We start from the raw sequence: 97,069 nt of genomic DNA, 5'->3' as shown, positions 1-97,069 counted from the left end.
ACCTGCATGGTGGAGCCTTCGCTGTGCGCGCTCCATTAGCTGATAGACGCTACTGCGCAAAATTGTCTCGCGGCACTAGCATGCCTGTAGTCTTGGCAGTCTATCGCCTCGCGCCAGAGCATCCTTATCCTGCAGGACTAAACGATTGCTGCCGAGTTTATGAATCCCTGTTGGAACTAGGAATTCCTTCGAGCCGGATCGTACTTGTCGGTCATTCGGCGGGAGCAAACCTCGCATTGGTACTTCTGATGCGAACAAAGAAAAGTGGACTATTGCAACCCGCAGGTGCAGTCCTGCTTTCAGCACCGACGGACATGACCGCCGCCAGTGCCTCTGCAATTACAAATGCAGAAAATGATCCGATGCAGGGGCCTAATATTTGGCCCTGGGTCAAAGACATATATTTCGGTGTCACGTCTCCTGATAATCCAGAGTTATCGCCACTTTTTGGGACGTGGTCTGGTCTCGCGCCGATGCATTTTCACGTATCTGATACTGAAATTATATTAGACGACAGCCTTAGAGCTGTGGAGCGTGCAAAGGCAGCTGGCTGTGATGTTGCCCTGACGGTATGGCATGACGTGCCACATAATTTCCCGTTCGTTGATTACCTTGCTGAAGCAAAGGATTGTCAAACGGAGGCTGTTACATTTATCAATCGTGTGGTAGGTGCGGAAAGGGATCGTAATCACGCCAGGACAAGTCTGGCTAACTAAACCTTGAGTGTCCGCTGTCTCGAAGTGTGAACGGCAGTTCAGACGATTATCCACAATTAGTTTGTATAGTTTCGACAGTTTGGCCTTCCCCCAGCAGCACGGCCAGCTAGGCTTTCACAATCATATTAAACTGAGTGTCCCTGCAGTTCCCTTTACGGCTCATGCTGCAGATAAAACCATGGCTGGCCAACAGTGCTTGGCCGCCGCTGTTGAACCGCCATGTGCAAGGCATCGCAGACCAGCTTAGCCGGCATGCTCGGCGCCATAGCCCAGCCAACCACCTTGCGCGAGAACAGGTCGATTACCACTGTCAGGTACAGCCAGCCGTCGCCGGTGCGCACGTAGGTGATGTCGGAGACGTAGGCCCTGTTTGGCGCAGCCGGATTGAACTGGCGGGCCAGCACGTTGGCTGCGATCGGCAGATCATGCTTGCTGTCAGTAGTGTGAATGAATTTGCGTTTCCAAACTGGTTTTAAACCCGCCTGGCGCATCAACCGGCGAGCCTTGAAGCGCCCGACCGTGATGCCGCGGTTTGACAGCTCCGTCACCATACGGCGGCGGCCATAGCTCTGGTGGGATAGGGGCAAATCGGCGTGACTGTGCTCGACAGACATCGGATCGTCTTGCGGCCATACCTTGGCTGCGACGAGCAGCGCCAATCCCGCAAATATTCCCAATCCGGCGAAAGTAACGGATAAGGAGGTTTTTGCGCCCAACCAACCGGTTACCGGATAGCTTAGCAGGAAGCACTATCGAACCAGGGATGATTTACGTGCAGACGTGTTCGACTACATAGAAGGTTTTACAATCCACGACGCCGGCATTCAACTATCAGCTATATCAGCCCGGTACAATTTGAAAATCAAAAATGCGCCTAGCGGAACTGTCCATGCTGCTGGGGGAAAGCCAGTAGTAATCCAACTTACTACAAGGCTTCCCAACTTACTACAAGGCTTCAATAGTGTTTTTGTCAAATTGTGCGGAATATTTGACGCACGCTGATCGTGCCGCAGTGGCTGCAGCATGAACCATTAATTCAGCGTTGTAGTGACGGCACATGGAAATCACAATCGAAGGAAGGATTGATTCCATCGGTAATTCCACAAATTGGCCACTCTCCAGATAATCAGAAACAAACAAGCTTGGTATAGCGGCGATACCGTAGCCATCTTTCACAAGTTTGATAATGGCCGCGACAGAAGGTGAACACGTAATACGTGTTTGCGTTGCCGGAATCCCTGCCTGATTGGCGAGGTTGGCTACAATCTCCTCCAACACCCGTTGTGGCGCCGTGCCACGTGCAAATGTCAATATCGGCCGTTCAAGAACGCGCTGGATCAACCCGGTTTTACGGCCCGACAGCAGCCCCTTTTTTGCGATCCATCGAACCGGATAAATGGCTAATGCATCCGATACGATTTCGCTGCTATTGATTCCCTCTACGCGGATGACGATGTCTAGCTCCTTTGCAATCAGGCGCTTCTCCAGAACGCTGCTCATGTCCACTGTCAGGTCAATTTCAAGTTCCGGGTAGTCCGTATTGAGCTGGTTTATGTAGTAGGAAAGCCAGCTATGTACCACGGACTCGATCACTCCTAGCCGCAAGCGCCCCCGAATTACACTTTCTTTGTTAGCTGCGATTTGCATCCTTTTTGTCGCATCAACTACCGACTTGGCGTAGCTCAATAAATACTCTCCTGTTGCAGTCAGCTTGAATTCCTTAGATGTGCGGTCAATCAGATCCGTTTTTAATTCTTCTTCCAGAGCTTTGACCCGTAATGATATTGCCGCAGGGGTGGCGTGAAGCTCACGCGCTGTCGCACGGAAACTTCGCAATTGGGCAAGTATCACAAAGGTCTCGATAAAGCGTGTATTCATGACAATCTCGAAGGGTTTTGAGTTAAGTAAAACTATACGCTAACGATGAAAATAACTAGTTTGTATCAATTTCTGATCGTGTTTATCTTACTGTATAAGTTTTATTTTCATGTTCTGTGAGAGCGATCCATGACACCTTTTGAGTTTCGGAGCAAAGTTCGTAACGGCCAATTTCGGGAGCCAACGGCTGGCCATTGCGGTGATTTCGCCCAGGCGAATCTGGCTATTCTTCCCAAAGCCTACGCAGATGACTTCTTAAACTTCTGTTCCCTCAATCCTAAGTCCTGCCCCTTGCTAGGAGTGGGGGGGCTGGGGAAATGGGATTTGGCGCGTATTGGTTCAAATATCGATATTCGAAGCGATGTGCCTGCTTATTACATTTACCGCGATGGGAAGTTGGCAGAAGAGCGCGCCTCATTACATGACGTATGGCAATCGGATTTTGTTGTTTTTGCCATAGGTTGCTCCTTTTCGTTCGAGCAAATGTTAATCAAGGACGGCATCCCATTGCGGCATATCGAGCAGCAAAAGAATGTTGCCATGTATAGGACTAACATCAAGAACAAAGCTGTGGGGCCGTTTGGCGGCAATATGGTGGTTTCAATGCGCCCGATGACAGCGGAAAATGCGATTAAAGCGATTCAGTTGACAGCTAGATTTCCGGCAATACACGGCGCTCCGATTCACATTGGCAATCCAATGGAGATAGGGATCGAAGATATTGGTCAGCCCGATTTCGGCGATGCCATAACGATTCTTCCAAATGAACTCCCGGTATTCTGGGCGTGCGGCGTGACGCCGCAAGAGGCAATACGCGCTGCCGGTTTATCGATTGCGATCACGCACAAACCAGGCTACATGCTGATTACCGATATCCCCAATTCAACGTTGGAATGTCCTGTAGGTACATACAACTAGATTTTGTTGCGCTGTTTTATTGAGAACCAATTGCAACAAGGAAGGGCCACGGTTAGTAGATGGCCGCTTACATAAGAAGTATTTGAACGTAGGAGACACAGATGAACAGTCGAGAGCAAACCATTCAAGTTGATCAGGAAGCTGATAGCCGTTCCTTTTCCTGGTTTCGTGCATTATCACCCAAAGAGCGTCGCACATTTTGGAGCTGCAAGATTGGTTATGCGCTCGATGCAATGGATACGCAATTTCTTAGTTTTGTCATCCCGACGCTGATTGCCACATGGGGCATCTCGAAAGGTGACGCTGGTTTGATTGGTACCGTCACTTTACTCACCTCGGCATTGGGTGGCTGGATTGCCGGCATTCTTTCTGACCGGATTGGCCGGGTAAAAACACTCCAGTTCACCATATTGTGGTTTGCATTTTTCACCGTCCTTTGCGGCTTCGCCCAGAATTACCATGAATTGCTCATTGCGCGTGGATTGATGGGTTTTGGCATGGGGGGAGAATGGACCGCCGGTGCAATCTTGATCGGAGAGGTGATTCGAGCTAAAGATCGCGGAAAAGCTGTTGGTATGGTGCAGGCAGGATGGGCTATCGGGTGGGGGGCATCCGCCATTTTATATGCCTTGATGTTTTCTTTGCTTCCCCCAGAGCTAGCGTGGCGCTCCCTGTTTTTAATCGGTGTATTGCCAGCTATTTTTGTTATCTTCATCCGCCGGTTTGTGGAAGAACCCGCAGTTTTTGTCGAGCAGAAACGCAAGGAGGAGAAAGGGGCTGAACGCGCTTCTTTTACTGAAATATTTTCCTCTCGCATGATCAGCACTACGCTACGGGCAGTGCTGCTGACAAGCGGCGCCCAAGGCGGTTACTACGCCATTACCACGTGGCTGCCTACGTTCCTGAAGACTGAGCGCAACTTAACTGTACTCGGTACCGGCGGTTATTTAGCGATGGTGATTGTCGGCTCTTATCTAGGTTACCTGGTGAGCGCTTATCTCACTGACAAACTCGGGCGTAAAAAGAATTTCATCTTATTTGCGGTGGGATCGATGGCAATCGCATGGGCATATACCCATATTCCGGTGACAGACCCGGTCATGCTGCTGCTCGGGTTTCCGCTAGGTTTCTTCACCGCTGGAATTTTCAGTGGCATGGGAGCTTTCCTCACCGAGCAATTTCCAACTCGGATACGTGGTTCCGGGCAAGGATTCTGTTACAGCACGGGACGCGCCATCGGTTCAGTATTTCCATTCCTGATCGGCTGGGCAAGCCATGATATGGCGCTCGGCCACGCCATCGGCGTATTTGCGGCAGTGGCGTATGGCCTCATGATTATTGCCGCCCTGACTTTCCCGGAAACTGGCGGCAAACAACTTGAATCATGATGAATAGTAAAGATACAGATATGAATAAAGAAAATAGCATCTCAGATCCGCGGTGGCAATTTTGGGTTGATCGCGGCGGTACGTTTACCGACATCGTCGCGCGGCACCCTAGCGGAAAACTGTTGACTCACAAACTGTTGTCGGAGAACCCTGAACAATACAAAGACGCGGCAGTCGCCGGTATTAAACGCCTGTTGGGACTCAAACCGGAGGATCACATTACGCCGGATCTGGTTGAGGCTGTGAAGATGGGCACCACGGTCGCGACAAATGCCTTGCTGGAGCGCAAGGGCGACTCTACTGTATTGTTGATTACCAAAGGTTTTCGTGACGCATTGCGCATCGCTTATCAAAATCGGCCACGTCTCTTTGATCGCCATATCGTACTGCCTGAGCTGTTGTACGAAAAAGTTGTAGAGGTGGCAGAGCGAATTGGCGCGCAAGGCGACATCATTCAAGTGATCAACGAGGAGCAGGTCAGAAACGATCTGCAGGCGCTTCATGCCGAAGGGTATCGGGCAATCGCTATAGTCCTGATGCACGGATACCGCTTCACACAGCATGAGGAAATCATCAGCCGAATCGCCGCCGAAACAGGATTCACGCAAATATCCGTGTCGCACAAGGTTAGTCCGATGATGAAGCTGGTATCGCGTGGCGATACTACCGTCGTTGACGCTTATTTGTCGCCGATTCTGCGCCGCTATGTCGACCAGGTCTCCAGTCAGATGGAAGGCGTGCATTTATTGTTCATGCAAAGTAACGGCGGCCTTACCGATGCGCATCGTTTCCAGGGAAAGGACTCAATTCTGTCTGGGCCGGCAGGCGGCATTGTCGGCATGGCACGCACTGCAAAAACCGCGGGTTTCAATAAAATAATTGGTTTTGACATGGGCGGCACATCGACCGACGTATCACACTACGCAGGCGAGTTCGAGCGAGAATTCGAAACGCAAGTTGCTGGCGTGCGCATGCGGGCGCCAATGATGAGCATCCACACAGTGGCCGCTGGCGGCGGGTCGATCCTGCATTTTGACGGCACGCGTTATCGCGTCGGCCCCGATAGTGCCGGCGCCAATCCCGGGCCGGCCAGCTATCGTCGCGGCGGGCAATTGGCCGTTACCGACTGCAATGTAATGCTCGGGAAAATCCAGCCCGATTATTTTCCAAATGTCTTCGGCCCGCATGCAGACCAATCCTTGGATCGCGAAGCCGTTGTTCAAAAATTCACCGCTATGGCAGAGAGCGTCTACCAAGCGACCGGCAACCGGCGCACACCAGAAGAAGTGGCAGAAGGTTTCATTGAGATCGCGGTCGGCAATATGGCGAATGCGATCAAATTCATTTCTGTGCAACGCGGCCACGACGTCACCGACTATACGCTCACAACCTTCGGAGGAGCGGGCGGCCAGCATGCATGTCTGGTAGCGGATGCTTTAGGGATGACGCGAGTTTTTGCTCACCCGTTTGCCGGCGTGTTGTCGGCGTATGGGATGGGGCTGGCCGATCAGACCGCAATGCGCGAGCAGTCCCTCGAAGTCAAATTGACCCAAGATGCAATGCCGACATTGGAAACCAGATTGCGCGCGCTTGCCGAAGACGCACGTCAGGAATTGCTGGCACAAAGAGTGAGTCCGAGCCGGGTTCAGATAGTTGAGCGCGCACATCTGCGATATGACGGCAGCGATTCGGTGATTGTCGTACCGTTTGATTCCGTGGCTAATATGTCGATGCAATTTGAAGCATCGTATAAAAAACGCTATTCATTTCTGATGCAGAACAAATCGCTGATCGTCGAAGCGATCTCAGTGGAGGCGATCGGTCTGTCAAATGACGCTGCTGAGGCGGTTGAGACGCTACCTGAACGCATCGGGCCGCTTCAACCCGCCGACAGCGTACGTTTATTCTCGGGTGGCGAATGGCATGAAACCGCGCTTTATCTGCGTGAGGCTACACGCCCAGGCGACGTCATTCGCGGCCCCGCAATCATTGCAGAAAAGAACGCGACGAACGTGATTGAGCCTGGTTGGGAAGCAGAAGTGACCAAGCTCAATCATCTTGTTCTGACTCGCGTTGAATCACGCAAGCAACGCAAGGCGATCGGCACAACGGCTGATCCAGTGGTGCTTGAAGTATTCAATAATTTGTTCATGAGCATCGCTGAGCAAATGGGACTACGGCTACAAAATACGGCCGTATCAGTCAATATCAAAGAACGCCTCGACTTTTCGTGCGCATTGTTCGACGGCGACGGTAATTTGATCGCCAATGCGCCACATATTCCAGTGCATCTCGGATCCATGGGCGATAGCATCAAGACCATCATCCATGAAAATGCTGGCAAAATGCAATGCGGTGACGTCTTCATGTTGAACGATCCGTATCATGGCGGTACCCATTTGCCTGACATCACCGTCATCACGCCAGTGTTCGACAAGATGGGCAAGAGCATTCTGTTTTATGTCGGATCGCGCGGCCATCACGCCGATATCGGCGGTATCACTCCCGGAGCCATGCCAGCCAATAGCACTGTTGTTGAAGAGGAAGGCATTCTAATCAATAACTTCCAGTTGGTGCGCGGTGGCTACTTCCTTGAACAGGAAACGGCTGCGTTGCTGTCTTCCGGCGAGTATCCGGCCCGGAATATTCCTCAGAACATGGCCGATTTGCAGGCACAAATTGCTGCGAATCAGAAGGGCGTCGAAGAGCTGCTGAAGATGGTGGATCATTTCAGCATCGAGGTGGTTCAAGCGTACATGAAACATGTGCAAGACAATGCGGAAGAAGCTGTACGTCGCGTGATCACGGCCTTAAAAGACAGCAGCTACGAATACCGGATTGATAATGGCGCTGTGATCAAGGTCGCAATTCGCGTCGATCATAAGACGCGTACTGCCGACATTGATTTCACAGGCACGTCGGCACAGTTGAACAATAATTTCAATGCACCAAGTTCTATATGCATGGCCGCTGTGCTGTATGTATTCCGTACCTTGATTGATGATGAAATTCCGCTCAATGCGGGGTGCTTGAAACCATTAAACGTCATCATTCCAGAAGGTTCAATGCTGAATCCACGTTATCCGGCAGCAGTAGTTTCGGGAAATGTCGAGACATCCAGTTGCATTACGAATGCTTTGTATGGAGCGTTAGGAATTCTTGGTTCTGCACCAGGAACGATGAACAACTTCACGTTTGGCAACGAAGAGCATCAATATTACGAAACCATTTCCGGCGGCTCAGGTGCTGGTCATGGTTTCAATGGCACAGACGTTGTGCAGACGCACATGACCAATTCCCGTCTGACCGATCCGGAAATACTTGAATGGCGATATCCAGTACGGCTCGATAGCTACGAAATCAATCCCGGCTCTGGCGGTAAAGGCCAATGGCGCGGCGGTAACGGCGCCACCCGCAAGGTCAGGTTTCTGCAGCCGATGACTGCCTCTATCTTGTCGAATAACCGTATCGTTCCGCCGTTTGGCGCGGATGGCGGCGGATCTGGGAAATGCGGAAGAAATTATGTTGTCCGCGTGGATGGTCAGCAGGAAGAGTTGAATTTTGTGGCCACTACGGCCATGCAGTCTGGGGATATCTTCGTAATTGAAACGCCGGGCGGCGGCGGCTATGGAGCACCGAAGAACATCTAATCACAGTTGGCAGTGCAATTGAAGCTGGATCTGGCGATTCAGCAATCAATTTGGGTATTCGTCATACATTTTGATGATTATCAAACCTAAGGATAGTCTGTAGTTATCTACTGGCATTCTGCTTTTTTGAAGGTGCCAGGTTTTCACGCTGGTGACTCTGATGAAGATCCTCAATATTTGCGCGTAAAGCTGTTAATTATGTAGATGCTGCAATGAATGCAATCAGGCCTAAGGGAGGAGCGCGCAAATGTTGAGAGAGCTAAGTTGGGGACGTTACTGGATCTGGTTATTGTTAGTGATGTTGAACCAGTCGTCATGGGCTGCGAGCCTCAATATCCAGATAGCATCCGCTTATGACTCAGACAATTTTCAGGCGGAGAATCTGCAGCATTTCGCTAGTGATGTAGCCAAGGCGACAGACGATCAGGTGAATTTTCAGATTCACACGGGAGGTAGGCTCCTGAAACCAGATGATATTTTCTCTGGCGTATTGGCAGGCAAGGCTGATGGGGGAGAGGTTTTGATGTCCTCTTTGACAAAGGTAGCCCCTTTGTTCGAGATTGACTCGTTGCCATTTATCGTCTCTGGATATGACGATGCTCATCATTTGTGGGAAGTGTCACGGCCAGGTATAGAAAAGGCGTTGTCGGACCATGGCCTCCAATTATTGTATGCGGTGCCGTGGCCACCACAAAATCTCTATTCCAAATTTCCGGTAAATGCGATACGAGATTTCAAGGGGCTTCGTATGCGCAATTACAATGCAACTACAGATCGTATTGCTACTTTGGTCGGCGCCACGCCGGTAATGATTCAAGTTGTCGATCTGGGGAAGGCAATTGCCGATCAAAAACTGGATTTGATGATTACTTCAAGCTGGACTGGAGTGGAAGAGAAAGCATGGACAAATTTGCGCTATTACTACAAAGTCAATGCTTGGATCCCCAAGAATATCGTATTCGTCAGCAAGAAAATCCTGGCTGGACTAGAGCCCAGCAGTAGGAAAAAAATCATTGACGCGGCGTATCAGGCAGAACAGCGCGGTTGGAAATCAAGTCGTGAAAACGATATCGGCTTTGAGAGCCAACTTGTGGCAAATAAAGTCAGTGTGGCAATCCTAGATCCACTCATCCAACGTCATCTGGATCGGATTGGTGAGGGTCTTGCACGTGAATGGTTCAAAAAAGCGAGCGGTGACGATATAGCAGTTTTGCTGAAATACATATCAGATCGCGCAATGAGGTAGTGCAGTCCTACGGACTTGAATTGTAGTAACTCAGACCTGATTCGACATACGGCGTTCGATTTCATCGAACCTGAAACATTTTCCTCGCTAATCTAGAAAAACACAAATGACAACCTTGACCATTGCTGCGGCACAATCAGTCTCAATTGCTGGTGACGTTAAAGCCAACATTTCTCGGCACCTTCGATTTATGGAACAGGCAGCCGATCATGGTGTGCAGCTTCTTGTATTTCCCGAATTGTCGTTAACGGGATATGAGAGGAGCTTGGGGCGTGAACTGGCAATGCGGCCAGATGCTGAAATATTGATGCCGTTGCGTGATTTGGCGCGACGTACGGGCATGACCACCGTTGTTGGGGCACCGATATTTGCCAATGAAAGCAATGACGTTTTCATTGCTGCCCTTGTACTTGGAAATGCCAATGGAGTGGGACTCTATACGAAGCAGCATTTGCATCCTGGAGAGGACGTTGTTTTTACAGCTGGTACTCCTGATGTAACTGTACCAGTCGCAGACATGACGGTTGCCTTGGCGATTTGCGCCGATATCGTGCATCCGTCGCATGCGGCTCAGGCTAAACAATTAAAAGCTAATGTTTACGCAGCGGGCGTGCTTATTACAGAGAAAGCTTATCCAACGGAGACAGAATTGCTTAGAACCTACGCTACCGAGCACAATATGGCCGTTTTAATGGCGAATCACGGTGGGGCGACAGGCGGCTGGAGTCCGATTGGGCGTAGCGCATTTTGGGCAGAAGGTGGGCGTTTGATCGTCGCTGCGCCGGGTGACGGGGATCTTCTGGTTATTGCAACACGGGATGCCAGTCGGTGGTCTGGCAAAATTGTCAGCGTGACGGCCTAGGCCATTACGTCGGCGATGAGGCAAATTAGATTCGTACATTTCCTGTCGGATCAAGTCGCAATTTATACACTTGAATATTCAATGTAATCAGCACATTTCCAGTTCAAGTCATGGATGACTTCATTGGGCGACTAATGGCAGTGTTCTTGATACGAATGGATATGTTGTTTGCTGCTGTATCGCGTATCACCTGCTCAGCTTGAGAATACATTGCAACTGCAATGGAAAGACGACATACATAACGCAAGACCAAACGATACGGAATTGTTGATGGTTGAAATGCGGATCGAACCATATTTCCTCGTAAATACGCTGACCTGCATTGCTCAACAATATCGTATTGATGTAACCGCTACTGATCGTGAGAGAGGTGTTCATCGATTCCTATTTTTAATGCGTGTGGAGAATAAAGATGTCAACGGTACGTTTCGAATTTCTAGGGTTTGAAAAGCAAAAACTTGCCGCTCGCCTCGATCTTCCAACGGGAGAGACACGCGCCTATGCTTTGTTCGCTCATTGCTTCACAGGCGGCAAAGACATTCTCGCAGCCAGTCGAATTGGACAGGCGTTCGCCACGTGCGGCATAGCGGTGTTGCGCTTCGACTTTACCGGCTTGGGTGCAAGTGAGGGAGAGTTTGCCAATACCAATTTTTCCTCGAACCTGGCTGACCTGACCGCCGCGGCAAATTATTTGCGGCAGACATATCGTGCGCCGTCCATGCTGATCGGGCATAGCCTGGGCGGCGCGGCGGTGCTAGCCGCCGCTTCAAAGATACCGGAGGTGCGCGGTGTCGTTACCATCGGCGCGCCAAGTGATCCAGCGCATGTCAAGAAGCAGTTCCGTGGATATCTGGACGAGATTCAAACTAATGGTGAAGCCGTAGTCAAGCTCAGTGGGCGACCATTCAGAATCAAGAAACAGTTTCTCATCGATGCGGAGAAACAGCGATTGCTGCACAATATTTCGGAGTTTGATGGGGCGTTGCTGGTCATGCATTCGCCGCAAGATGAGACAGTCGCGGTGCAGAATGCGAGCCATATTTTCAGCGTTGCAAAACACCCGAAAAGCTTCGTATCTTTAGATGACGCCGATCATCTTCTTACCCGAAAAAGCGATGCATTGTATGCGGCAAACGTCATTGCCGCATGGAGTGAGCGTTATATCATTGACGATAAACAAATGGTCTGACGAAATTAAGTCTTTTATTTTTCTTGCGACCCGGGGTGGCATTCACGTGTGAAGGCTACGATGATTGCTAGCAATCCGCTTTCACACCAATACTTGTCCGTGATCGTCGGCAAGTGATCTATAGCAGGAGAACGTTGTCTGCAACTAAGAGCAACATATCACTGAGAGCACGATCAAAATGGGGGAAAGCCCAATCGGTAGTGCCAGGTAGATCTGATAGAGCGAATAAAGTACCAGATACTGCATTCCCCCTCACAAATTTGGGCAAATTTTTTAGAGATGCATAAAGCAAAAATGGCAATGTCGCGTCTTTGTCAAGATTACGATCAAGACGCTAGCGCGATATGAAAACATGAAAAAGCGTATTGGTTATGCCCTAATTTGCATTGACGATCAAAATCTTAGTCTACAAAAGGACGCGCTTGCGAAAGCTGGATGTCTAGATGTTTACCAAGAAAAGGAAAGCGGCAAAGCCAGCCGCCCCATCTTTGACTATTGTCGTTGCACCTTAAGTGCTGGTGATACATTGGTTGTTTGGCGCTTGAATTGTCTCGGGAAGTCGCTTTCAGACCTAGTTCAAATTCTCGGAGAATTGGGGCGTAAAGGAATTTACTTTGAAAGCATTGCGGAGAAAGTAAAAATAGGAAGTGCGGCCGGAAAACTGGTTACTCACGTATTCACTGCCTTAACAGAATTCGAGCGCGATAGTGTCTGTGAGGGCGACAAAATGGAAGCAGAAGTATTGCGTGCTAGTGGTCGAAAAAAAGGGCGGCGGCCGTCGCTCAATGCTAGGCAGATATTAGAGATCAAAGTGCTTTTACGTGACCCCGATATTCGTGTTGTGGACATCGCGAAACGTTATGGAGTGACTCGAGCTACGATATACAAATATGCGGGTCCCTCCTCGGCAGAGTGAGGGTACACACATTGGTTCAATGATTCATATTTTTTTATATGTGGCTCAAGGGTGGACTAACGCCAGTTTCCTCCGACTGGCCGTTTTGCATTGCGCGACTTCATCTCGATCAGCGGCAGGAACCGGATCGCCCACCGGTTGATCGTTGAATGGTCAACCGACACACCGCGCTTAGCCATCATTTCCTCGATATGTCGGTAGCTCAACGGATACGCCGCGTACCAGCGTATGCAAACCAGGACGACGTCAATTGGAAAGCGCAGTCCCTTGCTGTTGAGCATCGTGATTCATCCACTGAAAAAGAAGCAGTCTATCCCAATGTCCGCCGACCAAGATTAATGCGACAGAACCATTTATAGACTCAAAAGTGTCATAACCGCCCAAGCACACGGTCAAGGTTTTACTGTAGCAACGGTCAAAGGAAACAACGAGGGTGTCCTGGCCGTATCTGCACGAAACGCAGATGCATTTTGTACCGATGACGTACTTCTGGCAGCCGCCATCACGGATAACCAGCTAAACGACAAGCTGCACCGTGTGAGTCAGCCCCTGTCAGTCGAACCATATTCACTCATGGTCCGCAAGGATGACCGTGATTTTCTGAAGGTCGTCGATGACTATGGATGCATTCGCCTATCCGACCAAAACGAAAGCCTATTAAATTTGCTTCATTTGACATATTTGATTTGACAATAACGCCTTAAACAATCTTAATTTTGGAGCTTAAATGAATCTAAAAAAAACATGGTGTATCGGCATGGCTGCTACGCTGGCAGCGGCATTTTCTGTGTCTGCGTTCGCCGAAGTAGGGGTGACGCCTACTGAAATTAATCTTGGTCAATCAACCTACCTCACTGGACCAATGGCTGAGTTGGGGAATGATTTCAAAAGCGGGGCCGAGTTGTATTTCAACGATGTAAATGCGAGCGGCGGCGTGTTCGGCAGAAAAATCATTTTGAAAACCCTGGATGATGGCTACAATCCAAAACTCGCTTTGGAAAATGCGAAGAGCTTCGAGAAAGATGGGACGTTCGCTCTCTTCCAATTTGCGGGTACCGGCTCAGTGCTGGCAGTGGCACCATTCGCAGCTGAGCATAAGATCCCGCTCGTTGCAGCGATCGCCACCGGCCCAAAGCTGCGTGCTGAATTGAATCCGTACACGTTTTACGTCCGTCCCGGCAATACGGAAGAATACGAAGCGATCATCAAGAACCTGGCTTCAATTGGGCTCAAGCAGGTGGCCATCGTCTACATCGATGAGGCCTATGGAGAAGAGGGGGTTGATGCCATCAGGAGCATTATGAAAAAATATCATATTGACCCCTCGGTTGCTGTGTCGTTAAAGAAAAACGGTGATGGCGCCGAAAACGCGGTCAAGACGATTATCAGCAAAAGTCCGCAAGCCGTGATCCTCGTCACCTTGCCGCAGTCGACCAAGGCCTTCATGCAGGCCTATGCAAAGTCACGTCCGGTATCTCAGATCTACACCCCATCTGCTGGTCTTCCATCCGGGTTAATTAAAGAGCTGGGGGTAGGCGCTGCCGGAATAGGAATTTCCAGGGGCATGCCGCCAGAGGGAAATGACACTTTTGGAATCGTTAAGGAATACCAGAGCGCAATGCGACGTATCGGGAAAAATAATTTCACGGCGAATCAGCTGGAAGGTTATCTGGACGCGAAAATCATGGTAGAAGCATTGCATAGAGCGGGAAAAGACCTTACTCGCGAAGGTCTGATAGCCGCTTTGGAAAGTATGTCGAAATATGACGCTGGTGGTTTCATCGTGAAATTTTCAAAGACAAATCACGCAGCGTCATCGGCCATAGATTTGGTTGTAATAAGCAAAACTGGTCGTCTCATTTATTAATCACTTCAAAGGATCCTATTTTGAAAAAACTTGTCATCTCCCTGTCTTTCTTGGCCGGCATTGGGCAAGCTCTGGCGCACACCGCAGCCGAGCCGAAGCTTTACCAGTACTCGACGATTGATGCGCTGTTGGCGGGCGCCTATGACGGCGATTTGACGGTGAAGCAGCTAAAACATGAAGGCAACTTCGGTATCGGCACATTCAACCGCATCGACGGCGAAATGGTAATGGTAGATGGCGAGGTATTTCAGGCAAAATCCGATGGATCAGTTGTCGTCGCCAGTCCGACGCAGAAAACGCCGTTCGCTGCTGTCACGTCGTTTTCTCCATCGATTCAGGGGTCGACAACCGGCCCCACAACATTAAAAGAGTTGGAGGAACAGCTCGACAAGATAATCGTCAACAAGAACCTTTTCTATGCCATTCGCGTTGAAGGACATTTCCAACAAGTCACTACGCGCGCCATCTCCCCGCAAGACAAACCATATAGGCCACTCGCCGAAGTGTCGAAGACGCAATCTGTATTTAACTATTCGGATACCGATGGCGTGCTTGTCGCATTCCGCAGCCCTCCATTTAGCAAAGGGGTAAACGTCCCGGGCTATCACTACCACTACCTATCCAACGATAAAAAGATTGGTGGCCATGTGTTGGGACTGACGCTCGGTAACAGCGTCATCAAGATCATGCCTATATTGAACATTGACATCAAAATTCCATCCAATGAGATGTTCGCCAACACAGACCAGGCCGTCGACAGAACGACCGAGTTGGAAAGCGTTGAAAGAGCTCGTAAAAAGTAACCCCAAAAGGCGCGTCAGTACCGAATGCCGACGCGCCAATCCACAAACCACTTGCGGCTTAGCGTACTAATTTCCTATTGCGACTCAAGGAAGCGTTATGGTAATCGTGCGCACCTCGGGCGGATAGGCAAAGAACGGAATGACCTGCTGCCACTGGCGCCGCCACATGGCTGCCACGGTCGGGAATTTTCTGCAACACACTGCTCCCTTGCATGACAGTCCCCGATTCACACTCCACATCGCGCGGCACAAAGGCGTGCCGCAGGCATCAGATTCGGTGCTGGATCAGGGCCGGTCAAAGACCGTTATCGGGACAGCGAAGACAGATAAAACAAAATTTATTGCGGGGGCGCAGACCAAGAAAACGACGCAAGCGATGGCGCATTACCGCGTGTTGAACGGATATCGGGAAAATGTGTTGCGACTCGCCGACAATTAGAATTTGGGCGACTCTTTGGGTGGCGTAAAGGGCACACCGTTACCTATGAAGCGCCGCCGCGTGGCTTCGGACACGGCATTGCACAGCGTGTCTGTGCGAGTAAGGCAGTCAGCCGTGACGGCGCAATGCAATCGGAGAGTGCAATACGCAGTTGGCCATCGTAGCCGGCTGCGGCCGACTTCACGCTGCGACGCGCTTGCTCCAGTACGGCAAAAACACGGGGTACATGCTCCCGAAACATTCGACCGGCTCGGGTCAAGCGCGTACTTCGTGTCGTTCGTTCGAACAACAGCACGCCCAGATCGGCCTCCAGTTCCTTGATGGCACGGGACAACGGCGACTGCTCGATATGCAGCCTTTCTGCTGCGCGGGCGAAGTGGAGTTCCTCGGCGACAGCGGAAAAGCAACGCAAGTGACGTAGTTCCATGGCGAAGCCCTGGAGGAATTTCGAACCGATTTAGAGTCACCCACGTCTACACATGCAGCCTGAACTTCAACTCTTGCACTCGCCATCGGCCCTATCTGATTTAAAGGGAAGAATCATCAAGGCTGACCATTGATGGTCTTGCGGATACTTCGAGCGGTCATGAACCCCTAGCATCTCTGGATTCTCTTTCGGGTGATAGTCAAAGGTACCAAATAGCTGATCCCAAAGAGTGATCACCGCCGCATAATTCCTCCCTTCTGAAGGTGCCGCACTATGGTGATATCGATGAAGCTCGGTTCCCATGAATAGGCGGTTAAACCAGCCAGCCCGAATATCTACGTTAAAATGCGAAATCAAGCCCTGAAATCCAGTCAGTACGGTGGCTGCAAAGGCCGCCTCTTTGGGCAATCCCAACGCAATAGCGGGCAGCATAAGGATGATCCGGACACAGGCACTGTTTATGGGGTGTCCGGCGGCATGCATGAAGACATACACTTGGTCAGGTAAATGGTGTAATGCATGCGTCTTCCATAGCCATCTCCCCATTCGCCCCGTACCTTCATGGCTGTGACGATGGACCCAATACCAAATGAAGTCGGATAGCAGAATCGCGCAGCCAGCCTGTACCCACCAAGGCAAGAGCTGCACATAGGCAACACTTGGAGGATTCATCCAAAACGCCAATGCAGTCACCGCAGAGGACGTTGCGTAAATAGCGACTCCGTTGATCGCCAGCATCGGGAGATCACGCTGCAACAACTTGCGCCATGTCATGCTCCACCTCTTTTGTGAAGGCACCAACCATTCCAAGGTCAGCATCGTGCCGATGAGCAGGGCAAGATAGGTTGGATATGCCTTGCCAAGAATACCCAGTTGCCCGGCTATTTCCGAGTGAATGAACGACAAAGTCAGCAGTAACGATGCCGGGTAGAAACAATAGCGGACTACCTGCGTCAGAACGGTGCGCCAGTAGATGACTGGACGCTTCTTTTCGTGCTCCAAGTGATGGCTTTCCATGTGGGTTACCTTACGGTCACAGAAATCGTTTGCTCGGTTTCGCCATGCGTAAATCTAAGCTTCTCGAAGGTGGGCAAACCAGAAAACAGGGGAATACTGAAGCCATTGGAAAATCCCAGCGGCTCTTTCGGCAGCTTGAACCAGTAGTGATCGATTACGCCGTTGTCATTGACATCGTGGAAGACCACCACCGCGTAGTCGCCCTTTGCTAGCGCAGCGAAAGAAAATAAGGCTCGGCCGTTCCGAATCGTCGCTTTGACTTCCTTTTTCCCCCTATCGAGAACATTGTCGCCTGGAAGAAACAGCTTAGCCACGGCATGCCCGGTGATGCTCGAGAATCCTGATGCCTCCACGATCAAATCACCATCAGGGGCGGCCGCGAATGCTGGCAATGAGGCCGCGATCGCCAAAACAAAACCGGTGATCAAAATCCTCGCCAGCGTCACGCTTCTTATCCAATAGTCCGCGACGTGATATTCCAACAATAGGCCCGCCAAGGGAACGCGGGAAGAAATCGGCTGAAAAGAGGACTGGATTTTCATGGACTATTGTCTTAAATTGAACAGGTGTCTATGATTGCATGGTGGTAGCCCCTATTGACAGGGCAATGCGCGCCCCACTGTTCGATACCAGACACTTTTTGTGAGTGTGTCCAGCACACCGCTGCCAATGATTTCAAGGCTTTCATGACTGACCGACGAATCGCTAAAACACGGCGCGCTTTGCGCGACGCCCTATTGACACTTATGGCCGAGCACGGTTGGGACGAGCTGAACGTACAGGACTTGTGCGACATGGCAAATGTCGGTCGGTCCACGTTTTATCTTCACTATCAAAGCAAAGAGGATCTCTTATCTGAGTCATTGAACGACCTGCGCTTGGTCCTTGGTTCAGGGGACGCTGGTGCACGCGGGGTACATCAATCGATGGCGTTCTTGGGAGGGTTGCTTGCGCACATGGTTGAAAACCGCCGCCTATTCAAGTCTGTGGTCGGGCGACGGAGTGGTCATGCGGTGGAGCGGCGATTCAGGGATATGGTGACCCAACTGGTCGATGACGATCTCTGCGGTTTGACTATGGAACAAATTCGAAAAAAAATGGTGGCGAGATCTTTGTCAGGCGCAATTGTGGATCTCATGTCATGGTGGGTAGATACCTCGGATGAGGTCCCGGTTATGGTCTTGGAAAATTTTTTGCGTGACTTGGCACAAAGCCAATTGAAGTGAGCAACAGCGTCCTCGGGTTTATCCCATACACCGGGGCGTTCTTCGCTCGCCAGCCCCATGCGCTGCAAACGTTGCAGGCGGCCGACCAGCAACACGCACTGATGCCGCTTCGTCGGATCGCGGGCGGGCTGATCGACATGATTCAAGCCGTCTCGCGCTTCGCGTTGCAGTGTCCGGTCCAGACTGGTCCAACGTTCCTGATCGACTTCCCGCAATAAGGTCCGCTGGATCTCCAACTCCGTGCGCGGCCCCACACGATTATTTTGGTGTGCTCTTGGCCAGTTCAACGACGCGCTTGACCGCTTTGTCAACGTTTTCAACGAAGTTGAGCACGTCGTCCAGTGTCGACACAACGAGGGGGGCAGATCAATTACGTTACCTGACTTGTCTTTACCGTTACGGTGGACAATGTCGCGGCGCGTGAGGACTGCCGGCACTTTGAAGTCTGCCATCAGCTCATTCTATATCGGTACGCCATCACCTAATCCTTTGGGTTACTCTTCGAGACCGAAACGCTTTAGCAGCAGATCGATAACGCTGCGTAACTTTGCCGTTGGCCGGCTATCCTGTGCGTAAATCAGATACATTGGCGTCGACTTATATGACCAGGTCGGCAATACCGGCACCAAACGGCCTGCTGCAATGTCGTCAGCCAGGAGCACTTCAGGTTGGAGCACGATACCGGCGCCATGCAAGGCAGCATTGCGCAAAGCACTACCTTGGTTTGAACTGAATCGGCCTTTTACCGACACTCCACACAATTCACCATCAGGTCCAACCAAATGCCAGCGATCATGGTGACGCCAGTACGACAAGCCGAGGCAACTGTGCGCATTCAATTGTTCTGGGTGTTCCGGCTGCCCATGCTGAGCAAGATAGCTTGGCGCTGCTGCCAGTATCCTGCGATAGGGCCGTAGCGGCCGCGCGACCAGCCCGACTGTGTCAATTTCGCCGATATGGAGACCTAATTCGTAACCTTCGTTGATAAGGTCAGGTACGCGATTGTCCAGTGTCAGCTCTACGTTGACTTCGGGATGGCGAGCCAGGTAGTCGGCCAATACAGGAACAAGGCTCTGGCTGCCAAAGCTCACTGGAGCAACTAACCTAACCACTCCGCGTGGGCTGGCCTGCAGCTCTGAAGCGCTAGCTTCAGCCAGCTCCACTTCGGACAGCGCGCGCTTGCAACGTTCGTAATAGAGCGTACCCACTTCAGTTAGCTGTTGTCGGCGAGTGGTACGGTGGAGCAAACGTGCGCCGAGCCGTTGTTCGATAGTCCTAATGTGTTTGGCAACCATGGTGGGAGAAACTCCGCTGGCTGTAGCCGCGGCAGTGAAGTTGCCGCTTTCCACCACTCGCACAAACATTGTCATGCCAGCTAGCCTGTCCATGATTAAGAACCTGTGGGTTTTGAATAATTGAAATTATCGCATATTTATCTGCACCCAGAACTGAATAACACTAAGGGCACTGGCACCTCATTCGGGGTGTCGCTTACCGAGGAACTGTTATGCCTATTTTACGTTTGGAAATGCATCCTGGCCGCACGCCGGAACAAAAGCGCGCTTTCGTTCGCGAAGTGACCCGAGTGGCTGTCGAAACCTTGGCCTGTCCGCTGGAAAGCGTGGATATTGTGATTAGTGAAGTGTCACGTGAGAATTGGGCAAAGGCTGGCAAGCTGCTCGCCGATAAGTAAATCAATAACCGGGCCTCAGCAAAAATCGTCCGCATGTGACGACTGAGGCCACCTCGGAGACATACTTCTTATCAATACTTGGACAATGGGAGCGAGCCGATTTTAATTGAAATCATGTCGTTCAAAGCTAGGTTGAGATCCTTGAATAGCATACTGAAAGACCGCTTTCGGAAAACCTATGGGGCTGCTTGGGGTCGGATCCGGTCTCTCAAAGTCTAGAAACCGGCCGTTCAAAAATGCGACACCACAGTATTTGCTATTTGAATCGGCGAATGGCAGCTATATGAATTGAAGCCGTCGTTCAGAATTACATCTAGGCAGGCCAATACCGTCGACATCAATAACCGCGTCATAGCCAATGACCGCAGCCGCTGGCAGACGTTCAAAGAACCTGCTTGACCATCTAATGTGGGGCGCTTGCTACTCGTCGCAACACGCATTAGGCGGTCATTCATGAACCGTGAGGTCAACGCCATCAGGATAGGTTAACGCGGACCAGCACGGTACACCCTGCAGCGGAAGGGGTTCCAGCCTAGCTCCCGGTCTGTATCTAAAACTAATGGCCTAGTCGTATCCCCAACTAATGGGCGTTTCCAGTAGTTAGCACCTTGTTCTGAAGGGCCACCAATGTTTTCGACTTTAATTGTAAGGAATGCAACACAAGGCAGTGGAGGTTCCCCTACTCGACAGTAACCGACTTGGCCAGATTCCTCGGCTTGTCCACATCCGTCCCCCGCGCCAGCGCTGTGTGATACGCCAGCAATTGCAGCGGCACCACGTGCAGAATCGGCGACAGCAAACCATAGTTTTCCGGTAGCCGGATCACATGCACGCCGTCGCTTGATTTGATGTGTGAATCCGCATCGGCGAAAACATAAAGCTGGCCGCCGCGGGCACGCACTTCCTGCATATTCGATTTCAGTTTCTCGATAAGCGCATCGTTAGGCGCAACAGTAACCACCGGCATTTCTTCGGTGACCAGCGCCAGCGGGCCGTGCTTGAGTTCGCCGGCGGCGTAGGCTTCGGCGTGGATGTAGGTGATTTCCTTGAGCTTCAATGCGCCTTCCAGCGCGATCGGGTAGTGGATGCCGCGGCCCAGGAACAGGGCGTTTTCCTTGCGCGCGAAGGCTTCGGCCCAGGCCACGATATGCGGTTCCAGCGCCAGCACGCTTTGCAGTGCGGCGGGCAGGTGGCGCATGGCTTTCAGATGAGCCGCTTCCTCTTCATCGCTGAGGCGTCCCTTGCTTTGCGCCAGCGCCAGCGCCAGCAGAAATAGTGCGACCAACTGAGTGGTGAAGGCTTTGGTCGAGGCGACGCCGACTTCGACGCCGGCGCGGGTGATGTAAGCCAGCGCGCATTCGCGCACCATGGCGCTGGTGGCGACGTTGCAGACGGTCAGCGTGTGTTGCATGCCTAGCGCTCTGGCGTGTTTGAGCGCGGCCAGCGTGTCGGCGGTTTCACCGCTTTGCGAGATGGTGACTACCAGCGAGTTTGAATTCGGCACGCTGTCGCGGTAGCGGTATTCGCTGGCGATCTCGACGTTGACCGGGATCCTGGCGACCGATTCGATCCAGTATTTTGCGGTGAGGCCGGCGTAGTAGCTGGTGCCGCAGGCCAGGATCAGGACTGAATCAATTTTTTTGAACACATTGAAGGCGCCGTCGCCGAATAGTTCCGGCATGATGCCGGTGACGCCTTCCAAGGTGTTGGCAATCGCCCGCGGCTGTTCGAAAATTTCCTTTTGCATGTAATGCTGATACGGCCCCAGTTCGACTGCGCTGCTGTAGGCATGCACGGTTTTGACTTCGCGCTCGACTGCTTTGCCGGCGGCGTCGACGATCCAGACGCGTTGCAGTTGCAGGTCGACCACGTCGCCTTCTTCCAGGTAAATGATCTGGTCCGTGGTGCCGGCCAGCGCCATGGCGTCCGAGGCGACGAAATTCTGGCCCTGGCCGACGCCGACGATCAATGGCGAACCCTGGCGGGCGGCGACTACGCGGTGCGGTTCGTCGACGCAGAATACGGCAATCGCATAAGCGCCGGTCAGGCGTCGCACCGCTTGCTGCACGGTGGCGAACAGGTCGCCGTTGTACATATGATCGACCAGATGGGCGATCACCTCGGTGTCGGTCTGGCTTTCGAAGTGATAACCGGCGGCTTGCAGTTCAGCGCGCAATTCGTCGTGGTTTTCGATAATGCCGTTGTGGACCAGGGCGATCCGGTCACGCGAAAAATGCGGGTGGGCATTGTGGGTTGCCGGTGCGCCGTGGGTTGCCCAGCGGGTGTGTGCAATTCCGGTAAAGCCCGATAAATGCGCTTTTTCGACTTGCGCTTCCAGATCCGCCACGCGCGAGGTGCTGCGCGAACGCTGCAATTTTCCGTCTATGTGCAAGGCGACGCCGCAAGAATCGTAACCGCGGTATTCGAGCCGCTTCAATCCTTCCAGCAGGATGGGGGTGACATTAATCTGGGCAACTGCTGCGACGATTCCGCACATGGCTTTCCTCATTGATTAGGTGAATGGGCGTATCTTAGGTCAGTGCTTATGAAATAAGATTACTAAATTTATTAATATTTGATCGAATATTTCATGATGAGAATAAAGTGGAATATTATTTCATTTATACTTTAATTTATTCAATAAATTGCATATTGCCCATGGACATCGTTCTGGACGAGCTGGACAAACGGATTTTGAATGCCCTGCAGGCCGATGCTGCACAAACCAACCACCAGTTGGCGCAGCAGGTGCATGCGTCGGCACCGACTTGTCTGCGGCGGGTCAAGCGCCTGACCGATGCCGGCATCATCCTGCGCCAAGTGGCGATTGTGGCGCCCGACAAGGTCGGCGCCGGCTTGACCGCGATTGTCGAAGTGACACTTGATAATCAGGCGGCGGAACGGTTGCTGGAGTTTGAGGCGTTGGTGGCGAATGAGCCGACGCTGCTGCAATGTTATCGGGTCTCGCCCGGACCGGATTTCGTGCTGGTGGTGCAGGTGGCGGATATGGCGGCGTACCATGCGCTGGCGCACCAGCTGTTCGCCGCGCAAAAGAATGTGCGCAATGTGCGGACGTATTTCTCGATTTACCGCAGCAAGTTCGATACGCGGCTGGCCGTATAAAAGAAAACGCCGGTCGTAACCGGCGTTCATCCATCCAATTTATTTTTTGATCTTTACTGGCCGTTGCCAGCCGTCGATAGTGATCTGGCGCGCACGCGAAACGGTCAGCTTGCCTTCCGGCGCATCCTTGGTCAGCGTGGTGCCTGCGCCCAGAGTCGCGCCTTTGCCGACCCGCACCGGCGCCACCAGCTGGCTATCGCTGCCGATAAAGGCGTCGTCTTCGATGACTGTGCGGGATTTGTTGGCGCCGTCGTAGTTGCAGGTGATGGCGCCGGCGCCGATATTCACGCGCGATCCCACCGTGGCGTCGCCGACATAGGCCAGGTGATTGGCTTTGCTATGGGCTGCGATCTGGCTGTTTTTGACTTCGACGAAATTGCCGATATGGACATCTTCGCCGAGTTCGGTGCCGGGACGCAGGCGGGCATAGGGTCCGATTTGAGAAGCGGCGCCGACCACGGCATCTTCGATATGGCAGAACGGCTTGATGTTGGCGTCGCGGCCGATGCGGGCATTCTTGATGACGCAATGGGCGCCGATCACGGCGCCGTCTTCGATGCTGACCTCACCCTCGAAGACGCAGCCGATATCGATGCTCACATCGCGGCCGCAGCTAAGCGTGCCGCGCACGTCCAGGCGCGCCGGGTCGAGCAGGGTGACGCCCTGTTCCAGCAAGCGCTCGGCGATGTTGCGTTGATGGATGCGTTCCAGTTCGGCCAGTTGCACCTTGCTGTTGACGCCCAGCGTTTCCGCGACGGCGTCGGGTTGGGCCGATACCACCGGCGTGCCGTCGGCGACGGCGCTGGCGACGATATCGGTCAGATAGTATTCGCCTTGCGCATTATTGTTGGACAGGCCGGCCAGCCATTGCTTGAGCTGCACGGTTGGCGCCACCATGATGCCGGTATTGCATTCGCGAATTGCGCGTTGTTCCGGCGTCGCGTCTTTCTGCTCGACGATGCTGACGATCTGGCCGTGTTCGCGGACGATGCGGCCATAACCGGTCGGGTCAAGCAGATCAACCGTCAGGATGGCCAGTTTGTCGTTGCCGGCGCTATCGATCAGCCGTTGCAGCGTGCTGCTGCCGATCAGCGGCACATCCCCATACAGCACCAGCGTGGGCACGGCGTCGTCCAGATGCGAGGCGGCTTGCGCCACTGCGTGGCCGGTGCCGAGTTGCGGCTCTTGTTTGGCGAATACCAGGTCTGCAGCTGCCAGCGAGCGCGGCACGGCGTCGCCGCCATGGCCGTAGATGACGCACAAGGTGGTGGGGGACAAGGCGCGCGCCGCACTGATCACGTGCGATAGCAGCGGCTTGCCCGCCAGCGGGTGCAACACTTTTGGCAGCGCGGACTGCATGCGCTTGCCCATGCCGGCAGCGAGAATGACAACGTTCATAGTCGATAGAAAGAAAATAGGTGGCAAATTTTATCATGCGCGGCAGCTGCAAATTCAGCGTCCGTGCTGCATATATGGCAACTCAGCTGGCGTGATCCAGCTAATTTGACGGCAAGAAAAGACATCGCCCCAAGGCCGCGTTCGCAGCGTTGAGGCGATGTTCTGCTCATCGCGCAGGTCAGGCCAGGATTAATAGCGTTGCCAGAAGCCGCCCGAGAACGACCAGCTGTTGCCATTGCGGACCCAATGCCCCGGCGCCCAGAAATAACCATCCCGGCGTGCTTCCCAGTGGCCGTTGACCCAGTCGTGGCGGCCGTTGTTCCAGCGCCAGTAACCGCCTATCCAGACGTGGTTGGGGCTAGGTGCGGGCGGCATGACTTCGATCTGCGGCGGTGGCGGCGCCACATTGATCACCACCGGCGGCGCGCTATAGGTACTGTTGATCTGCACCCAGCGGCCGCCATGGAATACCCACTGGCCACCTTCGTTGGCCCAATAGGCATGCTGATAAACCATGTTTTGGCGGGACTGTTCCCAATGGCCGTTATTCCAGACGTAGCGATTGTTTTCCCACTTCCAGTGGCCGGCGATCCAGTAGGAATCGGGGTAGGGCGCGGGCGGCGCAACTTCCACCAGCGGCGCCGGCGGCGCTTGCACCACTTTGACTTCACGGTATTCGACCCGGGTGCGCGGCGGTTCGACTACGCAGCCGGCCAGCGAAACGGTGGCCGCTGCCACGGCTGACAATGCAAGATAACGTTGAAAACGACGACGGTTCATTTATGTCTCCAGAAAAAGATCCTGGGTATTAAACGGTTTGCCGTATGGAATGAATACAGGGCTTACAAATATTTGCAATTCGATTTGCAATTCGATTTGCAATTCAGCTGCACCGCCGCTCAGGCTTCGTCTGTGACATCGGTGCTGGGGCCGTTTTTCTTGACCGCATCGATCCCGGCGTCGCGTGCGCTGGTAGTGTTGTACATCTGGCTGCTGCCGATGACCTGGTGATTCGCTGCCTTCAGATTGAAATAGAATTTGCCGTTGGAAGCCTGGTTGCGGCTATAGCGATCGTCCTGGGCGCTGTTGCTCTGGACCGAGGCGATGCCGTTTTCGGCGGAGGCCTTGGCAACATACATCTCACTGTTCAAAACCACTTCGCCGTTGCCGGAGTAGAGCAGGAAATAGAATTGTCCATCCACTGACTTCTTGAGTACATAGGACCCTGCCATTGCGCTTCTCCTGATAAATTTACGCCTGATTACGTCGATCGCTTCCGGTCCGTTTTGATTATATAGCCCGGCCCGGATTGCGCTGCATTAGTCTGCGGGCCGTGACGGAACAATGGGAACAATGCTGGCGACTGCTGCGGGCGTGGAGCAAGGATCGTCGTCAAAAGCGATGTCGCCGTTGGGATCGGCAATGCCGCTGGCTTTCAATTCGGTGAAGCCGAACAGATTGCGGTCCATCAGATGCGACGGCGCTACCGTCGACAGCGAGGAGAAAATGTTTTCCACCCGGCCCGGGAATTTCTTTTCCCATTCGCGCAGCATGCCCTTGATCTGCTTGCGCTGCAGGTTTTCCTGGCTGCCGCACAGATCGCAAGGAATGATCGGGAATTGCTTGACCTTGGCATAGCGGCTGAGATCGGCTTCCTTGACGTAGGCCAGCGGCCGGATCACGATTTGCTTGCCGTCGTCCGATTGCAATTTGGCCGGCATGCTCTTCAGTTTGCCGCCGAAGAACATGTTCAGGAAGAAGGTTTCCATGATGTCGTCGCGATGGTGGCCGAGCGCCACCTTGGTCGCGCCCAGCTCGGTGGCGACCCGATACAAAATCCCGCGCCGCAGGCGCGAGCACAGCGAGCAGGTGGTTTTGCCTTCCGGGATCAAGCGCTTGACGATGCTGTAGGTATCCTGGTTTTCGATATGGTAGGCAACCCCCAGCTTTTCCAGGTAGGCCGGCAGGATGTGATCGGGGAAATTCGGCTGTTTCTGATCCAGGTTCACCGCGACGATCTCGAAATTGATCGGCGCCCGTTCGCGCAAGGTCATCAGGATATCCAGCAGGGCGTAACTGTCCTTGCCGCCCGACAGGCAAACCATCACCTTGTCGCCGTCTTCGATCATGTTGAAATCGCCGATCGCCTGGCCAACCTGGCGGCACAGGCGCTTATGCAGCTTATTGTTTTCGTGGGCGATTTTCTCGACGCTCTTCTGGCTTGGCAAACTCACAGCGGCGTCGCTGGCCGCCGCTGGCTGCGTTAGTAATTGGTCTTGCATAAGGACTTCCTGCTTCAATAGCTTATTCATGGTGACACTCATGGTGATTCAGCCTCAGGCTTTCGGTTTGATCCGAAACACTTCGACGCCGACCGAGTGGCAATCGGGATAGGCGTCAGGTTTCTCCGAGGATACCCGCACCGCGCGCACCCTCGGGTGCAGCAGCAGGGCGTTGGCGAGGTCGTCGCACAGGGTTTCCTGCAAATGGATATGGCCTTGCGCCATGCGCTTTGCCACGGTATTGCGCATGAAATTGTAATCCAGCACGTCATCCACATGATCTTTGGTGGGCGTTGATAAAGCCAAGGGCACAAACAGGTCGACATTGATCAGCGCGCGCTGCGTGCCTTGTTTTTCAGATTCGTAGACGCCGATATTGATCTGCACTTCGTAGTCGCGCAGGAACAGGCGACGGCAATCGCTAAGGTCGGGATGGATGAGTGCGGAGAGCATGGTGTTTTCAGTGAGATTGGGAGGGCTGGCCGTGAGCGGCAAGCTGGTCCCGTGGGTGAGGATACAAATGTTGGCCGCCATCGACCACTAGTGTACTGCCGGTAATGGCGGAGGAGGCGGCGGCAAAACAGACTGTCGCCGCGATGTCTTCTAAAATGGCCGGCAACTTCGGCTGCGAGTCCGTTGTTGCCAGTGACGGGGCGACCCCGACTACCCGCAACTGCGGTGCGTATGCCTGCGCCAGCAAGGCGGTGGCGCTGTGCAGCGCTGCCTTGGACAGCGTATAGGAGAGGAAATCCGGTTGCGGATTGAACAGTTTTTGATCCAGCAGATTGATGACCACCGCTTGCGCGCCTTCGATCTTGAGAGTGGCTGCGTAGAGCGCCTGCGTCAGCAAGAGAGGCGCGGCCAGATTGTTTTGCATGTGGCGCCCCAGACTCGCGGCGGAAAAATTGAACGCGCTGTCGGTTTCAACGTGGCTGGCGTTGTTGACGATGCAGCCGATGTCGCCGAGTTCTTCCACCACGCGCGGCAGCAACGTAGCGATCTCGGTTTCCTTGCTCAAATTGCATTGGATGGCAACAGCCTGAGTACCCAGCGCCTGACATTCCTCAAGCAATGCCGAGAGTACAGTCGGCATGCTGTCATCCTGGTAATGCAGCGCCAGACGCCAGCCCTGTTGCGCCAACGCCAACGCGATGGCACGGCCGACTGGGCTGGCGGCGTCGGTGACAAGGGCAACGGTTGGGGCAACTGGGGCACGCATGATCATGTACGGATAGTTAATTTAATAAATTCAATAAAATTCGCTGAGCGGAGTTCTCTGGAAGATGCGGCCAGGCGCCATTTGCATTCTTTCATTGCCTTTGCCTGCTTCCGCATCGGCGTTATCTTCTACAATAGCGCCATGCAACTGCAATTACCCGAAGCTTCGGTCGAAGCACAGCGCGCCTCGCGCCTGTTACACAATCTGATCGCCACTGAAATCCGCCGCCAACATGGCTGGATTTCGTTCGCGCGTTATATGGAACTGCTGCTGTACGCGCCGGATCTCGGTTATTACAGCGGTGGCGCGGCAAAATTGGGCAAAGACGGTGATTTTACAACCGCGCCCGAGATTACGCCGCTTTTTGGCGCGACTTTGGCCCATTTGATAACAGAATTGCTGCTTTCTTCGCCGGCACTGCAGCCGCAGATCCTGGAATTCGGCGCCGGCAGCGGCCAACTGGCCTATGACATTCTGACCGAATTGGCCGCCGACTTGGCTGCAGGCGAAAACGGCGCCCGTTTGCCGCAAGCGTATTACATCGTCGAATTATCGGCCGAATTGCGGGCGCGCCAGCAGCAGAAATTGCAAGCATTTCCGCAAGTACAGTGGCTGGATCGTTTGCCGGAAGCTTTTTCCGGCGTGGTGATCGGCAACGAAGTGCTGGATGCGATGCCGGTCGAACTGGTGCTGCGCGGCGCGCAAGGCTGGCTGCAGCGCGGGGTCGGCCTGGCTGACTCTGGCAGCGATGGCGAGGATGGTCAATTTATCTATATCGATCGCCCGGCCGAGCCGGCGTTGATTGCGCAAATCCCCGATGCAGAATCGCTGACAGTCGGTCATCTGACAGAAGTGCATCCGGTGGCGATCGGTTTCATGCACTCGCTGGGCGCCATGTTAAAGGCGGGCCAGGGCGGGGTCGCGCTGTTCTTCGATTATGGTTTTCCTGCCGCAGAATATTATTTGCAGCAGCGCGATCAGGGTACCTTGATGTGCCATTACCGCCACCATGCCCACCCCGATCCGTTTTATCTGCCGGGTTTGCAGGATGTCACCGCCCACGTCGATTTCACCGCGATGGCCGTCGCCGCCCTGGATAGCGGTTTGGACTTGCTGGGTTACAGCAGCCAGGCCGCCTTCTTGCTGGAAGCCGGGATCGGCAAACTGTTGTTGCGCACGCCGCCGGAGAACGCCCTGGCCTATCTGCCGCAAGCCAATGCCTTGCAAAAACTGGTGTCGCCGGCTGAGATGGGCGAGTTGTTCAAGGTGCTGGCGGTTGGCATCCAGGCCGAGTTGCCGCAGCGTTTTGCCGGCCATGACCGCAGTCATCGCCTATGAATCGCCTATGACTCCGCCGTTCGAAAGTGCAGAATGATTCGCTGGATGCTGGTAATTTTCGTCGCCGTCATTGTGTTTTCCAGCGCCTTGCCCTGGCTGGAAAAACTCGGCCTCGGGCGCTTGCCCGGCGATCTCCGGTTTACTCTGTTCGGCAAGAAATTCTCCTTGCCGTTCGCTTCCACAATTTTGCTGTCGACTGTGTTGTTTCTGCTGGTCCGGTTGCTTTAGGTGTCCAGCAGGTCGTTAAATACGCCCGGTGCTCGGGCAATCACCGCACGTTCGCCATACACCACGACCGGCCGTTGCAGCAGCTTCGGATGTGCCGCCACCGCTTGCAGCAGCGTTGCATCATCGGCCTGGGCCAGATTGAGCGCCGCGTATTCGGCTTCGTTGTCGCGCACCATGGCGCTGACGGGGCAGCCCAGCTGACGCTGCAGGGTTTGCAACTGGGCCAGCGTCAGCGGGGTTTTTTGATAGTCGATGACTTCCAGTTTGATTTTTTTCTCGCTGCTGAATTGTTCGGCGAGGGCTAATGCCTCGCGTGATTTCGAGCAGCGTGGATTGTGATAAATCGTGATCATGTGGGTTCCTGTGTGGTTTGATCCAATGGCAATACTTCGTCGTCCCAGCCGCTGACCGGCATGTCTTCGCGCAAGATGCGGTCGTGCGCAAACATTTCTTCCAGCTCTTCGCGCGCCTTTTTGGCGATCGAGACGATTTTCTGCTGGTCTTTTTGATGCGGATACATATCGTGCAGGGTTTGCAGGTTGTGGGCACGGAATTTCATCGATGCCTGGCGTGCCCGATAAGCGCCGAAGCCCAGCTTGCGCAGGGCTTCGCGTCCCAGCAGCAGGGCGGATTCGAAAGTTTCGCGTTCGATCACCGTCACGCCCAGGTCCATCAAACCGAAGTAGTGGGTGACGTTGCGCGCCCGCGCAATGATCGGCAGATCGGGACACTCCTGGCGCACCGCCGCTATCAGTTTCAAGCTGCCTTCGATGTCGTCCAGCGCCACCACCAGCAAGCGCGCCTTGGCGATGCCGGCGGCGTGCATCAGGTCCATCCGGGTGGCGTCGCCGTAAAACACCTTGAACTCGAAACGCCGCAGCAGTTCGATCTGATCGGGATCGTGATCGAGCACGGTCAAGCCGATTTTGTTGGCGTGCAGCAGGCGGCCGATAATCTGGCCGAAGCGGCCGAAGCCGGCGATGATGACCGGGTTTTCATTGTCGTCGATTTCGTCGTCGGGACGTTTCAGCGCGGCCAGGAAATACGGCGCGATGAGTTTGTCGTACAGCACCAGCAGCAAGGGCGTGGTGACCATCGATAACGCCACTACCACCACCAGGATCGATGAAGTTTCCTGGGAAAACACACGGGCGGTGGCCGCTGCGCCGAACACCACGAAGGCGAATTCGCCGCCTTGTGAGAGCAAAGCCGCAAACAGGAATTGCTGGGCGCGGGCGATCTGGAACACTTTGCTGAGCAGATACAGAACCGCCAGCTTGATCGCCAGGAAACCGGCTACCAGGCCCAGGATCAGCCACGGCTTGCTCAACAACAAGCCAAAGTCGACCGACATGCCGACCGCGATGAAGAACAGCCCCAGCAGCAAGCCCTTGAACGGCTCCAGGTCGGTTTCCAGCGCATGCCGGTATTCCGAGTCAGCCAGCAGCACGCCAGCCAGGAAGCTGCCTAACGCCATCGACATGCCGACCGATTCCATCAGCAAGCCGATGGCGATCACCAGCAGCAGCGCAAACGCGGTGAAGATTTCGCGCAAATCGGTGCGCGCAATCAGGCGCAATAAAGGACGAATCAGATAGCGGCCGCCGATGATCAAAGTGGCAATCACCGCGACCACTTTCAAGCCGCCGATCCAGCCTTCGCCGCTGCCGTGGGCGGCCGCCACGCCGAGCACCGGCACGATGGCAATCATGGGGATGGCGGCGATATCCTGGAACAGCAGGATGGCAAAGCCGGCTTGCCCGGCGGGAGTGGCGGTCAATTTGCGTTCGTTGATGGTGGCCAGGGCGATCGCGGTGGACGAGAGCGACATGCCAAGCGCGGCAATCAACGCGGTTTTCCAGTCGACCCCCGCGGCCACGGCGGCGCCGAACAGCGCCAGCGAAACCGTCGCCACCTGAGCCGTGCCCCAGCCGAAAATCGAACGCCGCAGCGACCACAGGCGTTTAGGATCGAGTTCCAGGCCGATCATGAACAGCAGCAGCACCACGCCGAATTCGGAGAAATGCAGAATGTCTTCGACATTGTCGATCAGGCGCAAGCCCCAGGGACCGATGGCCATGCCGGCCAGCAGATAACCCAGCACCGCGCCCAGGCCCAGCCGCTTGGCAATCGGCACCGCTGCCACCGCCGCCGCCAGATAAATCAAGCCATTGAATAAGAGATTTTGTTCCATGAGTTTTAGCTGCCTGTGAGCGATGTCGATGTATCTGTTGTCAGCAATTCCGGCCAGTTCGGGTAACTTGCCAAGCGTTTCCGATAGAAATCGATGTGCGCCGCCAGGGCTTGCTGGCTGACCTGGTGCGCGCCAAACAGCAAGTGCGGCGGCAGCCAGCGCATGCCGCACAACTGCGCGGTTTGCTGGAACGGCGGCAGGAAAGCCGAGAAGGGGAACAGATTGTGGCCCTCTGCCTGATACGAGTGATCCGAGCCGCCGGTGGTGGCGACCAGCCAGAAATCCTTGCCGCGCAAGGCATTGCCGCCCGGGCCGTAGGCCCAGCCGGGAGTAAATACGGAATCGACCCATTGTTTCAGCAGCGCCGGCATGCTGTACCACTGCACCGGATGCTGAAACACGATCAGATCGGCTTGCGCCAGCAACGCTTGTTCGCGCCGCACCGGGATATGAAAATCCGGATACAGCTCATACAGATCGTGCACCCGTACATTAGGTACTTTGGCTGCGGCTTCCGCAAGGCGCCGATTGGCGCGCGAATGATGCGGCGTCGGATGCGCGTACAGGATCAGGATTTGCGGCGGTTTGGTCATGGTGAGCGATGTGCGTTTCGGGCGAAATGGTAAAAAATGCGTGGCTTAGGATGAACTGATAGTGAAAACAATGCTCACACAGGAATCAAGTCTATACTTTGGCGAGTTAGTTTGATTGCCCGACGTCCGCCGCAGAGGCATTATTTTTGCTTCCGGTGGATATGCTAGCAGCACTTTCTCAAATTTTTTATTTCTGACAATTTCTGACATCCATGTCTGACTCTCAATCAAGCAATACCGTTCGCTCCGCCCCTGGCCCTGATGCGACTGCCGAGGCCAAGCCTGTTACACCTCCTGAGCCCGTTGCCGCCGAGCCGGCCAAGGCCGAGCGCCAGGCAGAAGCGCAGCCTGCTGCGAGCAACGGCCCCAGGGCGGCCCCGGTCAATGACGATAACGCGCCGTGGCCGCAAACCTGGAAGCTGATCGCCGCGCGCTTCCGTGCATTGTCGGACAAGGCCGGCCGGCGCATGATGCAGCGGACCTTGAAGATTGGCATTTCAGCGCGGATTTTTCATCCGGAAGAGGGCGCCAAAGGCTTGCGCGGGCGGACTCTGCAATATCTGGAGGAATCGATCGCGCAGTGGGTCATGTCGCGCGACGTGCTGGTGTTCATGATTCCTACCGTCAACACCAACGGCTTGGTCCATCCCAGTTCAATCCGGCTGCGCGACTACGCCAAGCATCTGGACGGCCTGGTGCTGCAAGGCGGCGCCGACGTCTCGCCGCAGAGCTATGCGCAGGCCGCCACCCGGCCGGAATGGGGCGGCGACCGGGTGCGCGACATGTACGAGCTGGAGCTGCTGCATGAATTCATCGAGGCAGGCAAGCCGGTGCTGGGGATTTGCCGCGGCTGCCAGTTGATCAATGTCGCCTTCGGCGGCACGTTGTACCAAGACATCGCGACTGACGTCCCCACCTCGATCAAGCACGTGAACGACGAATATGACCGCCTGCATCATGCGATCCAGTTTCCACCTGGCTCCTCGCTGGCAACCTTGTTCCCTAACCATGGCAGCGAGCATAACGAATGGGTGGTCAACTCCATCCATCACCAGGCGGTGCGGGATTTGGGGCGCGATCTGACGGTAGAGGCGATCTCCGGCAGCGATAATATCGTTGAGGCAATACGTTACCGCAAGGCAGCTTTCGTCATGGGTTTGCAATGGCATCCGGAATTTCATCGCGCCGGCGGTCCGCAATTGCTGGATTGCACGCCGATACTCGATGGTTTTCTAAGAGCTGCGCGCGAGACGCGTTTCTGATATTATTTCGCCCCTTGGCCGGTAAAGTGTTTTTCCCAGATTTTCCCGATTCCGGCCAGGCCCGATAGCGATTCGACCGCGAAATTGAAAAACTAAGAATTTTTTAGAAGAAATCGGTTTTCATGGTTGACACTCAAGGGGTGCTTTACTATAATCTGGGGTTCCCTGCGGAGAGGTGGCCGAGTGGTTAATGGCAGCAGACTGTAAATCTGCCCTCTTACGAGTACGCTGGTTCGAATCCAGCCCTCTCCACCATTTTGGGAAGAAGTAAAAAGCATGTGCAGTACAAAATTGTTGTAGCGGTTGAAGAGATAATTCGTTGATCTCGCGGGTGTAGCTCAATGGTAGAGCTGAAGCCTTCCAAGCTTATGACGAGGGTTCGATTCCCTTCACCCGCTCCAGTAGATTTTGCAGGAATAGTTTAAGTTGGGCGTGTTGTTGGTGTAGTTGCCAATAAAGAAGGTAGTTACCAATAAAGCGCGCATACAGCATAGCCCTTGTAGCTCAGTGGTAGAGCACTCCCTTGGTAAGGGAGAGGCCACGTGTTCGATCCACGTCAAGGGCACCAGATTTAGTTGTTCCGGTGTCTGCATCGGGCGCTGTAGAAGCTGGATATCATAAGGTCGGTCTGCATGACCGATACGAGTTTTCAAACTGTAAGACGGTCGGGCGCGTGCCTGAACATTCTCATCAAATCTTTAGGAGTCTAAGATGGCAAAAGGCAAGTTTGAGCGGACCAAGCCGCACGTGAATGTGGGCACGATTGGCCACGTTGACCACGGCAAGACCACGTTGACAGCAGCGATCGCGACAGTATTGTCGAAGAAATTTGGCGGCGAAGCCAAAGCGTACGATCAGATCGACGCAGCGCCAGAAGAAAAAGCGCGCGGCATCACGATCAACACCGCTCACGTTGAATACGAAACTGCAAACCGCCACTACGCCCACGTTGACTGCCCAGGCCATGCTGACTATGTGAAAAACATGATCACCGGCGCGGCCCAGATGGACGGCGCGATCCTGGTGTGTTCGGCAGCGGACGGCCCAATGCCGCAAACCCGTGAACACATCCTGTTGTCGCGTCAGGTTGGCGTGCCATACATCATCGTGTTCCTGAACAAAGCCGACATGGTCGACGACGAAGAGTTGCTCGAACTGGTTGAAATGGAAGTGCGCGAACTGCTGACCAAGTACGAATTCCCAGGCGACGACCTGCCAATCATCAAGGGTTCGGCAAAGCTGGCGCTGGAAGGCGACACGGGCCCACTGGGCGAGCAAGCGATCATGGCGTTGGCTGAAGCGCTGGACACCTACATTCCGACACCGGAACGTGCTGTTGACGGCACTTTCCTGCTGCCAGTGGAAGACGTGTTCTCGATCTCCGGCCGCGGTACCGTTGTGACCGGTCGTGTTGAGCGCGGTATCGTGAAAGTTGGCGAAGAACTGGAAATCGTCGGTATCCGCGACACCCAGAAGACCACCTGTACCGGCGTTGAAATGTTCCGTAAGCTGCTGGACCAAGGTCAAGCTGGCGATAACGTTGGTGTGCTGTTGCGCGGTACCAAGCGTGAAGACGTAGAGCGGGGCCAGGTATTGGCCAAGCCAGGTTCGATCAAGCCGCACAAGCATTTCACAGGCGAGATCTATGTTCTGTCGAAAGACGAAGGCGGCCGTCATACACCGTTCTTCAACAACTATCGTCCTCAGTTCTACTTCCGTACTACGGACGTGACTGGTTCGATCGAGTTGCCGAAGGATAAAGAAATGGTCATGCCAGGCGATAACGTGTCGATCACAGTGATGCTGATCAACCCGATCGCGATGGAAGAAGGTCTGCGTTTCGCGATCCGCGAAGGTGGCCGTACCGTTGGTGCAGGTGTGGTTGCCAAGATCCTGGCTGACTAATAAGAAAAAAGCTGTAATCGCCGCGACCCGGGAAATTCCCGCCTCGCGGCGTTGATGTCTGAATGGTATGCATTAAGTTAGCTAGCCAAGCCGTTCAGACAAGTGTTTTAAGCGTAGGGGTGTAGCTCAATTGGCAGAGCGCCGGTCTCCAAAACCGGAGGTTGGGGGTTCGATGCCCTCCGCCCCTGCCACCGATTCAGGTGTAGGGTACTGAAGTTACTGAAAGTAAGCCGCGTATGTCTAACCACCCTGTGCAAACTGTCGGCGAATCCGGCAGCAAGCTCAAAGTAATACTGGCAGTTTTGGCTGTCGTTGCCGGCGTTGTCGGCTTTTATTTTTTGTCGGGCCAGTCTGGTCTGGTGCGCGCTGGCGCTCTGGTTGCCGGGTTGGTGGTGGCAGTTGCCTGCGCCTGGACATCTACTCAAGGCCGTGAATTCCTTGGTTTCGCCAAAGAAGCAGTGCGTGAGACAAAAAAAGTTGTTTGGCCGACCCGCAAGGAAGCGATGCAGATCACTGCCATCGTTTTCGTATTTGTGCTGGTAATGGCGATTTTCCTGTGGGGCACCGATAAGCTCCTTGAGGTTTTGTTATACGACGTGATTTTGGGCTGGAAACAATAATGAGCGATAGCACACAAAACGATGCGCAAGCAACGCCGCCTGCTGTAACGCCTTCGGCGGCAGCGGGCAAAAAGCGCTGGTATGTGGTGCATGCTTATTCCGGTATGGAAAAGAGCGTGCAACGCGCGCTTACCGAGCGCATCGATCGCGCCGGAATGCAAGAGCAGTTCGGCCAGATCCTGGTGCCGACTGAAGAAGTGATTGAAGTCAAGAATGGCCAGAAAGCCGTTACCGAACGTCGTTTCTTCCCAGGGTATGTACTGGTTGAGATGGAAATGACCGACGAAACCTGGCATCTGGTAAAGAACACCAACAAGGTAACCGGTTTCATCGGCGGCAAGTCGAACAAGCCTACTCCGATTCCGCAGCATGAAGTCGACAAGATCATGCAACAGATGCAAGACGGCATCGAGAAGCCGCGGCCTAAGGTCTTGTATGAAGTTGGCGAGCTGGTGCGTATCAAGGAAGGTGCGTTCACTGATTTCAACGGCAATGTTGAAGAAGTGAACTACGAAAAATCGCGCGTGCGCGTGACGGTGACCATCTTCGGTCGTGCTACTCCGGTTGAACTGGAATTCGACAAGGTCGAGAAAGTCTGATTTGAGTCAGACCTCGATTTGCCGGAATACATAGCCATAGCAAGAAATTAAGCGCCGTTCGGAGCGTCATGAATTAAACCTCATGGAATCCGGAGCAGTAAGAGGAGCCCTATTAGATTGCAGCTTGATCGAAACGGCGCTACTACTCACACACATAGGAGCCATCATGGCAAAGAAAATCATTGGTTTTATCAAGCTGCAAGTTCCAGCTGGTAAAGCAAACCCATCCCCTCCAATTGGTCCAGCACTGGGTCAGCGCGGTCTGAACATCATGGAATTCTGTAAGGCATTTAATGCCCAGACCCAAGGTGTTGAGCCAGGTCTGCCAATTCCAGTCGTGATCACAGCGTTTGCCGACAAGTCTTTCACTTTCGTGATGAAGACTCCTCCGGCAACGATTCTGATCAAGAAAGCTGCTGGCATCACCAAGGGTTCGGCTAAGCCGCACACCGACAAAGTCGGTTCGATCACCCGTAAGCAAGCAGAAGAAATCGCTACCCTGAAGAAGCCCGATTTGACTGGTGCTGATCTGGAAGCCGGCGTACGTACTATCGCTGGTTCTGCTCGTTCGATGGGCATCACGGTGGAGGGTCTGTAATGGCTAAGTTAACTAAACGCGCAAAAGCGATCAAAGCTAAAGTTGATCGTACCAAGGTATATCCATTTGATAACGCTGTAGCGTTGATCAAGGAATGCGCAACTGCAAAATTCAATGAGTCGATCGACGTCTCCGTCCAATTGGGCGTTGACGCCAAGAAGTCGGATCAAGTGGTTCGTGGTTCCGTCGTGTTGCCAGCTGGCACCGGCAAGACCGTTCGCGTTGCGGTATTTGCTTCCGGCGAAAAAGCTGAACAAGCTAAAGCTGCCGGCGCTGACATCGTTGGCATGGAAGACCTGGCTGAGCAAATCAAAGCCGGCAACATGCCTTTCGACATCGTGATCGCATCGCCAGACACCATGCGTATCGTCGGTACCCTGGGCCAGATCCTGGGGCCACGCGGCCTGATGCCGAATCCGAAGGTCGGTACCGTGACTGCTGACGTTGCTACTGCCGTCAAGAACGCAAAAGCCGGTCAAGTGCAATACCGTACCGACAAAGCCGGTATCGTTCACGCAACTATCGGTCGCAAATCGTTTAGCGATGCAGAACTGAAGTCCAACTTGTTGGCACTGATCGACGCATTGAGCAAAGCCAAGCCAGCCACCAGCAAGGGTGTATACCTGCGCAAGATCTCCTTGTCGTCGACAATGGGTGCCGGCGTTCGTGTCGATCAAACGACATTGGCTGCGTAATACTGAATCAAGTCCTGACTGTGCATTGCGCAGCCAGGCGAATCTTTGGGCTGGACCTGTATTGGCGGTAATGATGCAGGTTCAGACAATCAAAGACCGTTGGGCGGCGTGTGGCAAGTGCTTATAAACTGCGACACAAAGTTAAACCGCGCAAGTAACCCAACGCAGATGGTGTACCCGAACAAGTTTTGTAGTCTCATCGCTGCGTGCTGATTCACTCTGAGTAATCATGCGCAAGTTCTGAACTCCTAACTTCGGACGCCGTGTTCGAACCGATGTGAGGTAAGCAGCCATTTGCGGTTGTGTAGTTTCCGAGCATCATTTTTGGAGGTTGATCTTGAGTCTCAATCTGAATGACAAAAAGGCCGTAGTCGCCGAAGTCTCTGCAAAAGTTGCAAATGCACAGACCATCGTCGTGGCCGAATATCGTGGCATCCAGGTTGGTCACTTGACCCAACTGCGCGCTAATGCGCGTACCCAGGGTGTGTACTTGCGTGTATTGAAAAATACATTGGCACGTCGCGCCGTTGAAGGTACCGCGTTTGCCGACCTCGCCTCGCAAATGACCGGCCCGTTGATCTATTCGATCTCCGAGGACGCCGTTGCTGCTGCAAAAGTCATCAACGACTTTGCAAAAACCAACGACAAACTGGTCGTCAAGGCAGGTAACTTCGCTGGTAAGTCGCTGGATAAGGCGGCTGTGCAAGCGTTGGCAAACATTCCAAGTCGCGAAGTTCTGCTGGCCCAAGTTGTGGGCATGATGCAGGCGCCGCTGGCTGGATTTGTGCGTGGTCTGGCTGCTCTGGCAGCGAAAAAAGAAGCCGAAAGCACTGCTGCTTAATTATTGAGCACGTACTCGGCGCTTTTTTAGCGTTAATACCAATCAGATGTATTTATTGTAAAAAATTAGGAGTTTCACATGGCACTTGACAAAGACGCAATCCTGGACGCAGTTGGCGCCCTGACCGTTTTGAAGAGAAGTTTGGCGTTTCCGCAGCTGCAGTTGCAGTTGCCGGCGGCGCAGGCGGCGGCGCAGCTGCTGCGGTTGAAGAGCAAACCGAGTTCACCGTTATGCTGAAGGGCATCGGCGCGAACAAGGTTGGCGTGATTAAGGCTGTCCGCGAAATCACCGGCCTGGGCTTGAAAGAAGCTAAGGATCTGGTTGACGGCGCACCGAAGGCAGTTAAAGAAGGCGTTTCGAAAGCCGACGCTGATGCAGCAGCCAAGAAATTGGTTGAGGCCGGCGCAGAAGCTGAAATCAAGTAATTTCAGCTTTTTAGAGCGCATTCATTGCGCTGGAGTCAAAGTGCAGAACTCTCGAAAAGGAGAGTTCGGCTTTGGCTCCTTTGTCGTTTTCGATTTTGTTTAACGCTTGTTGTTTTATTAAGCGTCCGTTGCCATCAAGCTCGAAGGGCTGAGACTTGAGGAATTGTTGGATAAGACAGCTTAGTCAAATCAGTTGAGTTAGTACAGAAGTTTTGTCTAACGACGCGAAGTAAAAAGTTTGACTTGAATCTGGCTGAAAGATCCGGCGAATCCTGAATTCTCTATCCTTCCTGTCACTCACGGAGTGTTCAATGCACTACTCATTTACTGAGAAGAAGCGTATTCGTAAATCTTTTGCGAAACGCGCTAACGTTCACCACGTTCCGTTCCTGCTGGCGACCCAGCTCGAGTCGTATCTTGGCTTTCTGCAACAAGACAAAGTACCGTCACAACGTAAGAACGAGGGCCTGCAGTCGGCTTTCACTTCTATTTTCCCTATCGTTTCGCACAATGGTTTTGCGCGTCTCGAATTCCTGTCCTACGTGCTCGGCGATCCGCCGTTTGACGTCAAGGAATGCCAACAGCGCGGATTGACGTTCGCGTCGCCATTGCGTGCCAAGGTACGTCTGGTGATTCTGGATAAAGAATCGCCGACCAAGCCGGTCGTCAAGGAAATGAAAGAGCAAGAAGTTTACATGGGCGAATTGCCGCTCATGACAACTACCGGCTCGTTCGTGATCAACGGCACCGAGCGCGTCATCGTATCGCAGCTGCATCGCTCGCCAGGCGTGTTCTTTGAACATGACCGCGGCAAGACGCACTCGTCCGGCAAATTGCTGTTCTCGGCCCGGATCATTCCTTACCGTGGTTCCTGGCTCGACTTCGAGTTCGATCCGAAAGACATCCTGTTCTTCCGCGTCGACCGTCGCCGCAAGATGCCTGTCACGATCCTGCTGAAAGCGATCGGCATGTCGGTCGAACAGATTCTGGCTAATTTCTTCGTCTTCGACAACTTCGCGTTGCGCAGCGAAGGCGCCGAAATGGAATTCGTCGCAGAACGCCTGCGCGGTGAAGTTGCGCGTTTCGACATCACCGACAAATCGGGCAAGGTACTGGTCGCGAAAGACAAGCGTATCAATTCCAAGCACGTGCGCGACGTTGACGCTGCCGGCATCAAGCACATCTCGGTACCGGAAGACTATCTGCTGGGCCGCGTCCTGGCGCGCAACATCGTTGACGGCGATACCGGCGAAGTAGTTGCCAACGCTAACGACGAGTTGACGGAAGAGTTGCTGGCCAAGCTGCGCGAAGCAGACGTGACCGATATCCAGACTCTGTACACCAACGATCTGGACCAGGGTAGTTACATCTCGCAAACGCTGCGCAGTGATGACACCAACGACCAGATGGCTGCCCGCGTAGCGATCTATCGCATGATGCGTCCTGGCGAACCGCCAACCGAAGATTCGGTCGAGGCGTTGTTCAACGGTCTGTTCTACAACGCTGATCGTTACGATCTGTCGGCTGTCGGCCGCATGAAGTTCAATCGCCGCATCGGCCGCGACGAACTGACTGGCGCCATGACGCTGTCGAACGAAGACGTGCTGGCAGTGATCAAGATCCTGGTTGAATTGCGTAACGGCCGCGGCGAAGTGGACGATATCGATCACTTGGGTAACCGTCGTGTGCGTTGCGTCGGCGAACTCGCCGAGAATCAGTTCCGCGCCGGTCTGGTGCGGGTTGAGCGCGCAGTCAAGGAACGTCTCGGCCAAGCCGAAGCGGATAACCTGATGCCGCATGACCTGATCAATTCCAAGCCGATTTCGGCTGCTATCCGTGAATTCTTCGGTTCGTCGCAGTTGTCGCAGTTTATGGACCAGACCAACCCGCTGTCGGAAATCACCCACAAGCGCCGTGTATCGGCACTTGGACCGGGCGGTTTGACCCGTGAGCGCGCTGGCTTTGAAGTCCGCGACGTGCATCCGACCCACTACGGCCGCGTGTGCCCGATCGAAACCCCGGAAGGTCCGAACATTGGTCTGATCAACTCGCTGGCTTTGTATGCTCGCCTGAACGAATACGGTTTCCTCGAAACCCCTTATCGTAAAGTTGAAGACAGCAAGGTCACCGACCAGATCGATTATCTGTCGGCGATTGAAGAAGGCCGTTACATCATCGCTCAGGCGAATGCGACGATCGACAAATCCGGCAAGCTGTCCGATGAACTGGTGTCGGCGCGTGAAGCCGGCGAAACCATCCTGGTATCGCCAGAGCGCGTGCAGTACATGGACGTGGCGCCAGGCCAGGTGGTTTCGGTTGCGGCATCGCTGATCCCGTTCCTCGAACACGATGATGCGAACCGTGCGTTGATGGGCGCCAACATGCAACGCCAGGCAGTTCCTTGCTTGCGTCCGGAAAAGGCATTGGTCGGTACCGGTATCGAACGTACCGTGGCAGTTGACTCCGGCACCACCGTGCAGGCACTGCGTGGCGGTATCGTTGATTACGTCGATGCAGGCCGTGTCGTGATTCGTGTGAATGACGAAGAAGCGACTGCAGGCGAAGTCGGTGTCGATATCTACAACCTGATCAAGTACACACGTTCCAACCAGAACACCAACATCAACCAGCGGCCAATCGTGCAAGTTGGTGACCGCGTCGCCAAGCATGACGTGATCGCCGATGGCGCATCGACCGATCTGGGCGAACTGGCTCTGGGTCAGAACATGCTGGTGGCGTTTATGCCATGGAACGGCTACAACTTCGAAGATTCGATTTTGATCTCGGAAAAAGTTGTTGCTGACGATCGCTACACCTCGATCCATATCGAAGAGTTGTCGGTGGTTGCTCGCGACACCAAGCTGGGCGCTGAAGAAATCACCCGCGACATCTCCAATCTGGCCGAAAACCAGTTGGCGCGTCTGGATGAATCCGGCATCGTCTACATCGGTGCTGAAGTCGAAGCCGGCGATACGCTGGTCGGTAAAGTGACACCGAAGGGTGAAACCCAGCTGACGCCAGAAGAAAAGCTGCTGCGCGCGATCTTCGGTGAAAAAGCATCGGACGTAAAAGATACATCGCTGCGCGTGCCTTCGGGCATGGTCGGTACCGTGATCGACGTGCAAGTGTTTACCCGCGAAGGCATCCAACGCGACAAACGTGCACAACAGATCATCGACGACGAACTGCAACGCTATCGTCTGGACCTGAATGACCAGTTGCGGATTGTTGAAGGAGATGCCTTCGAACGTCTGGAACGTATGTTGATCGGCAAGGTTGTCAACGGCGGTCCGAAGAAACTGGCCAAGGGCACCAAGCTGACCAAGGAATACCTGGCAGACCTGGATAAATACCACTGGTTCGACATCCGCCCGGCGGACGACGATGCAGCGGTAGCGCTGGAAGCGATCAAGGAATCGATCGCCGAAAAGCGTCATCAGTTCGATCTGGCATTTGAAGAAAAGCGCAAGAAGCTGACCCAAGGCGATGAGCTGCAGCCTGGCGTACAAAAAATGGTCAAGGTTTACCTGGCTGTTAAGCGCCGTCTGCAACCAGGCGACAAGATGGCCGGCCGTCACGGTAACAAGGGTGTGGTTTCGCGCATCCTGCCGATCGAAGACATGCCGCACATGGCCGACGGTACACCGGCAGACATCGTGCTGAACCCGTTGGGCGTGCCATCGCGGATGAACATCGGTCAGGTTCTGGAAGTGCATCTGGGCTGGGCTGCCAAGGGTCTGGGGCTGCGTATCGGCGAAATGCTGAAGGCGCAAACCAAGATTGCCGAGCTGCGCAAGTTCCTGACCACGATCTATAACGAGTCGGGTAAATCGGAAGATCTGGACAACCTGTCGGACGACGAGATCCTGCATCTGGCCAGCAACCTGAAGGCCGGCGTGCCATTCGCAACGCCAGTGTTCGACGGTGCGCACGAAGAAGAAATTCGCCGCATGCTGGACCTGGCTTATCCAGACGCCATCGCCAAGCAACTGGGCATGACGCCATCGAAGAATCAGGTCACGATGTATGACGGCCGCACCGGCGAAGCTTTCGAGCGCAGTGTCACCGTCGGCTACATGCATTACCTGAAGCTGCACCATCTGGTCGATGACAAGATGCATGCACGTTCTACCGGTCCATACTCGCTGGTTACCCAGCAGCCGCTGGGTGGTAAAGCGCAGTTCGGCGGTCAGCGTTTCGGTGAGATGGAAGTTTGGGCATTGGAAGCTTACGGTGCATCGTACGTGCTGCAGGAAATGCTGACAGTGAAGTCGGATGACGTGAACGGTCGTACCAAAGTGTATGAAAACCTGGTCAAGGGTGACCATGTGATCGACGCTGGCATGCCGGAATCTTTCAATGTGTTGTTGAAAGAAATCCGCTCGCTTGGTATCGACATGGACCTCGACCGCGAATAATCCTTCGGCCTGATTGCAGCAAGACAGAGTAGTAGGGTGGGCATAGCAGCCTGCCCTACGCAGCAACAGTAAAGAATTTTAGTTTCTTCACGCCAACTGGAGTGATACATGAAAGCACTGCTCGATTTATTCAAGCAAGTTCAGCAAAATGAACAGTTCGACTCGATCAAGATTGGTCTGGCGTCGCCCGAAAAAATCCGTTCATGGTCTTATGGCGAAGTAAAAAAGCCTGAAACCATCAACTATCGTACCTTCAAGCCAGAGCGCGACGGTCTGTTTTGCGCCAAGATTTTTGGCCCGATCAAAGACTACGAATGCCTCTGCGGCAAGTACAAGCGTCTGAAGCACCGTGGCGTCATCTGCGAAAAGTGCGGCGTTGAAGTCACGCTGGCCAAAGTGCGCCGTGAGCGCATGGGCCATATCGAACTGGCTTCGCCTACTGCGCATATCTGGTTCCTGAAATCGCTGCCGTCGCGTCTGGGCATGGTCCTCGACATGACCCTGCGGGATATCGAACGCGTATTGTATTTTGAAGCCTATGTCATTACCGATCCAGGCATGACGCCGCTGAAGCGTTGCCAGATCATGTCGGAAGACGATTACGCGGCCAAGTACGAAGAGTACGGCGACGATTTCACCGCATTCATGGGCGCCGAAGGCATCCGTGAGTTGCTGCGCGCGATCGATATCGATCGTGATGCGGAAACCCTGCGTCAGGAATTGAAAGAGTCGAAATCCGAAGCCAAGATCAAGAAATACGCCAAGCGCTTGAAAGTGCTGGAAGCGTTCCAACGTTCGGGCATCAAGCCGGACTGGATGATCATGGAAGTGCTGCCAGTGCTGCCGCCTGAGTTGCGTCCGCTGGTGCCGCTGGACGGCGGCCGTTTCGCGACCTCCGACCTGAACGATCTGTATCGCCGCGTCATCAACCGTAACAACCGTCTGAAGCGCCTGATGGAATTGCGCGCTCCGGAAATCATCACCCGCAACGAAAAGCGGATGTTGCAAGAAGCGGTTGACTCGCTGCTGGACAACGGCCGTCGCGGCAAGGCAATGACTGGCGCCAACAAGCGTCCGCTGAAATCCCTGGCAGAAATGATCAAGGGTAAGGGCGGCCGTTTCCGTCAGAACTTGCTGGGTAAGCGCGTCGACTATTCCGGCCGTTCGGTGATCGTGGTGGGTCCGCAGCTGAAACTGCATCAATGCGGCTTGCCGAAATTGATGGCGCTGGAACTGTTCAAGCCGTTCATTTTCCACAAGCTGGAAGTGATGGGCATCGCCAGCACCATCAAGGCAGCCAAGAAGGAAGTTGAAAATCAGACCTCCGTGGTATGGGACATCCTGGAAGACGTGATCCGCGAACATCCGGTCATGTTGAACCGTGCGCCTACCTTGCACCGTCTGGGTATCCAGGCGTTTGAACCGGTCCTGATCGAAGGCAAGGCAATCCAATTGCACCCGCTGGTCTGCGCCGCATTCAACGCCGACTTTGACGGCGACCAAATGGCGGTCCACGTACCACTGTCGATCGAAGCACAGATGGAAGCGCGCACTTTGATGCTGGCTTCCAACAACATCCTGTTCCCATCGAACGGCGAACCGTCGATCGTACCGTCGCAGGATATCGTGCTGGGTCTGTACTACGCCACCCGTGAGCAAATCAACGGCAAGGGCGAAGGCATGATGTTCCCTGACGTGTCGGAAGCCATCCGTGCTTACGACAACAAGGAAGTCGAGCTGACTACCCGCGTTACCGTGCGTATTACCGAGTATCCGAAGGATCCGGTCACAGGTGAATTCGTCAAGACCATCAAGCGTTACGAAACCACTGTCGGCCGTGCGATCCTGTCGGAAATCCTGCCTAAGGGTCTGCCGTTCACCGTGCTCAACCGCGCGTTGAAGAAGAAGGAAATCTCGAAGCTAATCAACACGGCATTCCGTAAGTGCGGCCTGCGCGCTACGGTGGTGTTTGCCGATCAGCTGATGCAGTCCGGTTTCCGCCTGGCGACTCGTGCCGGTATCTCGATCTGTGTGGACGACATGCTGGTACCGCCGCAAAAGGCAACCATCATCGCTACTGCAGAACAAGAAGTTAAGCAGATCGAACAGCAATACTCGTCCGGTCTGGTGACTGCCGGCGAACGCTACAACAAGGTTGTGGACATCTGGGGCAAGGCCGGCGACGACGTCGGCAAGGCCATGATGGAACAGCTCAAGGTAGAAGACGTGGTGCGCCGCGACGGCAGCAAGGGTACGCAAGAATCGTTCAACGCCATTTACATGATGGCCGACTCCGGTGCGCGCGGTTCCGCAGCACAGATTCGTCAGCTGGCCGGTATGCGTGGCCTGATGGCGAAACCGGATGGTTCGATTATCGAAACGCCGATCACCGCGAACTTCCGCGAAGGTCTGAACGTTTTGCAGTACTTTATTTCGACCCACGGTGCGCGTAAAGGTCTGGCCGATACCGCGCTGAAGACTGCGAACTCGGGTTACCTGACACGTCGTCTGGTTGACGTGACCCAGGATCTGGTGGTGATCGAGGACGATTGCGGCACTTCCAACGGCGCCTCGATGAAGGCGATGGTTGAAGGCGGTGAAGTTATCGAAGCGCTGCGCGACCGTATCCTCGGCCGTGTTGCTGCCAACGACATCGTCAATCCGGAAACCCAAGGCACTCTGTACGAAGCCGGTACGTTGCTGGACGAAGATGCAGTTGAAGAAATCGAACGCCTGGGCATCGACGAAGTCAAGGTCCGCACGCCGCTGACTTGCGACACACGCTACGGCCTGTGCGCACAATGTTACGGTCGCGACCTGGGCCGCGGCACGCTGGTCAACAACGGTGAAGCAGTCGGTGTGGTTGCTGCGCAGTCGATCGGTGAGCCAGGTACCCAGCTGACCATGCGTACCTTCCACATCGGTGGTGCGGCATCGCGTTCGGCAGTGGCATCCAGTGTTGAAGCCAAGTCCAACGGTACGGTCCGCTTCACGGCGACCATGCGTTACGTGACCAACGGCAAGGGCGAGCTGATCGTGATTTCCCGTTCCGGCGAAGTCCTGATCACCGACGACCACGGCCGTGAGCGTGAGCGTCATAAAGTACCTTACGGTGCAACCCTGATCGTCAAGGATGGCTTGAGCATCAAGGCCGGTACCGCATTGGCGACATGGGATCCGTTGACCCGTCCGATCATTACCGAGTACACCGGTACTGTGCGTTTCGAGAACGTCGAAGAAGGTTCGACCGTTGCCCGTCAGATCGATGAAGTTACCGGTCTGTCGACATTGGTGGTTATCGATGCGAAGCGTCGCGGTTCGGTCACCAAGACTGTTCGTCCACAAGTTAAGCTGTTGAACGAACAAGGCGAAGAAGTCAAGATCGCCGGTACCGAACACGCAGTGACGATCGGCTTCCAGGTTGGCGCGCTGATTACCGTGAAAGACGGTCAGCAAGTGCACGTTGGTGAAGTGCTGGCGCGTATCCCGACTGAATCGCAAAAGACGCGCGATATTACCGGTGGTCTGCCACGCGTTGCCGAGCTGTTCGAAGCGCGTTCGCCGAAAGATGCCGGCATGCTGGCTGAAGTCACAGGTACTGTGGCTTTCGGTAAGGAAACCAAGGGTAAGCAGCGTCTGGAAATCACAGACATGGACGGCAACAAGCACGAGTTCCTGATTACCAAGGACAAGCAAGTGCTGGTACATGACGGCCAGGTTGTGAACAAGGGTGAAATGATTGTCGACGGCCCAGCCGATCCGCAAGACATCCTGCGCCTGTTGGGTATCGAAGCGCTGGCGCGTTACATCGTCGACGAAGTGCAGGACGTGTATCGCTTGCAAGGCGTGAAGATCAACGACAAGCACATCGAAGTCATCGTGCGTCAGATGTTGCGCCGCGTGCAGATCGTTGATGCGGGAGATGCTTCCTACATCACCGGTGAGCAGGTTGAGCGTTCGGAACTGCTGGACGAAAACGATCGCGTGATTGCAGCGGGCAAGATTCCTGCAACTTACGAAAACGTTTTGCTGGGTATCACCAAGGCATCGTTGTCGACCGATTCGTTCATCTCGGCCGCATCGTTCCAGGAAACCACCCGGGTGTTGACCGAAGCCGCGATCATGGGCAAGAAAGACACTCTGCGCGGTCTGAAGGAAAACGTCATCGTCGGCCGTCTGATTCCAGCCGGTACCGGTCTCGCGTTCCATCGTGCACGCAAGGAAAAAGACAGCTGGGAAGCGGAAGAGCGCACAGCACTGTTGCAATCCGAGCAGGCAGCGCGTCTCGCAGCTGCGGAAGCACGCGCAGCTGAAGAGCTGGGTGCACAGGGCGGCGAAGCTTAATCCGCTAATCCGGATCAGCAGTGCAAAACGGCAGTGGATGAAAATCCGCTGCCGTTTTTTTATGTCTTGAAGATTAGCCCTGATTCTGGCTGGCGGCGCCTGGCTGGCTTCTTAGTAGCTTATTAATGCCTTATCAATCGCGCTGCTGGCGCATAGGCTTGCCGTTGTCGATCACCTCCCTGCAGTCGCCTTTGAAGGTGGAGTTGTCGTAATCTGTCCAGCCGTAGCTGTCGACATAACGCTTGTGCGGGCGCAGCTTGCTGCTCAGAAAACTCCATTCCAGGTGTTCATCCGGATAGCGTATATCGGCCAGGTCCAGCAGCGAATGGAACACGTTCTCGGTGGTCATCCTGGCGCGTTTGTGGCGTTGCAGCTGCTCCACTTTGTCCGGATAGGCTTGCCGGTACAAATCGGAATACCACATCAAGGCCGGGATATGGAATTCAAACTGAGTGTTGTGGCCATGAAAGGCGACCTTGCAACTGCCGTCGTACAGCGTTTGGCCGTGATCGGAGAAATACATCATTGCGGTCAATTGCCTGGAGTCCCTGAGTCTGTCTATGACCTGGGCCAGGAACCAGTCTACATAGCGGATCGAATTGTCGTAGCTGTTGCTCAGCGCTTGCTTGTTTGCCAGGTTGGTGTAGGCCGGGTGCTCAATGCCGAACAGCGACGGCTGCCATTTATCGAACGGCTGGGGGTAGCGATGGCTATAGTTCCAGTGATTGCCGAGGGTGTGCAGCACGATCAGCTTCCTGGGCGCCGGATCCTGCATCGCCTTTTGCAATTGCGGCAATAGGATGGCGTCCAGATTGGAAGTATCAGTGAAGCCGCCCAGATTGAGGAATTGCACCACATCGGCTTCGTTGGCGAATACCGAGACCGGGGTATCGAACTTGCCATATGACATCTGGTTCGAAATCCAGTAAGTCTTGAAGCCTGCCTCCTTGTAGCCGGTAATAAAGGATTTCTCGGAGAAGCCGGCTTTCAGGCTGTCGGTGGCCGGCTTGCGCGACACCATGACGGGAACCGACAGGCGGGTAGCCGATACCGGCGTGACGATATCGGAAAAGCTGACAAGATTTGTCTCTTTGCCAAGCAAGGGATTGGTCTCGCGCTGATAGCCATTCAGGCTCCAGCGATCATAGCGGGAGGACTCGCCGATCACCATCACCACGATTTGCGGCGTGTTTTGCTGACTGGCCTGATGGGCGCCGAAGTGGAACTGGCTGTTCTTGTGCTCCAGATCGTCCAGGTATTCCCGCTCTTTCCAGAAATCGTAGCCGCGCACCGCCAGTCCGAATGGCCAAGTGCGGCTGACCGGTTCCGCTTCCAGCGGCGTTGCCGCCCATTTGGGCAGCTTGCCGAGATGCATGCCCGGCGTTTCCAGAGCGGGCAGGGAGCCCGCCTTGCTGCTTGCGACAGCTGTCGGAGCTGCTTGAATGCCGATTTCCTGTCCATATAGCCAAACGCATAAGCCAACAGCGAGCACTAACCAACCACACCATCGAGACGGCCCCTCCAGATCCAGGTCGCGGGTGCGGCTGGCCGCCAGCCAACTGAGCGCCCACCACAGCACGACTAGCGCAAGAATCAATGCCAGCCACCAGACTTTGTCTCCCAGAAATTCCATCGCTTCGCCCGGACTGGTTTCTGCGATGATGCCAAGGTGATGGGTGGAAATCCCCTGACCGTAAAACTTGCGCAGATAGAGCTCGGTCGGCAAGGCAAGAAAGGCGGGGATCAGCAGCCAGTGAAACCAGGCGGGGCGCTTAAAGATGGACCAGATTACCAGCCAGAGCACAACTTCGGTGACGATGATGCGGAGCGGATGATCTATCGCCTGGCCGAACAGCAGGGGCACGAAGGGGACCAGAGAGAGGGCTAGATAGGTGACCAGCACGAACAGGTTGTTGCGGCGAAACAAGGCGGGCATCATCGTGGAGAAAAATAGTCGAATCTCATTATCCCGCAAAGCCGCCACGGGTAACTGCGCGGTACGAGATAAACACGCACATTGGCAGTAGCTTATTGTGCTGGTGGAAAGACAAGCAAGCCGCCAACCGGCCGGAAGTGTTGCAATCTGTTGCGTTTACGGGGCGGGCATTTAAGACTGCGGTTGACCGCGGGGCATCATAGGGATATACTCGCGGGTTCTCGATTGTAGGCTCTATGGGCCGAACGTTCTTTGGTCTGCTTCCGCTTTCTATGGCGCGTTTCTCCTCTACTGCTGAATCGAATTGTGCGCGAATTGTATGATTTTTTCTAGCGCAAGTATCTGTCCAATCCCGGACAACCGATTTCGGGATTGTTGTTATTAACGTCGTAATTTTGTTGGATATATAACGATGCCAACCATCAATCAATTGATTCGCCAGCCGCGCGTTTCTGCGGTCGTAAAGAGCAAATCACCAGCGCTGGAAAACAGCCCGCAAAAACGCGGCGTTTGCACCCGCGTTTATACGACAACTCCAAAGAAGCCAAACTCGGCTCTGCGTAAAGTTGCCAAAGTTCGCCTGACCAACGGTTTCGAAGTCATTTCGTACATCGGCGGTGAAGGCCATAACCTGCAAGAACATAGTGTCGTGCTGTTGCGCGGCGGCCGTGTAAAAGACTTGCCGGGTGTGCGTTACCACATGGTTCGCGGTGCACTGGATACCCAGGGCGTCAAGGATCGTAAGCAAGCACGTTCGAAGTACGGTGCAAAGCGTGCTAAGGCTGCAAAGAAATAATAGTTTTCGTAAGGCGCAAGCCAAGCGATAAGTGTCGGTCCCCAATGGGCCGAGTAAGTGGGTGGCTATGATGGCTGTCCGCGAGTATGCAGAAACAAAAGGTCTGCGTGCTCAACTGAAGATTGAAAGGAATCGAAATGCCACGTCGTCGTGAAGTTCCCAAGCGGGAGATTCTGCCGGATCCAAAATTCGGTAATGTTGATGTTGCGAAGTTCGTCAACGTCCTGATGTTGTCCGGTAAGAAATCGGTCGCAGAAAACATCATTTACGGTGCCTTCGAGCACATTCAAACCAAGTCCGGCAAAGATCCGCTGGAAGTGTTCGCACTTGCTATCGGCAACTGCAAGCCATTGGTTGAAGTTAAGTCGCGTCGCGTTGGTGGTGCAAACTACCAGGTGCCGGTTGAAGTTCGTCCTGTCCGTCGTATGGCGTTGTCGATGCGCTGGTTGCGTGAAGCAGCTAACAAGCGCAGCGAAAAATCGATGCCGCAACGTCTCGGTGGCGAATTGCTGGAAGCCGCAGAAGGCCGCGGCGGCGCAATGAAAAAGCGTGACGAAGTTCACCGTATGGCAGAAGCGAACAAGGCGTTCTCGCACTTCCGCTTCTAATAGACTGGGCAGTCGCCTCCCTGAATCGAGACGTCTGTCCGCATCTGAAATTTGTTCGAGCCGAGCGCATATTTTTATAAAAAATGGCGCTCGGTTTCGTGCATTAAAAGACTTAGGAATAAATCATGGCTCGCAAGACCCCCATTGAGCGCTATCGCAACATCGGTATCTCCGCTCACATCGATGCAGGTAAAACCACGACTACCGAACGCGTTCTGTTTTACACCGGCGTGAATCATAAAATCGGTGAAGTGCATGATGGCGCCGCCACCATGGACTGGATGGAGCAGGAGCAAGAGCGCGGTATTACCATTACTTCCGCTGCAACCACCTGTTTCTGGAAGGGTATGGCGGGTAACTTCCCTGAGCACCATATCAACATCATCGACACCCCGGGCCACGTTGACTTCACGATTGAAGTCGAGCGCTCGATGCGTGTTCTGGATGGCGCCTGCATGGTTTACTGTGCAGTCGGCGGCGTGCAGCCGCAATCGGAAACAGTATGGCGTCAAGCCAACAAGTACAAGGTTCCACGTCTGGCGTTCGTCAACAAGATGGACCGTACCGGCGCGAATTTCTTCAAGGTTTTCGAGCAGATGCGTGCTCGCCTGAAAGCGAACCCTGTCCCTATGCAAGTGCCTATCGGCGCCGAAGACAAGTTCGAAGGCGTGATCGATCTGGTCAAGATGAAGGCGATCTACTGGGACGACGCTACCCAAGGCATGAAGTTCGACTACCGTGATATTCCTGCTGAGTTGGCTGCCGATGCTGCCAAGTGGCGCGAAAACATGGTTGAAGCCGCTGCTGAAGCATCGGAAGAACTGATGAACAAGTATCTGGAAGAGGGCGATCTGACCGAAGCCGAAATCAAGGCTGCGATCCGTCAACGTACCCTGGCCAGCGAAATCGTGCCAATGATGTGCGGCACCGCGTTCAAGAACAAGGGCGTGCAAGCCATGCTGGACGGCGTGATCGAATACCTGCCGTCGCCATCGGATATTCCTCCGGTGCCAGGCCTGGATGAAGACGACGAACCTATCGTGCGTAAAGCAGAAGACAGCGAGAAGTTCTCGGCGTTGGCGTTCAAGATCGCAACCGATCCGTTCGTTGGTCAATTGTGCTTCGTGCGTTGCTACTCCGGTACCTTGAACTCGGGCGATACCGTTCTGAATTCGGTCAAGAGCAAGAAAGAGCGTATCGGCCGTATCGTGCAGATGCATGCTAACCAGCGCGAAGAAATCAAAGAAGTTCTGGCCGGCGACATCGCCGCTGTGGTTGGTTTGAAAGACACGACAACCGGCGATACTTTGTGTGATCCAGCCGCATTCGTGATTCTGGAACGCATGGTATTCCCTGAGCCGGTGATTTCGCAGGCAGTTGAGCCTAAGACCAAGGCTGACCAGGAAAAAATGGGCTTGGCCTTGAACCGCCTGGCTGCGGAAGATCCTTCTTTCCGCGTGCGTACTGACGAAGAATCGGGGCAAACCATCATCGCCGGTATGGGTGAACTGCATCTGGATATTATCGTCGATCGTATGAAGCGTGAATTCAACGTTGAAGCGACCGTCGGTAAGCCACAAGTTGCATATCGCGAAACCATCCGCAAGACTTGCGAAGAAATTGAAGGCAAGTTCGTCAAGCAATCCGGTGGTCGTGGTCAATACGGTCACGTGGTGCTGAAGATCGAACCGCAAGAACCAGGCAAAGGCTTTGAGTTCGTTGACGCGATCAAGGGCGGTACCGTGCCACGCGAATACATTCCTGCAGTTGAAAAGGGTGTGCGCGAAACATTGAACACCGGTGTCCTGGCCGGCTACCCAGTGGTAGACGTCAAGGTAACCCTGTTCTTCGGTTCCTACCATGATGTCGACTCGAACGAAAATGCGTTCCGCATGGCCGCTTCGATGGCGTTTAAAGACGGCTGCCGTAAAGCCAGCCCGGTTATTCTGGAGCCAATGATGGCGGTTGAAGTCGAAACTCCAGAAGACTACGCCGGTACCGTGATGGGCGATCTGTCGTCGCGTCGCGGCATGGTGCAAGGCATGGATGAAATCGCCGGCGGTGGCGGCAAGATCATCAAGGCCGAAGTGCCTCTGTCGGAAATGTTCGGTTACTCGACTTCGCTGCGTTCGGCTACTCAAGGCCGTGCAACTTACTCGATGGAATTCAAGCATTACTCCGAGGCGCCGAAGAACGTTATTGATGCAATCGTAACGTCCAAGGCCAAGTAATCAGGTAAGTAACCTTTGCCCGCCACGAGCGGGCAAAGGTTGAAATGTTTCACTCATTGTTTAACGACATCGTTCTTTTTGAAGGAAGAATAAAATGGCAAAAGGTAAATTCGAGCGGACCAAGCCGCACGTGAATGTGGGCACGATTGGCCACGTTGACCACGGCAAGACCACATTGACAGCAGCGATCGCGACAGTATTGTCGAAGAAATTTGGCGGCGAAGCCAAAGCGTACGATCAGATCGACGCAGCGCCAGAAGAAAAAGCGCGCGGCATCACGATCAACACCGCTCACGTTGAATACGAAACTGCAAACCGCCACTACGCCCACGTTGACTGCCCAGGCCATGCTGACTATGTGAAAAACATGATCACCGGCGCGGCCCAGATGGACGGCGCGATCTTGGTATGTTCGGCAGCGGACGGCCCAATGCCGCAAACCCGTGAACACATCCTGTTGTCGCGTCAGGTTGGCGTGCCATACATCATCGTGTTCCTGAACAAAGCCGACATGGTCGACGACGAAGAGTTGCTCGAACTGGTTGAAATGGAAGTGCGCGAACTGCTGACCAAGTACGAATTCCCAGGCGACGACTTGCCAATCATCAAGGGTTCGGCAAAGCTGGCGCTGGAAGGCGACACAGGCCCGCTGGGCGAGCAAGCGATCATGGCCTTGGCTGAAGCGCTGGACACCTACATTCCGACACCGGAACGTGCTGTTGACGGCACTTTCCTGCTGCCAGTGGAAGACGTGTTCTCGATCTCCGGCCGCGGTACCGTTGTGACCGGTCGTGTTGAGCGCGGTATCGTGAAAGTTGGCGAAGAACTGGAAATCGTCGGTATCCGCGACACCCAGAAGACCACCTGTACCGGCGTTGAAATGTTCCGTAAGCTGCTGGACCAAGGTCAAGCTGGCGATAACGTTGGTGTGTTGTTGCGCGGTACCAAGCGTGAAGACGTAGAGCGGGGCCAGGTATTGGCCAAGCCAGGTTCGATCAAGCCGCACAAGCATTTCACAGGCGAGATCTATGTTCTGTCGAAAGACGAAGGCGGCCGTCATACACCGTTCTTCAACAACTATCGTCCTCAATTCTACTTCCGTACTACGGACGTGACTGGTTCGATCGAGTTGCCGAAGGATAAAGAAATGGTCATGCCAGGCGATAACGTGTCGATCACAGTGATGCTGATCAACCCGATCGCGATGGAAGAAGGTCTGCGTTTCGCGATCCGCGAAGGTGGCCGTACCGTTGGTGCAGGTGTGGTTGCCAAGATCCTGGCTGACTAATAGTAGTTGTAGTGCAATAAGCAAGCCGCTCCGGCGGTTTGCTGTCAATGTAACAATATGCCGTGGGTGGCAGTCATTCACGGTTCGTTCTTTTAAGGAAAATCATGTCAGCTCCTAACCAAAAAATCCGTATCCGCCTGAAAGCGTTCGATTACAAACTGATCGATCAATCCGCGCAGGAAATCGTTGATACAGCCAAGCGCACCGGTGCAGTTGTCAAGGGTCCGGTACCACTGCCAACACGTATCCAGCGTTTTGACGTACTGCGTTCGCCGCACGTCAACAAGACATCGCGCGATCAGTTCGAAATCCGTACTCACCAACGCCTGATGGACATCGTTGATCCAACCGACAAGACTGTCGATGCGTTGATGAAGCTGGATCTGCCAGCTGGCGTGGACGTAGAAATCAAGCTGCAGTAATAAATTCGCAATAATTGTGGGCAGACTTCAGGAGCCGCGGCAGCGCGGCAAATGGTCTGCCCCAGTTTTTGGCGAGTGTTGTAAATCAGGCTTAACCGGATAGGGTTTGACATACCACGACAAAGATGGTCTTGCAAATAAAAATTTACCCGGTTATACTGATCGGCTTCGGTGCGATTGCGGCGGTTTTCGTCTAAGCAGTCGCACTTATTTTAGTTGTACAAACATCAGCCCCGCCCAATCGTAGGCGGGAATGGAGAAAAACAATGAGCTTAGGCCTTGTTGGTCGCAAGGTTGGTATGATGCGCATCTTCACGGAAGATGGGGATTCGATCCCTGTAACCGTGCTGGACGTGTCGAACAACCGCGTGACCCAAATCAAAACGCCTGAAACAGACGGTTATACCGCTGTTCAAGTTGCATTCGGTCAGCGTCGCGCTTCACGCGTGACTAAAGCTGCTGCTGGTCACTACGCCAAAGCTGGCGTCGAGGCTGGTACCATCCTCAGAGAATTCCGCATTGATTCAACCAAGGCTTCCGAGCTGAAGGCCGGCGAAGTTATCGCTGCAAGCCTGTTCGAAGTCGGTCAAAAGGTTGACGTTCAAGGTGTCTCGATCGGTAAGGGTTACGCTGGTACCATCAAGCGTCACAACTTCTCGTCCGGTCGTGCTACCCACGGTAACTCCCGTTCGCACAATGTCCCAGGTTCCATCGGTATGGCGCAGGATCCAGGTCGCGTTTTCCCTGGTAAGCGCATGACCGGTCACATGGGTGACGTTACTGTAACCACGCAAAACCTCGAAATCGCACGTGTTGACGCTGAGCGCCAACTGCTGCTGGTCAAGGGCGCGGTTCCAGGTGCCAAGAACGGCCAAGTTGTGGTCAGCCCTGCGATCAAAATCAAAGCTAAGAAGGGAGCCTAATTCATGGAACTCAAGCTCCTGAATGACCAAGGTCAAGCTGCTTCGAACGTTGCTGCTCCGGATACCATTTTCGGCCGCGACTACAACGAAGCTCTGATTCACCAGGTCGTAGTTGCTTATCAGGCTAACGCTCGTAGCGGTAACCGTAAGCAAAAAGACCGTGAAGAAGTTCATCACACGACTAAAAAGCCTTGGCGCCAAAAGGGTACTGGCCGCGCTCGCGCCGGTATGTCGTCTTCGCCTCTGTGGCGCGGCGGTGGTCGGATTTTCCCGAACTCGCCTGATGAAAACTTCACCCACAAAGTCAACAAGAAGATGTATCGCGCAGGTGTCTGCTCGATCCTGTCTCAGTTGGCGCGCGAAGGTCGTTTGTCGGTCGTCGAGAATTTCTCGGTCGAAGCGCCAAAGACCAAACTGCTGTCGCAAAAGCTGAAGAGCATGGGTCTGGATTCCGTGTTGGTAATTACCGACAACCTGGAAGACAACCTGTTGCTGGCGTCGCGCAATCTGCCAGGCGTATTGATCGTCGAGCCGCGTCACGCTGATCCGGTTTCTCTGGTGTTCTACAAGAAGATCCTGATCACCAAGCAAGCTTTGGCTAAGATTGAGGAGATGCTGGCATGAACGCATTAGTTAAACATAGCGAAGAGCGCTTGATGAAAGTGCTGCTGGCGCCGGTCATTTCCGAAAAGGCAACGATGGTTGCGGAGAAAAACGAGCAAGTCGTTTTCCGTATCGCACCAGACGCTACCAAGCTGGAAGTCAAGGCTGCTGTCGAACTGCTCTTCAAAGTTCAGGTTGAGTCGGTACAAGTTGCCAATCGTCTGGGTAAGCAAAAGCGTAGCGGCAAGTCGATGGGCCGCCGCAACCATACCCGTCGCGCATTCGTATGCTTGAAGCCGGGTCAAGAGATCAACTTCACCGAGGAGGCTAAATAATGGCACTCGTTAAAGTTAAACCAACCTCGCCGGGCCGCCGTGGCATGGTCAAGGTCGTTAATCCCGACCTGTACAAAGGCCGTCCATTCGCTGCCCTGGTTGAGAAGAAATCGAAAACAGCCGGTCGTAACAACAACGGTCATATCACTACTCGCCACATCGGCGGTGGTCATAAGCAACATTACCGTCTGATCGACTTCAAGCGCACCAAGGATGGCATTCCTGCGAAAGTGGAACGTATCGAATACGATCCAAACCGCACCGCGAATATCGCTCTGTTGTGCTACGCCGACGGCGAACGTCACTACATCATCGCCACTAAAGGCATGGCTGTAGGCGACCAGGTAATGAGCGGCTCGGAAGCGCCGATCAAATCCGGCAACTGCCTGCCAATCCGCAACATTCCGGTTGGTACGATTCTGCATTGCGTTGAAATGCTGCCAGGTAAGGGTGCCCAAATGGCCCGTACCGCCGGCGCCGGCGTGGTGTTGATGGCTCGTGAAGGTACTTACGCTCAAATTCGTTTGCGTTCCGGTGAAGTTCGCCGCGTTCACATCGAATGCCGTGCAACCGTAGGCGAAGTCGGCAATGCCGAGCACAGCCTGCGCAAGATCGGTAAAGCGGGTGCGATGCGTTGGCGTGGTGTTCGTCCTACCGTTCGCGGTGTGGTCATGAACCCGGTTGACCATCCTCACGGTGGTGGTGAAGGCAAGACCGCAGCTGGTCGTCATCCAGTTTCGCCATGGGGCCAACAGACTAAGGGTAAGAAGACACGCAGCAACAAGCGTACTACTTCCATGATCGTCTCGCGCCGTGGCAAGAAATAAGGGGTAACACATGACACGTTCATTGAAAAAAGGGCCGTTCTGCGACGCCCATCTGGTGAAAAAAGTCGAAACCGCGCAAGCAGTCAAAGACAAAAAGCCAATCAAGACTTGGTCCCGTCGCTCGACCATCATGCCGGATTTTATCGGTCTGACGATTGCTGTGCATAACGGCAAACAACACGTCCCGGTATATGTATCCGAGAACATGGTTGGTCACAAGCTCGGCGAATTCGCGCTGACCCGTACGTTCAAGGGTCATGCTGCTGATAAAAAGGCTAAGAAATAAGGTCCGATGATGGAAACTAAAGCTACCCTCCGCGGTGTGCGCCTTTCGGCCCAAAAGGGCCGTCTGGTCGCCGACCTGATTCGCGGCAAAAAAATTGATCACGCGCTTAACATCCTGACTTTCAGTCCTAAGAAAGGTGCAGCTATCATCAAGCGTGTTCTGGAATCCGCAATTGCGAATGCCGAACACAATGACGGTGCTGACATCGACGAGCTGAAAGTCACGACGATATACGTGGAAAAAGGTTCGGTCCTCAAGCGCTTCACAGCGCGTGCTAAAGGCCGTGGCGATCGTATCTCGAAGCAATCCTGTCACATTTACGTGACTGTCGGAAACTAAGGAGTCACGATGGGACAGAAGATTCATCCAACCGGTTTTCGCCTTGCGGTTACACGTAACTGGGGATCCCGCTGGTATGCAGGCAATAGCAATTTTGCCCAAATGCTCGGCGAAGATCTGAAAGTACGCGCTTTCCTCAAGAAAAAACTGAAGAACGCATCGGTCGGCCGCGTTGTTATCGAGCGTCCTGCAAAGAACGCACGCATCACGATTTACAGCTCGCGTCCTGGTGTTGTTATTGGTAAAAAAGGCGAAGACATCGAAGTATTGAAGTCGTCGTTGACCAAGCTGATGGGTGTGCCGGTTCACGTTAATATCGAAGAAATTCGTAAACCTGAAATCGACGCACAACTGATCGCTGATTCGATCGCGCAACAGCTCGAAAAACGCATCATGTTCCGCCGCGCGATGAAACGCGCGATGCAGAACGCAATGCGTCTGGGCGCGCAAGGGATCAAGATCATGTCGTCCGGTCGTCTGAACGGTATCGAAATCGCACGTACCGAATGGTACCGCGAAGGTCGCGTGCCACTTCACACACTGCGCGCTGACATCGACTACGGTTTCGGCGAAGCTGAAACCACATACGGCATTATCGGCATCAAAGTCTGGGTTTACAAGGGCGATCGTCTGGCTAACGGCGAAGCGCCGGTAATCGACGTACCTAGCGACGATGACAAGAAACGCCGTGGTCCACGTCGTGATGATGGCAAACCAGCTGGTCGTCCACGTGCTAAAACTACAACGGCAGGTCCAGGAGCGCCAGCTGCGCGTCCAGTCCGTGCCAAGAAGCCGGATGGCGCTGCTGAAGGTGTTGCTGCTGTTGCTGCGCCGGCTGAGAAAGCAGGAGAATAATCATGCTGCAACCAGCACGCAGAAAATATCGTAAAGAGCAAAAGGGCCGCAACAAAGGCATTTCGCATTCGCGCGGCACTGCCGTGTCGTTCGGCGAATTTGGCTTGAAGGCGATTGGCCGCGGTCGTATCACCGCGCGCCAGATTGAAGCAGCTCGTCGCGCAATGACCCGTCATATCAAACGGGGTGGTCGTATCTGGATTCGCATTTTCCCGGATAAGCCAATTTCGCAAAAGCCTGCTGAAGTCCGGATGGGTAACGGTAAAGGTAATCCCGAGTACTACGTGGCTGAAATCCAGCCAGGTAAGGTGCTGTACGAGATGGATGGCGTCGACGAAGCTCTGGCGCGTGAGGCATTCCGTTTGGCTGCAGCTAAATTGCCGCTTTTGACCACGTTCGTCGTGCGTCAAGTTGGCCAATAATTGGAGTGAATCATGAAAGCATCTGAACTCCGCGACAAAGATCAAGCGGCCTTGACGAAAGAGCTGAACGAGTTGCTGAAGGCGCAGTTTAGCCTTCGCATGCAAATCGCAACTCAGCAATTGAGCAATACGTCGCAATTGAAGAAAGTTCGTCGCGATATAGCACGGGTCAAGACCGTCATCAATTCGAAGGGCGCCCTGTAATGAACGATCAAGTGAAACAAGCGCTCAAGCGCACGCTGGTTGGTAAAGTTGTGTCCGATAAAATGGACAAGACTGTTACCGTCCTGATCGAACGCCACGTCAAGCATCCTCTGTATGGCAAAATCATCGTGCGTACTAACAAGTACCATGCACATGACGAAACCAATCAGGCCAAGGAAGGCGACGTAGTCGAGATCCAAGAAGGACGTCCAATCTCCAAGACCAAAGCTTGGAGCGTGACACGTGTGGTACAAGTGGCACAAGTCCTGTAAGTATTTGTTGCGAGCCAAGCATTTTGATGTAATAATGCTTGGCTTCGCTCTTGTTGGCTTCCGATGAGAGCGATACAGAAAAATAGCACCACCCTGCAGTAAATTTTTGTACTAGCAAGAAGTTTTGGAAGTCGTCCACCTAAGCAGTGCGCTCAGCAGAGTTGCTCTGACAGGACCAAGACTGACCGTAAATCCGCATCGTGCGGCAGCGAGTTAAGTTGGGAAAGAAAATATTATGATTCAAACGGAAAGCCGGCTCGAAGTAGCCGACAACACTGGTGCACGCGAAGTTATGTGTATCAAAGTTCTGGGTGGTTCCAAGCGTCGCTATGCCAGCATTGGTGATGTGATCAAGGTTACCGTCAAAGTGGCAGCGCCACGTGGTCGCGTCAAAAAAGGCGAGATCTATAACGCCGTTGTCGTACGGACCGCTAAAGGTGTTCGTCGTCAAGATGGTTCGTTGGTCAAGTTCGATGGCAATGCAGCAGTGCTGCTGAACGCGAAGCTTGAGCCAATTGGTCCGCGTATTTTTGGACCAGTCACTCGTGAACTGCGCACTGAGCGCTTCATGAAGATTGTGTCGCTCGCGCCTGAAGTGCTGTAAGGAGTCGAGATGGATAAGATTCGGAAAAGCGACGAAGTAATCGTCCTGGCTGGTAAAGACAAGGGCAAGCGCGGTGTTGTAAAGCAACGCGTTGATGCTGAACACGTCATCGTAGAGGGTGTCAACGTTGCTAAAAAAGCGACCAAGCCAAACCCGATGACTGGTGTAACTGGTGGCATCATTGACAAGTTGATGCCAATTCACGTGTCAAATGTTGCGTTGTTCAACGCTGCAACTGGCAAGGCAGATCGCGTTGGTTTTAAAGATGTGGACGGCAAGAAAGTCCGCGTTTTCAAGTCCAGTGGCGAAGTTGTTAAGGTTTAAGAGATCATGGCCCGTCTCCAAGAATTCTATAAAGAAAAAGTCGTTGCTGACTTGACAGCGAAATACGCTTACAAGTCCGTGATGGAAGTGCCGCGCATCCTGAAGATCACCCTGAACATGGGTCTGTCGGAAGCGATTGCGGACAAAAAGATCATTGAACACGCTGTTGGTGATTTGACCAAGATTGCAGGTCAGAAGCCAGTCGTGACCAAGGCACGGAAAGCTATCGCGGGTTTCAAAATCCGTGAAGGCTATCCAATCGGTTGCATGGTTACATTGCGTGGCGCTCATATGTACGAGTTTCTGGATCGCCTGATCACTGTCGCGCTGCCGCGCGTGCGTGACTTCCGTGGCGTCTCCGGTCGTGCATTTGACGGTCGTGGTAACTACAATATCGGCGTGAAAGAGCAGATCATTTTCCCCGAAATTGAGTACGACAAGATTGATGTGTTGCGTGGTATGAATATCAGTATCACGACGACTGCAAAGACCGACGACGAAGCAAAATCGCTTCTCGCCGCATTTAAATTTCCGTTCAGAAACTGAGGTTGCCATGGCAAAACTGGCACTGATTAACCGTGAACAAAAGCGCGCTGACCTGGTAAAGAAATACGCCGGCAAGCGTGCCGAGTTAAAGGCAATCATTGATGACCAATCGAAGTCGGAAGAAGAGCGCTACGAAGCTCGCTTGAAATTGCAAGCGCTGCCACGTAACTCGGCTCCGACCCGTCAACGTAATCGTTGCTCCCTGACTGGTCGTCCACGTGGCACTTTCCGCAAGTTCGGTCTGGGCCGTATTAAGCTCCGTGAAATCGCCATGCGTGGCGAAATTCCGGGTATGACTAAAGCAAGCTGGTAATAGGAGAATATGCAATGAGTATGAGCGATCCTATCGCCGATATGCTGACCCGTATCCGCAATGCGCAAGTAGTTCACAAGACAACCGTGGCAATGCCATCGTCGAAGGTCAAGATTGCGATTGCCAACGTCCTCAAGGACGAGGGTTACATTGAAGATTTCGCTGTCGCAGAAGAAGGCGGCAAAGCGGAACTCAAAATCGGTTTGAAGTATTACGCCGGCCGTCCTGTTATCGAACGTCTTGATCGCGTGTCCCGTCCAGGGCTGCGTATCTATAAGGGCAAAGATGACATCCCTAACGTGATGAACGGCTTAGGTGTGGCAATTATTTCGACACCTGCTGGTGTCATGACGGACCGCAAAGCGCGCGCAACCGGTGTCGGTGGCGAAGTTATTTGCTACGTCGCCTAAGGAGTGCAACATGTCTCGTGTAGGTAAAATGCCGATTGCACTGCCAACTGGCGCGGAAGCGACCATTACAGCAGCGCAGATCACAGTTAAGGGCCCGCTGGGCTCGCTTTCCCAGGCTTTGAATGGCCTGGTAAAAATCGAAAACAACAACGGCACGCTGAATTTCGCTGCCGCTGACGACAGCCGTGAAGCCAATGCGATGTCAGGCACCCTGCGTGCTCTGGTCAACAACATGGTCAATGGCGTTACCAAGGGCTTCGAAAAGAAGCTGAACCTGGTAGGCGTTGGTTTTCGTGCGCAAGCACAAGGTGACAAGTTGAATCTGTCGCTCGGTTTCTCGCATCCGGTGGTTCACCAAATGCCGCAAGGCGTGACCGTGGCAACCCCGACGCAAACCGAGATCCTGATCAAGGGTATCGACAAGCAACGTGTTGGTCAGGTTGCTGCAGAAGTTCGTGCTTACCGCGAACCTGAGCCTTATAAGGGCAAGGGCGTTCGTTACTCGGACGAAGTGGTAATCCTTAAAGAAACCAAGAAGAAGTAATAGGGGTTGACGATGGATAAGAAACAATCACGTCTGCGCCGTTCACGCCAAACGCGTGCCAAGATCGCAGAGTTAAAGGTGAACCGCCTGGCAGTGCATCGTACCAACTTGCACATTTACGCCAGCATCATCGGCCCTGACGCTAAAGTGTTGGCTTCGGCCTCCACACTGGAAGCTGAAGTACGTGCAGAACTGGCCGGCAAGTCCGGTGCAGGCGGCAATACAGCAGCTGCAGTTCTGGTTGGCAAGCGCGTTGCCGAGAAGGCACTGAAAGCTGGAGTTACCGAAGTTGCGTTTGATCGCTCCGGTTTCCGTTACCACGGCCGCGTCAAGGTGCTGGCAGATGCCGCCCGCGAAGCCGGTCTGAAGTTCTAAGGAAGAATCGTCATGGCAAAAATGCAATCGAAAATGCAAAGCGATAAGCCGGATGATGGCATGCGCGAAAAAATGATCGCGGTCAACCGTGTGACCAAAGTGGTCAAGGGTGGTCGTATCATGGGTTTCGCAGCATTGGCTGTTGTTGGTGATGGCGATGGCCGTATCGGCATGGGCAAGGGCAAATCCAAGGAAGTGCCAGTTGCTGTGCAGAAGGCTATGGAAGAAGCCCGTCGCAAGATGATCAAGGTAACGCTCAAGAACGGTACTCTGCAACACGCTATTTCCGGCAAGCACGGCGCGTCATCGGTTTTGATGCTGCCAGCTAAAGACGGTACTGGTGTTATTGCCGGCGGTCCAATGCGCGCAATTTTTGAAGTGCTGGGTGTGACGAACGTTGTGGCCAAGTCCACAGGTTCCACCAATCCGTACAACATGGTTCGTGCTACTTTGAACGGCTTGTCAAAAATGAACACTCCATCGGAAATCGCTGCCAAGCGCGGCAAGTCCGTTGAAGAAATTCTGGGCTAAGGTGATCAAAATGACAAAAACTGTAAAAGTACAATTGATCAAGGGTTTGATCGGCACGCGCGAAACTCATCGTGCGACAGTTCGCGGTCTGGGCCTGCGTCGCGTTAATTCGGTTTCCGAATTGCAAGACACACCAGCTGTGCGCGGCATGATCAATAAAGTGTCCTATCTTGTGAAAGTGGTGTCGTAAGCTTACGCTTGCGAACGGAGCAAATTATGGAATTGAATACTATTCAACCTGCAGATGGCGCCAAGCATTACAAGCGTCGCGTTGGTCGTGGTATCGGCTCGGGCCTGGGTAAGACAGCCGGCCGCGGTCACAAGGGTCAAAAATCGCGTTCGGGCGGTTTCCACAAAGTCGGCTTTGAAGGCGGTCAAATGCCTTTGCAACGTCGTTTGCCAAAACGCGGCTTCAAGTCGATGGCAACCCCGTACAAAGCTGAAGTTCGCTTGTCGGACCTGGAAAACCTGCCTGTAACTGAAGTGGATATCCTGGTGTTGAAGCAAGCTGGCGTGATCGGCGAGCTGGCACGTGTAGTACGCGTCATCCTGTCGGGCGAAGTCACTAAAAAGGTTACGCTCAAAGGTTTGATCGCTACTAAAGGTGCAAAAGCTGCGATTGAAGCTGCCGGCGGATCGGTTGCTTGATTTGTCGTTCTAACTCGTAGCAATGGAGCAATAAGTGGCGACTTCTCCCCAACTTGCAAAGAGTGCTGCGAGCGGCTTCCCATGGGGCCGTCTGTGGTTCTTGCTTGCTGCATTGGTTGTATATCGTATCGGTGCACATATTCCCGTACCGGGAATTGACCCGTCGCAGTTGGCGCAATTGTTTAAGCAGCACCAGGGCGGTATTTTGGGCATGTTCAACATGTTCTCTGGTGGTGCGTTGTCGCGGTTCACCGTGTTCGCGCTGGGGATCATGCCGTATATCTCGGCATCGATCGTGATGCAATTGATGTCGATTGTGTCGCCTCAGCTGGAAGCGTTGAAGAAAGAGGGCGAATCCGGTCGCCGCAAGATTACTCAATACACCCGTTACGGTACGCTGTTGCTAGCGACCTTTCAGGCTCTGGGGATCGCGGTAGCGCTGGAATCACAACCTGGCCTGGTGTTGGATGCCGGCTTGGCCTTCCGCTTCACAACAGTTGTGACGCTGGTGACAGGAACGATGTTTTTGATGTGGTTGGGCGAACAGATTACCGAGCGTGGTCTTGGTAATGGTATCTCGATCATCATTTTTGCGGGTATTGCAGCTGGTTTGCCAAATGCGATCGGCGGTTTGTTCGGTCAGGTAAGCACCGGTTCCATGAGTGCCTTGTCGGCGATTCTGATTTGTTTGATTGCAGCCGGCGTGACATTCCTGGTGGTATTTATCGAACGCGGTCAACGCAAGATTCTGGTGAATTATGCCAAGCGTCAAGTGGGCAACAAGATTTATGGCGGTCAAAGCAGTCATTTGCCGTTGAAGCTGAACATGGCTGGTGTAATTCCACCAATTTTCGCTTCCTCGATCATCCTGTTTCCTGCGACAATCACGAGTTGGTTTACTTCCGGTGATTCAACCAATCCGGTAGTCAACTTCCTGAAGGACATGGCGGCTTCGTTGGCGCCAGGCGAACCGATTCATGCTTTGCTGTATGCGATTGCGATTGTGTTTTTCTGCTTTTTCTACACCGCGTTGGTGTTCAACAGCAAGGAAACAGCTGACAACCTGAAGAAAAGCGGGGCGTTTGTACCAGGAATTCGTCCGGGTGAGCAGACGGCACGTTATATCGACAAGATTTTGATGCGTTTGACTCTGGTTGGCGCGGTCTATATTACGGTTGTGTGCCTGGTTCCGGAATTCTTGATCGCTCGCTGGAAGGTGCCGTTTTATTTTGGTGGTACATCGCTGTTGATTATCGTAGTGGTCACCATGGATTTCATGGCGCAAGTACAGAATTACGTGATGTCGCAGCAATATGATTCGCTGCTGCGCAAGGCTAATTTCAAGGGCGGCGTTTCGACACGCTAAGTGTAGAAATGAACGACCAAAGGAACCAGTAGACCGAATGGCAAAAGACGACGTTATCCAGATGCAAGGCGAGATTCTTGAGAATCTCCCCAATGCAACATTTAGAGTCAAGTTGGAAAACGGACATATCGTCCTCGGTCATATTTCTGGCAAGATGCGCATGAACTATATTCGCATTCTGCCAGGAGATAAGGTGACGGTAGAATTGACACCTTATGATTTAAGCCGGGCACGGATTGTGTTCCGTACCAAGTAACTTTTAGTATAGAAAGAAGACGAAAATGAAAGTGCTCGCATCAGTCAAGCGGATCTGCCGCAACTGTAAGATCATTAAGCGCAAAGGCGTTGTTCGCGTCATTTGTACAGAACCGCGCCATAAACAGCGCCAAGGTTAATTAACGTTATTGATCGAGGAATAACGAATGGCACGTATTGCAGGGGTCAACATCCCCAATCATCAGCACACCGTCATCGGCTTGACAGCCATCTACGGTGTTGGCCGCCCACGCGCACAAGAAATTTGCGACGCAACGGGTATTTTGACTACGAAGAAGATCAAAGATCTCGACGATAACGAGCTGGAAAAGCTGCGCGACGAAATTGCAAAATTCGTCGTCGAAGGTGACCTGCGTCGTGAACTGTCGATGAACATCAAGCGTTTGATGGATCTGGGTTGCTATCGTGGTATGCGTCATCGCAAAGGCTTGCCTTGCCGTGGTCAACGTACTCGCACCAATGCACGTACCCGCAAGGGCCCGCGCAAAGCCGCTCAATCGCTGAAGAAATAATTAGGCTGCCATTTCACCGTGGCAACTGATTGTTTCATTTAGGTAGTCGGATTCAAGGAAATTATTATGGCAAAGTCCCCAAATAACGCCGCAGCAGCACGTGTGCGTAAAAAAGTTAAAAAGAACGTTGCTGAAGGTATCGCGCATATCCACGCGTCTTTCAACAACACCATCATCACGATTACCGATCGTCAAGGTAACGCGTTGTCGTGGGCGACATCTGGTGGCGCTGGCTTTAAAGGCTCCCGCAAGTCGACTCCATTTGCAGCGCAGGTTGCCGCCGAAGCCGCCGGTAAAGTGGCTGTGGAATGTGGCGTCAAGAATCTGGAAGTGCGCATCAAGGGCCCAGGTCCTGGTCGCGAATCCGCGGTTCGCGCTTTGAACAACCTGGGCATCAAGATTACCCAGATTCAAGACGTTACACCAGTGCCGCATAACGGTTGCCGCCCTCCAAAGCGTCGTCGTATCTAAATCTGTACAGATTTCGCTGTTGCCTGGCAATAGCGTATGCAAGTAGCCCGCCAATGACCTTGGCGGGTTTTGTTCTTAAGCCCACCGTCTGATTGAACGCAGATCAGACTAGCGCCGTGTCACTGCAACTTCGGTTGATAGTCGCGACTCGGCGTCATATTTTTAAAAGGAAGCATCGTGGCACGTTATATCGGACCTAAAGCAAAACTTTCCCGCCGTGAAGGTACGGACCTGTTCCTGAAGAGCGCACGCCGCTCGCTGGATTCCAAGTGCAAACTGGATTCCAAGCCAGGTCAACACGGCCGCACATCCGGTGCACGTACCTCCGACTACGGTAACCAATTGCGCGAAAAGCAAAAGGTCAAGCGTATGTACGGCATTCTGGAACGTCAGTTCCGTCGTTATTTCGCTGAAGCCGACCGTCGCAAGGGCAACACCGGTGAAACGCTGTTGCGTTTGCTGGAAGCGCGTCTGGACAACGTTGTTTACCGTATGGGTTTCGGTTCGACCCGTGCTGAAGGCCGTCAATTGGTCTCGCACAAGGCGTTCACCGTCAACGGCAACGTAGTCAACATCGCGTCTTACCAAGTGAAGCCAGGCGACGTTGTTGCCGTTCGTGAAAAAGCCAAGAAGCAAGTACGTATCGTTGAAGCTCTGTCGTTGGCAGAACAAGGCGGCATGCCATCGTGGGTTTCGGTTGATGCGAAGAAAATGGAAGGCACTTTCAAGTCCCTGCCAGACCGCAACGAAATCGCTAACGATGTCAACGAATCGCTGATCGTCGAACTGTACTCGCGTTAATTTTAGTTTTTCCGGCCCTGCCCGCAGTTATTTTTTCCGCAGGCGGGGCTTTTTCATCAGGGTGGCGCCGGCAATCTTCACGATTATCTGCGCCACCCTTAATGCCATCAGCCTTATCGGTGTAACGAGCCGAGGGTATTGAAAAGGACATTTCATGCAAAACAGCTTGTTGAAGCCACGTATTATCGAAGTAGAAGCACTGGGTTCCGGCCACGCTAAAGTCGTGATGGAACCGTTTGAACGTGGCTACGGCCACACCCTTGGCAATGCGCTGCGTCGCGTGCTGCTGTCGTCGATGGTTGGCTACGCGCCGACTGAAGTGACGATCGCCGGTGTGGTGCACGAATACTCGTCGCTCGACGGCGTGCAAGAAGACGTAGTCGATATTCTTCTGAACCTGAAGGGCGTCGTATTCAAATTGCATAACCGTGACGAAGTCACGCTGACTTTGAAAAAAGATGGTGAAGGCGCAGTGCTGGCTTCCGACATCGATCTGCCGCATGACGTCGAACTGGTGAATCCGGAACACGTGATTGCCCACCTGACCGCCGGTGGCGCACTCGACATGCAGATCAAGGTTGAAAAGGGCCGTGGCTACGTGCCGGGCAACGTCCGTCGTTTGACGGAAGATGCCAACAAGACTATCGGCCGCATCATTTTGGATGCATCGTTCTCGCCTGTACGCCGTGTTTCCTACGCTGTTGAATCGGCGCGTGTGGAACAACGTACCGACCTGGACAAGCTGGTCATCAACATTGAAACCAATGGCGTGATCACTCCGGAAGAAGCGATTCGCCAATCGGCACGCGTGCTGGTTGATCAACTGAACGTGTTCGCTGCACTGGAAGGCACCGAAGCTGCTGCTGAAGCCCCATCGCGCGCACCGCAAGTCGATCCTATCCTGTTGCGTCCGGTCGACGACCTGGAGCTGACAGTACGTTCGGCCAACTGCCTCAAAGCAGAAAACATTTACTACATTGGCGATCTGATCCAACGTAGCGAAAATGAACTGCTGAAGACGCCAAACCTGGGCCGCAAGTCCTTGAATGAAATCAAGGAAGTTCTGGCGTCGCGTGGTTTGACCCTGGGTATGAAGCTGGAAAACTGGCCGCCTGCAGGTCTGGAAAAGTAATATTTGTTGTTAGGCCAGGGGTGAGATAGAATCTCGCCCCTGAGCTTGTTTTGCCGCTCTACCTTTGTTGTATTTATTGTTGTACCTAATTTCAACCGGCCCGCGACCCAGGCGACACGCCAAAGTCGATCGAAGAGCTGGATGTAAACTCAAAAACTGAAAGGAATTACCATGCGTCATCGTCACGGTCTTCGTAAGTTAAATCGTACTTCTTCCCACCGCCTCGCCATGTTGCGCAACATGACTGTTTCGCTGCTGCGTCACGAAGCAATCAAGACCACATTGCCAAAGGCAAAAGAGCTGCGTCGCGTGATCGAACCTATCCTGACATTGGGCAAGACCGACACATTGGCAAACAAGCGCCTGGCATTCGCCCGTCTGCGCGACCGCGAAATGGTCTTGAAGCTGTTCGCTGAACTGGGTCCACGTTATGCAAACCGCAACGGCGGCTACCTGCGCATCTTGAAAATGGGTTTCCGCGTTGGCGATAACGCTCCTATGGCTTACATCGAGCTGATGGACCGTCCGGAAATCAGCGACGCTGCTGAAGTGCCGACAGCGGACTAAGCTTAACCAGCCAAGCTGCGTTACAATCAAAAGCCAGGCCTAGCCTGGCTTTTTTGCGTTCCGGGCGCTATTCCCTGGCCTTCTGGCCGTCACTTGGAGGCGCCTGCTGTAAGGATCGTTCTCGGGAATCGACTATGTCAGACGCCTTGCTTATATTCACCAACTTGCCTGACGCGCTCAGCGCGCAGGCTTTGGCGCGGCAACTGGTGGAACGCAAACTGGCCGCCTGTGTCAATATCCTGCCGGCGGTACAGTCGGTGTATCGCTGGCAAGGCGTGGTGGAGCAGGCCAGCGAGGTGACCTTGCTGATCAAGACTGTCGCCAGCCGCTACGCGGAGCTGGAAAGTGCGATCAAGGCGATCCATCCGTATGGATTGCCAGAAATAATTGCTTTACCGATTGCGGCCGGTTTGCCGGCCTATCTTGACTGGATTACTGCAGAAACCCAAAAGGACGTGAATGTTTAAGTCTCTCAAGCAATTGTCTGTGTTGTTTGCCATGCTGTTTGTGTTTTGCCTGGCGCATGCCGACGACGACGATTACCTGGCGCCGGAAGTGGCGTTCAAGTTTTCGGCACGCATGGCCGATGCCAAGACTGCTGAAGTGACCTATGCGATCGCCGATGGTTATTACATGTATCGCGAGCGGTTCCACTTCAAGGCCGAAGGCGCGACGCTGGGCGAAGCGCAGATTCCGGCCGGCACCGTCAAGTTCGACCAGACCTTCAACAAGAATGTCGAGACCTATCATCACAGTGTCATCATCCGCCTGCCGGTCGAAGCGAACGGCAGTTTCACGCTGATTTCCACCGGTCAGGGTTGCGCCGACAAGGGCTTGTGCTACCCGCCTATGGATTCGCGTATCAGCCTCTCTACGGTCGCTGGCAGCACGTCTGGAGGCTTGTTGAGCGCGATGGGTATTGCCAAAGGCGGCGCTGCTGCCGTTGATACGCCGCGAGCCAGGTCTGCGGCTGCCATTAACGCAGCTGCGGTTACTCCTCAGGTGTCAGGAAACGCGATTTTATCCACCCCGGCAGATACAGAAAGCGGCCGTATCGAATCGTCGCTGAAGGGCGGCAAACTGCTGGTGATCATGCCGCTGTTCCTGCTGCTCGGCCTGGGCCTCGCCTTTACTCCCTGTGTTTTGCCGATGGTACCTATCCTGTCGTCGATTATTGTCGGCGAGGGCGCCAAGACTAGCCGCCGTCGAGGTTTCCTGCTCTCCGTGACCTATGCGTTGGGGATGGCATTGGTCTACACCGCGCTTGGCGTAGCCGCCGGGCTGGCGGGCGAAGGGCTGGCTGCCACCCTGCAGAATCCCTGGGTGTTGTCGGCGTTTGCCTTGTTGATGGTGCTGATGTCGTTGTCCATGTTCGGCTTCTATGAATTGCAGTTGCCAGCGGCATTTCAAACCAAATTGACGCAGGCTTCCGGTCAGCAATCGGCCGGCAAGCTGGTCGGCGTGTTTGTCATGGGTGCGATTTCGGCATTGATCGTCGGGCCTTGCGTGGCGGCGCCGTTGGCGGGGGCGCTGGTGTATATCAGCCAGACGCGTGACGTGGTGATTGGCGGCAGCGCGTTGTTCGCAATGGCAGTCGGCATGAGCGTGCCGTTGATATTGGTCGGTATTTCTGCCGGCTCCCTGTTGCCGCGCGCCGGCGTCTGGATGGAATCGGTCAAGCGCTTCTTTGGCGTGCTGATGCTGGCGGTGGCGTTGTGGATGGTGGCGCCGGTTATCCCGGCATTGGCACAGATGCTAGGCTGGGCCGCCTTGGGCATCGGCTATGGCGCATTTCTGCTGTGGGGAAAATCGTCCGCCTGGTTCGCCAGGGCATTCGGCGTGGTATTCATGGTGTGCGGTGCGGTGCAGCTGGTCGGCGGTATCACTGGCGGGCGCGATGTGCTGGCGCCGCTGGCGCACCTGGGGGGAGCGCAGGAAAGCATTCGCACTCAATTCATCAAGGTTAAATCAGTGGCGGAACTGGACGCGGCATTGGCCCAAACCAACGGCAAACCGGCATTGCTGGATTTTTATGCCGACTGGTGCGTGTCCTGCAAGGAAATGGAAAAGCTCACTTTTACCGACCCGCGTATCCAGGCACGCTTTGGTGAAATGATATTGCTGCAAATCGATGTCACCGGCAACAATGCGGACGACAAGGCGATGCTCAAGCGCTTCAATTTATTCGGCCCGCCTGGCATCATATTGTTTGACGGACAGGGGCAGGAAGTGCCGCATGGCCGCGTCATCGGTTATCAGAACGCCGATAAATTCCTGCAGTCGTTATCGGTTCTGGATGCAAAAATAATCGCTAAACCAGCCGCCTGATCTTGCTTCTAACTGCAGCTTATGTCGATAGTCGATAAAATTCTTTAGGCTATGGCCGCGGCAACGCTATAGTTTCAGCTCTATCTATTTTGCAAACCCTGTGCAATTTAAAGGAGACTGAAATGACTTTACGCCTTGGCGATGTCGCCCCCGATTTTGAGCAGGACTCTTCGCTCGGCAAGATCAATTTTCATGATTGGGCCGGCGCTTCCTGGGTGGTGCTGTTTTCGCATCCGGCAGACTTCACGCCGGTCTGCACCACCGAACTTGGTTTGACTTCCAAATTGAAATCGCAGTTTGAACAACGCGGCGTCAAAGTGATTGCGCTGTCTGTGGATCCGGCTGACAGGCATCAGGAGTGGATCAAGGATATCAATGAAACGCAGAATACCGTGGTTGGTTTCCCCATCATCGCGGATGCCGATCGCAAAGTGTCCGAGCTGTATGATCTGATCCATCCGAATGCCAGCGCAACAGCAACCGTGCGCTCGCTGTTCGTGATCGATCCGGCCAAGAAAGTGCGGCTGATCATCACTTATCCTGCCAGCACCGGCCGCAATTTCGACGAAATCCTGCGCGTCATCGATTCCTTGCAGCTGACCGATAATTATTCGGTCGCCACGCCGGGAAATTGGAAGGATGGCGAAGATGTCGTGATCGTTCCTTCGCTGCAGGATGAGGCTGTACTCAAGCAAAAATTTCCCAAGGGTTACAAGGCGATTCGTCCTTATCTGCGCTTGACGCCGCAGCCTAACCGCGACTGATTTTGCTGCCGCATCGAAGTCGGCAGCTCTGAATAAAAAGCCTCGTTTTTTTTATGACGGGGCTTTTGTTTATTGCAAACAGGTGATGCTCAGCGTCGATCCAATGCCTGGCTTTCCAGGTAACGGCGCCGTTGGAAAAATACCAGCATGCCGATCACGATCGCCACCATGCTGCCCATCGCGATCCAGAATCCGGCATTGTTCTTTAGCAGCGGCATCTCGATAAAGTTCATGCCGAAAATCCCGGTAATCAGCGTCAGCGGCATGAACAGCGCAGTGATGACGGTGAGCGTGCGCATGATTTCATTGGTGCGGTGAGCGACTGCGGAAAAATGGATTTGCACCGCTGATTCGATCGATGACTCCAGCCGGCGCGCGTGATTCAACACGCGCGTGATATGTTCCATCACGTCATGGATGCGCACCAGCAGCAGATCCTTGGCGCGGCTGAGTTCGACGCCGTCGTCGATATCGACGAAGTAATCGCGCAATTCTTGTATCGCATCATGCTGTTCTTCGCACAGGTTTTCCAGTTTGCGCAATTCAATCCGCGCATCCAGCAGCGCCATCCAATCCTTGAACGGCCGGCGCGGATCGAGCAGCGTATGCTGCCAGCGATCCAGCTGCGTCGTCAGCGGCTGGCGCAGATCCAGATATTGATCGACCATGGCGTTGATCAGGCGCAGCAACAGATCTTCCGGCGATGTTGGCGGACGCGTCGAGTGCGGCGTTTTTTCCGGTTTGTTGCAAAGATCGAGCAGGCGCGTGCGCGCGGCCTCGATGGTGCGGCTGTAGCGTTCGTGGACCGTGACCAGCGCATGGTCCATGATCAGGAAAGTCACCGGTTGCGTCGCCAGCTTGCTCAACGCGGCGGGGATCCGGCGCTTGCTGCCTTCGCTTTCGGGGGCAGCTATTGGTGGCGCCGCACTTTTGTCGGCGGTATCTGGTGTGCCGTTTTCAGTTGGATGAGAATTGCCGTTTCCATTACCGCCGCTCGCGCCGTTCAGCATCAGCTTGCGAAATACCACCATGCCGTAATCCTGAGTCGAATCGAAATACGAGGGATGATTCGGATTCTGCGTATCCGTCATGTGCGGATCGTAGATCTGGACGCCGGTAGCGCGGGCAATGGCGTTGCGCCAGGCTTCCGGATCGGCGCTTACTTCTTCGTGGGTGGCGTCGATCCACAGGAAACCTTTGACCGGTACGGTGTCTGGGATTTCCTTGCTTTCGCTAACCTGATTGTCACTGATGAGAAAGATGTCCATGCATTGTCGATAAGCGTTTAAATATAAACCAGAGGCCTATCATCGAGACCAGTGATACGATGATGACGGCGCCCTGCATCAGCGGTGATAAGAATACCGCGCCAAACCAGATTTTGCCGATCACCACGCCGGCGCTGGTTGCCGCCAGCCGTAATGCTTCCAGCGCGATATAGTGCGGCCGCATCTCCATCAGGCCGCCGATAATCCACAGTGCGGCGACCAGCCAGCCGGCGTAAGCCAGACCCTCCAGCCAAGGCATGCTGACCTGGGCCGCCAGGAAATGGGTGGTGATCAGCAACACGATGGCGAATTGCAGCAAGCAATAGACCTGAGCGGCGCGGCTTAGTTGCGGATGATACAGCGGCCGGGCGATATCGAAAGGCGCGCTCGGCCATTTTGCAGCAACATCGGCGGGACGCCAGCCCGGCGCGGCAAGCCAGACCCGCAATTTGTCACCGAAGCGCCGCGCGTGCCAGGCATCCAGCCAGAGCACTTTATACACTTCGAAATTAGCCCAGATCGGATTCCAGCTGCGCAAGGGACTGCGGGTGCCATAGACTACCGGGTCCTGGTCGCGCTCTTCGATGAAGCTGCCGAACAGGCGGTCCCACAGAATCAGGATGCCGCCGTAATTCTTATCCAGATAGATATCGTTGACGCCGTGATGCACGCGATGATTCGACGGCGTGACGAACACCCGGTCCAGCCACCCCAATTTACCGATCTGCTGGGTGTGCACCCAGAATTGATAGAGCAGATCGATCAGCGCCAGCGCGGCGAATACTTCCACCGGATAACCAAGCACCGCCATCGGCACATAAAAAATCCAGCCCAGAATCGGGCCGCTGCTGGTCTGCCGCAAAGCGGTGGACAGATTGTAGTCTTCGCTTTGATGGTGCACCACGTGGGCTGCCCACAAGATATTGACCTCATGGCCGCAGCGATGCAGCCAGTAATAGCAAAAATCGTAGAGCAGCAGGCCGGACAGCCATACCCAGATGCTGTCGGCAGCCAGCTTATACAGCCCGATGTGATTCACGAGCCAAGCGTAGATGCCGATCCGCAGCACTTGCAAGAAGACGCCCGAGACCTGGCTCAGGACGCCCAGGCTGATGCTATTGATCGCGTCGTTGAGGCGATAGGTATTGCGTCGTCGCAGCAGGCCGACGATCAGCTCGATGAATATCAATAAAAAGAAAACTGGCGTCGCCAGGGTGATCACCTTCTCTTGCATATTTGTCTCCTGTCGCCTGGCGGCGATCGATGTTGTAGCTTTGCATGGTAACTGAAAGCCTGGGCGGAACAGGAGGGAGTGCTTGGATTAGAGAATAGGGTCTAGTGGCGTGTTTCGCAAATGATGAAAACCTCATAAGCGTTGCTTTTTGCGCCTAGCATGGCGCAAAAAATCGGTACTTCTGTGGTCAAGTAATGGGAAAGGTACTGCCTGCAACACCTTTCCTATTTGCGGTCATCGGCGCGTATGACTTGGGCTTGCCTAGCCTTTTTTTAAGTGACGAGCGATATCCAGCGCAAAATAAGTCAGCACGCCGTCTGCTCCGGCACGCTTGAACGCCATCATGGCTTCCATCATGGTCTTGTCGTGTTCGAGCCAGCCATTTTGCGCGGCGGCCATGATCATCGCGTATTCACCGCTGACCTGATAGGCAAAGGTCGGCACTTTGAATTCATCTTTCACGCGGCGCACGATATCTAGATAAGGCATGCCGGGTTTGACCATCACCATGTCGGCGCCCTCGGCCAGATCCAGCGCGACTTCATGCAAAGCCTCGTTGCTGTTGGCGGGGTCCATCTGGTAGGTGTTCTTATTGCTCTTGCCAAGCGTTGCGGAAGAGCCGACGGCATCGCGGAAGGGGCCGTAAAATGCCGAGGCATACTTGGCGGAATAAGCCATGATCCGGGTGTGAATGTGATGATGCGCTTCCAGTGCATTGCGAATCGCGCCGATACGGCCATCCATCATGTCGGACGGCGCCACGATATCCACTCCGGCGTCGGCCTGAACCAGCGCCTGCTTGACCAGGATGGTGCAGGTTTCGTCATTCAGTACGTAACCGTCCGGGCTCAGCACGCCATCCTGGCCGTGGCTGGTGTAGGGATCCAGGGCAACATCGGTCAGGATGCCGAGTTCGGGAAAACGCTGTTTCAGCTCGCGTACCGCACGCGGGATCAATCCATCCGGATTGGTGGCTTCGATGCCGTCCGGGGTTTTCAGCGACGGATTGATGACGGGAAATAAAGCGATGACCGGGATTCCCAAAGCCACACATTCTTCCGCCACATTCAACAGCAAATCAATGGACAGGCGTTCAACCCCTGGCATTGACTTGATTTTCTCGCGCTGATTTTTGCCATCCAGAATAAATACCGGATAAATCAGATCGGCGGCAGTGATGGTGTTTTCCCGCATCATTGCACGCGAAAATGCATCTTTGCGCATACGGCGCATGCGGATGGCTGGGAATTGGGCAGTTTTCTGAGAATGTGGCATGTCGGTTTCCGAGATATCGGGTGGGTGGGCAGTGAGTTAGCGTAGTGCTTCGCTAATATTTTCGCTGAAAATAAAAAAAGTCGTGAACTTTTTCTGGCCAGTCCTTCTCCTAGCAATAGGTGCATCATTCGCCTCCCGCTTCCCTCCCTGAGCGGGGCCGTATCGCTTTTAGTGATAAGGCATTCTGCCCTGGAGATATTCCCCTTTCTCCAGGGCTTTTTTACGTCTTGCTTATTCTTCGCTGTCCGGCTTTGCCGCAGATTCCGCATCAGTCTCGTCATCGGCCGCAGTTGTCAGGCCGGCCAATTCCAGGATGCGGTCGTTGGCTTCTTCCAGCCCGCTACGATTCAACGCTGAAAATAATTGCGCGGTGAACGGCAACGTCTGGTTATTTTCATCGACATAACTTGCCAAAAATGTACGGGCCTGGCGCAGCGCATTGGTAGCATCGTTGCGGTTGAGCTTGTCGGATTTGCTCAAGATGCAATGAATCGGCTTGCCGGTAGGCGCAAACCATTCCACCATTTGCACATCCAGTTCGGTGAACGGGCGGCGCGAGTCGACAATCAGCACCAGCGCCGCCAGCTGCTGGCGGCGGCGTACGTAATCGCCGAGCAATTGCTGCCAGTGCAATTTAGCCGAACCGGACACTTCCGCATAGCCGTAGCCGGGCAGGTCGACCAGCAAGGCCCGGATTTCGTCGATCTTGGTTTCATCCTTGCGATGCTGCGCAACGTGGGCGCCGCCTATGGAAAAATAATTGATATGCTGGGTGCGGCCGGGTGTTTTAGACGCAAAAGCCAGCTTCTTCTGATTGCACAAAAGATTGATGGCGGTCGATTTGCCGGCGTTGGAACGACCGGCGAACGCTATCTCGGGGACTTGCAAAGTTGGCAAGTCTCGAAGATGATTGACCGTAGTAAAGAAGCGGGCTTGCCAGAGTAGGGACATGGGTGAGCAGAAAATGCGGTAAGGGGAGGCAAAAATGCCGGAAAGCTATTGTACAATAAGGGGTTATGTACTGCTGTTCCGCTTAGCTTTGCCTTATACGCTATCGATAGCCTTTGGGAGCCAGGCCATCAATTGCTGTGGCTGTGCCGGTCAGCTTCGTCGCCACCGAATTCTAAAATCAAGTCTCAGGGTGTTTGAATGAACCGTGCGTTTTTTCCAGTAGTGACATCTTTCTTCGTTGCAGTGCTTGCGCTTTCCTCCGTTGCCCATGCAGCGGATGCGCCAAAAGCCGGGCCTGCCAAAGCGGATCCAGCCAAGGGCGAAGCACTGTATACCAACGGCGACGCGGCGCGCAACATTACCGCCTGTGTTTCCTGCCACGGCACGGCCGGCGCTTCGACCATCAGCGTCAACCCGAAACTGGGCGGCCAGCACGCCGCATATATCCACAAGCAATTGACGAATTTCCAAGGCGCCGACCGGAATAATCCAATCATGTCGCCGCTGGCCAAGGTGTTGACCGACGATGAAATGAAAAACATCGCCGCCTATCTGGAAGCGCAAGCGGTCAAGCCGGGCGCCGCCAAGAACAAGGACACGCTGGAGCTGGGTAAAAAAATCTATCGCGGCGGCATCGCCGAAAAGAACATTCCGGCCTGCGCCGGTTGCCATAGCCCGAACGGCGCCGGCATTCCGGCCCTGTTCCCGCGCATTGGCGGCCAGCATCAGGATTACACCGTGACCGAGTTGAATAATTTCCGCGACCGCATTCGCAAGAATAGTCCGCAGATGGCGACAATTGCGCGGGACATGTCGGATGATGAAATCAAGGCTGTCGCCGATTACATCGCTGGATTGAGATAACAATAATAATAATTCGCGAATTCAGGGGTGGCCTAGGCCACCCCTTTTTCTTTTGAAAAAGATAAATTGTCTATGAGCACAAGTAAGCACGAAATCAAGGATAACGAGATTACTACGGCAGGAATACAGCTGAAGACCAGCCGGCGCTGGCTGGCCGACGCGGTTGAATTGGTGTCGTCCATGCGGTTTGCCATCAGCTTGCTGACGATTATCGCTATCGCCTCGGTGATCGGCACGGTGCTCAAGCAAAACGAGCCGATGCCGAACTACGTCAATCAATTCGGCCCGTTCTGGTTTGAAGTTTTCAGCAAGCTGGGTTTGTACGCGGTGTATTCTTCCTGGTGGTTTCTGCTCATCATGACCTTCCTGGTGATCTCGACCTCCTTGTGCATCGCGCGTAACGCGCCGAAGATGCTGAAAGACGTGCGCAGCTGGCGCGAACATGTGCGCGAGCAATCGCTGCGCAATTTTCATCATAAGGCGGAGTGGACTTCGGCTACGGCGCCCGCCGTGCTGACTCAGCAACTGGTAGCGCGGATAGCCGCCAAGGGCTACAAGACCAAGCTGGTGGCGAAAGACAATGCGACCCTGATCAGCGCCAAGCAAGGCGCCGCCAATAAATGGGGTTATATCTTTGCCCACAGCGCAATCGTGATCATCTGCATCGGCGGCTTGCTGGACTCGGACTTGCCGATACGCGCGCAGCAATGGCTGTATGGCAAAACGCCGTTCAACGGCAACGGCATCATCGCCGAAATCCCGCAGGAGCATCGCTTGGGGCTGGGTAATCCTACCTTCCGCGGCAACACCCTGATTCCGGAAGGTTCGGCCAGCAGCACCGCCATCATTCCGCAAAAAGACGGCGTGATGATTCAGGATTTGCCGTTCACGATCCAGCTGAAAAAATTCATTATCGATTTCTATAGCACTGGCATGCCCAAGCTGTTCGCCAGCGAGGTCGTGATCAGAGACAATGCTGACGGCCATACTTTCCCGGCCACCATCAAAGTCAACCAGCCCCTGATCTACAAGGGCATCGCGGTCTATCAATCGAGTTTTGAGGATGGCGGCAGCAAGCTCAAGCTGACCGCCTATCCGATGGCCGGCGCCGGCGAAACCAGCTTCCCGGTGACTGGCGAAGTCAACGGTGCGACGCCCTTGGCCAACCCGGCGTTAGCCGGTAACGGTAATACCGACTATACGATTGAATGGTCTGGTTTCCGCCCGTTTAACGTGGAAAATATGGCTCAGTCGGGCGACGATTTGCGTGCCGTGACCAAATCCAAGAGCATCAACCAGCGTTTGAGCGATGATTTGAGCAGCCACCTTGGCAATGCGGCGAAAAGCGCCAGCAAGAAGGATTTGAAAAATGTCGGCCCTAGCGTGCAATACAAATTGCGCGACAAGACCGGCCAGGCACGCGAATTCAGCAATTACATGCAATCGATCAAGGTCGATGACGCCTATGTATTCCTGGCTGGGGTGCGCGACGCGCCGGACGAGCCGTTCCGCTATTTGCGCATTCCCGCCGATGACAATGACTCGGTGCAAGAGTGGATGCGCATGCGGGCCGCACTGATGAATCCGGAATTGCGCGCGGCAGCGGCACATCGTTATGCGCAGCGTGCGATTCCTGAAAGCCGTGAGGGCATTGAGACACTGCGTGTCCAGCTGGAGCAATCGGCCTCACGCGGCTTGTCCTTGTTCGCCGGCGACGGCAAGCAAGCAGGTGGGGCTGGATACATGGCTATTTCCAAATTCCTGGAACAAGTGCCGCCGCAGGAGCAGGAAAAGGCGGCAGACATTTTCATGAAGATCCTCAACGGCAGCATGTGGGATCTATGGCAAGTTGCACGTGAAAAAGATGGATTGAAAGAACTGCAGGCGGACGACAAGCGCGCCCGCTTCTTGCAATTGAGCACCAATGCGCTGTCTGACGCAAGCTTCTATAATGCGCCTGTATATCTGCAAATGACCGGTTTTGACGAGATCAAGGCATCGGTGTTCCAGGTCACCCGCTCGCCAGGCAAAAAAGTGGTGTATCTGGGCTGCCTGCTGTTGGTGCTGGGCGTGTTCTCGATGCTGTATGTGCGTGAACGCAGGTTGTGGGTGTGGATTCGTCCGGACCAGAATGCGGCAGGGCAGTCGTATGCATTGATGGCGATGAGTTCGCAGCGCAAGACGCTGGATTTTGAAAAAGAATTCGAAGTGTTGAAAACACAATTAAAGCAGTCGGAAGCATAGGCTGTTGGCCCCGCAGAGGTGCGGGGCAAGGCAGGCAAGATAAGCGTTCCGTTGCGCCTTCGGCGCAGTAGCGGAACGATATGGAGAAAATGATGGACCTGACACAAACGTATACCCCGCCCGGCAGCTTTATCAAGCGCCTGTCCGTGATCGATTGGCTGTTTGCCGTCGCGCTGGTGGCAGCTTCACTGTTCGCCCTGAATCGCTACGGTAGCCATATGGACTACTACGAAAAAGGCGTGCTGCTGCTGGCCGCTCCGACATTTTCCTGGCTCGGCTGGCACTGGAAATCGGTGCGCTGGCTGATGGCTTTGCTGGCGGTGCTGTCGTTGTCGGCCATCGCCATGTATGGCGGCGTGCTGGACATGGCCAACCAGAAGTTTTTCCTGAAATACATGCTCTCCAGCCAGTCAGCGATTCTGTGGATGAGCACGCTGTTTTTTCTGTCGACCATGTTCTTCTGGGGCGGCTTGATCACGCGCTCCGATTTTGGCGCATCGATAGGTTCCAAGCTGTGCTGGGCTGCGGTGGTGATGGGTTTCACCGGCATGCTGGTGCGCTGGTATGAGTCCTACCTGATCGGCGCCGATATCGGTCATATCCCGATTTCCAATCTGTATGAAGTGTTTATTCTGTTCAGCCTGATTACCGCCCTGTTTTACCTGTACTACGAACATCACTACCGTACCCGTCAGCTCGGCGCTTTCGTGTTGCTGGTGATTTCCGCCGCCGTCGGCTTCCTGCTGTGGTACATGGTGTCGCGCGACGCCGCAGAGATCCAGCCGCTGGTGCCGGCGCTGCAAAGCTGGTGGATGAAGATCCATGTGCCGGCCAATTTCATCGGTTACGGCACGTTTGCCCTGTCGGCGATGGTGGCGCTGGCGTATCTGTTGAAATCGCATGGCCACCTGGTTGATCGCCTGCCGACGCTGGAAGTGCTGGACGATGTGATGTACAAGGCAATTGCGGTTGGCTTCACCTTCTTCACCATCGCCACCATTCTCGGCGCGCTGTGGGCTGCCGAAGCCTGGGGCGGCTACTGGTCGTGGGATCCGAAGGAAACCTGGGCGCTGATCGTCTGGCTCAATTACGCAGCGTGGCTGCACATGCGTCTGATGAAAGGTTTGCGCGGCCAGGTTGCGGCATGGTGGGCGCTGATCGGTTTGCTGGTGACGACTTTTGCCTTCCTTGGCGTGAACATGTTCCTTTCCGGCCTGCACTCGTATGGGGAGCTGTGATCCGATGGCAAAACCGGAAACTTCGCCTGTAGATTTGGTTATTTTTGATTGCGATGGCACGCTGGTTGACAGCGAAACCGTCGCCACCGATGTGCTGGTGGCCTATCTGGCCGAGTTAGGCACGCAGCTGTCGGCCGAGGTCGCTCTGGCCCGCTTCAAAGGCGGCAGGATGGCGGATTGCGTGATCGAGCTCGAACAAATGCGCGGCAAGCCCTTGCCGGCAGATTTCACCAAAGTGCTGCGCGAGCGGATTGCACTGGCCTTGCATCAGTGTTTGCAACCGATCGAAGGCGCTCTTGAACTGGTTAAATCGCTCAAAGTGCCGTTTTGCATGGCCTCCAACGGGCCTTTAAAGCAGATCGAATTGTCACTCGGCGTGACCGGCTTGCTGCCGTATTTCGAAGGCCGCATCTTTAGCGCCTACGAGATCGGCTCCTGGAAGCCGGCGCCGGATCTGTTTTTGCACGCCGCCGCGCAAATGGGCTTCGAACCTTGCCGCTGCGCGGTGGTTGAAGATAGCCTGCCTGGGGTGCAAGCAGGCGTGGCGGCCGGCATGCAGGTGTTCGCATTGCAGCCAGAGCAAGTCGAAACGAAACTGCCGAAGCAGGCCACCGTGATTTCCCGTTTGGCGGAATTGCACGAACATATCAATATCGCCGCCGGATAAGTCAATTCGGCCGATTTTGTTTTCGCTCCTGTAAGGAATCGTCAACTCGCTTGACTAAGCTTGATCAACCTAACCGGAGATGCACATGCCGCTCTATCGTCGCCCCAACGGAATCGATCTGCCGTTTCCCTCTGAAATTACGCCACGCGAAGTATTTGAATCGCGCCGCAGCTTTATGCGGCAAATTGCCGTGGGGGCGGCAGGCGCGGGTGGCTTGCTGGAGCTGTCGACGAGTGATGCCTGGGCCCAGGCCAGCGGCGCCCAGAAACTGGCCGCCAAGGCCAATCCGGCCTATGTCGTGATGGACAAGGCCACCCCCTACAAAGACGCCACCACCTACAACAATTTCTACGAGTTCGGCACCGAGAAATCCTATCCTGCCGAAAATGCCGGCAGCCTCAAAACGCGGCCCTGGACGGTAGCGATTGAAGGCGAAGTCAAGAAACCGATGACCCTGGATATCGACAGCTTGCTGAAGCTGGCGCCTCTGGAAGAGCGTATCTACCGCCTGCGTTGTGTCGAGGGCTGGTCAATGGTGATTCCGTGGATCGGCTATTCCTTGTCTGCGCTGATCAAGAAAGTGGAACCGACCGGCAGCGCCAAGTACCTTGAATTCACGACCCTGGCCGATAACCGCCAGATGCCGGGTTTGCGTGCTCCGGTGCTGGAATGGCCGTATGTCGAAGGCTTGCGCATGGATGAAGCCATGCATCCGCTGGCCCTGCTGAGCGTGGGCATGTATGGCCAGGTGTTGCCGAATCAAAGCGGAGCACCGGTGCGCATGGTGCTGCCTTGGAAATATGGGTTTAAGTCCGCCAAGTCGATTGTCAAAATTCGTTTCCTCAAAGATCAGCCGCAAACGGCATGGAATATCGCAGCAGCACGCGAGTACGGTTTTTATTCCAATGTGAATCCGGATGTCGATCATCCGCGCTGGTCGCAAGCGACCGAGCGCCGCATCGGCGAAGACGGCTTCTTCACCAAGAAGCGCAAGACCTTGATGTTCAACGGCTACAACGAGGTTGCCTCGTTGTATGCAGGCATGGACTTGAAAAAGTATTTCTAGAATCTGGAGCGCCCGGCATGTTTAATCCAACGCCCAAGCAATTCAAGTTCCTTAAAATCATTCTGTTTGTACTGGCATTGGTGCCGGCTGCACGGCTGCTGCTGTTCGGATTTACCGATCGCCTGGGTGCCAACCCTATCGAATTCATCACGCGCAGTAGCGGCGACTGGACTCTTTATTTTCTCTGCATTACTTTGGCGGTAACGCCGTTGCGGCGCGTCAGCAACTGGAACTGGCTCATCAAATTGCGGCGCATGCTGGGTTTGTTCGCCTTCTTTTACGCCAGCCTGCATTTCACGACATTCCTCTGGTTCGATCATTTCTTCGATATAAGCGAGATGCTCAAGGATGTCGTCAAACGCCCTTTCATCACAGTCGGCTTCATCGCTTTCGTCTTGCTGTTGCCGTTGGCGCTGACCAGCACCAACGGCATGATCCGCCGCCTGGGCGGCAAGCGCTGGCAATGGCTGCATCGCAGCTTGTATCTGATTGCGATGCTGGGAATCTTGCATTTCTGGTGGATGCGCGCCGGCAAGCATAATTTTGAAAAGCCGATTCTGTTTGGAGCGATCGTCGCTGCGCTATTGCTGGTGCGAGTCTGGTTTGCCTGGTGCAATCGCGGCGATGGCGCTGCCAAATCGCGTGCTGCCGTTCAGAAGCGCCAGGTAACTCCGACCCCAACCTGACGATGGGTCTGGGCCGCGCAAGGGCCGCAGCCGATACCGAATTTCAGCCCCAGGTCGAGGTCGAGATTCGGCGTCGGCGAATAGACGGTGCCGGTCAGGATGTAGCCGGGATTGCTGCTCGAGTGCATGTCGCCGCTGGTATCACTGGCGCGTTCGGTATTATTCAGGATGCCGCCGTCCAGGACCAGGCTCCACTTGGGATTAAGCTCGTACAAGGCATAGGCCGATAAACGCCACTGCACGGTGCGGTTGGCTTGCTGATCGCTAGCCAGGCGATACCGGTTGTAATACGCGGCCAGGTTGCCGCTGAAAGCCCAGTCGCCGCTTTGATAGCTGCTGATCAGTGTCAGCGACATGCTGGCGGTGCCATGTCCCAGGCCGCGGTTGGGATCTCCGCTCGGAAACGTTATCTCAGGTTTCACGCCGAGGCTAAAGTCATTGTGTTCCAGCAGCCGCCACTTCACCCCCAATGCAATATCGTTGATGCCCGACGGCTGCGACAGCGTTGCCGGCGGATTGACATAGATATCGAGATTTTTCAGCAAACCGTAGCTGTAGGTAAAGTTGGCGACATGCGTGTGCACGTCGTTCTGGCGCAGCCAGTCGGTGTTCAGTTCAAGCTGATGGTTGCCTTTGTCCTGAGTGCTCGTATCATCGGTCACCAGTGGATGGTTGGCATGCGCCGCCTGGATCAGTAAACAGGAAAATACGGCAGTGGGCAAGAGCCGTCGCATGGTCTTCCTGTTCATCTTTAGCTCAAGGCGATATGAGCGATTCCAGAGCGAAGAGATCAGCCGGATTCTCGCGCTGCCGGATCAGATGCACCTGCGCACCGTCCACCATCACTTCGGCCGCGCGGCCGCGCGTGTTGTAATTGGAAGACATCGTCATGCCGTAAGCGCCGGCCGACATCAGCGCCAGCAAATCGCCGGCTTCGACCGCCAGCGAACGGGAACGCGCCAGCCAGTCGCCTGATTCGCATACCGGGCCGACCACGTCATAGGTTTGCGCGGCTGTGCTGCGCTGGTTGACGGTCTTCACCTCATGCCAGGCTTCATACAATGCCGGCCGCATCAAGTCATTCATGGCGGCATCGACCACCGCAAAATTCTTGGCTTCCGAATGCTTCAGATACTGAATCTCGGTCAACAGAACGCCGGCATTGCCGACAATCGAACGGCCGGGTTCAAACATCACCTTGATCGGTACGCCCTGATATTTTTCCTGGCGCCAGGCATTGATGCGGGCAAACAAGCGGCCCAGGTAGTCGCCAATCGCGACCGGCTGCTCATCGTCATAAGTAATGCCGATGCCGCCGCCGATATCCAGGTGGTGCAACTCGATGCCTTCGCTGGCCAGCTGGTCGACCAGCTCAATCAGCTTGTCCAATGCTTCCAGCATGGGCGCGTCATCCAGCAGCTGCGAACCGATATGGCAATCGATCCCGGCTACATCGATATGCGGCAGCGCGGCAGCGGTACGGTAGCAAGACAGCGCTTCGTCATAAGCCACGCCGAATTTGTTTTCCTTGAGGCCGGTCGAGATGTAAGGATGGGTCTTGGCGTCGACGTTGGGATTGACGCGCAACGAGATGGCCGCGCGTTTGCCCATGCTGCCGGCAACGTCATTCAGGCGATGCAGTTCCGGAATCGATTCAACGTTGAAGCAAAGAATGTCGTGCGACAAGGCCAGGCGCATTTCCTCGCGCGATTTGCCGACGCCGGAAAAAATTACTTTGGCGGGATCGCCGCCGGCGGCGATTACACGTAATAATTCGCCACCCGAGACGATATCGAAACCGGAGCCAAGCTGGTTCAGCAATTGCAGCACCGCCAGATTGGAGTTGGATTTGACCGAATAACAGATCAGCGTGCCATCCGGCTCAGGGCTGTGTTGTTTGCAGGCATTGGCGTAAGCTGAAAAATTGGCGACCAATGCGGCTTTGGAATAGACGTAAGTAGGGCTGCCGAATTGTTGCGAAATAGCGGTTAACGCGACGTTTTCAGCGTGCAGGACGCCATTCTTGTATGAAAAATACGACATAGGGGCAGCTTATTTGGTAGCGGGTGTTGTTGGAATGTCTACGGTTGCCGGCTGTGCCGGAGCAGCGGCGCCATCAGGTGTCGCCGGAGCAACATTTGGCTTGGCCGGCGCCGGCGCGGTTCTGACGATAGGCGGCGGTAGCTTGGCCGGCATGAACAGCGGGCCTTTTTGGCCGCATGCCGCCAGGCTGAGCGTGACCGGGATCATGGCAATACGCGACAAATCAAAAATGGGCTTCACGGATTAGAATCACAGTTTAACGAAACGGATTGGAGTGTAGCATGACGGAATCAGAATTCCTGGCCGCAGCGGAAGCTGCGCTGGGCAAGATCGAGGCGGCGTTGGAGCAGGCAGCGGAGAGCACCGATCTGGACGTAGAGTGCAAGCGTAGCGGCAATGTGCTGGAAATCGAGTTTATCGACAACGGCAGCAAGATTATCGTCAACAGCCAGGCGCCGATGCAGGAATTGTGGATTGCCGCCAAATCCGGCGGTTTCCACTACAAACAAAAGGGCGGTATCTGGCTCAATACGCGTGACGGTTCAGAGTTTTTTACGGCATTGGCGGCGATGGTCAGCGCCCAGGGTGGCGTACCTGTAACGTTGTAAATTGTTTTGATACGCTTGCTTACCGACTGCATATCGGCTGGATCATGGGCTTGTTTTCAATGTTCGCAAGAACGGTATCAAGGAGAGTTGTTCAACGCTTCTCAACTATCGATAGCCACCAATGAACATAATAATCAGGGGTTCGGAAGACACAAGTGATTGGCGTGACGGCTCGGCTAACGGCGAGGCAATCGGCTATCGACTTCGTTTGAGGTTGAGTCTGAGTCTGAGTTTGATACAGAGCCTTTTCCTGACAAGCGTATTCCTATCCGCAATCGAACCGGCAGCGGCCGTCAACACTCCCGCTGTTGTCGGCGCGGCTACCCTGAACAATCCGACGAGCGGTGGCGCCACCGAAGCGCCCAGGCACTGGGCAGCGGATACCAGCAACGGCTGTAAGATCTGGAGCCCGGAACCGATTGCCAATGACATTACAGTGCGTTGGAGCGGGCGCTGCGACAAGGATCTGGCGCAAGGCCCGGGAACGGTGCGCTGGTTGAGCAACAACAAGCAGGTAGCAGAACTGACCGGCAACATGGAGCAGGGAAAAATACGCGGCCACACCACCGGCGTCGAGGAACCGGGCAATCGCTTTGACGGCATGTTTATCGACTCCCTGCCGGAAGGCGAGGGCAAGGCCAGCTTTGCCGACGGCTCGACCTATAGCGGCGAGTGGCATCGCGGCCGCCAGCTGGGCTATGGGATCATGACGTTTCCCCCTGCCCATCCGCAATATCAAGAGATGCTGAACGAAGGCAAAGGCAGGAAGGCCGAGAACGGCGTTTATGTGCTGCGCGGCTGGTGGGAGGGCAAAACCTTCGTGATTCCGTGCGATAGCGAAGAAGAATGTGAAAAGGCCGTGGTAGCGTTGACGCAGCGCGAGCAAGCCGCCGCCGCGATGCCCGCCCCAGCAGCTGCAACGCCAGCACCGGAGTTGCCGGCTCCGAAACCGGCAACCACACTGCCACCTGAATTGCCTGTTCTGGAGCCGGCAGTCCCTGACGCCAAGCCTGCTGTGGAACCGGAGGCTGCGCTACCTGTTACCTCGGATGCGGGATTCGGCACACTACTTACTAAAAACGGATTTAGCTGATGAAGCATGCACCACATATTTATGCAACAACCGAACCAAGCGACTCAAAGGGCTTACTAGCATCAAGCGCATACCGGCAACCATGGCTGCCGGGATTGCTTTGCGTGATTCTTTTATTCTGGCTGACGCCAGCCGCGCATGGCCAGATGCGTGCCGATTTACCCGGCGCCAAGGCGGCTGCGGCAGCACCGAAAAACCTGCTGGCAGAAGCGGCGCGCGGCGTCGGCGTCAAGCAGTGCCAGCCGGCTATTACGCGTTTGTCGGCGCTGGCCATCAATGGCACCGGCGCCCACGATGTGCTGGTGGATTGGGATCGCGCCCATCCTGATCGCGGACCGTTCTTTTCGCTCACAGGGATCGAATATGCCGGCGCCTCGGCGGCGGTATCCATTACCGCTGTGCCTCAGGATGGCGGCGCGTGTTCGGTTGCCGCCGAGCGTATCTCCATCGCACCGTATTCATGCAAGAGCATTGCCGATACCGAATTGAAAGGATATAGCGCTACGCCTTTGCTGCCGACCTTCACGGTATATGTATCGCCTGCCGAGCCGGGCGGCTCGGTCTCGCTGGTGGATTCACCGCCGGGTTGCCTGATCATCCGGCGCTATGTGCAGTACAACTGGACCGAGCAGACAAAAATGGCGGCGCCGGCGCGCAAATGAAGCGCAAATGAAATACACCGTGTATCCCCCTTACTTTAGATTTGAATCCAAGACATGACTTCTTCAATCGGCGCTTTGCGTATCGGCATCACCATCGGTTTGCATCAGGAAAACGAATCGCTATGGAATAACGGCATCAAGCAAAACGCCGTGTACCTGGCCGAGACGTTAAAACAATGTCCGAGCGTGGGTTCGATGCATCTGGTGAATACCACCGCAATCGCCATCACCGCGGCACTGCCATGGGATCAGACACGTTGGCCGACGGTGACCTTCGAGCAAGCCAAGGACAACCTGGATGTGCTGATCGAACTTGGCGGTCAGATCAATGCAGACCAGACCGCTTACCTGAAGACGCAAGGATGTCGTTTGATATCCTACTGCTGCGGGTTTGAGTATGTGCATGTGATGCAATCGGTATTATTCAATCGGCCGCTGTGGGGTTACGATCTGTTCGTCAACCAGCGCTACGATGCGATCTGGATGGTGCCCCAGGTTGCTACCAACAGCCAGTCCTATTTCGAGACTTTACGTCGCCGGCCGGCGCAGGTGGTGCCGTTTGTATGGGATCCGATCTTCGTCGATCAGCGCAGCCAGGGTTTCGAGCATCACGGTGAATATCGCCCGCGCCCTGGCCCCAAGCGGCTGACGGTGATGGAGCCGAATAACGACATTGTGAAATTCTGCATGTACCCGGCGTTCATTGCAGAAGAAGCCTATCGGCAGCGGCCGCAAGACATCGAGATTCTGCAGGTGACCAACGCCGAGCGGCTGGCGCGCGAGAGCAAGGAATTCATTGCGGTGATGAACCAGCTAGATATCGTGCGTCAGCACAAGGCGGTGTTCCTGGGGCGTTTCGACACGCCGCAGTTCCTGAGCCAGATGACTGATGTAGTGATTTCCCACCAGATAGAGAATGCGTTGAACTATTTTTATTTCGACGTTTGCTGGCAGGGTTATCCGTTGGTGCATAACGCCTATATGTGCAGCGATCTTGGTTACTACTACGAGGGAAATAATGTGCAAGACGGTTGCCGCAGATTGCTTGAAGTGCTGACTACGCACGACGGCAGCTGGCAGGATTATCTGACGCGCCAGCGGCAAGTGCTGAGCCGTTACCTGCCTGGCTGTGCGCAAGTCACGGCTGAGTATGAGCGGTTATTGACTGCTTTGCTGCAACAGCCGATTGTATGATCGAATGGTTTTTAATCTCTCCTAACCCATGAAAAAAATCAATGTAGGTATCTCCGTCTTTGCAGTGCACGGCGCGCAGCTTTGGTCCAACGGCCTCAATCAGAATCTGGCATTTCTGGTAATGCTGTTGCGGCACAGCCCGCAAGTCGGCCGCGTATTTCTATTGAACGGCGGCGACCTTGATCATATGCCCGAAGCAATGGGACTGGACGATCTTGATGTGCCTCTGGTGAAACCTGACGACGTCACTTTCGAGCTTGATATAGTGATCGAAATGGGAGCGCAATTGCCGCTGGAATGGTTGCGTCATGTACGCGCTTTGGGCGTCAAGATCATTACCTTCTTTGTCGGCCACACTTATGCCGACAACGCCGAAGCGCCGATGTTCGACGGCCCTAGCGGCCAGATTTTCAATGGCACGCCGTGGCATGAAATATGGACGCTGCCGCATCACATGAAAAGCAGCGGACCGTTGTTGCGCACCGTGTCGCGGGTGCCGGTGTTTGCGGTGCCGCACATCTGGTCGCCGCTGTTTATCCAAGGGCAGGTCGAGCGGGTTGAAAAAGACGGTCACCATTTCGGCTATCAAGCCAGCAGCGGCGCCGATCGGCCGGGCTGGCGCACGGCGATTTTCGAACCGAATATATCTGTCGTCAAAAGCTGCTTTATTCCGATGCTGGTATGCGAGCAGGCATATCGCCTAGATCAGCGCTCGGTGAGCACGATGATGGTGATGAATACGGTGCAGATGAAAGAGCATCCAACCTTCAATCGTTTCGCCATCAATCTCGATCTGACGCAACATCACAAGGCCACTTATGAACCGCGGGTAGCGTTTGTCGAATGCATGGCGCAGCAAAAGATGGATGCGGTGGTTTCGCATCAGTGGGAATGCGGTTTGAATTATCTGTACTACGACGCGCTCTACGGCGGTTATCCGCTGATCCACAATTCGGAATATCTGAAGGCTGGCGGCGTCGGTATTTATTATCCTGATTTTGAGGCCAGCGCCGGCGGCCACGCCTTGCTCGACGCCTGGCGCCAGGAGCCGGAATTCTGGGACGACTATAAAAAGGCGGGCGCCGCGTACTTGCGCAGGCTAGATCCGGCACACCCTGACAATGTGGATGCATTCGTGAAAAGACTTCAACACACCGTGGGGGGGCAGGTATGAGCCACCCTTTGCCACAACGTAAATTGCGCGTCGGCGTAACCCTGTATGTGCGGCCGGGGCCGCAATCTATCTGGGAAAACGGCATCTTCCAGAATTGCGCATTCCTGGTGCAATTGTTCAACCAGTCGCCGGCGGTCGAGCGTGCCGTGCTGGTGCTGGACGGCCAGACCAACCAGGTCAATGACGCCATGATGCTGGGCGATCTGGGGATCGATATGATCGGCCTGGATCAGGCCATGGAAACCCTGGATGTGGTGATTGAAATGAGCGCCCAGCTGAACGAAGATTGGGTCAGGAGATTCCGCGAGCGCGGCGGGCGTTATGCCTGGATGCGGGTCGGCAACGATTATGTGATCGACATCGAGCGCGCCATGTTCAACAAACCGCACGGCGGTTTATGCAGCGACAAGCCTTACGACGCGGTGTGGACCCTGCCGGAGTACCTGCGCAGCTGCAAAGATTACTTTGGCCTCACTGCACGGGCGCCGGTGCATATCGTGCCGCATTTGTGGACGCCGCTGTTTTTTGCAAAAGGCATCGCCACCTTGCCCAGCCATCTCAGCTATGGTTATGAGCCGGGCAAACCGCGCTGGCGGGTATGCAGTTTCGAACCCAATGTCTGCATGGTGAAAACCTCACTGCTGCCGATGCTGGCTTGCGAAGAAGCATATCGCGCGCAACCGGCATTCCTGCAACATCTGCGCGTGTGCAATACCTTGCATCTGAAAGAGCATTTGAAGTTTTCGCAATTCGCGCGTTCGCTTGATGTCGTGAATCACGGCCTGGCGTCTTTTGAAGGGCGCTTTGCGGTGTACGAGTTCATGGCCAATTATGGCGATTGCATCATTTCGCATCACTGGGAAAACGGCCAGAACTATCTGTACTACGAGGCCTTGTACGGCGCTTATCCCTTGATCCACAACTCGGAATTTATCAAGGGTTACGGGTATTACTATCCGGAGTTCGATTCCTATGCCGGCGGCCAGGCGGTGTTACAGGCGTTTGCCACGCATGATGCGCAGTTGGAGGATTACCGGCGCAATGCGCAGACCTTGCTGCGTACGCTGGATGTGAGCTTGCCGGAGAATATCGAGATCTACACCCGGCGCTTGCTGGATCTGTATTCGAATTAAAAAAGGCTTCCCTGTATCTATCAGGGAAGCCTTTTTGTTTGACCAACTGCTTGCTCGGTTCGATCAGAACAATTCGTTCTTCACCTCATCCCGGGCTTTTTCTTCTTCCGTCGGCGCCGTGCTGCCACCGCCAAGGCTTTGTGTTGCGATTCCCGGCGGATATTCCGCGTAATAATATTCACCGCCGGAATGAACCAGGCCGTCCGGCACCGTGCGGTCTTCCATCGGCACGCCTTTCAACGCCTGTTGCATGAAGCTGATCCAGATCGGCAACGCCAGGCCGCCGCCGGTTTCCTTGTCGCCCAGGCTGCGCGGCTGGTCGTAGCCCATCCAGCCGACGGCTACCAGCGACGGCTGGTAGCCGGCAAACCAGGCGTCCAGCGAATCGTTGGTGGTGCCGGTCTTGCCGGCCAGATCCGTGCGGTTGAGCGACAGCGCCTTGACTGCGGTGCCGTAGCGCACCACGTCGCGCATCATGCTATCCATTAAGTAGGCATTGCGCGGATCGATGATGCGATTGGTTTCGTCGCCGGCGGTTTCCGGATGCACTTGCGACAACACGTTGCCGTCGGCGTCGGTGATTTTACTGATGATGTAAGGGCTGATTTTATAACCGCCGTTGGCAAATACCGCGTAACCGCCGACCATTTGCAGCGGCGTCACTGCGCCGGCGCCCAGGGCCAACGTCAGGTATGGCGGATTTTTGTCAGCATCGAAGCCAAAACGCGTCACATATTCCTGCCCGTATTTGGCACCGATCTTGTCCAGGATACGTACCGAGACCACGTTCTTCGACTTGGTGAGCGCACGGCGCATGCTCATCGGCCCTTCGTATTTATTGCCGTAGTTCTTGGGTTGCCAGATCTGGCCGCCGGTCTGGCCGCCGCCGTAAGTAAGCGGCGCATCGTTGATGATCGTGGCCGGCGACAAGCCTTTTTCCAGCGAGGCGGAATAAATGAAGGGCTTGAACGACGAACCCGGCTGGCGCCACGCCTGGGTCACATGATTGAATTTATTGCGATTGAAATCAAAGCCGCCGATCAGGGCGCGGATCGCTCCGTCCTGGGTGTCGGCCGCGACAAAAGCCGATTCCACCGCAGGCATTTGCGTGATGCTCCAGTTTTTTCCATCCAGCATGACGCGGATGATGGCGCCGCGTTTGACCTTGCGCTGCGGCGGCGCTTTGTCGCTCAGCAGATTGGTGGCGATGCTCAGGCCGGCGCCGCTGACGCTGATCTCCTGGCCCGACGATAGTACGGCGCGAACCAGTTTCGGGCTTGCCTCCAGCACCACCGCCGCGACGATTTCATCGCTGTCGGGATGGTCGGCCAGTTCTACTTCGATCGCATCTTCAGCCTCTTCCTTGGTGCCGTCAGGGATCTCCATAAAACCTTCGGGGCCGCGATAGCCGCGCCGCTTCTCGTAATCCATGACGCCGCGGCGCAGCGCTATATACGCCGCATCCTGGTCCGCCTTGGTAATGGTGGTGAAGACATTGAGGCCGCGCGTGTAAGTGTTTTCCTTGAACTGCTCATACACCAGCTGGCGCGCCATTTCAGAGACGAATTCGGCATGGATGCCAAATTCGCTGGCGCCGGTCTTGATGTGCAGGGTTTCGTTCTTGGCTTGTTCGTACTGCGCTTCGTTGATGTAGCCGAGTTGCAGCATGCGCAGCAAAATATATTGCTGGCGTACCGTTGCACGCTTCGGATTGACCACCGGATTGTTGGCCGACGGCGCTTTCGGCAAACCGGCCAGCATCGCGGCTTCTGCGGTGGTAATGTCCTGCAGCCGCTTGCCAAAATAGATTTGCGCCGCCGAGGCAAAGCCGTAGGCACGCTGGCCCAGATAAATCTGGTTCATGTAAACCTCAAGAATCTGGTCCTTGCTCAGGTTGCGTTCGATTTTCCATGCCAAGGGAATCTCATACAGAAATTTGCGCGAGGCTTTCTGGAAGAAGGTCGGCTCGTTGCTGGTCAGGAAAAAATTGCGGGCGACCTGCTGCGTAATCGTGCTGGCGCCGCCGCCGCCGCCGGTCAGGTTGGAAAAACTGGCGCGCAGGATGCCTTGGTAGTCGACTCCGCCATGCTGGTAAAAACGATCGTCTTCAATTGCCAGCACAGCTTTCTTCATCACGTCGGGAATCTCGCTGATGTGCACCAGGCTGCGCCGTTCTTCGCCAAACTCGCCGATCAGCACGCCGTCGGCCGAAAAAATGCGCAACGGAATTGTGGGTTTGTAGTCGGTCAGCGAATCCAGTTCCGGCAAATTCGGGTAAGCCATCGCCAGCATCAGGAAAAAAGTCAGGCAGCCGATAACTGTCAGGCCGATAACAATGCCAAAAAAGCCAAGCGCCAGCCGCAGCAACAGCGGCATGCGACGGCGCGAAGGAAGAGAGGGCTGGGTGTCGCTGGCTGTGTCTGGGGGCGTCATTCGATGCGTTTTATGAAAGATGGATGCCCCGCATTATAGCGGCACAGGGCTTGGCTCAAAACTTGCTCTGCATCATGCGTTCTTGATGAGCAGCAAACTGCGTTGCGAAATCCAGACAGAAATCGTCGCAAAAATCAAAATTAGCATGAATGGAGTGGCTGTGGAGCTGAAGTTGGTAGCACTTGAACAATTGCTGTGTGGAAAATTTCTTTACAGTACCGCACTCTTATTGCTACGATTTCACCTTATAAAATTTAACATTGCTGTAAGCCCTGTTTTACAGGTTTTTCCTAACTTCGAGACGGTATACCGCATATGCGACCGCCTTGCAGGCAGAATGTTCCCCACATAATACATACTCGGGAGAAATGCTCTTGGCATTAGATCTTGGATCGCTGATCGGTAAGAAGAACCCGCCTCTGGTGGGGATTGATATTAGTACGTCTGGCGTCAGGCTGGTTGAGCTGTCGGAGACGGGCAAGGATCAATTGCGTCTGGACCGCTATGCCTCGGAACCGTTGCCGCGCGGCGCGGTAGTGGATGGCAATATCGAAAATATCGAGCAAGTCACGGAGGCAGTCCGGCGGCTGTGGAAAAAAAGCGGCTCGAGCGCCAAGCTGGTGGCTCTGGGCATGCCGCCGGCGTCGGTGATTACCAAAAAGATCATTCTGGCCAGCGGCATGCTGGAAGAAGAGCTGGAGATGCAGGTCGAATCCGAAGCCAGCCAATATATTCCGTTTGCGCTGGATGAGGTCAGCCTTGATTTTGACGTTATCGGGCCCGCGCAGCATTCGCCGGAGGATGTTGAAGTGCTGCTGGCGGCGACACGCAAGGAAAAGGTGGAAGACCGTGTGGCGGTGGCAGAGGCGGCCGGTCTCAAGCCGACCGTGATGGACATCGAATCCTACGCGGCGCGCGCGGCGATCAATCGCATCATCGAACAATTGCCGAAAGCCGGGCAGGGGCAGATTGTCGGTCTGTTCCAGATCGGCACTCAAACCACGCATGTATCGGCGTTACTGGATGGCCAGCTGATTTATGAGCGGGAGCAGCCGTTTGGCGGCAACCAGCTGACCCAGGATATTGTGCGTGCCTACGGCCTCTCGTATGAGGAGGCAGACGCCAAAAAACGTGGCACTGATTTGCCTGAAGGCTACCAGCAAGAGGTCCTCACTCCCTTCCTGGAGAGCGCCGCACTGGAAGTCACGCGAGCGATCCAGTTTTTCTTTACCTCGACTCCCTATACCCGCCTCGACCAGTTATTCCTGGCTGGCGGTTGCGCCACCATCCCCGGCCTGGTTGAAGTAGTGGCTGGACGGGCCAAGATTTCCACCTCGGTGGTCAGTCCGTTTACCGGCATGCAACTGGGGCCGAACGTGCGGGAAAAACAATTGCGCATAGATGCGCCGTCTTATCTGGTTGCTTGCGGGCTGGCCATGCGGAGGTTTGGCTGATGATCAAAATTAATTTACTGCCGCATCGCGAAGCCAAGCGTAAGCAGCGCAAGAATGCCTATTTCGCCATGTTGGTGCTGTCTGCAATTATCGGCCTGGTCGTGGTGCTGCTGGTCGGCGCATTTTTCGCGAACAGTATTGCTAACCAGGCCGAGCGCAATCGTTTTATCACGGCGGAAAACACCCGTCTTGACGGCGAAATCAAGGAAGTCGCCACGCTCAAGCAGGAAATCGAGGCATTGAAGGCGCGCCAGCAAGCCGTTGAGGATTTGCAAAGCGACCGCAATCAGCCGGTGTATCTGATGGATGAACTGGTCAAGCAGGTGCCGGAGGGTGTCTACCTGAATTCACTCAAGCAGGAAGGGCAGCGGGTGGCATTGAACGGTTATGCGCAGTCGAATGAGCGGGTATCCGAGTTGCTGCGTAATTTGGGGAATAACTCGGCTTGGCTGGAACGTCCCGATCTGATTGAAATTCGTTCCGCGAATATCGGCGTTACCGGCCGCGATAGCAAGCGTGTCTTCGCGTTCACTGTCAATGTCGGCATCAAACGACCGTCCGACAAGGACGCCAAAGATGCTGCCGCCACGCCAAAAATGGCGGGTG

The 97,069-nt window shown here is 54.4% G+C and carries 100 protein-coding genes, 4 tRNA genes and 6 pseudogenes; 83 read left to right on the top strand and 27 right to left on the bottom strand.

The features are described 5' to 3' along the window. Nucleotides 1-716, top strand: a 716-nt coding sequence (locus KHU33_RS01050; RefSeq protein WP_211460647.1) for an alpha/beta hydrolase, incomplete at its 5' end; no start/stop codon positions are given. Nucleotides 717-852: 136 nt separating this feature from the next. On the opposite strand, the pseudogene KHU33_RS01045 reads toward KHU33_RS01050, so the two are convergent. Next, a pseudogene (locus KHU33_RS01045) lies at nt 853-1,294 on the bottom strand (IS3 family transposase); the annotation flags it as partial. 160 nt (nt 1,295-1,454) lie between these two features. Here KHU33_RS01045 and KHU33_RS01040 point away from each other — a divergent pair. After that, nucleotides 1,455-1,594: pseudogene (locus tag KHU33_RS01040) on the top strand (IS3 family transposase); the annotation flags it as partial. 67 nt (nt 1,595-1,661) lie between these two features. Here the strand turns inward: KHU33_RS01040 and KHU33_RS01035 are convergent. Then, nucleotides 1,662-2,594: a LysR family transcriptional regulator gene (locus KHU33_RS01035; RefSeq protein ID WP_211460645.1), complete on the bottom strand. Its 933-nt coding sequence runs from the start codon at nt 2,592-2,594 to the stop codon at nt 1,662-1,664. 129 nt (nt 2,595-2,723) lie between these two features. On the opposite strand from KHU33_RS01035, the gene KHU33_RS01030 reads away from it, so the two are divergent. The 8 genes from KHU33_RS01030 (at nt 2,724) to KHU33_RS00995 (ending at nt 12,763) form a co-directional block, all read left to right on the top strand. Beyond that, nucleotides 2,724-3,512: a putative hydro-lyase gene (locus tag KHU33_RS01030; RefSeq protein ID WP_211460644.1), complete on the top strand. Its 789-nt coding sequence runs from the start codon at nt 2,724-2,726 to the stop codon at nt 3,510-3,512. 101 nt (nt 3,513-3,613) lie between these two features. After that, the gene (locus KHU33_RS01025) at nt 3,614-4,900 is read left to right on the top strand and encodes an MFS transporter (protein ID WP_211460643.1); all 1,287 of its coding nucleotides are present in this window, start codon (nt 3,614-3,616) and stop codon (nt 4,898-4,900) included. 20 nt (nt 4,901-4,920) lie between these two features. Then, entirely contained in the window at nt 4,921-8,550 is a 3,630-nt protein-coding gene (locus KHU33_RS01020) for a hydantoinase B/oxoprolinase family protein (RefSeq protein WP_211460642.1), read from the top strand. Nucleotides 8,551-8,797: 247 nt separating this feature from the next. Next, nucleotides 8,798-9,796, top strand: coding sequence for a TRAP transporter substrate-binding protein (locus KHU33_RS01015; protein ID WP_211460641.1), 999 nt, complete (start codon nt 8,798-8,800; stop codon nt 9,794-9,796). A gap of 106 nt (nt 9,797-9,902) precedes the next feature. Beyond that, nucleotides 9,903-10,658, top strand: a complete 756-nt coding sequence (locus KHU33_RS01010) for a carbon-nitrogen hydrolase family protein (RefSeq protein WP_211460640.1) — start codon at nt 9,903-9,905, stop codon at nt 10,656-10,658. A gap of 168 nt (nt 10,659-10,826) precedes the next feature. Continuing rightward, entirely contained in the window at nt 10,827-11,105 is a 279-nt protein-coding gene (locus KHU33_RS01005) for a hypothetical protein (RefSeq protein ID WP_211460639.1), read from the top strand. Next, nucleotides 11,071-11,847, top strand: coding sequence for an alpha/beta hydrolase family protein (locus KHU33_RS01000; protein ID WP_211460638.1), 777 nt, complete (start codon nt 11,071-11,073; stop codon nt 11,845-11,847). The genes KHU33_RS01005 and KHU33_RS01000 overlap by 35 nt, the downstream gene beginning before the upstream one ends. A gap of 352 nt (nt 11,848-12,199) precedes the next feature. Then, entirely contained in the window at nt 12,200-12,763 is a 564-nt protein-coding gene (locus KHU33_RS00995; protein ID WP_211460637.1) for a recombinase family protein, read from the top strand. 127 nt (nt 12,764-12,890) lie between these two features. On the opposite strand, the pseudogene KHU33_RS00990 reads toward KHU33_RS00995, so the two are convergent. Next, nucleotides 12,891-13,044 (bottom strand): annotated as a pseudogene (locus KHU33_RS00990) (IS6 family transposase); the annotation flags it as partial. Nucleotides 13,045-13,490: 446 nt separating this feature from the next. On the opposite strand from KHU33_RS00990, the gene KHU33_RS00980 reads away from it, so the two are divergent. From KHU33_RS00980 to KHU33_RS00970, 3 genes are all read left to right on the top strand, one after another. Then, nucleotides 13,491-14,630 carry an ABC transporter substrate-binding protein gene (locus KHU33_RS00980; protein ID WP_211460636.1) on the top strand — a complete coding sequence of 380 codons (1,140 nt, stop codon included), beginning with the start codon at nt 13,491-13,493 and terminating at the stop codon, nt 14,628-14,630. A 20-nt stretch (nt 14,631-14,650) separates the two neighbouring features. Beyond that, nucleotides 14,651-15,433, top strand: a complete 783-nt coding sequence (budA, locus tag KHU33_RS00975; protein ID WP_211460635.1) for an acetolactate decarboxylase — start codon at nt 14,651-14,653, stop codon at nt 15,431-15,433. A gap of 166 nt (nt 15,434-15,599) precedes the next feature. Continuing rightward, nucleotides 15,600-15,872 (top strand): hypothetical protein, encoded by a 273-nt coding sequence (locus tag KHU33_RS00970; RefSeq protein ID WP_211460634.1) that lies wholly within the window; start codon nt 15,600-15,602, stop codon nt 15,870-15,872. 73 nt (nt 15,873-15,945) lie between these two features. On the opposite strand, the pseudogene KHU33_RS26750 reads toward KHU33_RS00970, so the two are convergent. The 3 genes and pseudogenes from KHU33_RS26750 to KHU33_RS00955 form a co-directional block, all read right to left on the bottom strand. After that, nucleotides 15,946-16,299, bottom strand: a pseudogene (locus KHU33_RS26750) (LysR family transcriptional regulator); the annotation flags it as partial. A gap of 66 nt (nt 16,300-16,365) precedes the next feature. Next, nucleotides 16,366-17,316, bottom strand: coding sequence for a sterol desaturase family protein (locus tag KHU33_RS00960; protein ID WP_211460633.1), 951 nt, complete (start codon nt 17,314-17,316; stop codon nt 16,366-16,368). A 5-nt stretch (nt 17,317-17,321) separates the two neighbouring features. Next, nucleotides 17,322-17,858, bottom strand: a complete 537-nt coding sequence (locus tag KHU33_RS00955; protein ID WP_211460632.1) for a DUF2141 domain-containing protein — start codon at nt 17,856-17,858, stop codon at nt 17,322-17,324. Between the two features lie 144 nt (nt 17,859-18,002). Here KHU33_RS00955 and KHU33_RS00950 point away from each other — a divergent pair, with 144 nt between their 5' ends. Further along, on the top strand, nt 18,003-18,542 hold the full coding sequence (locus KHU33_RS00950) for a TetR/AcrR family transcriptional regulator (RefSeq protein ID WP_211460631.1): 540 nt from the start codon (nt 18,003-18,005) through the stop codon (nt 18,540-18,542). Nucleotides 18,543-18,547: 5 nt separating this feature from the next. Here the strand turns inward: KHU33_RS00950 and KHU33_RS26245 are convergent. Continuing rightward, nucleotides 18,548-18,796: pseudogene (locus tag KHU33_RS26245) on the bottom strand (type VI secretion protein); the annotation flags it as partial. Nucleotides 18,797-19,036: 240 nt separating this feature from the next. After that, the gene (locus tag KHU33_RS00940; RefSeq protein WP_230413973.1) at nt 19,037-19,912 is read right to left on the bottom strand and encodes a LysR family transcriptional regulator; all 876 of its coding nucleotides are present in this window, start codon (nt 19,910-19,912) and stop codon (nt 19,037-19,039) included. Between the two features lie 137 nt (nt 19,913-20,049). Between KHU33_RS00940 and KHU33_RS00935 the strand changes: the two genes are divergently transcribed. Then, entirely contained in the window at nt 20,050-20,235 is a 186-nt protein-coding gene (locus tag KHU33_RS00935; RefSeq protein WP_211460628.1) for a 4-oxalocrotonate tautomerase, read from the top strand. Between the two features lie 679 nt (nt 20,236-20,914). On the opposite strand, the gene glmS is transcribed toward KHU33_RS00935, so the two are convergent. Next, entirely contained in the window at nt 20,915-22,732 is a 1,818-nt protein-coding gene (gene glmS, locus KHU33_RS00930) for a glutamine--fructose-6-phosphate transaminase (isomerizing) (protein WP_211460627.1), read from the bottom strand. Nucleotides 22,733-22,893: 161 nt separating this feature from the next. Between glmS and KHU33_RS00925 the strand changes: the two genes are divergently transcribed. Next, complete coding sequence (locus KHU33_RS00925) at nt 22,894-23,358, top strand: Lrp/AsnC family transcriptional regulator (protein WP_211460626.1); 465 nt, start codon at nt 22,894-22,896, stop codon at nt 23,356-23,358. 39 nt (nt 23,359-23,397) lie between these two features. Here KHU33_RS00925 and glmU read toward each other — a convergent pair whose 3' ends face one another. From glmU to KHU33_RS00895, 6 genes are all read right to left on the bottom strand, one after another. Next, the gene (gene glmU, locus KHU33_RS00920) at nt 23,398-24,756 is read right to left on the bottom strand and encodes a bifunctional UDP-N-acetylglucosamine diphosphorylase/glucosamine-1-phosphate N-acetyltransferase GlmU (RefSeq protein ID WP_211460625.1); all 1,359 of its coding nucleotides are present in this window, start codon (nt 24,754-24,756) and stop codon (nt 23,398-23,400) included. A gap of 189 nt (nt 24,757-24,945) precedes the next feature. After that, the gene (locus KHU33_RS00915; RefSeq protein WP_211460624.1) at nt 24,946-25,536 is read right to left on the bottom strand and encodes a twin-arginine translocation signal domain-containing protein; all 591 of its coding nucleotides are present in this window, start codon (nt 25,534-25,536) and stop codon (nt 24,946-24,948) included. A gap of 119 nt (nt 25,537-25,655) precedes the next feature. Then, complete coding sequence (locus KHU33_RS00910) at nt 25,656-25,988, bottom strand: YegP family protein (protein ID WP_211460623.1); 333 nt, start codon at nt 25,986-25,988, stop codon at nt 25,656-25,658. An 87-nt stretch (nt 25,989-26,075) separates the two neighbouring features. Beyond that, entirely contained in the window at nt 26,076-27,038 is a 963-nt protein-coding gene (ttcA, locus tag KHU33_RS00905) for a tRNA 2-thiocytidine(32) synthetase TtcA (RefSeq protein ID WP_211460653.1), read from the bottom strand. A gap of 54 nt (nt 27,039-27,092) precedes the next feature. Continuing rightward, nucleotides 27,093-27,491 (bottom strand): dihydroneopterin aldolase, encoded by a 399-nt coding sequence (locus KHU33_RS00900; protein WP_211460622.1) that lies wholly within the window; start codon nt 27,489-27,491, stop codon nt 27,093-27,095. 7 nt (nt 27,492-27,498) lie between these two features. After that, nucleotides 27,499-28,257 (bottom strand): SDR family NAD(P)-dependent oxidoreductase, encoded by a 759-nt coding sequence (locus tag KHU33_RS00895; RefSeq protein ID WP_211460621.1) that lies wholly within the window; start codon nt 28,255-28,257, stop codon nt 27,499-27,501. A gap of 141 nt (nt 28,258-28,398) precedes the next feature. Between KHU33_RS00895 and KHU33_RS00890 the strand changes: the two genes are divergently transcribed. Further along, nucleotides 28,399-29,595, top strand: coding sequence for a class I SAM-dependent methyltransferase (locus KHU33_RS00890; protein WP_211460652.1), 1,197 nt, complete (start codon nt 28,399-28,401; stop codon nt 29,593-29,595). A gap of 33 nt (nt 29,596-29,628) precedes the next feature. Beyond that, a complete protein-coding gene (locus tag KHU33_RS00885) occupies nt 29,629-29,823 on the top strand; it encodes a DUF2905 domain-containing protein (protein ID WP_211460620.1) in 195 nt (64 codons plus the stop codon). Here the strand turns inward: KHU33_RS00885 and arsC are convergent. Genes arsC through kefF form a run of 3 tightly spaced genes read right to left on the bottom strand, consistent with a single transcriptional unit; the run spans nt 29,820 to nt 32,610 of the window. Beyond that, entirely contained in the window at nt 29,820-30,176 is a 357-nt protein-coding gene (gene arsC / locus KHU33_RS00880; RefSeq protein WP_211460619.1) for an arsenate reductase (glutaredoxin), read from the bottom strand. The genes KHU33_RS00885 and arsC overlap by 4 nt on opposite strands. Further along, nucleotides 30,173-32,017 carry a glutathione-regulated potassium-efflux system protein KefC gene (kefC, locus tag KHU33_RS00875; protein ID WP_211460618.1) on the bottom strand — a complete coding sequence of 615 codons (1,845 nt, stop codon included), beginning with the start codon at nt 32,015-32,017 and terminating at the stop codon, nt 30,173-30,175. The genes arsC and kefC overlap by 4 nt, the downstream gene beginning before the upstream one ends. A 5-nt stretch (nt 32,018-32,022) precedes the next feature. Further along, a complete protein-coding gene (gene kefF / locus KHU33_RS00870; protein ID WP_211460617.1) occupies nt 32,023-32,610 on the bottom strand; it encodes a glutathione-regulated potassium-efflux system oxidoreductase KefF in 588 nt (195 codons plus the stop codon). Between the two features lie 212 nt (nt 32,611-32,822). Between kefF and KHU33_RS00865 the strand changes: the two genes are divergently transcribed. The 14 genes and pseudogenes from KHU33_RS00865 (at nt 32,823) to rpoC (ending at nt 48,317) form a co-directional block, all read left to right on the top strand. Then, complete coding sequence (locus tag KHU33_RS00865) at nt 32,823-33,872, top strand: type 1 glutamine amidotransferase (protein ID WP_211460616.1); 1,050 nt, start codon at nt 32,823-32,825, stop codon at nt 33,870-33,872. Between the two features lie 169 nt (nt 33,873-34,041). Beyond that, nucleotides 34,042-34,127: transfer RNA gene (locus KHU33_RS00860), tRNA-Tyr, on the top strand. Nucleotides 34,128-34,199: 72 nt separating this feature from the next. Then, nucleotides 34,200-34,273: transfer RNA gene (locus KHU33_RS00855), tRNA-Gly, on the top strand. A gap of 92 nt (nt 34,274-34,365) precedes the next feature. Beyond that, nucleotides 34,366-34,440: transfer RNA gene (locus KHU33_RS00850), tRNA-Thr, on the top strand. Between the two features lie 143 nt (nt 34,441-34,583). Beyond that, nucleotides 34,584-35,777 carry an elongation factor Tu gene (tuf, locus tag KHU33_RS00845; protein ID WP_211460609.1) on the top strand — a complete coding sequence of 398 codons (1,194 nt, stop codon included), beginning with the start codon at nt 34,584-34,586 and terminating at the stop codon, nt 35,775-35,777. A gap of 115 nt (nt 35,778-35,892) precedes the next feature. Next, a tRNA-Trp gene (locus tag KHU33_RS00840) sits at nt 35,893-35,968 on the top strand. Nucleotides 35,969-36,013: 45 nt separating this feature from the next. After that, entirely contained in the window at nt 36,014-36,397 is a 384-nt protein-coding gene (gene secE / locus KHU33_RS00835; protein WP_211460615.1) for a preprotein translocase subunit SecE, read from the top strand. Then, nucleotides 36,397-36,996 carry a transcription termination/antitermination protein NusG gene (gene nusG, locus KHU33_RS00830; protein WP_211460614.1) on the top strand — a complete coding sequence of 200 codons (600 nt, stop codon included), beginning with the start codon at nt 36,397-36,399 and terminating at the stop codon, nt 36,994-36,996. The genes secE and nusG overlap by 1 nt, the downstream gene beginning before the upstream one ends. Before the next feature lie 166 nt (nt 36,997-37,162). After that, on the top strand, nt 37,163-37,594 hold the full coding sequence (gene rplK, locus KHU33_RS00825; RefSeq protein ID WP_038484621.1) for a 50S ribosomal protein L11: 432 nt from the start codon (nt 37,163-37,165) through the stop codon (nt 37,592-37,594). Then, the gene (gene rplA, locus KHU33_RS00820) at nt 37,594-38,289 is read left to right on the top strand and encodes a 50S ribosomal protein L1 (RefSeq protein ID WP_092402176.1); all 696 of its coding nucleotides are present in this window, start codon (nt 37,594-37,596) and stop codon (nt 38,287-38,289) included. The genes rplK and rplA overlap by 1 nt, the downstream gene beginning before the upstream one ends. 337 nt (nt 38,290-38,626) lie before the next feature. Continuing rightward, the gene (gene rplJ, locus KHU33_RS00815; protein WP_211460613.1) at nt 38,627-39,130 is read left to right on the top strand and encodes a 50S ribosomal protein L10; all 504 of its coding nucleotides are present in this window, start codon (nt 38,627-38,629) and stop codon (nt 39,128-39,130) included. A gap of 78 nt (nt 39,131-39,208) precedes the next feature. Continuing rightward, nucleotides 39,209-39,555: pseudogene (gene rplL / locus KHU33_RS00810) on the top strand (50S ribosomal protein L7/L12). A gap of 311 nt (nt 39,556-39,866) precedes the next feature. Beyond that, nucleotides 39,867-43,973, top strand: a complete 4,107-nt coding sequence (gene rpoB, locus KHU33_RS00805) for a DNA-directed RNA polymerase subunit beta (protein ID WP_211460612.1) — start codon at nt 39,867-39,869, stop codon at nt 43,971-43,973. Between the two features lie 108 nt (nt 43,974-44,081). After that, nucleotides 44,082-48,317, top strand: coding sequence for a DNA-directed RNA polymerase subunit beta' (rpoC, locus tag KHU33_RS00800; protein ID WP_211460611.1), 4,236 nt, complete (start codon nt 44,082-44,084; stop codon nt 48,315-48,317). Between the two features lie 133 nt (nt 48,318-48,450). Here rpoC and KHU33_RS00795 read toward each other — a convergent pair whose 3' ends face one another. Next, nucleotides 48,451-50,253, bottom strand: a complete 1,803-nt coding sequence (locus KHU33_RS00795; RefSeq protein WP_211460651.1) for a phosphoethanolamine transferase — start codon at nt 50,251-50,253, stop codon at nt 48,451-48,453. A gap of 412 nt (nt 50,254-50,665) precedes the next feature. Between KHU33_RS00795 and rpsL the strand changes: the two genes are divergently transcribed. The 36 genes from rpsL (at nt 50,666) to KHU33_RS00615 (ending at nt 73,176) form a co-directional block, all read left to right on the top strand. Further along, nucleotides 50,666-51,049, top strand: a complete 384-nt coding sequence (gene rpsL / locus KHU33_RS00790) for a 30S ribosomal protein S12 (protein ID WP_014004389.1) — start codon at nt 50,666-50,668, stop codon at nt 51,047-51,049. A 137-nt stretch (nt 51,050-51,186) separates the two neighbouring features. Then, nucleotides 51,187-51,657 carry a 30S ribosomal protein S7 gene (gene rpsG / locus KHU33_RS00785; RefSeq protein ID WP_061538666.1) on the top strand — a complete coding sequence of 157 codons (471 nt, stop codon included), beginning with the start codon at nt 51,187-51,189 and terminating at the stop codon, nt 51,655-51,657. A gap of 125 nt (nt 51,658-51,782) precedes the next feature. Beyond that, the gene (fusA, locus tag KHU33_RS00780) at nt 51,783-53,888 is read left to right on the top strand and encodes an elongation factor G (RefSeq protein ID WP_211460610.1); all 2,106 of its coding nucleotides are present in this window, start codon (nt 51,783-51,785) and stop codon (nt 53,886-53,888) included. Between the two features lie 94 nt (nt 53,889-53,982). Next, on the top strand, nt 53,983-55,176 hold the full coding sequence (gene tuf / locus KHU33_RS00775; RefSeq protein ID WP_211460609.1) for an elongation factor Tu: 1,194 nt from the start codon (nt 53,983-53,985) through the stop codon (nt 55,174-55,176). Nucleotides 55,177-55,280: 104 nt separating this feature from the next. After that, the gene (gene rpsJ, locus KHU33_RS00770) at nt 55,281-55,598 is read left to right on the top strand and encodes a 30S ribosomal protein S10 (protein ID WP_038484649.1); all 318 of its coding nucleotides are present in this window, start codon (nt 55,281-55,283) and stop codon (nt 55,596-55,598) included. A gap of 266 nt (nt 55,599-55,864) precedes the next feature. After that, a complete protein-coding gene (rplC, locus tag KHU33_RS00765; RefSeq protein ID WP_211460608.1) occupies nt 55,865-56,521 on the top strand; it encodes a 50S ribosomal protein L3 in 657 nt (218 codons plus the stop codon). 3 nt (nt 56,522-56,524) lie between these two features. Next, nucleotides 56,525-57,145 carry a 50S ribosomal protein L4 gene (gene rplD, locus KHU33_RS00760; RefSeq protein ID WP_211460607.1) on the top strand — a complete coding sequence of 207 codons (621 nt, stop codon included), beginning with the start codon at nt 56,525-56,527 and terminating at the stop codon, nt 57,143-57,145. Next, complete coding sequence (gene rplW, locus KHU33_RS00755) at nt 57,142-57,459, top strand: 50S ribosomal protein L23 (RefSeq protein ID WP_211460606.1); 318 nt, start codon at nt 57,142-57,144, stop codon at nt 57,457-57,459. The genes rplD and rplW overlap by 4 nt, the downstream gene beginning before the upstream one ends. Next, nucleotides 57,459-58,286, top strand: a complete 828-nt coding sequence (gene rplB / locus KHU33_RS00750) for a 50S ribosomal protein L2 (RefSeq protein ID WP_038484661.1) — start codon at nt 57,459-57,461, stop codon at nt 58,284-58,286. The genes rplW and rplB overlap by 1 nt, the downstream gene beginning before the upstream one ends. A gap of 10 nt (nt 58,287-58,296) precedes the next feature. Next, a complete protein-coding gene (gene rpsS, locus KHU33_RS00745; RefSeq protein WP_014004397.1) occupies nt 58,297-58,572 on the top strand; it encodes a 30S ribosomal protein S19 in 276 nt (91 codons plus the stop codon). Nucleotides 58,573-58,578: 6 nt separating this feature from the next. Beyond that, nucleotides 58,579-58,911 carry a 50S ribosomal protein L22 gene (gene rplV / locus KHU33_RS00740; RefSeq protein ID WP_172656933.1) on the top strand — a complete coding sequence of 111 codons (333 nt, stop codon included), beginning with the start codon at nt 58,579-58,581 and terminating at the stop codon, nt 58,909-58,911. 9 nt (nt 58,912-58,920) lie between these two features. After that, the gene (gene rpsC, locus KHU33_RS00735) at nt 58,921-59,766 is read left to right on the top strand and encodes a 30S ribosomal protein S3 (RefSeq protein ID WP_211460605.1); all 846 of its coding nucleotides are present in this window, start codon (nt 58,921-58,923) and stop codon (nt 59,764-59,766) included. A 2-nt stretch (nt 59,767-59,768) separates the two neighbouring features. Next, entirely contained in the window at nt 59,769-60,188 is a 420-nt protein-coding gene (rplP, locus tag KHU33_RS00730) for a 50S ribosomal protein L16 (RefSeq protein ID WP_092356322.1), read from the top strand. A gap of 12 nt (nt 60,189-60,200) precedes the next feature. Beyond that, complete coding sequence (gene rpmC / locus KHU33_RS00725) at nt 60,201-60,392, top strand: 50S ribosomal protein L29 (RefSeq protein ID WP_014004401.1); 192 nt, start codon at nt 60,201-60,203, stop codon at nt 60,390-60,392. Further along, complete coding sequence (gene rpsQ, locus KHU33_RS00720) at nt 60,392-60,664, top strand: 30S ribosomal protein S17 (RefSeq protein WP_014004402.1); 273 nt, start codon at nt 60,392-60,394, stop codon at nt 60,662-60,664. Before rpmC ends, rpsQ begins: the two co-directional genes overlap by 1 nt. Nucleotides 60,665-60,899: 235 nt before the next feature. Continuing rightward, nucleotides 60,900-61,268 carry a 50S ribosomal protein L14 gene (rplN, locus tag KHU33_RS00715; protein ID WP_211460604.1) on the top strand — a complete coding sequence of 123 codons (369 nt, stop codon included), beginning with the start codon at nt 60,900-60,902 and terminating at the stop codon, nt 61,266-61,268. Between the two features lie 9 nt (nt 61,269-61,277). Next, entirely contained in the window at nt 61,278-61,592 is a 315-nt protein-coding gene (gene rplX, locus KHU33_RS00710) for a 50S ribosomal protein L24 (protein WP_211460603.1), read from the top strand. 6 nt (nt 61,593-61,598) lie between these two features. Continuing rightward, a complete protein-coding gene (gene rplE, locus KHU33_RS00705; protein ID WP_211460602.1) occupies nt 61,599-62,138 on the top strand; it encodes a 50S ribosomal protein L5 in 540 nt (179 codons plus the stop codon). Nucleotides 62,139-62,145: 7 nt separating this feature from the next. After that, a complete protein-coding gene (gene rpsN, locus KHU33_RS00700) occupies nt 62,146-62,451 on the top strand; it encodes a 30S ribosomal protein S14 (RefSeq protein ID WP_014004406.1) in 306 nt (101 codons plus the stop codon). 14 nt (nt 62,452-62,465) lie between these two features. Next, on the top strand, nt 62,466-62,861 hold the full coding sequence (gene rpsH, locus KHU33_RS00695; RefSeq protein ID WP_014004407.1) for a 30S ribosomal protein S8: 396 nt from the start codon (nt 62,466-62,468) through the stop codon (nt 62,859-62,861). A 10-nt stretch (nt 62,862-62,871) separates the two neighbouring features. Then, the gene (gene rplF, locus KHU33_RS00690; RefSeq protein ID WP_041741097.1) at nt 62,872-63,405 is read left to right on the top strand and encodes a 50S ribosomal protein L6; all 534 of its coding nucleotides are present in this window, start codon (nt 62,872-62,874) and stop codon (nt 63,403-63,405) included. A gap of 12 nt (nt 63,406-63,417) precedes the next feature. Continuing rightward, nucleotides 63,418-63,780, top strand: a complete 363-nt coding sequence (rplR, locus tag KHU33_RS00685) for a 50S ribosomal protein L18 (protein WP_038484675.1) — start codon at nt 63,418-63,420, stop codon at nt 63,778-63,780. Between the two features lie 12 nt (nt 63,781-63,792). Beyond that, entirely contained in the window at nt 63,793-64,311 is a 519-nt protein-coding gene (gene rpsE / locus KHU33_RS00680) for a 30S ribosomal protein S5 (RefSeq protein WP_014004410.1), read from the top strand. Nucleotides 64,312-64,321: 10 nt separating this feature from the next. Beyond that, nucleotides 64,322-64,501, top strand: coding sequence for a 50S ribosomal protein L30 (gene rpmD / locus KHU33_RS00675; protein WP_038494775.1), 180 nt, complete (start codon nt 64,322-64,324; stop codon nt 64,499-64,501). A 26-nt stretch (nt 64,502-64,527) separates the two neighbouring features. After that, the gene (gene rplO, locus KHU33_RS00670) at nt 64,528-64,959 is read left to right on the top strand and encodes a 50S ribosomal protein L15 (RefSeq protein WP_211442979.1); all 432 of its coding nucleotides are present in this window, start codon (nt 64,528-64,530) and stop codon (nt 64,957-64,959) included. A gap of 34 nt (nt 64,960-64,993) precedes the next feature. Then, nucleotides 64,994-66,325, top strand: coding sequence for a preprotein translocase subunit SecY (gene secY / locus KHU33_RS00665; protein ID WP_211460601.1), 1,332 nt, complete (start codon nt 64,994-64,996; stop codon nt 66,323-66,325). Between the two features lie 37 nt (nt 66,326-66,362). Continuing rightward, nucleotides 66,363-66,581, top strand: coding sequence for a translation initiation factor IF-1 (gene infA, locus KHU33_RS00660; RefSeq protein ID WP_014004414.1), 219 nt, complete (start codon nt 66,363-66,365; stop codon nt 66,579-66,581). 25 nt (nt 66,582-66,606) lie between these two features. Continuing rightward, on the top strand, nt 66,607-66,720 hold the full coding sequence (rpmJ, locus tag KHU33_RS00655; protein WP_014004415.1) for a 50S ribosomal protein L36: 114 nt from the start codon (nt 66,607-66,609) through the stop codon (nt 66,718-66,720). A 27-nt stretch (nt 66,721-66,747) separates the two neighbouring features. Beyond that, on the top strand, nt 66,748-67,113 hold the full coding sequence (gene rpsM, locus KHU33_RS00650; RefSeq protein WP_092414068.1) for a 30S ribosomal protein S13: 366 nt from the start codon (nt 66,748-66,750) through the stop codon (nt 67,111-67,113). A gap of 66 nt (nt 67,114-67,179) precedes the next feature. Further along, nucleotides 67,180-67,584, top strand: coding sequence for a 30S ribosomal protein S11 (gene rpsK / locus KHU33_RS00645; protein WP_014004417.1), 405 nt, complete (start codon nt 67,180-67,182; stop codon nt 67,582-67,584). A gap of 177 nt (nt 67,585-67,761) precedes the next feature. Further along, a complete protein-coding gene (gene rpsD, locus KHU33_RS00640; protein WP_092356384.1) occupies nt 67,762-68,385 on the top strand; it encodes a 30S ribosomal protein S4 in 624 nt (207 codons plus the stop codon). A 154-nt stretch (nt 68,386-68,539) separates the two neighbouring features. Further along, on the top strand, nt 68,540-69,517 hold the full coding sequence (locus KHU33_RS00635; protein WP_211460600.1) for a DNA-directed RNA polymerase subunit alpha: 978 nt from the start codon (nt 68,540-68,542) through the stop codon (nt 69,515-69,517). A gap of 171 nt (nt 69,518-69,688) precedes the next feature. Further along, nucleotides 69,689-70,084: a 50S ribosomal protein L17 gene (rplQ, locus tag KHU33_RS00630; RefSeq protein WP_211460599.1), complete on the top strand. Its 396-nt coding sequence runs from the start codon at nt 69,689-69,691 to the stop codon at nt 70,082-70,084. Nucleotides 70,085-70,218: 134 nt separating this feature from the next. Then, the gene (gene cutA, locus KHU33_RS00625) at nt 70,219-70,551 is read left to right on the top strand and encodes a divalent-cation tolerance protein CutA (protein ID WP_211460598.1); all 333 of its coding nucleotides are present in this window, start codon (nt 70,219-70,221) and stop codon (nt 70,549-70,551) included. Further along, nucleotides 70,544-72,412, top strand: a complete 1,869-nt coding sequence (gene dsbD, locus KHU33_RS00620; protein WP_211460597.1) for a protein-disulfide reductase DsbD — start codon at nt 70,544-70,546, stop codon at nt 72,410-72,412. The genes cutA and dsbD overlap by 8 nt, the downstream gene beginning before the upstream one ends. A gap of 122 nt (nt 72,413-72,534) precedes the next feature. Beyond that, nucleotides 72,535-73,176, top strand: coding sequence for a peroxiredoxin (locus KHU33_RS00615; protein ID WP_211460596.1), 642 nt, complete (start codon nt 72,535-72,537; stop codon nt 73,174-73,176). Nucleotides 73,177-73,265: 89 nt separating this feature from the next. Here KHU33_RS00615 and KHU33_RS00610 read toward each other — a convergent pair whose 3' ends face one another. The 4 genes from KHU33_RS00610 to yihA all read right to left on the bottom strand — a co-directional run bounded on the left by KHU33_RS00610 (nt 73,266) and on the right by yihA (nt 77,904). After that, on the bottom strand, nt 73,266-74,444 hold the full coding sequence (locus tag KHU33_RS00610; RefSeq protein WP_211460595.1) for a magnesium transporter CorA family protein: 1,179 nt from the start codon (nt 74,442-74,444) through the stop codon (nt 73,266-73,268). Further along, complete coding sequence (locus KHU33_RS00605; protein ID WP_211460594.1) at nt 74,422-75,678, bottom strand: sterol desaturase family protein; 1,257 nt, start codon at nt 75,676-75,678, stop codon at nt 74,422-74,424. The genes KHU33_RS00610 and KHU33_RS00605 overlap by 23 nt, the downstream gene beginning before the upstream one ends. Nucleotides 75,679-75,939: 261 nt before the next feature. After that, nucleotides 75,940-76,953, bottom strand: coding sequence for a porphobilinogen synthase (hemB, locus tag KHU33_RS00600; RefSeq protein ID WP_211460593.1), 1,014 nt, complete (start codon nt 76,951-76,953; stop codon nt 75,940-75,942). Between the two features lie 231 nt (nt 76,954-77,184). Next, nucleotides 77,185-77,904 (bottom strand): ribosome biogenesis GTP-binding protein YihA/YsxC, encoded by a 720-nt coding sequence (yihA, locus tag KHU33_RS00595; protein WP_211460592.1) that lies wholly within the window; start codon nt 77,902-77,904, stop codon nt 77,185-77,187. A gap of 198 nt (nt 77,905-78,102) precedes the next feature. On the opposite strand from yihA, the gene KHU33_RS00590 reads away from it, so the two are divergent. From KHU33_RS00590 to KHU33_RS00565, 6 genes are all read left to right on the top strand, one after another. Beyond that, nucleotides 78,103-78,768, top strand: coding sequence for a c-type cytochrome (locus KHU33_RS00590; protein WP_211460591.1), 666 nt, complete (start codon nt 78,103-78,105; stop codon nt 78,766-78,768). A gap of 72 nt (nt 78,769-78,840) precedes the next feature. Next, a complete protein-coding gene (locus KHU33_RS00585) occupies nt 78,841-81,012 on the top strand; it encodes a cytochrome c biogenesis protein ResB (RefSeq protein ID WP_211460590.1) in 2,172 nt (723 codons plus the stop codon). A gap of 92 nt (nt 81,013-81,104) precedes the next feature. Further along, nucleotides 81,105-82,250 carry a c-type cytochrome biogenesis protein CcsB gene (gene ccsB / locus KHU33_RS00580; RefSeq protein WP_211460650.1) on the top strand — a complete coding sequence of 382 codons (1,146 nt, stop codon included), beginning with the start codon at nt 81,105-81,107 and terminating at the stop codon, nt 82,248-82,250. A 4-nt stretch (nt 82,251-82,254) separates the two neighbouring features. Next, complete coding sequence (locus KHU33_RS00575; RefSeq protein ID WP_211460589.1) at nt 82,255-82,917, top strand: HAD family hydrolase; 663 nt, start codon at nt 82,255-82,257, stop codon at nt 82,915-82,917. Between the two features lie 85 nt (nt 82,918-83,002). Beyond that, nucleotides 83,003-83,983: a protein-methionine-sulfoxide reductase catalytic subunit MsrP gene (gene msrP, locus KHU33_RS00570; RefSeq protein WP_211460588.1), complete on the top strand. Its 981-nt coding sequence runs from the start codon at nt 83,003-83,005 to the stop codon at nt 83,981-83,983. A 17-nt stretch (nt 83,984-84,000) separates the two neighbouring features. Next, nucleotides 84,001-84,669, top strand: a complete 669-nt coding sequence (locus KHU33_RS00565; RefSeq protein ID WP_211460587.1) for a protein-methionine-sulfoxide reductase heme-binding subunit MsrQ — start codon at nt 84,001-84,003, stop codon at nt 84,667-84,669. On the opposite strand, the gene KHU33_RS00560 is transcribed toward KHU33_RS00565, so the two are convergent. Genes KHU33_RS00560 through lptM form a run of 3 tightly spaced genes read right to left on the bottom strand, consistent with a single transcriptional unit; the run spans nt 84,636 to nt 86,952 of the window. Continuing rightward, nucleotides 84,636-85,403 carry a transporter gene (locus KHU33_RS00560; RefSeq protein WP_211460586.1) on the bottom strand — a complete coding sequence of 256 codons (768 nt, stop codon included), beginning with the start codon at nt 85,401-85,403 and terminating at the stop codon, nt 84,636-84,638. The two genes, KHU33_RS00565 and KHU33_RS00560, sit on opposite strands and share 34 nt — an antisense overlap. A 22-nt stretch (nt 85,404-85,425) precedes the next feature. Further along, nucleotides 85,426-86,712 (bottom strand): diaminopimelate decarboxylase, encoded by a 1,287-nt coding sequence (gene lysA / locus KHU33_RS00555; RefSeq protein ID WP_211460585.1) that lies wholly within the window; start codon nt 86,710-86,712, stop codon nt 85,426-85,428. Nucleotides 86,713-86,721: 9 nt separating this feature from the next. Further along, entirely contained in the window at nt 86,722-86,952 is a 231-nt protein-coding gene (gene lptM, locus KHU33_RS00550) for an LPS translocon maturation chaperone LptM (RefSeq protein ID WP_329956003.1), read from the bottom strand. A gap of 41 nt (nt 86,953-86,993) precedes the next feature. Here lptM and cyaY point away from each other — a divergent pair, with 41 nt between their 5' ends. The 6 genes from cyaY to KHU33_RS00520 all read left to right on the top strand — a co-directional run bounded on the left by cyaY (nt 86,994) and on the right by KHU33_RS00520 (nt 92,576). Continuing rightward, on the top strand, nt 86,994-87,320 hold the full coding sequence (gene cyaY / locus KHU33_RS00545) for an iron donor protein CyaY (protein ID WP_211460584.1): 327 nt from the start codon (nt 86,994-86,996) through the stop codon (nt 87,318-87,320). A gap of 232 nt (nt 87,321-87,552) precedes the next feature. After that, nucleotides 87,553-88,413, top strand: a complete 861-nt coding sequence (locus tag KHU33_RS00540; protein WP_211460583.1) for an MORN repeat-containing protein — start codon at nt 87,553-87,555, stop codon at nt 88,411-88,413. A 104-nt stretch (nt 88,414-88,517) separates the two neighbouring features. Continuing rightward, a complete protein-coding gene (locus KHU33_RS00535; protein ID WP_329956002.1) occupies nt 88,518-89,075 on the top strand; it encodes a hypothetical protein in 558 nt (185 codons plus the stop codon). Between the two features lie 54 nt (nt 89,076-89,129). Beyond that, nucleotides 89,130-90,269: a DUF2827 domain-containing protein gene (locus KHU33_RS00530; RefSeq protein ID WP_211460581.1), complete on the top strand. Its 1,140-nt coding sequence runs from the start codon at nt 89,130-89,132 to the stop codon at nt 90,267-90,269. 28 nt (nt 90,270-90,297) lie between these two features. Beyond that, nucleotides 90,298-91,443: a DUF2827 domain-containing protein gene (locus KHU33_RS00525; protein ID WP_211460580.1), complete on the top strand. Its 1,146-nt coding sequence runs from the start codon at nt 90,298-90,300 to the stop codon at nt 91,441-91,443. Beyond that, a complete protein-coding gene (locus KHU33_RS00520; protein ID WP_211460579.1) occupies nt 91,440-92,576 on the top strand; it encodes a DUF2827 domain-containing protein in 1,137 nt (378 codons plus the stop codon). The genes KHU33_RS00525 and KHU33_RS00520 overlap by 4 nt, the downstream gene beginning before the upstream one ends. Nucleotides 92,577-92,639: 63 nt before the next feature. Here KHU33_RS00520 and KHU33_RS00515 read toward each other — a convergent pair whose 3' ends face one another. Beyond that, the gene (locus KHU33_RS00515) at nt 92,640-94,952 is read right to left on the bottom strand and encodes a penicillin-binding protein 1A (RefSeq protein WP_211460648.1); all 2,313 of its coding nucleotides are present in this window, start codon (nt 94,950-94,952) and stop codon (nt 92,640-92,642) included. Nucleotides 94,953-95,028: 76 nt separating this feature from the next. Between KHU33_RS00515 and KHU33_RS00510 the strand changes: the two genes are divergently transcribed. From KHU33_RS00510 to KHU33_RS00500, 3 genes are all read left to right on the top strand, one after another. Then, nucleotides 95,029-95,361: a hypothetical protein gene (locus tag KHU33_RS00510; RefSeq protein ID WP_211460578.1), complete on the top strand. Its 333-nt coding sequence runs from the start codon at nt 95,029-95,031 to the stop codon at nt 95,359-95,361. A gap of 22 nt (nt 95,362-95,383) precedes the next feature. Then, a complete protein-coding gene (locus KHU33_RS00505) occupies nt 95,384-96,463 on the top strand; it encodes a pilus assembly protein PilM (protein WP_230413972.1) in 1,080 nt (359 codons plus the stop codon). After that, nucleotides 96,463-97,069, top strand: a 607-nt coding sequence (locus tag KHU33_RS00500) for a PilN domain-containing protein (RefSeq protein ID WP_211460576.1), incomplete at its 3' end; no start/stop codon positions are given. The genes KHU33_RS00505 and KHU33_RS00500, both read left to right, overlap by 1 nt.

It is taken from the genome of Collimonas silvisoli, from assembly GCF_018305005.1.
GTDB classification, from domain to species: Bacteria; Pseudomonadota; Gammaproteobacteria; order Burkholderiales; family Burkholderiaceae_D; genus Collimonas; species Collimonas silvisoli.
This window is presented reverse-complemented; position numbering and strand designations above follow the sequence as displayed.

Excerpts from the sequence above, each read along its gene's own strand:
- rplE (WP_211460602.1), top strand. The coding sequence starts at position 61,599 with ATGGCCCGTCTCCAAGAATTCTATAAAGAAAAAGTCGTTGCTGACTTG.
- nusG (WP_211460614.1), top strand. The coding sequence starts at position 36,397 with ATGAGCGATAGCACACAAAACGATGCGCAAGCAACGCCGCCTGCTGTA.
- KHU33_RS01030 (WP_211460644.1), top strand. The coding sequence starts at position 2,724 with ATGACACCTTTTGAGTTTCGGAGCAAAGTTCGTAACGGCCAATTTCGG.
- KHU33_RS01025 (WP_211460643.1), top strand. The coding sequence starts at position 3,614 with ATGAACAGTCGAGAGCAAACCATTCAAGTTGATCAGGAAGCTGATAGC.
- rplV (WP_172656933.1), top strand. The coding sequence starts at position 58,579 with ATGATGGAAACTAAAGCTACCCTCCGCGGTGTGCGCCTTTCGGCCCAA.
- KHU33_RS00520 (WP_211460579.1), top strand. The coding sequence starts at position 91,440 with ATGAGCCACCCTTTGCCACAACGTAAATTGCGCGTCGGCGTAACCCTG.
- KHU33_RS00530 (WP_211460581.1), top strand. The coding sequence starts at position 89,130 with ATGACTTCTTCAATCGGCGCTTTGCGTATCGGCATCACCATCGGTTTG.
- rpsL (WP_014004389.1), top strand. The coding sequence starts at position 50,666 with ATGCCAACCATCAATCAATTGATTCGCCAGCCGCGCGTTTCTGCGGTC.
- KHU33_RS00590 (WP_211460591.1), top strand. The coding sequence starts at position 78,103 with ATGAACCGTGCGTTTTTTCCAGTAGTGACATCTTTCTTCGTTGCAGTG.
- KHU33_RS00615 (WP_211460596.1), top strand. The coding sequence starts at position 72,535 with ATGACTTTACGCCTTGGCGATGTCGCCCCCGATTTTGAGCAGGACTCT.
- KHU33_RS00970 (WP_211460634.1), top strand. The coding sequence starts at position 15,600 with ATGGCTGCCACGGTCGGGAATTTTCTGCAACACACTGCTCCCTTGCAT.
- hemB (WP_211460593.1), bottom strand. The coding sequence starts at position 76,953 with ATGCCACATTCTCAGAAAACTGCCCAATTCCCAGCCATCCGCATGCGC.
- glmU (WP_211460625.1), bottom strand. The coding sequence starts at position 24,756 with ATGAACGTTGTCATTCTCGCTGCCGGCATGGGCAAGCGCATGCAGTCC.
- rpsC (WP_211460605.1), top strand. The coding sequence starts at position 58,921 with ATGGGACAGAAGATTCATCCAACCGGTTTTCGCCTTGCGGTTACACGT.
- rpsG (WP_061538666.1), top strand. The coding sequence starts at position 51,187 with ATGCCACGTCGTCGTGAAGTTCCCAAGCGGGAGATTCTGCCGGATCCA.
- KHU33_RS00915 (WP_211460624.1), bottom strand. The coding sequence starts at position 25,536 with ATGAACCGTCGTCGTTTTCAACGTTATCTTGCATTGTCAGCCGTGGCA.
- KHU33_RS00910 (WP_211460623.1), bottom strand. The coding sequence starts at position 25,988 with ATGGCAGGGTCCTATGTACTCAAGAAGTCAGTGGATGGACAATTCTAT.
- KHU33_RS00795 (WP_211460651.1), bottom strand. The coding sequence starts at position 50,253 with ATGCCCGCCTTGTTTCGCCGCAACAACCTGTTCGTGCTGGTCACCTAT.
- rplD (WP_211460607.1), top strand. The coding sequence starts at position 56,525 with ATGGAACTCAAGCTCCTGAATGACCAAGGTCAAGCTGCTTCGAACGTT.
- rplO (WP_211442979.1), top strand. The coding sequence starts at position 64,528 with ATGGAATTGAATACTATTCAACCTGCAGATGGCGCCAAGCATTACAAG.
- rplF (WP_041741097.1), top strand. The coding sequence starts at position 62,872 with ATGTCTCGTGTAGGTAAAATGCCGATTGCACTGCCAACTGGCGCGGAA.
- fusA (WP_211460610.1), top strand. The coding sequence starts at position 51,783 with ATGGCTCGCAAGACCCCCATTGAGCGCTATCGCAACATCGGTATCTCC.
- msrP (WP_211460588.1), top strand. The coding sequence starts at position 83,003 with ATGCCGCTCTATCGTCGCCCCAACGGAATCGATCTGCCGTTTCCCTCT.
- lysA (WP_211460585.1), bottom strand. The coding sequence starts at position 86,712 with ATGTCGTATTTTTCATACAAGAATGGCGTCCTGCACGCTGAAAACGTC.
- rplX (WP_211460603.1), top strand. The coding sequence starts at position 61,278 with ATGGATAAGATTCGGAAAAGCGACGAAGTAATCGTCCTGGCTGGTAAA.
- rpmD (WP_038494775.1), top strand. The coding sequence starts at position 64,322 with ATGACAAAAACTGTAAAAGTACAATTGATCAAGGGTTTGATCGGCACG.
- rpsH (WP_014004407.1), top strand. The coding sequence starts at position 62,466 with ATGAGTATGAGCGATCCTATCGCCGATATGCTGACCCGTATCCGCAAT.
- ccsB (WP_211460650.1), top strand. The coding sequence starts at position 81,105 with ATGGACCTGACACAAACGTATACCCCGCCCGGCAGCTTTATCAAGCGC.
- KHU33_RS00960 (WP_211460633.1), bottom strand. The coding sequence starts at position 17,316 with ATGGAAAGCCATCACTTGGAGCACGAAAAGAAGCGTCCAGTCATCTAC.
- rplP (WP_092356322.1), top strand. The coding sequence starts at position 59,769 with ATGCTGCAACCAGCACGCAGAAAATATCGTAAAGAGCAAAAGGGCCGC.
- KHU33_RS00515 (WP_211460648.1), bottom strand. The coding sequence starts at position 94,952 with ATGCCGCTGTTGCTGCGGCTGGCGCTTGGCTTTTTTGGCATTGTTATC.
- rpsM (WP_092414068.1), top strand. The coding sequence starts at position 66,748 with ATGGCACGTATTGCAGGGGTCAACATCCCCAATCATCAGCACACCGTC.
- KHU33_RS00885 (WP_211460620.1), top strand. The coding sequence starts at position 29,629 with ATGATTCGCTGGATGCTGGTAATTTTCGTCGCCGTCATTGTGTTTTCC.
- rpsK (WP_014004417.1), top strand. The coding sequence starts at position 67,180 with ATGGCAAAGTCCCCAAATAACGCCGCAGCAGCACGTGTGCGTAAAAAA.
- KHU33_RS00935 (WP_211460628.1), top strand. The coding sequence starts at position 20,050 with ATGCCTATTTTACGTTTGGAAATGCATCCTGGCCGCACGCCGGAACAA.
- KHU33_RS00610 (WP_211460595.1), bottom strand. The coding sequence starts at position 74,444 with ATGGACATCTTTCTCATCAGTGACAATCAGGTTAGCGAAAGCAAGGAA.
- tuf (WP_211460609.1), top strand. The coding sequence starts at position 53,983 with ATGGCAAAAGGTAAATTCGAGCGGACCAAGCCGCACGTGAATGTGGGC.
- rpsS (WP_014004397.1), top strand. The coding sequence starts at position 58,297 with ATGACACGTTCATTGAAAAAAGGGCCGTTCTGCGACGCCCATCTGGTG.
- rplK (WP_038484621.1), top strand. The coding sequence starts at position 37,163 with ATGGCAAAGAAAATCATTGGTTTTATCAAGCTGCAAGTTCCAGCTGGT.
- KHU33_RS00890 (WP_211460652.1), top strand. The coding sequence starts at position 28,399 with ATGCAACTGCAATTACCCGAAGCTTCGGTCGAAGCACAGCGCGCCTCG.
- rplB (WP_038484661.1), top strand. The coding sequence starts at position 57,459 with ATGGCACTCGTTAAAGTTAAACCAACCTCGCCGGGCCGCCGTGGCATG.
- infA (WP_014004414.1), top strand. The coding sequence starts at position 66,363 with ATGGCAAAAGACGACGTTATCCAGATGCAAGGCGAGATTCTTGAGAAT.
- kefC (WP_211460618.1), bottom strand. The coding sequence starts at position 32,017 with ATGGAACAAAATCTCTTATTCAATGGCTTGATTTATCTGGCGGCGGCG.
- rplQ (WP_211460599.1), top strand. The coding sequence starts at position 69,689 with ATGCGTCATCGTCACGGTCTTCGTAAGTTAAATCGTACTTCTTCCCAC.
- rplN (WP_211460604.1), top strand. The coding sequence starts at position 60,900 with ATGATTCAAACGGAAAGCCGGCTCGAAGTAGCCGACAACACTGGTGCA.
- rpsQ (WP_014004402.1), top strand. The coding sequence starts at position 60,392 with ATGAACGATCAAGTGAAACAAGCGCTCAAGCGCACGCTGGTTGGTAAA.
- KHU33_RS00895 (WP_211460621.1), bottom strand. The coding sequence starts at position 28,257 with ATGCGTGCCCCAGTTGCCCCAACCGTTGCCCTTGTCACCGACGCCGCC.
- rplC (WP_211460608.1), top strand. The coding sequence starts at position 55,865 with ATGAGCTTAGGCCTTGTTGGTCGCAAGGTTGGTATGATGCGCATCTTC.
- KHU33_RS00865 (WP_211460616.1), top strand. The coding sequence starts at position 32,823 with ATGTCTGACTCTCAATCAAGCAATACCGTTCGCTCCGCCCCTGGCCCT.
- rpsJ (WP_038484649.1), top strand. The coding sequence starts at position 55,281 with ATGTCAGCTCCTAACCAAAAAATCCGTATCCGCCTGAAAGCGTTCGAT.
- rpmC (WP_014004401.1), top strand. The coding sequence starts at position 60,201 with ATGAAAGCATCTGAACTCCGCGACAAAGATCAAGCGGCCTTGACGAAA.
- KHU33_RS00510 (WP_211460578.1), top strand. The coding sequence starts at position 95,029 with ATGGATGCCCCGCATTATAGCGGCACAGGGCTTGGCTCAAAACTTGCT.
- KHU33_RS00525 (WP_211460580.1), top strand. The coding sequence starts at position 90,298 with ATGAAAAAAATCAATGTAGGTATCTCCGTCTTTGCAGTGCACGGCGCG.
- dsbD (WP_211460597.1), top strand. The coding sequence starts at position 70,544 with ATGTTTAAGTCTCTCAAGCAATTGTCTGTGTTGTTTGCCATGCTGTTT.
- rpoB (WP_211460612.1), top strand. The coding sequence starts at position 39,867 with ATGCACTACTCATTTACTGAGAAGAAGCGTATTCGTAAATCTTTTGCG.
- secE (WP_211460615.1), top strand. The coding sequence starts at position 36,014 with ATGTCTAACCACCCTGTGCAAACTGTCGGCGAATCCGGCAGCAAGCTC.
- KHU33_RS00940 (WP_230413973.1), bottom strand. The coding sequence starts at position 19,912 with ATGACAATGTTTGTGCGAGTGGTGGAAAGCGGCAACTTCACTGCCGCG.
- kefF (WP_211460617.1), bottom strand. The coding sequence starts at position 32,610 with ATGACCAAACCGCCGCAAATCCTGATCCTGTACGCGCATCCGACGCCG.
- yihA (WP_211460592.1), bottom strand. The coding sequence starts at position 77,904 with ATGTCCCTACTCTGGCAAGCCCGCTTCTTTACTACGGTCAATCATCTT.
- KHU33_RS00925 (WP_211460626.1), top strand. The coding sequence starts at position 22,894 with ATGGACATCGTTCTGGACGAGCTGGACAAACGGATTTTGAATGCCCTG.
- rplR (WP_038484675.1), top strand. The coding sequence starts at position 63,418 with ATGGATAAGAAACAATCACGTCTGCGCCGTTCACGCCAAACGCGTGCC.
- glmS (WP_211460627.1), bottom strand. The coding sequence starts at position 22,732 with ATGTGCGGAATCGTCGCAGCAGTTGCCCAGATTAATGTCACCCCCATC.
- rplA (WP_092402176.1), top strand. The coding sequence starts at position 37,594 with ATGGCTAAGTTAACTAAACGCGCAAAAGCGATCAAAGCTAAAGTTGAT.
- rpmJ (WP_014004415.1), top strand. The coding sequence starts at position 66,607 with ATGAAAGTGCTCGCATCAGTCAAGCGGATCTGCCGCAACTGTAAGATC.
- KHU33_RS01015 (WP_211460641.1), top strand. The coding sequence starts at position 8,798 with ATGTTGAGAGAGCTAAGTTGGGGACGTTACTGGATCTGGTTATTGTTA.
- tuf (WP_211460609.1), top strand. The coding sequence starts at position 34,584 with ATGGCAAAAGGCAAGTTTGAGCGGACCAAGCCGCACGTGAATGTGGGC.
- KHU33_RS00980 (WP_211460636.1), top strand. The coding sequence starts at position 13,491 with ATGAATCTAAAAAAAACATGGTGTATCGGCATGGCTGCTACGCTGGCA.
- KHU33_RS00560 (WP_211460586.1), bottom strand. The coding sequence starts at position 85,403 with ATGCGACGGCTCTTGCCCACTGCCGTATTTTCCTGTTTACTGATCCAG.
- rpsE (WP_014004410.1), top strand. The coding sequence starts at position 63,793 with ATGGCAAAAATGCAATCGAAAATGCAAAGCGATAAGCCGGATGATGGC.
- KHU33_RS00995 (WP_211460637.1), top strand. The coding sequence starts at position 12,200 with ATGAAAAAGCGTATTGGTTATGCCCTAATTTGCATTGACGATCAAAAT.
- KHU33_RS00585 (WP_211460590.1), top strand. The coding sequence starts at position 78,841 with ATGAGCACAAGTAAGCACGAAATCAAGGATAACGAGATTACTACGGCA.
- KHU33_RS00635 (WP_211460600.1), top strand. The coding sequence starts at position 68,540 with ATGCAAAACAGCTTGTTGAAGCCACGTATTATCGAAGTAGAAGCACTG.
- rpoC (WP_211460611.1), top strand. The coding sequence starts at position 44,082 with ATGAAAGCACTGCTCGATTTATTCAAGCAAGTTCAGCAAAATGAACAG.
- KHU33_RS01010 (WP_211460640.1), top strand. The coding sequence starts at position 9,903 with ATGACAACCTTGACCATTGCTGCGGCACAATCAGTCTCAATTGCTGGT.
- KHU33_RS00575 (WP_211460589.1), top strand. The coding sequence starts at position 82,255 with ATGGCAAAACCGGAAACTTCGCCTGTAGATTTGGTTATTTTTGATTGC.
- KHU33_RS01035 (WP_211460645.1), bottom strand. The coding sequence starts at position 2,594 with ATGAATACACGCTTTATCGAGACCTTTGTGATACTTGCCCAATTGCGA.
- KHU33_RS00565 (WP_211460587.1), top strand. The coding sequence starts at position 84,001 with ATGTTTAATCCAACGCCCAAGCAATTCAAGTTCCTTAAAATCATTCTG.
- arsC (WP_211460619.1), bottom strand. The coding sequence starts at position 30,176 with ATGATCACGATTTATCACAATCCACGCTGCTCGAAATCACGCGAGGCA.
- rpsN (WP_014004406.1), top strand. The coding sequence starts at position 62,146 with ATGGCAAAACTGGCACTGATTAACCGTGAACAAAAGCGCGCTGACCTG.
- KHU33_RS00605 (WP_211460594.1), bottom strand. The coding sequence starts at position 75,678 with ATGCAAGAGAAGGTGATCACCCTGGCGACGCCAGTTTTCTTTTTATTG.
- KHU33_RS00900 (WP_211460622.1), bottom strand. The coding sequence starts at position 27,491 with ATGCTCTCCGCACTCATCCATCCCGACCTTAGCGATTGCCGTCGCCTG.
- KHU33_RS01000 (WP_211460638.1), top strand. The coding sequence starts at position 11,071 with ATGTCAACGGTACGTTTCGAATTTCTAGGGTTTGAAAAGCAAAAACTT.
- ttcA (WP_211460653.1), bottom strand. The coding sequence starts at position 27,038 with ATGCAAGACCAATTACTAACGCAGCCAGCGGCGGCCAGCGACGCCGCT.
- KHU33_RS00955 (WP_211460632.1), bottom strand. The coding sequence starts at position 17,858 with ATGAAAATCCAGTCCTCTTTTCAGCCGATTTCTTCCCGCGTTCCCTTG.
- rplW (WP_211460606.1), top strand. The coding sequence starts at position 57,142 with ATGAACGCATTAGTTAAACATAGCGAAGAGCGCTTGATGAAAGTGCTG.
- KHU33_RS01020 (WP_211460642.1), top strand. The coding sequence starts at position 4,921 with ATGAATAAAGAAAATAGCATCTCAGATCCGCGGTGGCAATTTTGGGTT.
- cyaY (WP_211460584.1), top strand. The coding sequence starts at position 86,994 with ATGACGGAATCAGAATTCCTGGCCGCAGCGGAAGCTGCGCTGGGCAAG.
- cutA (WP_211460598.1), top strand. The coding sequence starts at position 70,219 with ATGTCAGACGCCTTGCTTATATTCACCAACTTGCCTGACGCGCTCAGC.
- KHU33_RS00950 (WP_211460631.1), top strand. The coding sequence starts at position 18,003 with ATGACTGACCGACGAATCGCTAAAACACGGCGCGCTTTGCGCGACGCC.